Origin of the sequence: Pseudomonas sp. JUb52, assembly GCF_004341115.1 — a bacterium.
GTDB lineage: Bacteria > Pseudomonadota > Gammaproteobacteria > Pseudomonadales > Pseudomonadaceae > Chryseomonas > Chryseomonas oryzihabitans.
The window spans coordinates 223,881-317,781 of sequence record NZ_SLYS01000006.1; the positions used below are offsets into that span (position 1 = coordinate 223,881).

80 protein-coding genes, 1 tRNA gene and 1 pseudogene (1 of these 82 running past the window's edge) are annotated in these 93,901 nt (G+C 63.7%); 41 read left to right on the forward strand and 41 right to left on the reverse strand.

Going from position 1 to position 93,901, the window contains the following annotated elements; genetic code table 11:
* The 6 genes in view from EC839_RS12670 to EC839_RS12695 are tightly spaced (at most 14 nt apart) and all read left to right on the forward strand, a layout consistent with a single transcriptional unit that may run on beyond the window.
* Positions 1–2,046 carry the 3' portion of a monovalent cation/H+ antiporter subunit A gene (locus EC839_RS12670; RefSeq protein WP_132832583.1) on the forward strand. 762 nt of this gene lie to the left of the window's left edge, so only the last 2,046 of its 2,808 coding nucleotides appear in the window; its start codon lies off the left edge, out of view; its stop codon occupies positions 2,044–2,046.
* Position 2,047: 1 nt separating this feature from the next.
* Positions 2,048–2,377, forward strand: coding sequence for a Na+/H+ antiporter subunit C (locus EC839_RS12675; RefSeq protein ID WP_058791729.1), 330 nt, complete (start codon positions 2,048–2,050; stop codon positions 2,375–2,377).
* The gene (locus EC839_RS12680) at positions 2,374–3,873 is read left to right on the forward strand and encodes a monovalent cation/H+ antiporter subunit D (RefSeq protein WP_132832584.1); all 1,500 of its coding nucleotides are present in this window, start codon (positions 2,374–2,376) and stop codon (positions 3,871–3,873) included. The genes EC839_RS12675 and EC839_RS12680 overlap by 4 nt, the downstream gene beginning before the upstream one ends.
* Complete coding sequence (locus EC839_RS12685) at positions 3,870–4,373, forward strand: Na+/H+ antiporter subunit E (protein WP_132832585.1); 504 nt, start codon at positions 3,870–3,872, stop codon at positions 4,371–4,373. Before EC839_RS12680 ends, EC839_RS12685 begins: the two co-directional genes overlap by 4 nt.
* On the forward strand, positions 4,358–4,627 hold the full coding sequence (locus EC839_RS12690; protein WP_007159900.1) for a K+/H+ antiporter subunit F: 270 nt from the start codon (positions 4,358–4,360) through the stop codon (positions 4,625–4,627). The genes EC839_RS12685 and EC839_RS12690 overlap by 16 nt, the downstream gene beginning before the upstream one ends.
* A gap of 14 nt (positions 4,628–4,641) precedes the next feature.
* Positions 4,642–4,971 (forward strand): Na+/H+ antiporter subunit G, encoded by a 330-nt coding sequence (locus EC839_RS12695; protein ID WP_017642340.1) that lies wholly within the window; start codon positions 4,642–4,644, stop codon positions 4,969–4,971.
* A 23-nt stretch (positions 4,972–4,994) separates the two neighbouring features.
* Here EC839_RS12695 and EC839_RS12700 read toward each other — a convergent pair whose 3' ends face one another.
* Complete coding sequence (locus EC839_RS12700) at positions 4,995–6,572, reverse strand: ABC transporter substrate-binding protein (protein ID WP_132832586.1); 1,578 nt, start codon at positions 6,570–6,572, stop codon at positions 4,995–4,997.
* Between the two features lie 389 nt (positions 6,573–6,961).
* On the opposite strand from EC839_RS12700, the gene rpmB reads away from it, so the two are divergent.
* Together rpmB and rpmG are read left to right on the forward strand one after the other, a co-directional pair.
* On the forward strand, positions 6,962–7,198 hold the full coding sequence (gene rpmB, locus EC839_RS12705; protein WP_007159903.1) for a 50S ribosomal protein L28: 237 nt from the start codon (positions 6,962–6,964) through the stop codon (positions 7,196–7,198).
* An 11-nt stretch (positions 7,199–7,209) separates the two neighbouring features.
* Positions 7,210–7,365: a 50S ribosomal protein L33 gene (gene rpmG / locus EC839_RS12710; protein WP_007159904.1), complete on the forward strand. Its 156-nt coding sequence runs from the start codon at positions 7,210–7,212 to the stop codon at positions 7,363–7,365.
* A 104-nt stretch (positions 7,366–7,469) separates the two neighbouring features.
* Here rpmG and EC839_RS12715 read toward each other — a convergent pair whose 3' ends face one another.
* The 3 genes from EC839_RS12715 to EC839_RS12725 all read right to left on the reverse strand — a co-directional run bounded on the left by EC839_RS12715 (position 7,470) and on the right by EC839_RS12725 (position 11,944).
* Positions 7,470–8,864 (reverse strand): aminoacyl-tRNA deacylase and HDOD domain-containing protein, encoded by a 1,395-nt coding sequence (locus EC839_RS12715; RefSeq protein WP_132832587.1) that lies wholly within the window; start codon positions 8,862–8,864, stop codon positions 7,470–7,472.
* 75 nt (positions 8,865–8,939) lie between these two features.
* Entirely contained in the window at positions 8,940–11,015 is a 2,076-nt protein-coding gene (recG, locus tag EC839_RS12720) for an ATP-dependent DNA helicase RecG (RefSeq protein ID WP_132832588.1), read from the reverse strand.
* Complete coding sequence (locus EC839_RS12725; RefSeq protein ID WP_007159908.1) at positions 11,012–11,944, reverse strand: hydrogen peroxide-inducible genes activator; 933 nt, start codon at positions 11,942–11,944, stop codon at positions 11,012–11,014. The genes recG and EC839_RS12725 overlap by 4 nt, the downstream gene beginning before the upstream one ends.
* A gap of 151 nt (positions 11,945–12,095) precedes the next feature.
* Here EC839_RS12725 and EC839_RS12730 point away from each other — a divergent pair, with 151 nt between their 5' ends.
* A complete protein-coding gene (locus EC839_RS12730; RefSeq protein WP_132832589.1) occupies positions 12,096–12,941 on the forward strand; it encodes an NAD-dependent epimerase/dehydratase family protein in 846 nt (281 codons plus the stop codon).
* Between the two features lie 51 nt (positions 12,942–12,992).
* Here the strand turns inward: EC839_RS12730 and gltP are convergent, their stop codons facing one another.
* The 5 genes from gltP to EC839_RS12755 all read right to left on the reverse strand — a co-directional run bounded on the left by gltP (position 12,993) and on the right by EC839_RS12755 (position 18,730).
* Positions 12,993–14,342 carry a glutamate/aspartate:proton symporter GltP gene (gene gltP / locus EC839_RS12735; protein ID WP_007159910.1) on the reverse strand — a complete coding sequence of 450 codons (1,350 nt, stop codon included), beginning with the start codon at positions 14,340–14,342 and terminating at the stop codon, positions 12,993–12,995.
* A gap of 310 nt (positions 14,343–14,652) precedes the next feature.
* A complete protein-coding gene (locus EC839_RS12740; RefSeq protein ID WP_007159911.1) occupies positions 14,653–15,483 on the reverse strand; it encodes an aldo/keto reductase in 831 nt (276 codons plus the stop codon).
* A gap of 66 nt (positions 15,484–15,549) precedes the next feature.
* Positions 15,550–15,912, reverse strand: coding sequence for a hypothetical protein (locus EC839_RS12745; RefSeq protein ID WP_132832590.1), 363 nt, complete (start codon positions 15,910–15,912; stop codon positions 15,550–15,552).
* Positions 15,913–16,055: 143 nt separating this feature from the next.
* A complete protein-coding gene (fdhA, locus tag EC839_RS12750; RefSeq protein ID WP_027597391.1) occupies positions 16,056–17,255 on the reverse strand; it encodes a formaldehyde dehydrogenase, glutathione-independent in 1,200 nt (399 codons plus the stop codon).
* 167 nt (positions 17,256–17,422) lie between these two features.
* Positions 17,423–18,730 carry an MFS transporter gene (locus tag EC839_RS12755; protein ID WP_367401665.1) on the reverse strand — a complete coding sequence of 436 codons (1,308 nt, stop codon included), beginning with the start codon at positions 18,728–18,730 and terminating at the stop codon, positions 17,423–17,425.
* Positions 18,731–19,217: 487 nt separating this feature from the next.
* Between EC839_RS12755 and EC839_RS12760 the strand changes: the two genes are divergently transcribed.
* Positions 19,218–19,619, forward strand: coding sequence for an acyl-CoA thioesterase (locus tag EC839_RS12760; protein WP_026083995.1), 402 nt, complete (start codon positions 19,218–19,220; stop codon positions 19,617–19,619).
* A gap of 18 nt (positions 19,620–19,637) precedes the next feature.
* Here EC839_RS12760 and EC839_RS12765 read toward each other — a convergent pair whose 3' ends face one another.
* Positions 19,638–20,846, reverse strand: coding sequence for an aldose 1-epimerase family protein (locus EC839_RS12765; protein WP_218568245.1), 1,209 nt, complete (start codon positions 20,844–20,846; stop codon positions 19,638–19,640).
* 231 nt (positions 20,847–21,077) lie between these two features.
* Here EC839_RS12765 and EC839_RS12770 point away from each other — a divergent pair, with 231 nt between their 5' ends.
* Positions 21,078–21,479 (forward strand): hypothetical protein, encoded by a 402-nt coding sequence (locus tag EC839_RS12770; RefSeq protein ID WP_132832591.1) that lies wholly within the window; start codon positions 21,078–21,080, stop codon positions 21,477–21,479.
* A gap of 84 nt (positions 21,480–21,563) precedes the next feature.
* Here the strand turns inward: EC839_RS12770 and EC839_RS12775 are convergent, their stop codons facing one another.
* The 7 genes from EC839_RS12775 to EC839_RS12805 all read right to left on the reverse strand — a co-directional run bounded on the left by EC839_RS12775 (position 21,564) and on the right by EC839_RS12805 (position 29,416).
* Positions 21,564–22,964, reverse strand: coding sequence for a sugar porter family MFS transporter (locus EC839_RS12775; RefSeq protein WP_058791744.1), 1,401 nt, complete (start codon positions 22,962–22,964; stop codon positions 21,564–21,566).
* 110 nt (positions 22,965–23,074) lie between these two features.
* Positions 23,075–24,127: an SMP-30/gluconolactonase/LRE family protein gene (locus EC839_RS12780; protein ID WP_132832592.1), complete on the reverse strand. Its 1,053-nt coding sequence runs from the start codon at positions 24,125–24,127 to the stop codon at positions 23,075–23,077.
* A gap of 80 nt (positions 24,128–24,207) precedes the next feature.
* On the reverse strand, positions 24,208–25,533 hold the full coding sequence (locus EC839_RS12785) for an MFS transporter (RefSeq protein WP_132832593.1): 1,326 nt from the start codon (positions 25,531–25,533) through the stop codon (positions 24,208–24,210).
* 331 nt (positions 25,534–25,864) lie between these two features.
* Complete coding sequence (gene dgoD / locus EC839_RS12790; RefSeq protein ID WP_007159921.1) at positions 25,865–27,013, reverse strand: galactonate dehydratase; 1,149 nt, start codon at positions 27,011–27,013, stop codon at positions 25,865–25,867.
* A 39-nt stretch (positions 27,014–27,052) separates the two neighbouring features.
* Positions 27,053–27,679, reverse strand: coding sequence for a 2-dehydro-3-deoxy-6-phosphogalactonate aldolase (locus tag EC839_RS12795; protein ID WP_132832594.1), 627 nt, complete (start codon positions 27,677–27,679; stop codon positions 27,053–27,055).
* Positions 27,672–28,625 (reverse strand): 2-dehydro-3-deoxygalactonokinase, encoded by a 954-nt coding sequence (locus tag EC839_RS12800; protein ID WP_132832595.1) that lies wholly within the window; start codon positions 28,623–28,625, stop codon positions 27,672–27,674. Before EC839_RS12800 ends, EC839_RS12795 begins: the two co-directional genes overlap by 8 nt.
* Positions 28,622–29,416 carry an IclR family transcriptional regulator gene (locus tag EC839_RS12805; RefSeq protein ID WP_132832596.1) on the reverse strand — a complete coding sequence of 265 codons (795 nt, stop codon included), beginning with the start codon at positions 29,414–29,416 and terminating at the stop codon, positions 28,622–28,624. The genes EC839_RS12800 and EC839_RS12805 overlap by 4 nt, the downstream gene beginning before the upstream one ends.
* A gap of 159 nt (positions 29,417–29,575) precedes the next feature.
* Here EC839_RS12805 and phoB point away from each other — a divergent pair, with 159 nt between their 5' ends.
* From phoB to EC839_RS12820, 3 genes are read left to right on the forward strand one after another with little or no spacing between them, the layout of a single operon-like run.
* On the forward strand, positions 29,576–30,265 hold the full coding sequence (phoB, locus tag EC839_RS12810; RefSeq protein WP_007159925.1) for a phosphate regulon transcriptional regulator PhoB: 690 nt from the start codon (positions 29,576–29,578) through the stop codon (positions 30,263–30,265).
* A gap of 18 nt (positions 30,266–30,283) precedes the next feature.
* Positions 30,284–31,597, forward strand: a complete 1,314-nt coding sequence (phoR, locus tag EC839_RS12815; protein WP_132832597.1) for a phosphate regulon sensor histidine kinase PhoR — start codon at positions 30,284–30,286, stop codon at positions 31,595–31,597.
* Between the two features lie 55 nt (positions 31,598–31,652).
* A complete protein-coding gene (locus EC839_RS12820) occupies positions 31,653–33,404 on the forward strand; it encodes an ATP-binding protein (protein WP_132832598.1) in 1,752 nt (583 codons plus the stop codon).
* Here the strand turns inward: EC839_RS12820 and EC839_RS12825 are convergent.
* Positions 33,401–33,622, reverse strand: coding sequence for a hypothetical protein (locus EC839_RS12825; RefSeq protein ID WP_132832599.1), 222 nt, complete (start codon positions 33,620–33,622; stop codon positions 33,401–33,403). The two genes, EC839_RS12820 and EC839_RS12825, sit on opposite strands and share 4 nt — an antisense overlap.
* Positions 33,623–33,754: 132 nt before the next feature.
* Between EC839_RS12825 and EC839_RS12830 the strand changes: the two genes are divergently transcribed.
* From EC839_RS12830 to EC839_RS12870, 9 genes are all read left to right on the forward strand, one after another.
* The gene (locus tag EC839_RS12830; protein WP_132832600.1) at positions 33,755–35,896 is read left to right on the forward strand and encodes a thermostable hemolysin; all 2,142 of its coding nucleotides are present in this window, start codon (positions 33,755–33,757) and stop codon (positions 35,894–35,896) included.
* Positions 35,893–36,576 carry a TenA family transcriptional regulator gene (locus EC839_RS12835; protein WP_132832601.1) on the forward strand — a complete coding sequence of 228 codons (684 nt, stop codon included), beginning with the start codon at positions 35,893–35,895 and terminating at the stop codon, positions 36,574–36,576. The genes EC839_RS12830 and EC839_RS12835 overlap by 4 nt, the downstream gene beginning before the upstream one ends.
* On the forward strand, positions 36,563–37,372 hold the full coding sequence (locus tag EC839_RS12840; RefSeq protein ID WP_132832602.1) for an SDR family oxidoreductase: 810 nt from the start codon (positions 36,563–36,565) through the stop codon (positions 37,370–37,372). Before EC839_RS12835 ends, EC839_RS12840 begins: the two co-directional genes overlap by 14 nt.
* A complete protein-coding gene (locus EC839_RS12845) occupies positions 37,369–38,016 on the forward strand; it encodes a hypothetical protein (RefSeq protein ID WP_132832603.1) in 648 nt (215 codons plus the stop codon). The genes EC839_RS12840 and EC839_RS12845 overlap by 4 nt, the downstream gene beginning before the upstream one ends.
* 10 nt (positions 38,017–38,026) lie before the next feature.
* Positions 38,027–38,686, forward strand: a complete 660-nt coding sequence (locus EC839_RS12850; protein ID WP_132832604.1) for a response regulator transcription factor — start codon at positions 38,027–38,029, stop codon at positions 38,684–38,686.
* A complete protein-coding gene (locus EC839_RS12855) occupies positions 38,683–40,056 on the forward strand; it encodes a HAMP domain-containing sensor histidine kinase (RefSeq protein WP_132832605.1) in 1,374 nt (457 codons plus the stop codon). The genes EC839_RS12850 and EC839_RS12855 overlap by 4 nt, the downstream gene beginning before the upstream one ends.
* 65 nt (positions 40,057–40,121) lie before the next feature.
* Positions 40,122–41,447 (forward strand): sigma-54 dependent transcriptional regulator, encoded by a 1,326-nt coding sequence (locus EC839_RS12860; protein ID WP_132832606.1) that lies wholly within the window; start codon positions 40,122–40,124, stop codon positions 41,445–41,447.
* A 170-nt stretch (positions 41,448–41,617) separates the two neighbouring features.
* Positions 41,618–42,925: an MFS transporter gene (locus tag EC839_RS12865; RefSeq protein ID WP_007159929.1), complete on the forward strand. Its 1,308-nt coding sequence runs from the start codon at positions 41,618–41,620 to the stop codon at positions 42,923–42,925.
* 175 nt (positions 42,926–43,100) lie between these two features.
* A complete protein-coding gene (locus EC839_RS12870) occupies positions 43,101–43,409 on the forward strand; it encodes a hypothetical protein (protein WP_132832607.1) in 309 nt (102 codons plus the stop codon).
* 188 nt (positions 43,410–43,597) lie between these two features.
* Here the strand turns inward: EC839_RS12870 and EC839_RS12875 are convergent, their stop codons facing one another.
* Complete coding sequence (locus EC839_RS12875; RefSeq protein WP_132832608.1) at positions 43,598–45,556, reverse strand: DNA topoisomerase III; 1,959 nt, start codon at positions 45,554–45,556, stop codon at positions 43,598–43,600.
* Positions 45,557–45,798: 242 nt separating this feature from the next.
* Between EC839_RS12875 and EC839_RS12880 the strand changes: the two genes are divergently transcribed.
* Positions 45,799–45,990 (forward strand): hypothetical protein, encoded by a 192-nt coding sequence (locus EC839_RS12880; RefSeq protein WP_132832609.1) that lies wholly within the window; start codon positions 45,799–45,801, stop codon positions 45,988–45,990.
* A gap of 18 nt (positions 45,991–46,008) precedes the next feature.
* Here the strand turns inward: EC839_RS12880 and EC839_RS12885 are convergent, their stop codons facing one another.
* On the reverse strand, positions 46,009–46,914 hold the full coding sequence (locus EC839_RS12885) for a LysR substrate-binding domain-containing protein (RefSeq protein WP_132832610.1): 906 nt from the start codon (positions 46,912–46,914) through the stop codon (positions 46,009–46,011).
* Positions 46,915–47,070: 156 nt separating this feature from the next.
* Between EC839_RS12885 and EC839_RS12890 the strand changes: the two genes are divergently transcribed.
* Positions 47,071–47,685: a glutathione S-transferase gene (locus EC839_RS12890; protein WP_132832611.1), complete on the forward strand. Its 615-nt coding sequence runs from the start codon at positions 47,071–47,073 to the stop codon at positions 47,683–47,685.
* 88 nt (positions 47,686–47,773) lie between these two features.
* On the opposite strand, the gene gcvT is transcribed toward EC839_RS12890, so the two are convergent.
* The 5 genes from gcvT to vapB all read right to left on the reverse strand — a co-directional run bounded on the left by gcvT (position 47,774) and on the right by vapB (position 53,197).
* Positions 47,774–48,883, reverse strand: a complete 1,110-nt coding sequence (gene gcvT / locus EC839_RS12895; RefSeq protein ID WP_007159935.1) for a glycine cleavage system aminomethyltransferase GcvT — start codon at positions 48,881–48,883, stop codon at positions 47,774–47,776.
* A 142-nt stretch (positions 48,884–49,025) separates the two neighbouring features.
* The gene (gene gcvP, locus EC839_RS12900) at positions 49,026–51,881 is read right to left on the reverse strand and encodes an aminomethyl-transferring glycine dehydrogenase (protein ID WP_132832612.1); all 2,856 of its coding nucleotides are present in this window, start codon (positions 51,879–51,881) and stop codon (positions 49,026–49,028) included.
* A gap of 7 nt (positions 51,882–51,888) precedes the next feature.
* Positions 51,889–52,257, reverse strand: coding sequence for a glycine cleavage system protein GcvH (gcvH, locus tag EC839_RS12905; RefSeq protein WP_007159937.1), 369 nt, complete (start codon positions 52,255–52,257; stop codon positions 51,889–51,891).
* A 296-nt stretch (positions 52,258–52,553) separates the two neighbouring features.
* Positions 52,554–52,967, reverse strand: a complete 414-nt coding sequence (gene vapC, locus EC839_RS12910; protein ID WP_132832613.1) for a tRNA(fMet)-specific endonuclease VapC — start codon at positions 52,965–52,967, stop codon at positions 52,554–52,556.
* The gene (gene vapB, locus EC839_RS12915) at positions 52,967–53,197 is read right to left on the reverse strand and encodes a type II toxin-antitoxin system VapB family antitoxin (RefSeq protein WP_007159939.1); all 231 of its coding nucleotides are present in this window, start codon (positions 53,195–53,197) and stop codon (positions 52,967–52,969) included. Before vapB ends, vapC begins: the two co-directional genes overlap by 1 nt.
* A gap of 295 nt (positions 53,198–53,492) precedes the next feature.
* Here vapB and poxB point away from each other — a divergent pair, with 295 nt between their 5' ends.
* Positions 53,493–55,217, forward strand: coding sequence for a ubiquinone-dependent pyruvate dehydrogenase (gene poxB, locus EC839_RS12920; protein WP_132832614.1), 1,725 nt, complete (start codon positions 53,493–53,495; stop codon positions 55,215–55,217).
* An 18-nt stretch (positions 55,218–55,235) separates the two neighbouring features.
* Here poxB and EC839_RS12925 read toward each other — a convergent pair whose 3' ends face one another.
* Entirely contained in the window at positions 55,236–56,753 is a 1,518-nt protein-coding gene (locus tag EC839_RS12925; RefSeq protein ID WP_132832615.1) for a sigma-54-dependent transcriptional regulator, read from the reverse strand.
* Positions 56,754–56,841: 88 nt separating this feature from the next.
* Between EC839_RS12925 and EC839_RS12930 the strand changes: the two genes are divergently transcribed.
* From EC839_RS12930 to EC839_RS12940, 3 genes are all read left to right on the forward strand, one after another.
* The gene (locus EC839_RS12930) at positions 56,842–57,276 is read left to right on the forward strand and encodes a MarR family winged helix-turn-helix transcriptional regulator (protein ID WP_132832616.1); all 435 of its coding nucleotides are present in this window, start codon (positions 56,842–56,844) and stop codon (positions 57,274–57,276) included.
* A gap of 145 nt (positions 57,277–57,421) precedes the next feature.
* Positions 57,422–57,838, forward strand: a complete 417-nt coding sequence (locus tag EC839_RS12935) for an organic hydroperoxide resistance protein (protein ID WP_132832617.1) — start codon at positions 57,422–57,424, stop codon at positions 57,836–57,838.
* 68 nt (positions 57,839–57,906) lie between these two features.
* The gene (locus EC839_RS12940) at positions 57,907–58,929 is read left to right on the forward strand and encodes an alpha/beta hydrolase (protein ID WP_132832618.1); all 1,023 of its coding nucleotides are present in this window, start codon (positions 57,907–57,909) and stop codon (positions 58,927–58,929) included.
* A 57-nt stretch (positions 58,930–58,986) separates the two neighbouring features.
* On the opposite strand, the gene EC839_RS12945 is transcribed toward EC839_RS12940, so the two are convergent.
* The gene (locus tag EC839_RS12945) at positions 58,987–59,895 is read right to left on the reverse strand and encodes a LysR family transcriptional regulator (RefSeq protein WP_132832619.1); all 909 of its coding nucleotides are present in this window, start codon (positions 59,893–59,895) and stop codon (positions 58,987–58,989) included.
* A gap of 105 nt (positions 59,896–60,000) precedes the next feature.
* Here EC839_RS12945 and EC839_RS12950 point away from each other — a divergent pair, with 105 nt between their 5' ends.
* From EC839_RS12950 to nfsB, 3 genes are read left to right on the forward strand one after another with little or no spacing between them, the layout of a single operon-like run.
* Positions 60,001–61,008 carry a zinc-binding alcohol dehydrogenase family protein gene (locus tag EC839_RS12950; RefSeq protein ID WP_132832620.1) on the forward strand — a complete coding sequence of 336 codons (1,008 nt, stop codon included), beginning with the start codon at positions 60,001–60,003 and terminating at the stop codon, positions 61,006–61,008.
* Positions 61,008–62,156, forward strand: coding sequence for an L-dopachrome tautomerase-related protein (locus EC839_RS12955; protein WP_132832621.1), 1,149 nt, complete (start codon positions 61,008–61,010; stop codon positions 62,154–62,156). Before EC839_RS12950 ends, EC839_RS12955 begins: the two co-directional genes overlap by 1 nt.
* 18 nt (positions 62,157–62,174) lie before the next feature.
* Complete coding sequence (gene nfsB, locus EC839_RS12960; protein WP_132832622.1) at positions 62,175–62,825, forward strand: oxygen-insensitive NAD(P)H nitroreductase; 651 nt, start codon at positions 62,175–62,177, stop codon at positions 62,823–62,825.
* Positions 62,826–62,901: 76 nt separating this feature from the next.
* On the opposite strand, the gene EC839_RS12965 is transcribed toward nfsB, so the two are convergent.
* The 3 genes from EC839_RS12965 to EC839_RS12975 form a co-directional block, all read right to left on the reverse strand.
* Positions 62,902–65,073, reverse strand: a complete 2,172-nt coding sequence (locus EC839_RS12965) for an ATP-binding protein (protein ID WP_132832623.1) — start codon at positions 65,071–65,073, stop codon at positions 62,902–62,904.
* A gap of 257 nt (positions 65,074–65,330) precedes the next feature.
* Complete coding sequence (locus EC839_RS12970; protein WP_132832624.1) at positions 65,331–66,329, reverse strand: LLM class flavin-dependent oxidoreductase; 999 nt, start codon at positions 66,327–66,329, stop codon at positions 65,331–65,333.
* Positions 66,313–66,723, reverse strand: a complete 411-nt coding sequence (locus EC839_RS12975) for a helix-turn-helix domain-containing protein (RefSeq protein ID WP_077171144.1) — start codon at positions 66,721–66,723, stop codon at positions 66,313–66,315. Before EC839_RS12975 ends, EC839_RS12970 begins: the two co-directional genes overlap by 17 nt.
* A gap of 195 nt (positions 66,724–66,918) precedes the next feature.
* Here EC839_RS12975 and betI point away from each other — a divergent pair, with 195 nt between their 5' ends.
* The 3 genes from betI (at position 66,919) to betA (ending at position 71,073) form a co-directional block, all read left to right on the forward strand.
* Positions 66,919–67,506 carry a transcriptional regulator BetI gene (gene betI / locus EC839_RS12980; RefSeq protein WP_132832625.1) on the forward strand — a complete coding sequence of 196 codons (588 nt, stop codon included), beginning with the start codon at positions 66,919–66,921 and terminating at the stop codon, positions 67,504–67,506.
* A gap of 262 nt (positions 67,507–67,768) precedes the next feature.
* Complete coding sequence (gene betB, locus EC839_RS12985) at positions 67,769–69,241, forward strand: betaine-aldehyde dehydrogenase (protein ID WP_132832626.1); 1,473 nt, start codon at positions 67,769–67,771, stop codon at positions 69,239–69,241.
* Between the two features lie 89 nt (positions 69,242–69,330).
* Entirely contained in the window at positions 69,331–71,073 is a 1,743-nt protein-coding gene (gene betA / locus EC839_RS12990) for a choline dehydrogenase (RefSeq protein WP_027597346.1), read from the forward strand.
* A 152-nt stretch (positions 71,074–71,225) separates the two neighbouring features.
* On the opposite strand, the gene EC839_RS12995 is transcribed toward betA, so the two are convergent.
* Positions 71,226–71,573, reverse strand: coding sequence for a hypothetical protein (locus EC839_RS12995; RefSeq protein ID WP_027597345.1), 348 nt, complete (start codon positions 71,571–71,573; stop codon positions 71,226–71,228).
* 117 nt (positions 71,574–71,690) lie between these two features.
* Here EC839_RS12995 and EC839_RS13000 point away from each other — a divergent pair.
* The 3 genes from EC839_RS13000 (at position 71,691) to EC839_RS13010 (ending at position 73,885) form a co-directional block, all read left to right on the forward strand.
* A tRNA-Thr gene (locus EC839_RS13000) sits at positions 71,691–71,766 on the forward strand.
* 124 nt (positions 71,767–71,890) lie between these two features.
* Entirely contained in the window at positions 71,891–72,310 is a 420-nt protein-coding gene (locus EC839_RS13005) for a serine protease (protein WP_132832627.1), read from the forward strand.
* Positions 72,311–72,331: 21 nt separating this feature from the next.
* Positions 72,332–73,885 carry a DUF4214 domain-containing protein gene (locus EC839_RS13010; protein WP_132832628.1) on the forward strand — a complete coding sequence of 518 codons (1,554 nt, stop codon included), beginning with the start codon at positions 72,332–72,334 and terminating at the stop codon, positions 73,883–73,885.
* Positions 73,886–73,928: 43 nt separating this feature from the next.
* On the opposite strand, the gene EC839_RS13015 is transcribed toward EC839_RS13010, so the two are convergent.
* From EC839_RS13015 to EC839_RS13025, 3 genes are read right to left on the reverse strand one after another with little or no spacing between them, the layout of a single operon-like run.
* A complete protein-coding gene (locus EC839_RS13015; RefSeq protein ID WP_132832629.1) occupies positions 73,929–76,076 on the reverse strand; it encodes a DUF6311 domain-containing protein in 2,148 nt (715 codons plus the stop codon).
* Between the two features lie 27 nt (positions 76,077–76,103).
* Positions 76,104–76,517 (reverse strand): GtrA family protein, encoded by a 414-nt coding sequence (locus EC839_RS13020; RefSeq protein WP_132832630.1) that lies wholly within the window; start codon positions 76,515–76,517, stop codon positions 76,104–76,106.
* A complete protein-coding gene (locus EC839_RS13025) occupies positions 76,514–77,470 on the reverse strand; it encodes a glycosyltransferase family 2 protein (protein ID WP_132832642.1) in 957 nt (318 codons plus the stop codon). Before EC839_RS13025 ends, EC839_RS13020 begins: the two co-directional genes overlap by 4 nt.
* Before the next feature lie 1,716 nt (positions 77,471–79,186).
* Here EC839_RS13025 and EC839_RS13030 point away from each other — a divergent pair.
* Complete coding sequence (locus EC839_RS13030; protein ID WP_132832631.1) at positions 79,187–80,575, forward strand: hypothetical protein; 1,389 nt, start codon at positions 79,187–79,189, stop codon at positions 80,573–80,575.
* Between the two features lie 652 nt (positions 80,576–81,227).
* A complete protein-coding gene (locus tag EC839_RS13035) occupies positions 81,228–82,334 on the forward strand; it encodes a glycosyltransferase (protein ID WP_132832632.1) in 1,107 nt (368 codons plus the stop codon).
* 8 nt (positions 82,335–82,342) lie between these two features.
* Here the strand turns inward: EC839_RS13035 and EC839_RS13040 are convergent, their stop codons facing one another.
* Genes EC839_RS13040 through EC839_RS13070 form a run of 7 tightly spaced genes read right to left on the reverse strand, consistent with a single transcriptional unit; the run spans position 82,343 to position 92,573 of the window.
* The gene (locus EC839_RS13040) at positions 82,343–83,479 is read right to left on the reverse strand and encodes a glycosyltransferase family 1 protein (RefSeq protein ID WP_165904670.1); all 1,137 of its coding nucleotides are present in this window, start codon (positions 83,477–83,479) and stop codon (positions 82,343–82,345) included.
* 5 nt (positions 83,480–83,484) lie between these two features.
* Complete coding sequence (locus EC839_RS13045) at positions 83,485–84,381, reverse strand: NAD-dependent epimerase/dehydratase family protein (protein WP_132832634.1); 897 nt, start codon at positions 84,379–84,381, stop codon at positions 83,485–83,487.
* 14 nt (positions 84,382–84,395) lie between these two features.
* The gene (gene gmd, locus EC839_RS13050; RefSeq protein WP_132832635.1) at positions 84,396–85,427 is read right to left on the reverse strand and encodes a GDP-mannose 4,6-dehydratase; all 1,032 of its coding nucleotides are present in this window, start codon (positions 85,425–85,427) and stop codon (positions 84,396–84,398) included.
* Between the two features lie 57 nt (positions 85,428–85,484).
* Entirely contained in the window at positions 85,485–89,201 is a 3,717-nt protein-coding gene (locus tag EC839_RS13055) for a glycosyltransferase (protein WP_132832636.1), read from the reverse strand.
* Positions 89,201–90,568 carry a bifunctional 2-polyprenyl-6-hydroxyphenol methylase/3-demethylubiquinol 3-O-methyltransferase UbiG gene (locus tag EC839_RS13060; protein WP_132832637.1) on the reverse strand — a complete coding sequence of 456 codons (1,368 nt, stop codon included), beginning with the start codon at positions 90,566–90,568 and terminating at the stop codon, positions 89,201–89,203. The genes EC839_RS13055 and EC839_RS13060 overlap by 1 nt, the downstream gene beginning before the upstream one ends.
* Complete coding sequence (locus EC839_RS13065) at positions 90,565–91,782, reverse strand: ABC transporter ATP-binding protein (protein ID WP_132832638.1); 1,218 nt, start codon at positions 91,780–91,782, stop codon at positions 90,565–90,567. Before EC839_RS13065 ends, EC839_RS13060 begins: the two co-directional genes overlap by 4 nt.
* Entirely contained in the window at positions 91,779–92,573 is a 795-nt protein-coding gene (locus EC839_RS13070) for an ABC transporter permease (RefSeq protein ID WP_132832639.1), read from the reverse strand. The genes EC839_RS13065 and EC839_RS13070 overlap by 4 nt, the downstream gene beginning before the upstream one ends.
* Before the next feature lie 617 nt (positions 92,574–93,190).
* Here EC839_RS13070 and EC839_RS13075 point away from each other — a divergent pair.
* A pseudogene (locus EC839_RS13075) lies at positions 93,191–93,805 on the forward strand (glycoside hydrolase family 5 protein); the annotation flags it as partial.
* Between the last annotated feature and the right edge of the window lie 96 nt (positions 93,806–93,901).

The following is a 93,901-nucleotide window of genomic DNA, read 5'->3' on the forward strand; positions in this document are numbered from 1 at the left end:
TTCCTGCTGGCGCGACTCTATCCGGCACTGGCCGATTCCGAATGGTGGTTCTACATCGTCACCCTCACCGGCCTCACCACCCTGGTGGTGGGCGCAATTCTGGCGCTGTTCCAGCATGACCTCAAAGGCCTACTGGCCTATTCCACCATCAGTCACCTGGGGCTGATCACCCTGCTGTTCGGCCTCGACACCCAGCTGTCCACCGTAGCGGCGGTGTTCCACATCCTCAACCACGCCACCTTCAAGGCCTCTCTGTTCATGGCCGCCGGCATCATCGACCACGAGACCGGCAGCCGCGACATGCGCCGCCTGGCCGGACTCTGGCGCTACATGCCGCATACCGCGGTGCTGGCCATGGTGGCCGCCGCGGCCATGGGCGGGGTGCCGCTGCTCAACGGCTTCCTGAGCAAGGAGATGTTCTTCAACGAGACGCTCAACCACGGCCTGTTCGGCAGTTTCAGCTGGATAGTGCCGGCGCTGGCGGTGCTCTACGGGGTCTTCTCGGTGGCCTATTCGCTGCGCTTCATCCATGACGTCTTCTTCAACGGCGAGCCGCGCGACCTGCCCCACTATCCGCCCCATGAGCCGCCGCGCTACATGAAGATCCCGGTGGAGATTCTGGTGCTGCTCTGCCTGCTGGTGGGCATCCTGCCCGGCTACACCGTGGCGCCGCTGCTGGCGGTCGGCGCCAGCGCCGCCCTCGGTGGCAGCCTGCCCGACTACAGCCTGGCCATCTGGCACGGCTTCAACACCGCCCTGATGATGAGCATTCTGGCGATGGTCGGCGGGGTGCTGGTCTATGCCTTCCGCCAACCGCTGTTCCGCTGGCAGCAGGGCCTGCCCGACATCGATGCCCTCCAGGTCTTCGAGAAAGGCATGAACCGGCTGGTCGGCTTCGCCCAGCGCCTGACCCTCGGCCTGGAAAGCGGCTCGCTGCAGCGCTACATCACCCTGATGCTGCTCGCCACGGCGATCCTGCTGGTGGCGGCGCTATCGGGTCTCGATACCCTGACCGGCCCGGTCGCCCTGTCGCCCTTCGACCCGCTCACCGCCCTGGGCCTGGGCATCCTGATGCTGACCGCGGTGCTGACCGTCTATTTCCACCGCAACCGCCTCAAGGCACTGATGGCCCTGAGCACCGTAGGCCTGATCGTGGCGCTGCTGTTCGCCCGCTACTCGGCGCCAGACCTGGCGCTGACCCAGCTGTCGGTAGAGGTGGTAACGGTCATCCTGCTGGTACTGGCGCTGTTCTTCATGCCCGATCGCACGCCCATCGAATCCAGCAGCCTGCGCGCCCTGCGCGACGTCCTGCTGGCCGGCGGACTGGGACTGCTGGTGGCGCTGCTGGCCTATGCCGTGCTGACCCGTCCCTATGCGAACATCGGTGACTTCTTCCTGGCCAACTCGGTGTCCGGTGGCGGTGGCTACAACGTGGTCAACGTCATCCTGGTGGACTTCCGCGGCTTCGATACCCTAGGCGAGGTGACGGTGCTGGCCATCGCCGCGGCCGGCATCTATGGCCTGCTCAAGCACTTGCACCTGCCGCATCCGCTGGTCGACCCCAAGGGCACGCCCTGGTCCCGCGACAGCCATCCGATGATCCTCGACAACGTGGCCCGGCTGCTGCTGCCTCTGGCGCTGCTGGTATCGGCCTTTATCTTCATCCGCGGACACAACCTGCCGGGAGGCGGCTTCATCGCCGGCCTGGTCACCGCCATCGCCCTGATCCTGCAGTATGTGGCCCATGGCGTGGCATGGACGCAGCGCCGTCTGCCGATCAGCTACCACGCCATCTGCGGCGCGGGGGTACTGATCGCCGCCCTGACCGGACTGGGTTCGCTGGCCTTTGGCCGGCCCTTCCTGACCACCGCTTTCGATTACTTCGCCATCCCCCTGATCGGCAAGACCGAGCTGGCCACCGCCCTGATCTTCGATCTTGGCGTCTACCTCGCCGTCGTCGGCGCTACCCTCCTGATCCTCTCCAACCTGGGCCATGTCAGCCGGGACGAGAAGGACACCGACGGCTCCAGCCAGGAGGTACTCTAGCATGGAAATCCTGTTCTGCACGACTCTCGGGGTCCTGGTCGCCACCGGCGTCTACCTGCTGCTAAGGGCGCGTCTCTATCCGGTGGTGCTTGGCCTCACCCTGCTGTCCTATGCGGTCAATCTGTTCCTGTTCGCCATGGGCCGCCTGCGTACTGGCGTACCGGCGGTCATCGGCAAGGCCGCCGAACATGCCGATCCGGTGCCCCAGGCGCTGGTACTCACCGCCATCGTCATCGGCTTCGCCATGACCGCCTTCGTGGTGGCCCTGTCCCTGCGTGCCCTGGGCGAATTGCGCACTGATCATGTGGATGGCGAGGAGCCGCGCCGATGAACCATCTGATCATCCTGCCCATCCTCATCCCGCTGTTCACCGGTGGCTTCCTGCTCATGCGGCCGCGGCTCTCCGTGACCGCCTCGCGCTGGGTGTCGCTGTTGGCCACCTGGAGCCTCCTGCCGCTGGCGCTGCTGCTCCTGCAGCGAGCCAACGGTGGTCAGTTGGAGGTCTATGCCTTGGGCGACTGGCCGGCACCCTTCGGCATCGTCCTGCTGCTGGACCGCCTGGCCGCGCTGATGCTGGTCACCGTGGCCGTGCTGGCCGCTGGCGCGGCGCTCTATGCCTGCCGCGGCGACGACGAGCGCGGTCCGGATTTCCATGCGCTGTTCCAATTTCAGCTGCTGGGCATCAATGGCGCCTTTCTCACCGGCGATCTGTTCAACCTCTTCGTCTTCTTCGAGATCCTGCTGATCGCCTCCTATGCCCTGCTGGTGCACGGCGCCAGCCCGGCCCGGGTGCGCGCCGGCCTGCACTATGTGGTGCTCAACCTGGTGGGCTCGGCGCTGTTCCTGATCGGCATCGGCGTGCTCTATGGCCTGCTCGGCACTCTGAACCTGGCTGACCTGGGGCTGAGGGTCGCCAACGCCGATCCCGAGCAGGCGCCGCTGCTGGCAGCGGCGGGCTTCCTGCTACTGGTGGTGTTTGGCCTCAAGGGCGCCATCCTGCCGCTGTACTTCTGGCTGCCCAAGGCCTATTCCGCCGCCAGTGCGCCGATCGCTGCCCTGTTCGCCATCATGACCAAGGTCGGGCTCTACGCCATCGTCCGCGTCTTCCTGCTGGTGTTCGGTGCCGCCGCCGGTCCTCTCGCCCACTACGTGCTGCCCTGGCTATGGCCGTTGGCGGCCGTCACCCTGGCCGCCGGCGTGTTCGGCGCCCTGGCCGCGCATCATCTCAAGGCCCTGCTCGGTTACCTGGTGGTCATCTCGGTGGGCATGCTGCTGACCGGCGTCGCCCTGGGCAGCGTCGCGGGGCTGGCCGCCGCGCTGTTCTATCTGGTGCACAGTACCTGGATCGCCGGCGCCCTGTTTCTCTTGGCCGACCTCATCGCCCAGCAGCGCGGTGACCAAGGCGACTTGCTCAAGAGCGGTCCGCAACTGCGTCATCCACGGCTGCTCGGCGGCCTGTTCTTCCTCGGGGCGATTTCCGTTGCCGGCCTGCCACCCTTCCCAGGCTTCCTCGGCAAGGTGATGCTCCTGCAGGCCACTGGCACCGCCTGGCCGGCGCTTGTCATCTGGCCAGTGGTGTTGCTGGGTGGGCTGGGCATGATCATCGCCCTGTCCCGTGCCGGGACCACGCTGTTCTGGCGCGGCCAGGGCGCCGCCCTGGACGGGCGTCTTGATCGCGTCCAGCTCGTCGCCACCCTGGGCATGCTGCTGGGCAGCCCGCTACTGATGGCGCTGGCGGCTCCGCTGCACGGCTACGCGCTGGAGACTGCGCGGCAACTGCTGGATGTTTCCGCCTACTTCGACATCGTCCGGGGGGTCGGCCCATGAAGCCCTGGCGTCTGCTACCGCATCCGCTGCTCACCGTGCTCCTGACCATCGCATGGCTGCTGCTCAACAACACTCTGAGTCTGGGCCAGTTGCTCCTTGGGCTGCTGCTGGGCTGGGGCATTCCGCTGCTGTGCCAGGACTTCCTGCTGCGGACGCCGCGGCTGCGGCGGCCCGGGCTGCTGCTGCGCTTCATGCTGGTGGTGCTGTACGACATCGTCGTCGCCAACCTCCACGTCGCCCGCCTAGTGCTGGGCCGTCCAGAGGCGCTCAGGCCAGCCTTCATCGAGGTGCCCATCGACATCGAGGACGAATTCCTGCTCACCCTACTGGCCTGCGTGGTGTCCCTTACCCCTGGCACCGTATCTTCCGGCCTCAGCGGCGACCGCAAGACCCTGCTGCTGCACGGTCTCGATGTCGCGGACAAGGACGAGGTGATCCGCCAGGTCAAGACGCGCTATGAAGCCCCGCTCAAGGAGATCTTCGAATGCTCACCTACGTGACCCTGCTGTGCATGGGGATGATGGGCGTGGCCGCCGTGCTCAACGTCTATCGCCTGGTGAAGGGACCGGATATCCCGGATCGGGTGTTGGCCCTGGATACGCTCTATATCAACGTCTTGGCGATCATCATTCTGTTCGGTATCTGGCTGGCCACTGACGTCTTCTTCGAGGCCTCGCTGCTTATCGCCGTGACCGGCTTCGTCGGCACCGTGGCGCTGGGCAAACACATGCTGCACGGCGAAATCATCGATTAACGGAGCGCTATCCCATGCCCTTCTGGCTCGAACTCCTGATCTGCGCCCTGCTGCTCATCGGCAGCAGCTTCGCCCTCATCGGCGCCATCGGCCTGTACCGGCTACCGGACTTCTTCATGCGCCTGCACGGGCCGACCAAGGCCACCACCCTGGGCGTGGGCAGCACGATCATCGCCTCGATGCTGTTCTTCAGCGTTCAGGGCGAGGGCCTCAGCCTGCACGAATTGCTGATCGCCCTGTTCATCTTCATCACCGCGCCGGTCAGCGCCCATATGCTGGCGCGCGCCGCGATCCAGCAGAAGGTCAAGCAGGTAGAGCGCACCGACGGCCAACCCTGGCGCTAGGGCTGGCCGCGCCGCACGCGCTGCTAGCGACCGCCGCTGACCTTGCTGAAGTCCTGGCGGCCAAAGGGATTGGGCTGATAGCCCTCCACGCCATTCTTGGCCAGCACCGTCACCGTCGGGTGCGCCAGCGGCAGCCACAACGCCTGGTCGTGGATGATGCGCTGCGCCTGGTGATACACCGTGGCCCGCGCCATCTGATCGGACAGCGTCTTGCCCTTGCTGATGGCGCCATCCAGGGTCTTGTCGCAATAGCGCGCGAAATTGAGACCCGACTGCACCGAAGCACAGGAGAATTGCGGCGTCAGGTAGTTGTCCGGATCGCCGTTGTCGCCCGCCCAGCCCATGAACAGCAGATCGTGCTCGCCGGTCTTGGCGCGGCGGATCAGTTCGCCCCATTCGATCACCTGGATCTGGGCATCGACGCCGATCTTCTTCAGATCGGCCTGCAGCATCTGCGCACCCAGTTGCGGATTCGGATTGAGCAGGCTGCCGCTGGGGCGCGTCCAGATGGTGGTCTTGAAGCCGTCCTTGAGGCCTGCCTGGGCCAGCAGCGTCCTGGCCTTGGCCGGGTCATAAGGATAGGCCGGCACGTCCTTGGCATAGCCCCAGGTGGTGGGCGGATAGATGTTGTCGGCGGCCACCGCGGTGTCCTGGAACACCGCCTTGAGATAGCTCTGCTTGTCGAACGCCAGGTTGATGGCCTGGCGCACCTTGATGTTGTCCAGCGGCGGATGGCTGGTATTGATGCCGACGAAGGCGGTCATGAAGGCCGGCGTCTGCAACACCCGCAGGCTCTTGTCCTCTTGGGCGCTCTGTAGATCCTGCGGCTTGGGCGACAGGGCGACCTGGCACTCGCCGCGCTTGAGTCGCTGCAGGCGGACCGCCGAATCCGGGGTGATGGCATAGATCAGCCCGTCCAGCTTGGGCTTGCCGCCGAAGTAGTCCGGGTTGGCGGCGTAACGCACCACGGCGTCCTTCTGGTAGCGCTTGAAGACGAAGGGACCGGTGCCTATGGGCTCGTCGTTGAGCTGGGCGGTCTTGCCGGCCTTGAGCAGCTGCTTGGCGTACTCGGCGGAATAGATGGAGGCGAAGCCCATGCTCAGGGTCGGCAGGAAGGTGGCGTCCGGGTTGTTGAGCACGATGCGCACGCCGAGGTCGCTGGTCTTTTCCACGCTCTTGATCAGCTTGGGCCACTGCATCGACTGGGCATGGGGATAGCCGCTCTTGGCCACCGCGTGCCAGGGGTGGTCCTTGTCCAGCATGCGCTGGAAGCTGAACACCACGTCGTCCGCCGTCAGGGTGCGGCTGGGGGTGAAGTAGTCGGTGTGGTGGAACTTCACGTCCGGACGCAGGGCGAAGTCGTAGGTCAGGCCATCGTTGGAAATCGTCCAGCTCTGCGCCAGGCTCGGCACCAGCTTGGCTTCGCTGGCATCGTATTCCACCAGGCGATTCATCAGCACATCGGCCGAGGCATTGGTGGTGGTCAGGGAGTTGTACTGCACCACGTCGAATCCATCCGGACTGGCTTCGGTACAGACGCTGAGCGTGGCGGCCTGAGCCAGCAGGGGCGCGAAGAGCAGAGGCAAGGCGGCGAAACGCATGGACAATTCCTTGTAGATCCGAGGTGAGCAGACGAAAGCCAGTGCTGGCAGCGGCTGACAGGGCGCTGCAGGCGGCCGTCTGACGGACGTGGATTGAGTGTGGCAGTCGCTCTAAACTAGACCACCCGTCCGTCCGTCACAATGCTTCCGACCGACGAACGGTTGGCATTCCGGCCAGGCCCGCACAGCGCCCGGTCCGCGGGCATTTCATCCGTCGCCCTACCTTGTTATCACGGAGCGCTTCTGGTATAAAACAGCGCTCTTTTTTCGGGGTATGGCCGCTTCAGGTCCCCGGCGTTTGCCGGCTCTCCCCGTCAAAACAGGAATCAATACAGTTACAAGCGGCCAACCCATGCCGGGTTTGGCATGAGGTTTATGAGGGCTGAGCCATGTCGAGAGTTTGCCAAGTAACCGGTAAGGGTCCGATTACTGGGAACAACGTTTCCCACGCTAACAACAAAACCCGTCGTCGTTTCCTGCCGAATCTGCAGCACCACCGTTTCTGGGTAGAATCCGAGAAGCGCTTCGTGCGTCTGCGCGTTTCTGCCAAGGGCATGCGTATCATCGACAAGCGCGGTATCGAAACCGTACTGTCCGAGCTGCGTAGCCGCGGCGAAAAATTCTAAGGGGATTCGTCATGCGTGAATTGATCCGTTTGATTTCCAGTGCCGGCACCGGTCACTTCTACACCACTGACAAGAACAAGCGCACCAAGCCCGAAAAGATCGAAATCAAGAAATTCGATCCGGTCGTGCGCAAGCATGTCATGTACAAGGAAGGCAAGATCAAGTAATTGATCGCCCCCTTGAACAAGAAACCCGCCTCGGCGGGTTTTTTGTTGTCTGGCGTCTGGCCCGGCAGCTCCGGCGCCCAGGGCGCCGGAAACCGGTCAGCCCACTACTTGAACTGACCGGTCAGCTCGCGTAGGGCGGCTTCGGCGCCGAGGATCTTCTGCATGCACTCCCGGGCCTTGGCCGGATCGATGCTCAGCCGCGCATAGAGCTCGTCGGGAATCGGCTGGACCGGGCCGTTGCCGATGCCCTCGCTGCGCAGCAACTGCACGGCAAGAAAGATCAGGTTGGGATAGACCGCCTGCTCGCCCTGGTAGCCCGGGTCGCCCTGGAAGCGCAGCGCCGTCACCACCTCTTCGGGCATCTCCCAGCAGCGCATCAGGGCCGCGCCGATCTGCTCGCGGGTGATGCCCAGCAGGTGGTGCTCGATGACCTGGTGATCCAGCTGGCGGTTGGCCTCCAGATGGCGGCAGATCAGCGTGAAGTGCGGCGGAAAGACGTGGGCCAACACCAGATAGCCGAAGTTGTGCAGCAGGCCGCCTAGATAGGCCAGCCCCATCTCCGGTCGCTCCGCACGCGGCATGGAGCGCGCCAGGCCCTCAATCAGGGCGGCGGTGTAGATGGCCTGCTTCCAGTAGGGGGTTTCCTGCTGGGCCTGGTCGCTGGGCAGGCTCAGGGTCTTGCCCAGGGCCAGGCCGAGGGCCAGGTTGATCACCAGATCGAAGCCCAGCACCCGCACGATGGCGTCTTCCACCGAGCGGATCTTGCCGGGCGCGGCATAGTAGGGCGAGGCGGCCCAGCTGATCACCTGGGCCGCCAGGGCCGGATCGGTCTCCACTACATTGGCCAGATCGTCCACCGTGGCCTCGGGATCGACCCGCAGCTTGATGACCTTTTCCGCCGTCTTGGACAGCGGCGGGATCTCCAGCGTCTCCTCCAGGCGCTGGCGGATGCGCCGCGCGGTAAAGGCGGTGGCGGCATGCAGGATTTCCGCCTCGTCGCGCTCCGGCTGCCGCAGATTCGGCTGGATACCGGCTGCCGGAATCCCGAAGCTGCCCGCGGTGGCCTGATTCAACAATCGGCGATAGTCAGACGTTTCCACTTCCAACAGCAGCGAGCGCTCACCGGACTCCAGCAGCAGGCGCGGCGCCTCCAGCAGTCGCTCGTCATACAGGCAGGGGGAATTGGTCAGCGACGGCAGCCCCGGCAGGACATCCAGTTCGTAGCGTTCCAGGGTGCGCATCAGCCGCTCTGGCGCCACCACCGTCAGCTGCCGCCCGGTGAATTCCACCAGCCGGCGCAGATCCAGCAGTTGATCCTCGGGCAAGAGCACCAGCAGCATGCCGACGCTGTCGCTCAGGAGCACCGTGTGTACCCGATTCGCCTGCGGCAGGCGCGTCGTCGCCGGCACTGGCCGATAGGCTAGATTCAACTGGGCGAGCAACTGCTGGATCGAAGGGGGGACTTCTGGAAGGGGCGAAGCGAGCGCTACATCGGTCATGGCATTTTCTTCCTCACGTACGCCCTGGAGTATAACCATTCAGCTCTGTAGGTAGCGGCGTCTGTATAAGCTTTGTCAAACTTGGCCGTATTGCTGGCCATGACGCAACCAGCGCTCCAGCAGCGGACCGGCATGACTGGGCCAGCGAGCGAGCAATTCCTGGGCGGCATCGCGCACCGCCGGCAGCCAGTGGGCGTCGCGCATCAGGTCGGCCACCTTGAACTGCAGCAGGCCGGTCTGGCGGGTGCCGAGCATCTCGCCCGGGCCACGCAGTTCCAGGTCCTTCTCGGCGATGATGAAGCCGTCGTTGGTCTCGCGCATGATGGCCAGGCGCTCGCGGCCGATCTGCGACAGTGGCGGATGGAACAGCAACACGCAATGGCTGACCGCACTGCCCCGCCCAACCCGGCCACGCAACTGGTGCAACTGGGCCAGCCCCAGGCGCTCGGGATTCTCGATGATCATCAGACTGGCGTTGGGCACGTCCACCCCCACCTCGATCACCGTGGTGGCCACCAGCAGCTGCAGGTTGCCGGCCTTGAACTCAGCCATCACCGCAGCCTTTTCCGCCGGCTTCATGCGCCCGTGGATGAGCCCGACGTGCAATTCGGCCAGGGCCAGCTGCAATTCCTCGTAGGTGGTCTCGGCCGCCTGACAGGTGAGTTCCTCGGATTCCTCGATCAGGGTGCAGACCCAGTAGGCCTGGCGCCCTTCATGGCAAGCAGCGCGCACCCGCTCCACGACTTCCTCGCGACGGCTGTCGGTGACGCTCACGGTATTGACCGGCGTCCGTCCCGGCGGCAGCTCGTCGAGCACCGAGGTGTCCAGATCGGCATAGGCGCTCATGGCCAAGGTGCGCGGGATGGGGGTGGCGGTCATGATCAGCTGGTGCGGCGCCAGGCGGCCGTCGACGCCCTTCTGGCGCAGCGCCAGGCGCTGCTGCACGCCGAAGCGGTGCTGTTCGTCGATCACCACCAGCGCCAGGCGGGCGAAACGCACCTCGTCCTGGAACAGCGCGTGGGTGCCCACCACCATGGGCGCCCCGGCGGCAATGCGCTCCAGGGAGCTGGCGCGGGCCTTGCCCTTGAGCTTGCCGGCCAACCAGGCCACCTCGATGTCCAGGGCGGCGAACCAGCGCTGGAAGTTGAGGAAGTGCTGCTCGGCGAGGATCTCGGTGGGCGCCATCAGCGCCACCTGGTAGCCGGCCTCGATGGCCTGCAGGGCGGCCAGGGCGGCGACCACCGTCTTGCCGGCGCCCACGTCACCCTGCACCAGCCGCAGCATGGGCTCGGGCTGGGCCAGGTCATGGGCGATCTCGCGCCCGACGCGCTGCTGGGCGCCGGTGGGAGTGAAGCCGAGGTTGTCCAGGTACAGCTGCGGCAGCCGCCGGGCGGCCGGCAAGGGCACCGCACTCTGGGCGCGCAGGGTCTCGCGCAGCCGCTGCAGGGACAGCTGGTGGGTCAGTAATTCTTCGAAGACCAGCCGCTCCTGGGCCCAGTGACGGCCCTCGGCCAGCTCTTCCAGATCCGCGTCCGGCGGCGGTCGGTGCAGATAGCGCAGGGCATCGGCCAGGGGACCCAGGCGATAGTGCTCGGCCATCTCCGGCGGCAGCCAGTCGGGCAGGGATTCGGGCCCGAGCCGCTCCAGCGTCTGGGCGCTGAGCTGGCGCAGGCGCAGCTGGGTGAGGCCTTCGGTGGTCGGGTAGATGGGCGTCAGCGTCTGCTCAACCGGCGCCGGGGCGTTCTCGTCCTGGGCGCGGTATTCGGGGTGGTAGATCTCCAGGCCCGAGGCGCCGGGGCGCACCTCGCCATAGCAGCGCAGCAGGGTGCCGCGCTTGAGCCCGTCCTTCTGCGCCTGGCTGAAGTGGAAGAATCTCAGCGACAGGGTGCCACTGCCGTCCTGCAAGCGCACCAGCAGGCTGCGCCGGCGCCCCATGAGCACCTCAGCGGAGGCGACCATGCCCTCCACCACGGCATCCTGACCGGGTCGTAGGGCACCGATGGGCACGATGCGGGTGCGGTCCTGGTAGCGCAGCGGCAGGTGAAAGAGCACGTCCTGCAGGGTTTCCAGGCCGACGCGCGCGAGCTTCTCCTGCAGGGCGGCGCCGACCCCCTTGAGGGCGGTGACCGGCGTCGCGGCCAGTTCACTCATGCCGGCTGCACGACGCCCTTGGCTTCAGGCCGCGCCACCGAGCACAGGCGGACCGAATCGGCCAGCACCTCGATGGCCTTGGGCCGCGGAAAGCTGGCGCGCCAGGCGATGGCCACGGTGCGATAGGGCACCGGCCGCTCGAAGGGGCGCACCTCGATGATCCCCGGCGCATAGTGGTGACTTTCCACTGCCGAGAACGGCAGCACCGAGACGCCCAGGCCGGAGGCCACCATGTGGCGAATGGTTTCCAGCGAAGAGGACTCCACCGTGGAATTCTTGTTTTCCTCGTGCTTGCGCACGGTCGGACAGGCTTCGAGGACCTGGTCGCGGAAGCAGTGGCCTTCGCCCAGCAGCAGCAGGCTCTTGTCGCTGAGCTGGTTCTGCGGGATGGCCTTGAGCTTGGTCCAGGGGTGCCGCGCCGGCATCATCACGTAGAAGGGCTCATCGTACAGCGGCAGGGTCAGGACGTCCGGCTCGTTGAACGGCAGGGCGAGGATTACGGCATCCAGCTCACCGGTGCGCAGCTTGTCGCGCAGCAGGTGGGTGAAGTTTTCCTCGATGTACAGCGGCATCTCCGGCGCCACCCGGTTGAGCTGCGGGATGAGATGCGGAAAGAGATAGGGCCCGATGGTATAGATGGCGCCGATCTTCAGCGGCGCGGTGAGCTGGTTCTTGCCGGCCTGAGCCAGCTCGCGGATGCCCTGGGCCTGCTCCAGCACCTTTTGCGCCTGGGCGACGATGCCCTCGCCGGTGGGGGTCAGACGCACGGCACTCTTGCTGCGCTCGAAGATCAGAATGCCCAGCTCGTCCTCAAGCTTCTTGACGCCGACCGACAGCGTCGGCTGGCTGACGTGGCAACGCTCGGCAGCTCGGCCAAAGTGCTGTTCCTGGGCGAGCGTGACGATATAGCGCAGTTCAGTCAGGGTCATAGTCAAATTCCATGGGGTGCCGGCCAATCTTAGCGGCTGTCTCTATCAACGGCCAAGCGCGACGGGCAGCTGTCTGCGCTCTTGGGTTGGACCACGGCCAGGCGCAGGCTACCCTGGCCGTCTGTCCAGGCCTTTGCAGAAGGAAACACCGATGAGCACCATCCTGATCGCTGGTTGCGGCGATGTCGGCAGCCGTCTCGGCCTGCAACTGGTCGCCCAGGGCCACCGCGTCTTCGGCCTCAGGCGCAACGTCGCCGCCCTCCCCGCCGAACTGCTGCCGGTCGCGGGCGATCTCGCCGAGGCCACGCCGCCGGCCGCCTGGCCGCGAGAGCCCATCGACCAGGTGGTCTATGCCACCGCCGCGACCCATCATGACGAAGCCGGCTATCGCGCCGCCTATGTCGATGGCCTGCGCCACCTGCTGGGCTGGCTGGCGGCCTGCGACCAGCGTCCGCAGCGCCTGCTGTTCGTCTCCAGCAGCGGCGTCTATGCCCAGGGCGACGGCGCCTGGGTCGACGAGACCGCCCCTGCCGAGCCCGAACGCTTTTCCGGACGCATCCTGCGCGAGGCGGAAGACCTGGCGCTGGGCAGCGGCCTGCCCGCGAGCGTCGTCCGCCTGACCGGTATCTATGGGCCGGGGCGCGAGGCGCTGCTGCGCCAGGTGCGCGAGGGCTCCCGGGTGACCCGCGAGCCACCGCTGTATGGCAATCGCATCCATGTCGAGGACGCCGCCGGCCTGCTGGCGCTGCTGCTGCAGCGGGATCGCGAAGGGGTCGCCCTGGAAGATCTCTACCTGGGCGTGGACGACGATCCGGCGCCGCTGGACGAGGTGGTCGACTGGCTGCGTGCCCGCCTGGGCATCACCTTCTGGTCCGACGAGGCCCAGTTGCGTCGCGCCGGCAGCAAGAGATGCAGCAACGCCCGCGCTCGGGCGCTGGGCTGGACGCCCCGCTACCCCAGCTATCGCGAAGGCTACGCGGCCATTCTCGCGGGCTGAAACGACAGAGCCCGGCACAGGGCCGGGCTCTGGATTCGACTCGCCAGCTACTTAGTCACGCAGGGCTTCACCGCGGGTGGCCTGAGGACGCTCCTCGACCTTGGCGGTGCTCTTCAGGTGCGGCAGGGCAGCCCAGTAGGCGGCGCCCTTCTCGGCGTCATAGAGACCTTCCCACTTGGCGATGACCAGGGCGGCCAGGGCGTTGCCGATCACGTTCAGGGCGGTGCGCGCCATGTCCATGATGCGATCCACACCGGCGATGAAGGCCAGGCCTTCCAGCGGAATGCCGACGCTGCCCAGGGTGGCTAAGAGCACCACGAAGGAGACGCCCGGTACGCCGGCGATGCCCTTGGAGGTGACCATCAGGGTCAGCACCAGCAGCAGCTGCTGGCTCAGCGACAGGTCGATGCCATAGAGCTGGGCGATGAACAGCGCCGCAATGCTCTGGTAGAGGGTGGAGCCGTCCAGGTTGAAGGAATAGCCGGTGGGCACCACGAAGCTGGTGATGGACTTGGGCGCGCCATAGGCCTCCATCTTCTCGATGATGCGCGGCAGCACGGTTTCCGAACTGGCGGTGGAATAGGCCAGGATCAGCTCGTCCTTGAGGATGCGGATGATGCGGAAGATCGAGAAGCCGAACAGCTTGGCCACCAGGCCCAGCACGCCGAGGGCGAAGAAGCCGATGGCGACGTAAACCAGCACCACCAGCTTGGCCAGCGGCAGCAGGGAGGCGAAGCCGAAGTTGGCCACGGTCACCGCGATCAGCGCAAAGACGCCGATGGGGGCGTAGTTCATGATCATGTGGGTGACCTTGAACATGGCCTCGGAAATGCCCTGGAACACCCGCACCACCGGCTCGCGGGTGGCTTCCGGCAGTGCCCCCAGGCCCAGGCCGAACATCACCGCGAAGAAGATGATCGGCAGCATCTCGCCACGGGCGACGGCGGCGAAGACGTTGGACGGGATCAGGTTGAGGATGGTCGCGATGAAGGCGTGGTCATGCTGCACTTCTGCGGTGGTCTTCTGGTACTGGGAGATGTCGGTGGTACCCAGGGTGCTCATGTCGATGCCGGCACCGGGCTGCACGCTGTCGGCGAAGAACAGGCCGACGACGATGGCCAGGGTGGTGACGATCTCGAAGTAGAGGATGGTCTTGAGACCGATGCGACCGAGCTTTTTGGAATCGCCGACGCCGGCGATGCCGACCACCAGGGTGGCGATGACGATGGGCACCACGATCATCTTGATCAGCCGGATGAAGATGTCGCCGGCCGGCTTGAGAACGTTCGAGATCCACCAGGCCTTCTCGGCGCTGAAGTGGTTGAGCAGTGCGCCGACGGCGATCCCCAGCACGAGGCCGATAAGGATCTGCCACGCGAGGCTGAGCTTGGGCTTGGTCATGTACCGACACCTTTGTTCTATTTGGATGGAGTTCGGGACGAACGTCACCATGCCGGGTCGTGATGCGCAAAGCGCATGCAACACCAACGAGAGGGTGCGTTCAGGCTGCGGAAACGGTGCTCGAAAAGGACGAGGAGCACCAAGGCGTCACACTTTTGCCAGAGGGTAACGGGGTATGTCTAATGCCGCTGTCGCCTGCCCTATGCCGATCAGGCATGAGGTGTCCCGAAAGGGCCGCGCAGCATACAGGCACTGGCGCCTTGCGCGCCAGGCATACAGAGGCGCCGCTCATCGCGGCGCCCCGTGAACGTCAGCCGTTGAAAGTGGAGGGATCGGGGCCGAGGCGCTTGTCCTGATTCAGCCCGGCGATCTGCCGCATGTCCTCGTCGTCTAGGGCAAAGTCGAAGATCTGCATGTTCTCTTCGATGCGTTTGGGCGTCTTGGATTTGGGGAAGATGATGTTGCCGAGTTGGATGTGCCAGCGCAGCACCACCTGGGCCGGCGTCTTGCCGTGCTTGGCCGCCAGTTGCTGCAGCACCGGGCTGCCCAGCAACTCGCCGCCCTGGGCCAGCGGACTCCAGGCTTCGGTGGCGATGCCCTTGTAGGTGTTGAAGTCGCGCAGCTCCTGCTGCTGCAGCAGCGGATGGCACTCGATCTGGTTGACCACCGGCACCACCCCGGTCTCGGTCAGCAGGGTCTCGATGTCGGCCTGACGGAAGTTGGACACGCCGATAGACTTCACCCGCCCCTGGTTGCGCAATTCGATCAGCGCCTTCCAGCTGTCGAGAAACAGGCCCTTTTCCGGCAGCGGCCAGTGGATCAGGTAGAGGTCGACATGCTCCAGGCCCAGCTTGGCCAGGCTGGTGTCGAAGGCGCGCAGGGCGCTGTCGTAGCCCTGGTCGGCATTCCACAGCTTGGTGGTGACGAACAGCTCGTCACGCGGCAGACCGGCCTGGGCGATGGCCTGGCCGACGCCCTCTTCGTTGCCGTAGATGGCGGCAGTGTCGATGTGTCTGTAGCCGAGGTCCAGGGCGGTCTTGACCACCTGGGCGGTCTCTTCGGCCGGGGTCTGCCAGACGCCCAGGCCGAATTGCGGAATGTGGTGACCGTCGTTGAGCTGAAGACGGGTGATCGCGGACATGCGTCGCTCCTCTGAAAGTGATGACTGTCAGAGGTGTGACTGACGGCAGTGGCCTTTTGCTCCCGATCAGTCGAGCCGCATGGCTTCGGGAACGCTGTAGCTTTCGACCCAGCCCAGCAGGGTACGACCGTCCTGCTGCACCTCGATGCGCTTCCAGCGCTGGAAGGAACGGGTCTCGATCACCCGCACCTGGGTGTCGCCGTCCAGCCGCGTCAGGGTGTTGCGCGCGCGTTCACGGCTGCGGTCATAGACGAAGGGCCACTTGAGCACATCGACCGGACCGCGCAGCATCCAGCCCTGCCCTTCTTCGGCGAAGCGAAAGGACACGCCACCTTCGGCGCGAGCCGGGTTGCTGCCCAGTAGCAGCACGGAGGCCATGAGCAGGAAGGGAAGGATACGGCCAAGGGTGGAACGGACATTCGGGGTCATGCTGGCCTCGTCTGTGGCACCAAAAAAGCAGCGCCCGAAGTGGACGCTGCGGGATAGACCCCCTGGTGCGCCAAACGACTGCACGGCTTGCCCGAGAAATGCCAAATGGCCAGCAGTCTCGGGCAAAATCCTTAGTGCAATAGCTAGGCCGCGCTGAACAGCTTGTGCGGGTCGATGACGAATTTCTTCGGGACGCCCGAATCGAATTCGCTGTAGCCGCGGGGGGCTTCGTCCAGGGTGATCACCTGTACGCCGACGATGTCGGCGATCTTGATGCGATCCCACATGATCGCCTGCATCAGCTGGCGGTTGTACTTCATCACCGGGGTCTGACCGGTGTGGAAGCTGTGGGACTTGGCCCAGCCCAGACCGAAGCGGATGCTCAGGGCGCCCTGCTTGGCGGCGGCGTCCACGGCGCCAGGATCGTCGGTGACGTAGAGACCGGGAATGCCGATCTTGCCGGCCACCCGCACGATGCCCATCAGCGAGTTCAGCACGGTGGCCGGGGCCTCGCTCTTGGCGCCTTCGTGACCATGGCCACGGGCTTCGAAGCCGACGGCGTCGACCGCGCAATCGACTTCCGGCGTGCCCAGCAGCGCGGCGATCTGCTCGTGCAGCGGGGTGTCCTGGGACAGGTCGGCGATCTCGAAGCCCTGGGCCTTGGCGTGGGCCAGGCGTACCGGATTGACGTCGCCGACGATGACCACGGCGGCGCCCAGCAGGCGGGCCGAGGCGGCCGCGGCCAGACCGACCGGGCCGGCGCCGGCGACATAGACGCTGGTGCCCGGACCGACGCCGGCGGTGACGGCGCCGTGGTAGCCGGTGGGCAGGATGTCGGACAGGCAGGTCAGGTCACGGATCTTTTCCATGGCCGCGTCGCGATTCGGCAGCTTGAGCAGGTTGAAGTCGGCATAGGGGACCAGCACGTATTCGGCCTGGCCACCGACCCAGCCGCCCATGTCGACATAGCCGTAGGCACCGCCGGCGCGGGAGGGATTGACGGTCAGGCAGACGCCGGTGTCCTGCTCCTTGCAGGTGCGGCAGCGACCGCAGGCGACGTTGAACGGCACCGAGACCAGATCGCCGACCTTGAGGGTCTCGACGTCACGGCCCGCTTCGATGACCTCACCGGTGATCTCGTGGCCGAGCACCAGGCCTTCGGGGGCAGTGGTCCGGCCGCGCACCATGTGCTGGTCGGAACCACAGATGTTGGTGGAGACCACGCGCAGGATGACGCCGTGGTCGATACGCTTGCCCTGCGGGGTTTCCATCTTCGGGTAGGGGATGGTCTGCACCTCGACCTTGCCCGCGCCCAGATAGACGACGCCACGATTACCGGACATGTTGCACCTCGCTGTTATTGTTGGACTGGCTCTAGCGGTTCGAGCCTAGTCCTCGCGAAGCGCGGCGTCTGTGGGGATGGCGTTTTTGGCGATGCCGAGGTCGCCCTTGTGGGTCGGCCTCGCGAACCCGGTCACGCCGCCGCTGCGGGCGGCGCGACCGGCCGGGATCAGGCGGGTGCCAGGGCGGCGGCGCGGCGCTCGCGGCTGAGCAGGTAGCAGCCGATGCCCACGCCCAGCAGCGCCAGGCCCATGACGTACCAGGCCGGGCCCAGCGGATGCTGCTTGAGCATCAGGGTAACGACCATGGGGGTCAGGCCGCCGAAGATGGCGTAGGCGATGTTGTAGGAGAAGGACAGCCCCGAGAAGCGCACCTTGGGCGGGAAGGCCAGCACCATCACCCGCGGCACGCCGCCGATGACGCCGACCGCCGCGCCGGCCAGGGCATAGAGCGGGAACAGCCATTCCGGATGGATCTTGAGACCGGCATAGAGCGCCCAGCTGGCCACTGCCAAGATCAGACCACCAACGATGAACACCGGGCCACTGCCGAAGCGATCGGACAGGGCGCCGGAAACGATGCAGCCCAGGGTCAGGAAGACGATGGCCAGGCTGTTGGCCTTGAGCGCCAGGGCGGCGGAGAAGCCGTACTGGGTCTGCAGCAGGGTCGGGGTCATGAGAATGACCACCACGATGCCGGCGGTGAGCATCCAGGTCAGCAGCATGGACAGGATCACGCTGCTGCGATGGTCACGCAGCACCGCCTTGAGCGGCACTTCCTCGGCCAGCGACTTGTGAATCGCCAGTTCGGCGAACACCGGCGTCTCGTGCAGCCAGCGGCGCAGGTAGACCGAGAACAGCCCGAAGACGCCGCCGATCAGGAAGGGAAAGCGCCAGGCGTAATCGGCCACTTCCACCGGGGTGAAGACGGTGTTGATCAGGGTCGCCATCAGCGAGCCGAGCAGGATGCCGAAGGTGAGGCCGGCGGTCAGGGTGCCGCAGGCATAGCCGACGTGCTTGCCGGGAACGTGCTCGGAGACGAACACCCAGGCCCCGGGCACCTCGCCGCCGATGGCCGCGCCCTGGATGATGCGCAGCACCAGCAGCAGGATGGGGGCGGCCACGCCGATCTGGGCGTAGGTGGGCATCAGGCCCATGCCCAGGGTCGGCAGGGCCATCATGAAGATGCTCAGGGTGAACATCTTCTTGCGCCCGAGCAGGTCGCCGAAGTGAGCCATGATGATGCCGCCCAGCGGACGCGCCAGGTAGCCCGCGGCGAAGATGCCGAAGGTCTGCATCTGCCGCAGCCAGTCGGGCATGTCGGCGGGAAAGAACAGCTTCCCCACCACCGCGGCGAAGAAGACGAAGATGACGAAGTCGTAGAACTCCAGCGCGCCACCCAGGGCGGACAGCGAGAGGGTCTTGTAGTCGTTGCGGCCCAGAGGGCGCGACGTGAGCGGCGCGGAGGCGGATTGCAGTTTCATCGAGGATCCCGGACAAGAGAGGAGCGCAAAGGAAATTCGGCCTCTGGCATCCCTCCGGGTGTAGCGGACAAGACGCGGCCCCGAGTGACCGTCCGCCTGAAGCGGCTGGCAGGGATCGGGCGGGTCGCCGGATGGGCGCCGGACCTGCACCGCGCCGCCCGCGCTCTTGTGGAGCACGGCAGCAGCAGGTCTACCGATCATTACCTGATCATCGGACGTGCAGGGCCCTCTGGATTGCCTGGCCGTGCACGGTCTCCACGATAGCAAATCTGCAAGGAATTTCCGCTATTCATTCAGTGCCCATTCAGGGCTCATCTGCCGAGCTATGGCTGGTCCATCCTGGTGCAAAAGCGGTCGAGCCGCCCTGCCCCAGGCGTTATACTGTAGCCCCCTAACGATCTCCCCAGAGAGATTGGCAGCATTCTTGCGTACAGATGCTGAACGTTACCTACCTATCCGGGCTCCCGAGGGCCCTGTCATGATCGAAGAGCTCGAACAAGAAGATCCCATCCCCCAGGGCGACCTGGCCATGCAGATCACCGCGCTGCCCCGCGAGACCAATGGCTTCGGCGATATCTACGGCGGCTGGCTGGTGGCCCAGATGGACCTGGCCGGCAGTGCCATGGCCAGCCGCCTGGCCGCCGGTCGCGTGGCCACCGTGGCCATCGACCGCATGGCCTTCATGACGCCGGTGCCCGTGGGCGCCCAGCTCTCCTTCTATACCAACACCCTGGAGGTGGGCCGCAGCTCCATCCAGATCCTCATCGAGGTCTGGAGCGATGATCCGCTGTCCAGCGAGTGGAGCAAGGTGACCGAGGCGGTGTTCGTCTTCGTTGCCATCGATGGCAGCGGCCGCACCCGCCCCCTGCCCGCGCGGCGCTAGCACCCTCCGGCCTTGCCGCTAGGGCTCCTGGGCCAGCGGCGCCTCCCGCACCTGGATCGGCCGTCCGTGGCGGATGGCTTCGACCTGCTCCAGCGCCTGCCGGACCTCGGCGGCGGTGGCCAGCAGCCGATAGTCGAGGGTGAAGTCGCGCGTGCCGCCGGGTTCGATGCGTGGCACCAGCCCCAGAGCCCGCTGCTGGCTGCGGTTGTAGGAAAAGCTGGTGCCCGGCTCCAGGCCGGTGACATAGCCTTGGGCCTTGGCATCGGTGTTCTTCCACAGGGTGAAGACCGGCAATTCCCGCACGTTGAAGGCCAGCGCCACGCCCTGGTGGGCACTGCAATCGTGCAGTACAGCGAGGCTATGCCCCTGATCGTCGCCCCAGGGATAGAGGTTGTAGACCGTCTCGCCATAGCCCGGCGTGGGCGCACGATAGGTCTGCCACTCTCCCAGCTCCTGGCGCGCCCGCGCATCGAAGGGTGACACCTCCCGCACCGGCGCGGCGAAACGGGCGCCTTCATCGAGCAGCGGCGGACCGAAATTGCTGTGATAGAGCACCTGGTATTCGGCGGTGTGCGCCCCCTGGTTGGTCAGGCGGTCGTGCAGGGTGAAGCTGGTGGCGCCGGCATGGGTGACCAGTTCGGTGTCGATGCGAAAGTTGGCCTGCTTGAAGGCCTCTTCGTGCAGCACACCCTTGAGGCTGATGCGGTGCGGCGGCTGTTCGTCGATGGTCAGCACCACCTGGCTGGCCGGCAGGTAGCTGGCCCGTCCGTGCAGGGTCAGCAGTTGCCCCCTGTCCATTCCGGGGTGGCCGACCCACTCGAAGCCGGCGCGCGCCACCAGTTCGTTGAAACCTTCCAGCCAGCCTAGGCCATTGCGGCTCTCCAGGTTGACGAAAGCCGGATTGACCACCTCGCGCACCGGGGAATCCCAGCCCAGTCGCAGAGTGCCGGCCTGGGCGCGCAGTACATTCATGCCACGGGTCGCCACCACGGTGAGCTGCATAGCGCCAGTGTCGATCTCGATCAGCACCGAGCCTTCCTGGCGCCCTCCGCTCAGGCGGTGCACCCCGACGGCAAAGGCCAGGCCATCGCGCAGGCCCAGGCGATCGCTGCTAATGCTCCAGTTCTGCACCGGCTTGTCGGGGGCGATGAGGGTGTATTCCCAGGCCGAGGCGCTGGCACTGACAAGTAACAGGAGACAGCCGGACAGCAGACGAGCATGGATCATGGAGTCCCCTTGGCGGCGCGATCGCCTTGAGTCTAGACCAGCCTTCGCCCGGCTGCAGGCCTCGTTCCAGACCCGGAAAACGGCCGAGACCGGCGATTCCCGTATAGGTTTGTTCAAGGAAAACAAAGGAATGGGTAAAGACAACCTTTACCATTCAAACGACCGTTCGGTACTTGCCAGGGCAGCGATTTTTGCCGAGGATCGGCTCGTCTCTACCACGGAGTGGACTCCATGAAACCTTCAGCCCTGTTCTTGTTGCTTGCCCTGGCGGGCGTTGCCCCGGCTTATGCGGGCAATACCGAAGCCGGACTCGGCGGCGCCGTGGGCGGCGTACTCGGTACCCTGGTCGGCCAGCAGGTCGGCGGCAGCACCGGTGCGGCCATCGGTGCCGGCGTGGGTGGTGCAGCGGGTGGTGTACTGGGCGCTGACCGTCGCAATCGTACCGAGGCCGCCATCGGCGGTGGCCTGGGCGCGGCGGGCGGCAACGTGATCGGCAATAGAATCGGCGGCAGCACGGGCGGCCTGGTGGGTGCAGCCCTTGGTGGTGGTGCCGGCGGCGCCCTGGGCAACAACCTGGGCGACGACGGCCGCGACGACCGTCGCTACCGCGACCACCATCCCGGCAAGGGCTAGAAGCACGCCAAGCACAGACACAAGCATTGGCACCGTTAATGAAAACGCCCGGCATCGCCGGGCGTTTTTCTTTCCTTCTGACGTTTACTGACCGAGATCGCGCAAGCGCTTGCCCTGCATTAGGTTGCGCTCGATGCGCTCCAGGGTGACGCCCTTGGTTTCCGGCACCAGCAGGAACACCAGGAAGATAAACACCACGTTCAGCCCGGCATAGATCCAGAAGGTGGTGCCCTGCCCCAAGGTGCCCAGCATGGTCAGGAAGGTGGCACCGACGATCATGTTGGCGATCCAGTTGGTGAAGGTGGAGCAGCCAATGCCGAAGTCACGACCTTTGAGCGGCTGGACTTCCGAGCACAGGGTCCAGATCAGCGGACCGGCCGACATGGCGAAGCCGACGATGAAGATCAGCAGCATGACCACGGTAAAGGTCTGCTGGCCGTGGCTCAGGTTGCCCATGCCAAGCATGGTACCGACCACGCCCAGGCCCACGGCCATGACCACGAAGCCGGTATAGAGGATGGGTTTGCGGCCCCACTTGTCGACCAGGAAAATGGCGATGAAGGTGGCCAGCACGTTGGTCAGACCGACCGCGGCGGTAAACCACATCTGGGCGGCGGTATCGTAGCCCATGCCTTCGAAGATGCGCGGCGCGTAGTACATCACCACGTTCATGCCGGTGAATTGCTGCACCACCTGCAGCAGCACGCCCAGGCCCACCGAGCGGCGGAAGTTGGCGTTCTCCTTGAACAGCGACCAGCCCTTCTGCGGCACCTTGAGCTGCTCTTCGATCTCGGCGACTTCCTGCTGGATGACCTTTTCGTCACCGCGCAGTTTGTGCAGGACCTTGATGGCCTCCTGCTTGCGCCCGGCCATGATCAGCCAGCGCGGGCTGTCCGGCAGGGCGAAGACGCCGATCAGGAACAGCACCCCGGGGATGGCGATGATGCCCAGCATCCAGCGCCAGGCCTCGTAGTAGCTGAAGGCGGTATTAGAGAGGAAAGCCAGCAGGATACCGGCGGTGATCATCAGCTGGTACAGGGAGATCATCGAGCCACGTATGTTTTCCGGCGCGACCTCGGCCAGGTACAGCGGCGCGGTGAAGGAGGCGATGCCGATGGCCAGACCCAGCAGGAAGCGGGCGAAGATCAGCATGGTCGGCGAGGTGGCCAGACCGCACAGCACCGAGCCGACCACGAACAGGATGGCACCCAGCATCAGCGACTTCTTGCGCCCCAGCTTGGCCGACAGCGAGCCCGCGCCCAGGGCACCCAGGGCAGCGCCGGCCATCATGCTGGAAACGATCCATTCGATCACCTGATCGGAGATCTGGAATTCCTGCTGGATGAATTTGGTGGCGCCGGAAATGACGCCGATGTCGAGGCCGAACATCAGACCGGCCAGGGCGGCCATCAGGCAGGCGAAGATCGCCTTCGGCTGGGCCTTTTCGGTGACATGACCGTCGGCGTTGGTAGTGGTATTGCTCATGGCAGAGGCTCCTCGCTCGCCTTGTGGGCGATCTTGTTGTCGCGGGTCGTTCCGTATCCGATTGTTACAGACCCGGTGAACGACCCTTTCGTTCGGCTGACGGAATATCCCTACCAGAGCCGCGCTGGCTGGGCGTTCACATAGGTGGCATAGAGCGACCCGCCGCCGGTGATGAACAGGCGATTGCGCTTGAGTCCGCCGAATTCGACATTGGATACGGTTTCCGGCAGATGCAGAGTGGCCAGCGGCTGGCCGCTCGGATTGAAGACCCGCACGCTGTTCTGCTCGGCGGAACCGGCCCAGCTGCACCAGAGGTTACCGTCGCTGTCGACGCGGAAGCCGTCGATCACGCCCTGGTCCTTGGCGTCGATCAGCACCTCGCCACCGCCCAGGGTACCGTCGTCCTTCACCGTGAACGCCCTGACGTGATTGGGCTTACCAGGATTGCCGCCGCCGGCGGTGTCGCTGATGTAGAGCCGCTTGCCGTCGGGCGCGAAGGCCAGGCCGTTGGGTCGGCCGAAGTCGCCCACCGCCACCGTGGCCTTGCCCTGGGGATCGATGCGATAGACGTTGGTGGGCAGCTCAAATTCGGCCTTGTGGCCCTCGTAGGCACCGAGGATGCCGTAGCCCGGATCGGTGAACCAGATGGCGCCATCGGCCCCAACCACCACGTCGTTGGGGGCGTTCAGCGGCTTACCGTCGAAGCGGTCGAGCAGCACCGTGACGCTGCCATTCAACTCGCGGCGGGTGACGCGGCGGCTGTCGTGCTCGCAACTGATCAGCCGACCCTCGCGATCACGGGTGTGGCCGTTGGCGTTGTGGGACTGGTTGTCATAGACGCTGACGTGGCCGTCGTCGGCGCTCCAGCGCATCACCCGGGCATTGGGGATGTCACTGAACAGCAAGCAGCGCCAGTCGGCCATCCACACCGGGCCTTCAGTCCAGAGACCGCCGGACCAGAGGCGCTCGACGAAGGCATTACCCAGGCGTCCCTTGAAGGCTTGGTCGTGGATCTCCCAGGCCGGATCGGGCATGACGATGGGCGGCTTGCCCTCCCAGTTGCGGGTGAGACCGAACTTGTCGTCGGCCAGGGCGCGGCTGGCGACCAGACCGGCCGAGGCGGCCAGGGACACGCCAAGAAAAGTACGGCGGGCGAGTGGCATGAGGAGACTCCTTTGTTGTCGTTATGGGTCCGGCAAGGCCGGTGGCAGAGCGCCGCAGACGGGCGCTCCTTTAGTCGCCCTTATTCGGGCAGACGTTCCACCTTGCCCACCACCAGGCCGTAGCAGAGGGCGCCGACAAGCGCGGTCACGCCGATGAAGGCGATGGCCGGAGCGAAGCTGCCGTCCTTGACCAGGAAGCCGATGACGATGGGCACGCAGATGGCGGAGAGGTTGCCGATGAAGTTGAACATCCCGCCGGTGAGGCCGATCAGCCGCTCCGGCGCCATGGCCGAGACCATCGACCAGGTGATGGAGGCCAGGCCGTTGCCAAAGAAGGCCAGTGCCAGGCAGGCGATGATCAGCGCGGGCGAGTCGACGAAGTTGGCGCCGACGATACTGGTGGAGATCAGGAGGCCGCCGATGATCGGCAGCTTGCGTGCCAGGCCCACGGAGGCACCGCGACGGATTAGCCAGTCCGACAGCAGGCCCGAGCAGATCACGCCTAGAAAGGCGGCGAGGAACGGCAGCGAGGCGAGGAAACCGGCCTTGATGAAGTCCATGCCACGGTATTTCACCAGGTAGGTGGGGAACCAGGTCAGGAAGAACCAGAGGGTGGAATTGAGGCAGAACTGGCCGATGTAAATGCCCCAGAGCTTGCGCTTGTTGAGCACGCTCCAGAGATCACGCCACTGGAAGGCGGCGCGACTGCGGTTCTTCTGTTCCAGGTCGACCAGACCACCGCCCTCCTGGATCAGCGCGACCTCGGCGGCATTGGCACCGCGGAAGTCCTTGGGTTCGCGATAGACTAGGTACCAGATGGCCGCCCAGAGGATGCCGACGCCACCGGTGACGACAAAGACCATGTGCCAGCCAAAGGTCTGCTGCAGGTAGATCAGCACCGGGGTGAGAAAGGCCAGGCCGACGAACTGGCCGGAGGTGTAGAAGCCGATGGCGGTGGCCCGCTCGCGCTCGGGAAACCAGGTGGTGACCACCCGGTTGTTGATCGGATAGGCCGGCGCCTCCAGGGCACCCACGGCGAGGCGCAGGATGATCAGACCGATGAAGCTGCCGACGAAGCCCAGGCCGATGGTGGCCAGCGACCAGAGCGCGATGGCCACCGGATAGAGGATGCGCGGGGCCACCTTGTCCACCAGCCAGCCACCGGGGATCTGCATGGCGGCGTAGGTCCAGCCGAAGGCGGAGAGGATCAGCCCCATGTGCACCGGCTCGATGCCCAGGTCCTGGGCCAGGTGGGGCGCGGCGATGGAGAGGTTGCTGCGGTCGAGGTAGTTGATCACTACGGTGACGAACAGCAGCATCATGATGAAGAAGCGGGCCCGACTGGGCTTGGCCAGGGTCGGCGCGGCCGTGGCCGCCGCCGGGGAGGCGTGGGTGGGAGTGGGCATGGCTCGGGTCCTGTAATTGACGTTGTGGCGAGCGTTGTCGATGTCTGAGGGTCAGGGCGCCGCGGCGGCCCTCACCCTAACCCTCTCCCAAAGGGAGAGGGGATGGTCGGTGCGGAGGTCGAGATCGGCGCTCCTGTTCTTGCCCCCTCTCCCCCTCGGGAGAGGGTTGGGGTGTGGGGTCAGCAGTGTGCCTGTCCAGTAACGGTGCTCCTGCTTTCCCTCACCCTGGCCCTCTCCTAGAGGGAGAGGGGATGGTCAGTGCGGTAGTCGAGCCCCGCGCTCTGCTCTTGCCCCCTCTCCCCTCGGGAGAGGGTTGGGGTGAGGGCGTCTCTCACCACTCGGCGAAACTGCCGTCCTTGTGCCGCCACACCGGGTTGCGCCAGCGGTGGCCGATGGCGGCGCGTTCCTTGACGAATTCCTCGTTGACCTCGACGCCCAGCCCCGGTCCCTGGGGGATCTTCACGTGGCCGTCGCCGTAGTCGAACACCTCGGGATTCTTGATGTAGTCGAGCAGGTCGTTGCCCTGGTTGTAGTGGATGCCCAGGCTCTGCTCCTGGATGAAGGCGTTGTAGCAGTTGGCGTCCAGCTGCAGATTGACCGCCAGGGCGATGGGGCCGAGCGGGCAATGCAGGGCGATGGCGACGTCGTAGGCCTCGGCCATGTTGGCGATCTTGCGCGTCTCGGTGATGCCGCCGGCATGGGACGGATCGGGCTGCAGGATGTCGACGTAGCCTTCCTGGAGGATGCGCTTGAAATCCCAGCGCGAGTACAGCCGCTCGCCCAGGGCGATGGGCGTGTTGCTCATCAGGGCGATCTCCTTGAGCGCCTCGTGGTGCTCGCTGAGCACCGGCTCCTCGATGAACATCAGGCGGAACTGCTCCAGCTCCTTGACCAGCACCTTGGCCATGGGCTTGTGCACCCGGCCATGGAAGTCCACGCCGATGCCGAAGTGCGGACCGCAGGCGTCGCGGATGGCGGCGACGTTGGCGATCACCTGGTCGACCTTGTCGTAGGTGTCGACGAACTGCATCTCTTCGCTGGCGTTCATCTTGATCGCGGTGAAGCCCTTGGCCTGGCGCTCCAGGGCCTGGGCCGCGGTCTCCGCCGGGCGATCGCCGCCAATCCAGGAATAGACGCGGATGCTGTCGCGCACCTGGCCGCCGAGCAGTTCGTGGACCGGCACGCCCAGGGCCTTGCCCTTGATATCCCACAGCGCCTGGTCGATGCCGGCCAGGGCGCTCATGTGAATGCCGCCGCCACGATAGAAGCCGCCGCGGTAGAGCACCGTCCAGTGGTCTTCGATGTTGCGCGGGTCCTTGCCGATCAGGTAGTCGGCCAGTTCCTCGACCGCCGCCGCCACGCTGTGGGCGCGGCCTTCCAGCACGGGTTCGCCCCAACCGTGGATGCCCTCGTCGGTCTCAATCTTGAGAAAGCACCAGCGCGGCGGGACAACATAGGTGGTGAGTTTGGTGATCTTCATGGTGTGGGAATCTCGACGGTAATTATTGGAATCGAGGGATCAGGCGCCCTTGGTAGCCTGCCATCCGGCCGCGAAGGCCTGGGCGTTGGCACTCACCTGGGCGGCGTTCAGGCCCGGCTTGTACAACGCCGAGCCGAGGCCGAAGCCGTTGGCACCGGCGGCCACGTAGGGGCCCATGTTGTCCGGGGTTATGCCGCCCACCGGCAGCAGCGCCAGCTCCTTGGGAAAGACCGCGCGCCAGGCCTTGACCACAGCCGGGCCAAGTTGCTCGGCGGGAAACAGCTTGAGGCTGTCGGCACCGGCGTCGAGGGCGGCAAAGCCCTCCGAGGGAGTGGCCACGCCCGGGGCGCTGACCAGGCCGGCGGCCTTGCTGGCGCGGATCACCGCCAGGTTGGCGTTGGGCGAGACGATCAGTCGGCCACCGGCGGCGTCCACCTCGGCTACCTGGGCTTCGGTAAGCACGGTGCCGGCGCCGATCAGGCAGCTATCATCCAGCTCGGCGGTCAGCCGGCGGATGCTCTCGAAGGGCTGCGGCGAATTGAGCGGGATCTCGATGACACGAAAGCCAGCGTCATACAGGGCGCGCCCGACCGCGACGATCTCGTCCGGGGTAACGCCGCGCAGGATGGCGATCAGCGGCAGGTCCTTGAGGTAGGTATCAAGCATGGGAGCCTCCAGAGGTGGGGAGCAGGCCAGCGGCCTGGGCCAGGCGCCAGAGCCCGGCCCGGGTGGCCTGCTCCAGTAGGCGGACCTGGTGGATGTCGAACAGCGCCAGGGCGTCGCGATAGCGCTGGCAGAGCGCCGCGTCGCCGATCAGCACCAGGGGTGGGCAGGGGGCGCCCTTGAGGGCGGCGACCTGGCTGCGCAGCTCTTCGCCGATCAGCAGGCCGGAGAGATAGTCGAGGCTGTGCGCCGCGCCCAGCTCGCCGGCCAGTACCCGGCTGCGGGCGGTGAAGAGGCGGCCGAAGAGGCCCTCGGCGCCGGCGTCGCGGGCGGTGGTGAGACCCAGGCGGAAGGCCTCGGCGCTGGCTGCGGGACCGGCCTCGCTGGCCGGACGACCCAGGATGGAATGCTCGCGCAAGACGGCGAACAACTCGCCAGTCATGTAGGTGGCGAAGTCTGTGAGACGACCGTCGCGTACCCGGACCCACTTGCTGTGGGTACCGGGCAGCACCAGCAGGGCCTCCGCGGCCAGGTCCGGCTCCAGTTCGAGGGCGCCGAACACCTGGGTTTCCTCGCCACGCAGGACGTTTGGCAAGTCGCCGCGCTGCATCACTCCGGGCACCAGATGGAGATCGCCGCAGCCCGTATCCAGGCGCAGCAGGCCGGCGGCCAGGCTGTGGACGTCGGCCGGACAATCGGCATAGGGCACCTCGCGCCAGCCACCGCGGCTGCCAACCATGCCGCAGGCGATGGCGGGCAGATCCGGCTGGGCCTCGCGCCAGTCGCCGACCAGGGTGCGATAGGCCGCGGCGAAATCGCCGTCGGGCACATGCATGATGCCCCAGGGCCGGCTGCGGGTTTCCAGTACGGCGCCCTGGGCGTCGAACAGCTGGGCCCGCAGGGACGAGGTGCCCCAGTCGAGGCCGATGAGGTGCGGGGTGGCGGTCATGCAGGGCTCCAGCCGAGTTCGCGGGAAATGGCCCGGGCGCAGGCAGTGACCTCGGGCTGCAACTCGTGCAGCCGCGCCTCGGGCATGTAGGGAATGGCACTGGCCACGCTGAGGGCCGCGACGATGGTGCCGTCGGCGCCGCGGATGGGCGCGGCCACGCAGCGGATGCCCAGTTCGTTCTCTTCCAGATCCAGGGCATAGCCGTCGGCGGCGTGGCGACGCAGCCGCGCACGGTAGTCCGCCCAGGGCAGGAAATCCTCGCGCAGCCCGGGCTGGCCGGTACGCCGCGCCACGCCTTCGCCATAGAGGGCTTCCCACTCGCTCTCGGCGAGATCCAGCATCAGCGCCTTGCCGACCCCGGTTAGCGCCAGCGGCATGCGCAGCCCGACTCGGGATCTCATCTCCAGGCCACGGCTGCCCGGCAGCTTGTCGAGATAGAGGACATCGCCGCCCTCGCGCACGCCGAGGTGGACGGTGTCGCCACAGTGCTGGGCCAGGTGTTGCAGATGGGGCCGGGCCACACCGGTCAGCGGCAGCTGCTCGCGGGCCTGATAGCCAAGGGCAATGAGATGGCTGCCGAGGATCAGCCGCCCGCCATCGCTGCGCAGGTAACCCGCCTGGGTCAGGGCAGCGACCAGGCGATGGGTGGTACTGCGGGTGCAGCCGATGGCGGCGCCCACCTGGGCCAGGCTGTCTGCCCCGGCGGAAACGGCTTCGAGCACGGCCAGACCGCGAAACAGTGCCTGGGCCCCGCTGGGCGCTTCGCCCTTATTGGAATTGTTGTCGTTCATGGCCTTCACTCTAGAAGCCTCCTTGGCAAATCTCAATATGTGATACGTCATCCCATATATTGGGATATAAGTTAGATATGACAGCCTTGTCACATAGCTGCAATATTGGCGCTATCTAATGCACGGCACATTGCAAGGACTCGAGAGGCAGAGCGCTCCATGACGGGTAAATCCATCCTGATCGTCGACGATGAGGCCCCCATTCGCGAGATGATCGCCGTGGCCCTGGAAATGGCGGGCTATGAATGCCTGGAGGCGGACAACAGCAAGGACGCCCATGCCCTGATCGTCGATCGCAAGCCCGACCTCATCCTGCTCGACTGGATGCTGCCCGGCACCTCCGGCCTGGAACTGGCTCGCCGACTCAAGCGCGACGAGCTGACCGACGCCATTCCCATCATCATGCTCACGGCCAAGGGCGACGAGGACAACAAGGTCCAGGGCCTGGAAACCGGCGCCGACGACTACATCACCAAGCCCTTCTCGCCCCGCGAGCTGGTGGCGCGCCTGAAAGCCGTGCTGCGCCGCACCGGGCACCTAGAGAACGACGGTCCGCTGGAGGTCAACGGCCTGATCCTGGATCCGATCAGCCACCGGGTGACCATCGACGGCGCTCCCGCTGAGATGGGCCCCACCGAATACCGCCTGCTGCAGTTCTTCATGACCCACCAGGAGCGGGCCTATACCCGCGGCCAGTTGCTGGATCAGGTCTGGGGCGGCAACGTCTATGTCGAGGAGCGCACCGTGGACGTGCACATCCGCCGCCTGCGCAAGGCCCTCGGCGAGACCTACGAGAACCTGGTACAGACGGTGCGCGGCACCGGGTATCGCTTTTCCACCAAACTCTGACGCGGGATCACCGCCGCCGTGAACATCAACTGGCGCTCCCGTCTGACCACTCAGCTGTCGACCGTGGTCGCCGGCTGCGCCCTGGCCGGTTGGCCCTTTGGCCATGTCGGTCTGGCGGTGGCCCTGGGGCTGGCGGTCTATCTGGCGGTCACCCTCAGGCACCTGCTGCGCCTGCATGCCTGGCTGTTGAGCGAGGCACCGGGCGCGCCGCCGGAAGCCGAGGGCCTATGGGGTGATGTGCTGGACCGGCTCTACCGCCGCCAGCGCCACGAACAGCGCCAGCGCGAGGAATTACTCGCCGTCATCGGCCGTGCCCAGGCCTCTACCGAGGCCTTGCGCGATGCCATCATCCTGGTGGATCGCTATGGCAATCTGGAATGGTGGAACCGCGCCGCGGAGACCTTGCTGGGCCTGCGACAGCCCCAAGATCTCGGCCAACCCATCACCAACCTGGTGCGTCATCCGCGCTTTTCCGACTATTTTCTTGGCGGCGACTACGGCGAGCCGCTGGAACTGGCCTCGCCGCTGAACGACGACCAGTACCTGCACATTCTGGTCACCCGCTTCGGCGAGGGCGATCGCCTGCTGCTGGTGCGCGACGTGACCCGCATCCACCAGCTGGAACAGATGCGCAAGGATTTCGTCGCCAACGTCTCCCACGAATTGCGCACCCCGCTAACGGTGATCGCCGGCTACCTGGAGACCCTGTTGGACAATGCCGATCACGCCACCCCGCGCTGGCGGCGGGCACTGGGGCAGATGCAGCAGCAGGCCGGACGGATGCAGCACACCATCGACGACCTCCTGTTGCTGGCCCGCCTGGAAGCTACCGACTATCCCGCCGACAATCGTCCGGTGGGCCTGGAGCCGTTGCTCGCCTCCATCTTGCAGGACGGTCGCGCCCTGTCCGGCGCCGTCGGCCATCGCCTGAGTCTGGAATGCGAACCGGGGCTGGCGCTGCTGGGCAGCGAGACGGAGTTGCGCAGCTGCTTTTCCAATCTGGTGTTCAACGCGGTCAAGTACAGCCCCGAGGGCGGCGAGGTGCGGGTGCGCGCCTGGCAGGACGCCGAAGGCGCCCATGTCGCGGTGCAGGACAATGGTCCCGGCATCGACGCCCGCCACTTGCCGCGCCTGACCGAACGCTTCTATCGCATCGATGCCAGCCGCGCCTCCAGCACCGGCGGCACCGGCCTGGGCCTGGCCATCGTCAAGCACGTGTTGATCCGTCATCGCGGCGGCTTGGACATCCACAGCGTGCCCGGCGAGGGCAGCTGCTTCACCTGCCATTTCCAGCCCGAACAGATCGCCCAGCGCGCCGCCGCCTCGGCCTAAGCCGCCGCCCCTACGCCGTGCTATCGTCCGGCGATTCCTGCCACGGTCCCCTGTCATGCCCCATGCCCTGCGCCTGCTGCCGGTTCTGCTGCTCGCCCTGCTCGGCGGCGTGCTGCTCAGCAGCATGGCCTGGCACCGCGCCGAACAGGCGACCCTGGCCGAGGCCAGCCTGCTCGGCCAGGAGCAGCTGCGTCTGCATGCCAGCGGCCTGCAGACCCTGATCGACCGCTTTCGCGCCCTGCCGGCGGTGCTGGCCCAGGACCCCGAACTGATCGCTGCCCTCACCACGCCGCCTGATGCCGCGGCCACCGAGCGACTCAATCTCAAGCTGGAACGCCTCAATGCTGCGGCCCAGTCCTCGACCCTGGAGGTGCTGGATCGTACGGGACTGGCCATCGGCGCCAGCAACTGGCGGCTGCCTACCAGCTATGTGGGTCACAACTATGGCTTTCGTCCCTATTTCCGCGAGACCCTCGCCGGTGGCAGCGGCCGCTTTTATGCTGTGGGCGTTACCACCGGCATTCCCGGCTATTTCCTCTCCCACGCCGTGCTGGACGCCCAGGGGCGCTTTCTCGGCGCGGTGGTGGTCAAGCTGGAATTCCCCGCCATAGAAGCGCGCTGGGGCGAGCATCCCGAGGTCCTGCTGGTAAGCGATGCCCGTGGCGTGGTCTTTGCCGCCAATCGCCCGGCCTGGCGCTATCGCCTGCTGCGCGAGCTGACCCCGGCCGATCGCGCTGAACTGGCCACCACCCGCCAGTACGACAGGCGCACCCTGCAACCCCTGCCCTATCGCCAGCAGCGGGTGCTCGGCGAGCAGCGCCAGGTGGCCCACATCCAGGCCCCCGAAGGCAGCGCCGACTACCTCTGGGACAGCCTGCCGCTGCCCAGCGAAGGCTGGACCCTGCACCTGCTCAGACCGACCCGCGACCTGCAAGGCGGTGGCCTGGGCGCGGCCCTGGCCGCCGGGTGCGCCTGGCTGCTCTTGGTCTGCGCCAGCTTGCTGCTAGTCCAGCGGCGCCGGCTACAGCGTTTGCGCCAGCGCAGTCGCCTGGAGCTGGAGCAATTGGTGGAAGCCCGCACCGCCGAGTTGCGCACCGCCCAGGATGGCCTGGTGCAGGCTGCCAAGCTGGCCGCCCTAGGGCAGATGTCGGCGGCCTTGGTGCACGAACTCAACCAGCCGCTCACTGCCCAGCGCATGCATCTAGCGAGTCTGCGCCTGCTGCTGGATCACGGCCGGCTGGACGAGGCCCGCGCCGCCTTGGAGCGCCTTGATGGCCTGCTGACCCGCATGAGCGGCCTCACCGCTCACCTCAAGACCTATGCGCGCAAGACCCCCGCCGGCCTGCGCGAGCGGGTCGATCTGGCTCGGGTGGTGGATCAGGCGCTGGAGTTGCTGGAGGCCCGCCGCGCCGAGCTGACCGTCGAGCTACTTTTGGAGCTGACGCGACCGGCCTGGTTGCTGGGCGATCCTATCCGCTTGGAGCAGGTACTGGTCAATCTGTTGCGCAACGCCCTAGACGCTGTGGCGGAGCGTTCTCGGCCGCAGGTCCGGGTCAGCCTCAAGCAGGAGGGAGATAGCTGGTTGCTGCAGGTGGCTGACAACGGCGGGGGCATCGCCGCCGAGCATCTGGACCAGGTGTTCGATCCCTTCTTCACCACCAAGCCGGTCGGCGAAGGCTTGGGACTGGGCCTGGCGGTGTCCACGGCCATCGTCCAGGCCCAGGGCGGCAGCCTGGCCGCCCGCAACGGCGCCGAGGGCGCGGTCTTTGCCCTGCGGCTGCCGGCTGCGCCGGAGTCAGCCGGCTAGCGCACGCAGAGCGTCACCAGCAGGGCAAAGCCCCAGCCGAGCACCCCGGTCACCAGCAGGGTCGCCGCATCCCAGGGGCCGCGAGTGGCATCCAGGAGGGGCAGGCCGACGCCGCCGATCAGGGTGCTGGCGAGGATGCCTGCCAGGATCCGGACCAGCGGCCAGTGACTATCGGCGGGTTCCTCAGGGGTGGCAGCGAGGCGTTCTCTTTCGGACATGGCAGGGCTCCACCAGGGGATATGGAGGGCGACCCTAGCCCGGCAACCTGAAGCTGCGATGAAGCGGCGCTTCAGATTGCCTTCAGCTTGACCGTCAAGACTGCGCCTCGTATTCCCCCCGGAGAGGTCGCGATGCCCGACGTGACTTGGCAGTTCCCGCACAGCTTTACCCTGGCGGATCGCAGCGGTTCGCTGCTGGCCCGCCTGGAGCCGCACGAGGCGCCCGGCCGGCAGGCGACCGAAGCCTTCATCGGCGCGCGTTTCGCCCTGGAGCATGGTGCCCGCATCAGCCACTTCCTGCCGCTACTGCTCGCCCTGCGCGATGCCGAGGGCGTGCTGCAGGCGGCGGTGGGTATCCGTCCCGCGCTGGATCAGCCGCTGTTTCTCGAACGCTATCTTCCCCAGCCGGTGGAAACCCAGGTGGCGGCGGCGCTCGGCCGGCCGATCGATCGCGCGGAGGTGGTGGAGGTTGGCAATCTGGCGGCTCTGGGTCCTGGCCAGGCGCGCCTGCTGATCGTCGTCACCACCTGGCTGCTGGCCCGCAGCGGCCGCCGCTGGGTGACCTTTACCGGCGCCACCCGCCTGATCAACAGCTTTCATCGCCTCGGCTTGGCGCCCCAGGTGCTGGGCGCGGCCGATCCGGCCTGTCTGGGCGCCGAGCGCGAGAGCTGGGGCTCCTACTACGCCAACGCTCCCCAGGTCTGCGCCGGTGACATCCAACAGGGCTATCAGCAGCTGCTGCAGGCCGGCATCTTCGCCCGCCTGGGCCTCACCCCCTTGGCGAGGAAAACTGCCATGTCGCGTGAAGCCTGTCCTGTCGTCGATTTCTTCACCACCCTGGAGCGCCACGCCTGGCACGCGGACCGGCCGGCGCTGACTGGCAGTCACGAAACCTGGAGCTATGCCCGACTGCTGCAGGAGGTCACGGCCCGCGCCGCCTGGCTGCGCGAGCACGAGATCCGGCGGCTGGCGTTGGACCTGCCCAACGGCCCCGAACTGCTTGCCTGGGACCTGGCCGCCCTGCGTGCCGGGCTGCCCTGCGTGACCCTGCCGGACTTCTTCAGCCCTGCGCAGCGCGCCCACGTCTTGCGCGACTGTGGCGCCGATCTTCTTCTGGGACGCCCGGAGCGCACCCAGGAATGGGCCGCGGCAGGCTTTACCGCGGGCGAGAGCGGCTGGCAGCGGCCGGCCTCGGCCCGGGCCCCGCTGCCGGCAGACACCGCCAAGCTCACCTATACCTCCGGCACCACCGGCACGCCCAAGGGCGTCTGCCTCAAGGCCGGGCAGCTGCTGCGGGTGTCCGCCAGCCTGGAGGGCGCCAGCCGGCCAGTGGCGCCCCAGCGCCATCAGGTGCTCCTGTCGCTGGGCATCCTGCTGGAAAATCTCGGCGTCTATGCCGCGCTGCTGGCCGGTGCCGAGGTGGTGGTGCTCAAGGGCACGGATCAGGGTGTCAGCGGCTCCGCCGGCATTGACTGGCTCCGTCTGGCCGCCTGCCTGCACGGGCGCCAGCCGCACAGTTTGATCCTCATGCCCCAGCTGTTGCAGGGACTCGTGGAACTGGGCGAACGCGGGCTGCTGCGCCTTGACCCGCTGCGCTTCGCTGCTGTGGGTGGGGCACCGCTGAGCGAGGCGCTGCTGACCCGCGCCAGCGCCCTGGGCCTGCCGGTGTTCCAAGGCTACGGTTTGTCGGAGTGTGCCTCGGTGGTGGCCCTCAACCAGCCCGACGCCAACCGCCCGGGCAGCGTCGGCCAGCCCCTGCCCCACGTGCGCCTGCGCCTGGCCGCCGACGGCGAGATCCTGGTTGGCGGCGTCGATTTCGCCGGTTATCTGGGCGAATCCGCGAGCGCCACCGACGAGGTGGCCACCGGTGATCTCGGCGAGTTCGACGCCGACGGCTATCTCTATCTGCGCGGCCGCAAGAAACACCAGTTCAGCCTGGCCTCGGGGCGCAACGTCGACCCGGGCTGGATCGAGGCCGAACTCACCCAGCGCGGCCCCATCGCCCAGGCTTACGTCCAGGGTGAGGGCGCTGCCCATCTGGTGGCCTTGCTCTGGCCGCGCCAGCCGGACCTGCCCGACAGCGTGCTCGCCGACCAGGTCGCCCGCCTCAACCAGCGCCTGCCCGACTATGCCCGCATCGGCGCCTGGCGCCGTCTCGCCGAACCCTTCACCCCCGCCAACGGCCTGCTCACCGCGACCGGACGCCTTCGCCGCGACGTCATCCAGGCGCATCACGCGGCCCTGCTCGCCGACCTTCTGGAGATACCAGCATGAGCTTCTTCGCCACCCTGCAAACCGAAACCGCCACGGAACGCCAGATGCTGTTCGAGGTGCCCATCATCCGCGCCGCCCTGAGCGGCAACGTCGCCCTGGAGAGCTACCTCGCCTTTCTCGGCCAGGCCTATCACCACGTCCGCCACACCGCACCGCTGATGATGGCCTGCGGCGCCCGCCTGCCGGCGCGCCTGGAATGGCTGCGCGGCGCCGTCTGCGAATACATCGAGGAGGAATACGGCCACGACCAGTGGATCCTCAATGACATCGCCGCCTGCGGAGGCACTGCCGAGACGGTGCGCGCCAGCCGCCCTGAACTGCCCATCGAGCTGATGGTGGCCTATCTCTACGACTTCATCGCCCGCGACAATCCGGTCGGCCTGTTCGGCATGGTCAATGTGCTCGAAGGCACCAGCATCGCCCTGGCCACCCAGGCCGCTGACGCCATCCGCGGCCAGCTGGGCCTGCCGGCTAGCGCCTTCAGCTACCTGGACTCCCACGGCAGCCTCGATCAGGAACACATGGCGACCTATCGCCAGCTGATGGATCGCCTGGACGATCCGGTCGACCAGGCCGCGGTGATCCGGGTGTCCAAGGTGGTCTATCGCCTCTATGCCGACATGTTCCGCGCCCTGCCCGGAGCCGGCCAGCAACCGGAGCAGCGCCATGCAGCTGCCTGACTGCCGCATCCTGCTGACCGGAGCCAGCGGCGGCATCGGCCTGCCGCTGGTGGAGCAACTCTGCGCCGGCGGCGCCCAGGTGCTGGCGGTCGCCCGTAACACCCGCGCCCTGCAGCCTCTGGCCGAGCGCCTGGGTGGCCGGCTGCGGTTGCTCGATGCCGATCTCACCCGCCGGGCCGATCGCCAGGCGGTGCTGGCCGAAGCCAGTCGCGGCCAGGGCGTCAACGTGCTGCTCAACGCGGCCGGCAGCAACAGCTTCGCCCTGCTCGAAGCCCTCGACGACGACGCCATCGACAACCTGCTGGCGATCAATATCCGCGCTGCCATCCAGCTGACCCGCCTGCTGCTGCCGCTGCTGCGCCGCCAGCCGCGGGCGGTGATCGCCCACGTCGGCTCCACCCTAGGCTCCATCGGCTATCCCGGCTATGCGCCCTATTGCGCCAGCAAGTTCGCCCTGCGCGGCTTCACCCAGGCCCTGCGCCGGGAACTGGCCGATACCCGCATCCGCGTGCTCTATGTGGCCCCCCGCGCCACCCGCACGACAATGAACAGCCCGGCGGCCATGGCCGTGAACCAGGCGCTCAAGAGCCAGGTGGACGAACCCGCCATGGTCGCCGGCGCGGTGATCCGTGCCCTGGTCGAGGATCGTCAGGAGCTCTATCTCGGCTGGCCGGAAAAGCTCTTCGTCCGTCTCAACGGCCTGCTGCCCGGCCTGGTGGATCGCGCCCTGCGCCGCCAGCTGCCGGTGATCCGCCGCTTCATCGACCCTGCCTTCGCCCCGGAGAAACACCCATGACGTCCCCACGCAAGGCCCTCGTCCTGTTGCTCGCCGCGCTGCTCGCCAGCCCCTTCGCCCTGGCCGACGATGGCCTACGCCTGGCCCAGATCCAGCAGCGCTGGGCCGAGATCCAGTACCGCCTGCCCAGCGCCGAAAAGCCCGCCGCCTTCGAACAGCTGGCCGGCGAGGCCCGCGCCTTCACCCAGGCCGCGCCCCAGTCGGCCCCGGCGCTGATCTGGCAGGGCATCGTGCTCAGCAGCTGGGCCGGCGCCCAGGGCGGACTCGGCGCCCTGGGCAAGGTCAAGGAAGCCCGCAGCGACCTGGAGCAGGCGCTCAAGCTCGATCCCGCGGCGCTGCAGGGGAGCGCCTACACCAGTCTCGCCGCTCTCTACGACCGCGTCCCCGGCTGGCCAGTCGCCTTTGGGGACGCCAGCGAAGCCGATCGTCTGCTGCAGCAGGCCCTCGCCCTCAACCCCAGCGGTATCGATACCCTATACTTCTGGGGAGACCACCTGTATCGCCAGAAGCGCTACGCCGAGGCCCGCGCCGCCCTGCTCAAGGCGCAGCACGCCGCACCGCGGCCCGGACGCGAACTGGCCGACCAGGGACGGCGGGGCGAGATCGCCGCGTTGCTCAAGGACGTCGACCAGAAGCTGAAGTGACGAGGCCTCCATGCGCGTGCTGCTGATCGAAGACGATCCCGACCTCGGCGAAGGCATCCGCACCAGTCTGCGGGAAGAGGGCTATACCCTGGACTGGCTCAAGGACGGCGAAAACGCCGTCCACGCCCTGCGCGAAGAGGGCTTCGACCTGGTGGTGCTGGATCTTGGTCTGCCGCGCCTGGACGGCATCCAGGTGCTACGCCAGAGCCGCGCCAACGGCCTGACTACCCCGGTGCTGATCCTCACCGCCCGCGACGACACCGAGGACCGGGTCGCCGGCCTCGACGCCGGCGCCGACGACTACCTGGTCAAGCCCTTCGACATCAAGGAACTCAAGGCCCGCCTGCGCGCCCTCCTGCGCCGGCGCAACGGCCCCTCGCAGATCCAGCTCGAAGGTGGCGGCATCGCCCTCGATCCGGGCACCCGCCGGGTCACCTTCGACGGCCAGCCGGTCAACCTCACCCCGCGCGAATACCAGCTGCTGCACGAACTGCTGGCCAATCCGGGCAAGATCTTCAGCCGCGATCGCCTCATGGGGCTGCTCTACGGCTGGGACGAGGGGGTGGAAAGCAACACCCTGGAAGTCCACATCTACAACCTGCGCAAGAAGCTGCGCGCCGACCTGATCCGCACGGTCAGGGGCATCGGTTACCGCCTCGAATGTCCATGACCTCCATCCGCCGCCGTACCGTCGGCCTGGTGCTCTCGCTGTTGCTGATCGGCACCCTGCTGATCGCCCTGACCAACGTCCACGACAGCCAGCGCGAGATCGGCGAGATCTACGATGCCCAGCTGGCGCAGAGCGCGCGCATCCTGCAGGGCATGCTGCGTGCCGCCTCCCGCGGCGAAGGCCGCCTGGCGCTGCACGCCAGTGTCACCCAGGCCCTGGCCGAGGCCAACGACAGCCCTTATGGCCACCGCTACGAGGCCAAGATGGCCTTCCAGGCCTGGAACGCCCGCGGCGAACCCCTGATGCGTTCGCCCAGCGCGCCCATCTTCAGCATGCCGACGACCCCGGGTTTCACCGAGCAGACCCTTGAGGGCGAGGCCTGGTATGGCTTCCTGCTGCCCGATCCCGAGCACGACTTGATGCTCTGGGTCGGCGAGCGCGAAGAGGTCCGCGCCGATCTGGTCCGCCGCATCCTGCGCCATACGCTCACGCCTCATCTGATCGGTCTGGTGCTGCTGTCACTGCTGGCCTGGCTGGCCATCGGCTGGGGCCTCAAACCGCTGCGGCGCATGGCCGGGCTGATCCGCCACCGTGACCCGGAATCCCTGCAACCCTTGCAGCTCGACCCCTTGCCGCGCGAACTGGAACCCATGCAGGCCGCGCTCAATCGTCTGCTCCTGCAGATCGAGCAACTGCTGCAGCGCGAACGCCGCTTCATCGCAGACGCCGCCCACGAGTTGCGCACCCCCCTGGCGGTGCTGCGCCTGCACGCGCAGAACGCCCTGTCGGCGCAGACGGCGGCGGCCCGCGACGAGGCGCTGAAATTCGTCGTCAGCGGCACCGATCGCCTGACCCGGGTGGTCAACCAGCTGCTGATCCTGGCGCGCCTGGAACCCCGGCCGAGCTGGAGCGCCGAGCAGCGCTTCGACCTGCGAACCGCCCTCAGCGCCACCCTGGAAGAGCTGGGCCCCTGGATTCTCGACAGGGGCCTGGACCTCAGCCTCGACGCCAAAGCCAGCCAGGTGCAGGTTCATGGCGACAGCGCCATGCTGGGCATCGCCCTGCAGAATCTGCTGACCAATGCGGTCAACGTCTCGCCTCCCGGCGGCGAGATCCGCGTCCGCCTGGAGGTCACCGCCGACTGGGCGGAGATCCAGATCCTCGATCAGGGCCCCGGCATCGCGGAGGAGATCCAGCCGCGGCTGTTCGAGCGCTTCTACAGCAGCGGCGCGGCCAATGGCGCCGGCCTGGGACTATCCATCGTCCAGACCGTCGCCCAGCACCTGGGCGGACGCATCGAGCTGGACAACCGCCCCGAGGGCGGCGCCTGCGCCCGTCTCGGCCTGCCGGTGCTGCCGGGACCCGCCTAGGGACTCGACCCGTTGCCGGCCTTCGGGCAAGGTAGCGACGCACCGGCCGCGAGAGGACGCTCCCCATGCAAGCCCAGGTCTATCTGGTCGACGACGAAGCCAGCATCCGCGAAGCGGTGCGCCAGTGGCTGGAGCTGTCGGGGCATCAGGTGCGGCTGTTTGCCCGCGCCGAAGACTGCCTGGCGGCAGTGACCCCCGATTTCGCCGGGGTGGTGGTTAGCGACGTGCGCATGCCCGGCATGGACGGCCTGGCCTTGCTGGAACGGCTGCAGGTGCTGGACGCTGACCTGCCGGTGATCCTGCTCACCGCCCACGGCGATGTCACCCTGGCGGTCAGCGCCATGCGCCAGGGCGCCTATGACTTCCTGGAAAAGCCCTTCAGCCCCGAGGCCTTGCTCGGCGATCTCGGCCGCGCCCTGGAAAAGCGCCGGTTGGTGCTGGAGAACCGCCAGTTGCATCGCCGGGTCGACGACCAGAGCGCCCTCGCCCGCCGGTTGCTCGGCGTCTCACCCGGCATCGTGCGCCTGCGCCAGCAGATCCTCGACCTGGCGCCGACGCCAGTCAACGTCCTCCTGCGCGGCGAGACCGGCAGCGGCAAGGAACTGGTCGCCCGCTGCCTCCACGACTTTGGTCCCCGCGCCAGCAAGGCCTTCGTCGCACTCAACTGTGCGGCCATCCCCGAGCAGTTGTTCGAGAGCGAATTGTTCGGTCACGAGAGCGGCGCCTTCACCGGCGCCCAGGGCAAGCGCATCGGCAAGCTGGAATACGCCAACGGCGGCACCCTGTTTCTCGACGAGATCGAGAGCATGCCCCTGGCGCAGCAGGTAAAGCTCTTGCGGGTACTGCAGGAGCAGCGTCTAGAGCGCCTGGGCTCCAACCAGAGCATCGCCCTGGACCTGCGCATCGTCGCCGCCACCAAGCCGGACCTGCTGGAGGAAGCCCGTGCCGGACGCTTTCGCGAAGACCTGGCCTATCGCCTCAATGTCGCCGAACTGCACCTGCCGCCGCTACGCGCCCGCCGTGAAGACATCCCGCTGCTGTTCGATCACTTCCTCGCCGAGGCCGGCGCCCGCCTGGGCCGCTCGGTCACCCCGCCCGGCGCGGCGCGGCTGGCCCAGCTGCTGGGTCACGGCTGGCCGGGCAATGTCCGCGAACTGGCCAATGCTGCCGAACGCGAGGTCTTGGGCCTGGGCGCGCCCCCCGCAGCCCAAGGCAATTCCCTGGCCGATCAGCTGGAAGCCTTCGAGGCCCAGTGCCTGCGCGCCGCTCTGGCCCGCCACGGCGGCGAGATCAAGGCGGTGATGGACGAGTTGCAGCTGCCGCGGCGTACCCTCAACGAGAAAATGCAGCGGCACGGCCTGGTACGCGCCGACTTCCGCGACGACGACTGAGCGGCCATAGGCGGAAATCCGCTCATTGCCAGCCGGCTTTCGGCGATCTTTCGCCGATCCCTCTCTGTAAAACCCAGTCAGGACGCGGCTTCGCGACCTGGCACGCCCCCTGCTATAGCCCTTGTCGACGCCCCGAGCGCCCTAATAACAACGACAAGAGGAACATCCCTGTGGATAGCACCGCTACCCTCGCGGCCGGCCAGACCGCGCCCAAGACCACCTCGCAGCGCATCAAGTCCATCTTCAGCGGTTCCGTCGGCAACCTGGTCGAATGGTACGACTGGTACGTCTACGCCGCCTTCTCGCTGTATTTCGCCAAGGCCTTCTTTCCCAAGGGCGACCAGACCGCCCAGCTGCTCAACGTCGCCGCCATCTTTGCCGTGGGCTTTCTCATGCGTCCCATCGGCGGCTGGCTGATGGGCCTCTATGCCGACAAGGCCGGCCGCAAGTCCGCGCTGATGGTCTCGGTGATCATGATGTGCGCCGGCTCGCTGATCATCGCCCTCACCCCCAGCTACACCACCATCGGCGTCGCCGCCCCCATCATGCTGGTGCTGGCGCGGCTGCTGCAGGGCCTCTCAGTGGGCGGTGAATACGGCACCTCCGCCACCTACCTGAGCGAGATGGCGACCAAGGAAAGCCGCGGCTTCTACTCCAGCTTCCAGTACGTCACCCTGATCTCCGGCCAGTTGCTGGCGCTGGCTACCCTGATCGTGCTGCAGCAGACCCTGACCGTCGAACAGCTGGAAAGCTGGGGCTGGCGCATTCCCTTCCTGATCGGCGCCGCCTGCGCCGTGACCGCGCTCTACCTGCGTCGCGGCATGGAAGAGACCAGCTCCTTCAAGAAGGCCGAAAAGCCCAAGGAATCCCTGATGCGCACGCTGGCGCGCCATCCCAAGGAATTCTTGACCGTGGTCGGCCTGACCATGGGCGGCACCCTGGCCTTCTACACCTACACCACCTACATGCAGAAGTACCTAGTCAACTCGGTGGGCATGAGCAAGACCGACGCCACCTCCATCTCGGCGGCGACCCTGTTCCTGTTCATGCTGCTGCAGCCCGTGGTCGGCGCTCTCTCCGACCGCGTAGGCCGGCGCCCGGTACTGATCGCCTTCGGCGTGCTCGGCACCCTGTTCACCTACCCGATTCTCACTGCCCTGGGTAGCGTCACCAGCTGGTGGGGCGCCTTCGGCCTGATCATGGTGGCGCTGGTGATCGTCAGCTTCTACACCTCGATCAACGCCGTGGTGAAGGCCGAGCTGTTCCCCACCGAGATCCGCGCCTTGGGCGTCGGCCTGCCCTATGCCCTGACCGTGTCCATCTTCGGCGGCACCGCCGAATACCTGGCCCTGTGGTTCAAGAGCATCGGCATGGAGAGCGGCTACTACTGGTACGTGACCGGCTGCATCGCCTGCTCGCTGCTGGTCTACGTCTTCATGAAGGACACTCGCGATCACTCGCGCATCGTGCACGAATAACCGCTCGTCCCTGGGTGCGGGCCTCTCGGTCATTAGATTTGGCCGTCCGGCCCGCCCCCCTTTGCCTGGGCTTTGTGGCACGCCATCGTAGTGCCACCGGCAGCGTTCACAACGGTCATTTCGCTGACCGCTGTGGCGAGTTCGCCCCCTCCTCCCAAGCCCCGGTTACACACTCATGGAAATCGACTACGGTCCCAGCTACGCCAAACTGGGTCTCCAGTTTCAATACCAGTGGAGCACCCTGCTGCGCGATGCCCTGAAGAAGCACGGCATCACCGACGCCCAGGCCAAGGCCATCTGCGGCGACTTCGCCTTCGATCTCTCCAAGCTCATCGACGAAGCCGAAATCAAGGCCGACGGCCTCTCCTATCGCCCGGTGATCGCCTTCACTGAGGACGAGGAAACCCTGCTGGTGCAGTCCGCCGAATTCGACTATCACGAAGCGGCCTACGCCACTGCCGCAGCGGCGTTCGAGAAGAAGTAAGGCTTGCGGGGGCCTTGCGCCCTCACCCTAACCCTTTCCCCCAGGGAGAGGGGGCGGTCTGGAGCGGTAGCGGGCTTCTTCTCCAGACATCGGCCTCGATATTGTTTCAGTGTTGCTGCGATAGCGATTCGCGCCGCCCGGGCTAAGGCCAGCTCCAGCAGCTACACCTCCTGATCTCCACGCCGTCGTCAGCCAGGCTTGACCTTGGGCTTGCGGGTGCGCGTCGGTGCGCCACCCGGCTTGGCTTTGGCCTTGGTCCCGCCTGTACGCCGCTTCTTCTTCCAGGGCGCGCCGCTGCCCGCTGGCGGCGGTCCGCTGATGCTCAGGGTCAGGCCGAGACAGCGCTCCACCTGCTTGCCCATCCAGGCCGATTGCTTGGTAACGAATTCGGCCAGGCTCAGTTCGCCTTCCTGCACCCGATCCAACGCCTGCTCCCAGAGCGCCGTGGTGCCCGGATCGGCGATGGCCCGGGGCACGGCGTCGATCAGGCCGAAGGCCGCGGGCGTGGCCGCCAGGGCCTTGCCCTGCTTGACCAGGTAGCCGCGGTCCAGCAGGCCTTGGATGATGCTGGCGCGGGTCGCCTCGGTACCGATGCCGGTGGTGTCCTTGAGCTTCTGCTTGAGGGCCGGATCCTCCACCAGCTTGGCGACATTCTTCATCGCCTTGATCAGATCGCCCTCGGTGAAGGGCTTGGGCGGCTGGGTCAACTGATCCTTGCAGCGCACCTCGACCACTGGATAGGACTCACCCTCGCGCAGCTCGGGCAGCGCCTGGGGCGGCGGTGCCTCGCGGCCCTTTGGCGGCGTGAGCGACTCGGGCAAGGCGCGACGCCAGCCCGGTTCCACCAGCCGCTTTCCGGTGGCCCGCAGACGTTCGCCGCCCGCCTCGAAATCGGCCTGGGTGCGATCGAATTCGTGCGGCGGCAGGAACTGCGCCAGGTAGCGCGCGCGGATCAGGCCATAGACATTGCGCTCCTGGGGACTCAGGCGGCCCAAGTCGCGGGTCACCAGGGTCGGGATGATGCCGTGGTGGGCGCTGACCTTGGCGTCGTTCCAGGCCCGGGAGCGGCGACTGGCGTCCAGGTGGTCGCGCAGGGGGGCGAGACTGCTATCGGCGCCCAGCAAGGCGGCCAGCAGCGCCGGCGCCTCGGCGTGCTGGGACAGCGGCAGGTAGCCGCAATCACTGCGCGGATAGGTGATCAGCTTGTACTTCTCGTAGAGCGCCTGGGCGACGTCAAGGGTCTGCTGGGCGCCCAGGTTGAGGCGCTTGGAGCAGACCTCCTGCAGGGTGCCCAGATCGAAGGGTAAGGGTGCCGCCTCGCGGATACGCTCGGTCTTGAGCTTGACCAGTCGCGCCTGCCCGGCCGCCTCGATAACCTTCGCCGCCGCCTGGGCCACCTCGGGCTTGAGACAGCGGCCCTGGTCGTCACAGACGTCCTCTGGGGGCTGCCATTGGGCCTGGAAGCGGCTACCCGAGGCGTCCAGGGTCGCCTCCACGGTCCAGAAGGGCACCGGCACGAAGGCGGCGATGGCGCGATCGCGGTCCACCACCAGGCGCAGAGTCGGCGTCTGTACCCGCCCAACCGAGAGCACGCCCTGATAACCGGAGCGACGCCCCAGCAGGGTGAACAGCCGGCTCATGTTCATGCCGATCAGCCAGTCGGCGCGCGAGCGTCCCAGAGCGGACTGATAGAGTCCATAGGTCTCGGCACCGGGCTTGAGCGCCGCCAGGGCGCGGCGGATGGAGACGTCATCCAGCGCCGACAGCCACAACCGGCGGATCGGCCCGCGATAGCGGCAATGTTCCACCAGCTCGCGGGCGATCATCTCGCCCTCCCGGTCGGCGTCGGTGGCGATCACCAGTTCGCTGGTCTCGCCCAGCAGGCGCTTGACCGCCTTGAACTGGCTGCCGGTGGTCTTCTTGACCTGCAGCTTCCACTGCTCGGGGACAATAGGTAGGTCGTCCAACGACCAGCGCTTGTAGCGGGCGTCATAGGCGTCGGGGGGCGCCGTTTCCAGCAGATGGCCGATGCACCAGGTCACGGTCACGCCCTGCCCTTGCAGGCAGCCCTCGCCGCGCCGGGTGGCGCCGAGGATGCGGGCGATGTCCTTGGCCTGGGAGGGTTTTTCGCAGAGATACAGCTGCATGGTGGGCGTCGCACTGGAGGAATCGCCACAGGATGCAAAGCGCCATCGGCCAGCGCAAGGACTAATCTGTATATCCGTACAGAAAGCCGCGTTTGCGCAAATTCGCCCAATGGGCCACAACGTCCACACGACGTGGATCACAGCTTGAACGGCTGCTGGCAAAGATGCGGAATCTTGCCGGGGCTGGGCAGTCCTTGGCTACGGCACTTTCGCCGTCTTTAGCCGAGCTCTGGGAGGCGTCAATGAACACTGTTGCTATGGATCGCGCCACCGCCGAGAGCACCGGCGCCGGAAATCTCGTCGACACCGCCAGCGGCCAGGCCCTGCGGGCCAGCATTTCGGCCATGCGCCGGACCACTAGCCAGGTGCAGCGCATCAACGATCAACTCTGGGAAGTCTGGCCGGACGGCCGTCGCAAGCTGCTGCTGCGCTAAGACCTCCCGCCCGACGCCCTAGGCGGGCGTCGGCGCCTCCAGCGCTGCCAGATAGGTCGCGACCTCGGCCTGGATCCAGGCGCTGAAGCGCTCCTGCTTTTCCGCCGATTCGGCACGTTCCGGCCAGACCAGCCAGTAGGCATAGGGATAGGGCGCCGTCACCGGACTGAGCTGGACCAGACGCCCCTCGTTCAGCGCGGCCTGCACCAGGCTGCGCCGCTCCAGCGCCAGCGCCTGACCAAGGCGTAGCGCCTCCAGTACCACGTTGGAATCGTTCACGCTGATGCCGCGATTGGGCGCTGCTTCGCCTAGACCGGCCGTTTCGCCCCAGTGCAGCCAGGTTTCCTCCGTGTGCAATAGCGGCTGCGCGAGGGCCTCCTCCAGGCTGCGCGGCAGTTGCCCACCGTTGTAACCAGGCGCCGCCACCAGCAGCACATCGTCCTGAAACAACCGTAGCGCCGTCAGGCCATCCCACTGCCCCTCGCCCATGCGCACTCCAATATCCACCATGCCCTGGCGCAGATCCTGGAAATCCAGGCTGGTCTGGATACGGATGCGGTACTCCGGGTGCAGGGCGCGAAAACGCGGCAGCCGGGGCAACAGCCAGTGGGTGGCGAAGGAGGGAAAGGTGGCGAACACCAGTTCGTTGCGTCGCGGGCGCGCCTGCAGGCGCCGGGTCGCCTCGCCCAGATCGTCGAGCAACTGGCGGACCTGCTCGGCATAGACGCGACCGTCGCCGGTGACCTCGATCCCGCGCCCCTGGCGCTCGAACAGCACCATGCCCAGCTGATGCTCTAGGCCCTTCACCTGCTGACTGACCGCGGCATGGGTGAGGTGCAATTCATTGGCGGCGCGAGTCACGCTGCCCAGGCGGGCAACCGCTTCGAAGCAGCGCAGAGCATTCAACGGCGGCACGCGCGACATGTAAGCTTTCCTTAACGATCCGGTCAGAATTTCTCGCTGGAAGCAGCTTCACCGAATCCTTAGTGTCTTGTCCAGAGCAGCGCCTGGTGTGAAACACGCGGCCAGGATGACGTTCCACGTGAAACAGGATTCACTCTTTCTGACAGGACGCCCCCCATGCAACTCATTGGCATGCTCGACTCCCCCTATGTGCGGCGGGTCGCGATCTCCCTTCGCCTGCTGGTTCTGCCCTTCGAGCTGCGCCAGATCTCGCTGTTTCGTGAGGTCGAGCGCTTTCGCAGCTTCAATCCGGTGCTCAAGGCGCCCACTCTGATCTGCCTGGACGGCCAGCGGTTGATGGATTCGTCGCTGATTCTGAACTATGCCCAGCATCTCGCCTGCGGCAGTCGGCAATTGCTGCCAAGCGGCCACGCGGCTCGGGCGACCGCTCTCAGTCGCAGCGGCCTGGCGCTGGCCCTGTCAGAGAAGGCGGTGCAGCTGGTGTACGAGCGTGACCTGCGACCGGAAGAGAAACGTCATGCACCCTGGCAGCAGCGCGTGGAGGGGCAGTTGCGCGCGGCCTGTGGCGCCCTGGACAAGGCCTGGCTGGGCCCGCGTCCGCCGCTGGGTGAAGACAGTATCGGCCAGGACGCCATCGACACAGCGGTGGCCTGGACCTTCCTGCACTTCGCCCTGCCCGGGCTGATCGAACGGCGTAACTACCCGACGCTGGAGGCCCTGACCGCCGAGGCGGAGGCCCTGTCGGTGTTTCGCGATTATCCGCTGACGTGAGGAGTTGCTGGGCTTCGCTGGCGCTCAACCCAACCTACGAGAGCATGGCCGTAGATTGGGTTGAGCAACGCGAAGCCCAACACTCAGATCAGCCGCGGTAATACCGCTGCGGTACGAAGGGGGTCTTGGCGACCTTGACCGGCACCTGCTTGCCGCGCACCACGGCGAACAACTGGGTATCCAGGGCGGCGAAGTTGCTGTCGACATACCCCATGGCCACCGGCGCCCCCAGGGTCGGGCCGAAGCCGCCACTGGTGACACGACCGATGCTGGCGCCGTTGGCATCCACCAGCTCCGCACCCTCGCGCACCGGCACCCGCTCCTGCACCAGCAGGCCGACGCGCTTGCGGCTCACGCCGTCGCGCTGTTCGGCGAAGATGCGCTCGGCACCGGGGAAACCGCCGGCGCGACCATTGCCTTCACGACGCACCTTGGAGAGCGCCCACCCCAGGTTGGCCATCACCGGCGTGGTGCCGGCGTCCATGTCATGGCCATAGAGGCACAGACCGGCTTCCAGGCGCAGGGAGTCACGGGCGCCCAGGCCGATGGCCTCGACTTCCGGCTCGGCCAGCAGGCGGCGGGCCAGGGCCTCGGCCGCGGCGCTGGGCACCGAGATCTCGTAGCCGTCTTCGCCGGTATACCCGCTGCGACTGACGATGCAGGGCTGGTCCAGCAGCTTGACACGGCGGACCTGCATGAAGGTCATCTCGGCCACCTCCGGCGCCAGGCGCGCCAGCACCGCGGCAGCGGCGGGTCCTTGCAGGGCCAACAGGGCGCGATCGAACTGCGGCAGCACCTGGCAGCGATCGCCCAGGTGCTTTTCCAGGTGGGCGAGGTCGGCTTCCTTGCAGGCGGCGTTGACCACCAGGTAGAGGCAGTCGCCCAGGTTGGCGACCATGAGGTCGTCGAGGATGCCGCCGTTGTCGTCGGTCAGCAGGGCATAGCGCTGCATGCCGCTGGGGAGGTCGATGATGTCGACCGGTACCAAGGTCTCCAGCGCCTCGGCGGCCTCTTCGCCTTCGAGCATGACCTGGCCCATGTGGGACACATCGAACAACCCGGCCTGGGCGCGGGTGTGCTGGTGCTCCTTGAGCACGCCGAGCGGGTATTGCACCGGCATCTCATAGCCGGCGAAGGGCACCATGCGGGCGCCGAGTTCCAGGTGCAGGGCGTGCAGCGAAGTCTTGAGCAGGGACATGGTGGGGCTCCGTGTCGGGTGGCGGCTGTCGCGCTCCAGGCAAAGGGAACGGGACAGCGCTGGGCTATGGGGTCGCGACGTGGGTGATCGGGTCATCCCTCCCCCCAGCCCCTCCCTGAGGGAGAAGGGCCGGGGGTGAGGGTCAGGCCTCGCCGTAGGCCTCGATCGGCGGGCAGGAGCAGACCAGGTTGCGATCGCCGTAGACGTTGTCGATGCGCGCCACCGGCGGCCAGTACTTGCCGTCCACCAGGCTCGGCAGCGGGAAGACCGCCTGCTCGCGGCTGTAGGGGTGAGTCCACTCGCCCGCCAGTTCACGCGCGGTATGGGGCGCGTTCTTCAGCGGGTTGTCCTGGGGATCCAGGGTGCCGGCTTCCAGGGCGCGGATCTCTTCGCGGATGGCGATCATGGCGTCGCAGAAGCGATCCAGTTCCTGCTTGGACTCGCTCTCGGTGGGCTCGATCATCAGGGTGCCGGCCACCGGGAAGGACATGGTCGGCGCATGGAAGCCGAAGTCGATCAGGCGCTTGGCCACGTCGTCCACGGTCACGCCGCTGCTGTCCTTGAGCGGACGCAGGTCGAGGATGCACTCGTGGGCCACCAGGCCACCGGTGCCGCTGTAGAGCACCGGGTAGTGCTCTTCCAGCCGGCGAGCAATGTAGTTGGCGCTGAGGATGGCCACCTGGGAGGCGCGAGTCAGACCGGCGCTGCCCATCATCTTCAGGTACATCCAGGAGATCGGCAGGATGCTGGCGCTGCCATAGGGCGCTGCGCAGACCGCGCCTTCCTTGCGTTCCAGCCGGGCATGGCCGGGCAGGAAGGGCGCCAGGTGCGCCTTGACGCCGATGGGGCCGACGCCCGGACCGCCGCCGCCATGGGGGATGCAGAAGGTCTTGTGCAGGTTGAGATGGGAGACGTCGCCGCCGAACTGCCCTGGGGCGCAGAGACCGACCATGGCGTTCATGTTGGCACCGTCGATATAGACCTGGCCGCCGTGGTCATGGACCACCTGGCAGATCTCGCGGATGGCCTCTTCGAACACCCCGTGGGTAGACGGATAGGTGATCATCAGCGCGGCCAGGCGCTCGCTGTGCTGCTCGGCCTTGGCACGCAGGTCGTCGAGATCGACGTTGCCGCGCTTGTCACAGGCCACCACCACCACGCGCATGTCGACCATGCTGGCGGTGGCCGGATTGGTGCCGTGGGCCGAGGCCGGGATCAGGCAGACGTCACGCTCGCCCTGACCGCGGCTCGCGTGATAGGCGCGGATGGCCAGGAGGCCGGCGTACTCGCCCTGGGAGCCGGCATTGGGCTGCAGGGAGACGGCATCGTAGCCGGTAGCGGCGCAGAGCATGGCTTCCAGTTCGGTAGTGAGCTGGGCATAGCCCTCGGCCTGATCGGCCGGCGCGAAGGGGTGGATACCACCGAATTCGGCCCAGGTGACCGGGATCATCTCGCTGGCGGCGTTGAGCTTCATGGTGCAGGAACCCAGCGGAATCATGGTGCGATCCAGGGCCAGGTCCTTGTCGGCGAGCTTGCGCAGGTAGCGCATCAGCTCGGTCTCGGAACGATGGCTGGCGAACACCGGATGAGTCAGGAAGGTCGATTGACGCTGCAGCGCCGCGGGCACTTCCACACCCTGGGCATCGCCTAGCTCGGCGACCTGAGGGGCGGGCTTGCCGTCCGCCAGGATCTCCAGCAGCGCCTGGACGTCGGCCAGGGTGCTGGTCTCGTCCAGGGACACGCCCAGGGCCTCGGCACTGACTTCGCGCAGGTTGTAGCCACGGGCACGAGCGGCCTCGTGCAGGGCGGCGGTGCGCGCACCGAACACTAGGGTCAGGGTGTCGAAGGCGGTGTGCTGGGTCTCGTGGCCCAGGCGCTGCAGGCCGGCGGCCAGGAGGCTGGTCAGGCGCTGCACCCGGGTGGCGATGCGGGTCAGGCCCTCGGGACCGTGGTAGACCGCGTACATGCTGGCGATGTTGGCCAGCAGGACCTGGGCGGTGCAGATGTTACTGGTGGCCTTCTCGCGGCGGATGTGCTGCTCGCGGGTCTGCAGCGCCAGGCGATAGGCCGGGTTGCCGTGGCGGTCGATGGAGACGCCGACGACGCGCCCGGGCATGTCGCGCTTGTACTTGTCTTGCGTGGCGAAGTACGCCGCGTGGGGACCGCCGAAACCGAGCGGTACGCCAAAGCGCTGGGCGGTGCCGATGGCCACGTCCGCGCCCAGTTCGCCGGGCGGGGTGAGCAGGGTCAGGGCCAGCAGGTCGGCGGCCATGGCCACCAGAGCACCGGCGGCCTGGAAGGCCTGGATGCTCTCACGGTAGTCACGGATCTCGCCGGTGGTCATGGGGTACTGGAACAGGGCGCCAAAGAATCGGCCGTGGTCCTCGATCTCGGTTTCAACGCCCACCACCACCTCGATGCCCAGGGGCTCGGCACGGGTGCGCAGGACGTCCAGGGTCTGCGGATGGCAGTGCACGGAGGCGAAGAAGGCAGTGGCCTTGTTTTTCGCCAGACGTTTGCAGAACGTCATGGCCTCGGCGGCAGCGGTGCCCTCGTCCAGCAGCGAGGCGTTGGCCACCGGCATGCCGGTGAGGTCGCCGATCAGCGTCTGGAAGTTGAGCAGGGCTTCCAGGCGACCCTGGGAGATCTCCGGCTGGTAGGGGGTGTAGGCGGTGTACCAGGCCGGATTTTCCAGCAGGTTGCGCAGGATCGGCGCCGGGGTGTGGGTGTTGTAGTAGCCCTGGCCGATCAGGCTCTTGAGCAGGCGATTCTTGCCGGCGATGGTGCGCAGCTCGGCCAGGGCGTCGGCTTCGGACAGCCCGGCGGGCAGATCCAGCACGCTGGTGCCCTTGATGCTCTCGGGGATCACCTGAGCGGTCATGGCATCCAGAGATTCGTAGCCGAGCAGATTCAGCATGGCGATCTCGTCGAGCTCGCGCGGACCGATGTGGCGCGGAACGAATTCGTCGGCGGTGCTGAGGGTGTCGTGCAGCGACATGGCGGTCTTACCCCTTGATCAGTTGCTGATAGGCGGCTTCGTCGAGCAGCGCGGCGAAGGCTTCGGCATTGGCGGGCTGGAAGCGGAAGAACCAGCCGGCGTTCAGCGGATCGCTGTTGATGGTCTCGGGCGCATCGTTGAGCGCCTCGTTGACGGCCAGCACCTCGCCGTCCAGCGGCATGGTGATGTTGCTGGCGGCCTTGACCGACTCCAGCACCGCGACCTCATCACCCTGGGCGTAGCTGCGCAGCTCCGGCAGTTGCACGAAGACCAGGTCGCCCAGGGAGTCCTGAGCATAGTCGGTGATGCCGACGGTGATGCTGCCATCGGCTTCCTGACGCAGCCATTCGTGTTCTTCGGTATAGCGCAGACCCATTGCCAGACTCCTGCGGACCTTTGTCCTGATGGATAGATGGGTCTGTTATTGCAAGGGCGATGCCAGGAGTAAAGGCCAGTGTTTTCAAGGGTTTAGCTAAAGAACCCGCATTGCGCTGTAGCGTAATCGTTACAACTGACCCGCTACCCCGCTACAGCCGTATCGATTAACAAACGTCGTATCGAAATCGTTACGAAATTAGCCAGGCTCCTGGGTCCTACAGCTGGGCTGTACGTTATGGAGCAGGCTGCTGCTTATTCATGATGCAGACAAAGGCGGATCAAGCGTCTTGCTCGCTAATTCCCTGCAGCGGTAACCCAGTCTTCAACGCGCAAGCCTGGCACCCGGTCAAACTCGCGGCGGTTGTTGGTGACCACGATCAGGCCCAGGGAGCGCGCATGTCCCGCGATCATCTGATCGTAGGGACCGATTGGCTGACCTAGTCTGGCCAATTCGGCACGCAACTGCCCGGTGTGCGCCGCGGCTTCGTGTCCGTACTTCAACACCTCTAGACGCGCGGCGAAGCCTTCGATCACCGCCAGGTTACGCTCCGGGCTGGAGGACTTTTCCGCACCATAGATCAGCTCCATCAGGGTGATCGTACTGATGCACAACTGTCCCTGGTGCCGAGTGAAGGCCTCGCGAACCGACACCGGTCGGTTCTTGATGGCGAAGATGCAGGTATTGGTGTCGAGCATGAACTTGAGCATCAGAAGCCTTCGCGCTCCTGCTCGGCGGGCTGGTCCCGTTCCGCCATGAAATCCGCCGTGACACCCTCTCCCTCGAACCAGGAATCCCAGGATTCCCCAGCCGGGGTAATGATCCTCGTGCGGCCGACAGCAACCACATCGACGCGCTTCACATCTTCGGGCAGGGCAACCGCCTTTGGCAGTCTCACCGCCTGACTGCGATTGCTTTGAAATACGGCACCTTGATCCACGATCGGTCTCCTGGGATATATCAGCTGTATATCCCATATTAAGGACAAGGCTGGATCTGTCAATCGGCACGCTCTCGGCGTCGGGCGACACGGCTGGCAAAGCGCTCTCCGCGTAGATGGCACCTGGCGAAGCCTGAGCAAGAACGCTGGAGGCAGGAACGTCACCGGAGCCTGAGGCCAGATTCGGACAAGAGCACCCGACGCGAACTTCCGCCCCGCTTCGTCGGACCAAGAAGGCACAACAAGACCTCTGCCAAGCGGCTCTGCCCCCCCACCCTTGCCTGGAGTCTTTGTCATGGCTGTGAAAACCGTTGCCGATCTGCTCGTTGCCACCCTCGAAGCCGCCGGTGTGGACACCATCTGGGGCCTGCCGGGCGATTCGCTCAACGGCCTCACCGAAAGCCTGCGCAAGCGTGATCGCATCCGCTGGCGCGGCGTGCGGCATGAAGAAGCCGCGGCCTTCGCTGCCAGTGCCGCGGCCGATACCAGCGGACGCCTGGCGGTCTGCGCCGGCTCCTGCGGTCCGGGCAACCTGCACCTGATCAACGGCCTGTTCGACGCCCAGCGCAGCGGCGCGCCGGTGCTGGCCATTGCCGCCCAGATTCCTTCCAGCGAGATCGGCCTGGGCTATTTCCAGGAGACCCATCCGGAGCGGCTGTTCCGCGACTGCAGCGACTTCTGCGAGGTGGTCTCCCATCCCGAGCAGCTGCCGCGCATCCTCGAGACCGCCATGCGCTCGGCCATCCTCAATCGTTCGGTGTCGGTGGTGGTGATTCCCGGCGACGTGGCCCTGGCCGAGGCGCCGATCAAGGAGGCCCAGTGGAGCGAGCCGGTGCGTCCGGTGGTGGTGCCGCCGGACGCCGAGCTGGACGCCCTGGCCGAATTGCTGGCCGGGGAAAAGCGCATCACCCTGCTCTGCGGCGCCGGTTGCGCCGGTGCCCATGCCCAGGTGGTGGCCCTGGCCGAGCGCCTGCAGGCCCCAGTGGTCCATGCGCTGCGCGGCAAGGCCCATATCGAGTATTCCAATCCCTATGGCGTGGGCATGACCGGACTGATCGGCTTTTCGTCCGGCTATCACGCGCTCAAGGAATGCGACCTGCTGCTGATGCTGGGCAGCAACTTCCCCTATCGCAACTTCTTCCCGGATCACGGCCGGGTGGTGCAGATCGACGTGCGCGGAGCTCACCTGGGCGTGCGCACCCCGCTGCTCAAGGGCTTGGTGGGCGATGTTCGCGCCACCCTCGACGCCCTGCTGCCGCGACTCCGGCCCAACAGCCACAGCCGCTTCCTGGAAAAGGCCCAGCAGCACTACCGCAAGACCCGCGCCGAGCTGGACGAACTGGCCACCGCCACCGCCGATGGCGAGCCGCTGCATCCGCAGTACCTCACCACCCGCGTCAGCGAACTGGCCGCAGCGGATGCCCTCTTCACCTGCGACGTCGGCACTCCCACGGTGTGGGCGGCGCGCTACCTGGCGATGAATTTCGAGCGCAAGCTGGCCGGCTCCTTTACCCATGGCTCCATGGCCAATGCCCTGCCCCAGGCCATGGGTCTGCAGGCGGCCTATCCCGACCGCCAGGTGGTGGCGCTGGCCGGCGACGGCGGACTGTCCATGCTGCTCGGCGAACTGGCGACCCTGGCCAGCGAGAAGCTGCCGGTCAAGGTCATCGTCTACGACAACGCCACCCTGGGCTTCGTCGCCATGGAGATGAAGGCCGCTGGCATGATCGACGACACCACGGATCTCGCCGCCGTCGACTTCGCCCAGGTGGCCGAGGCCTGCGGCGTGCGCGGCTGGAAGGTGGAATCGGCCAGTCTGCTCGACGCCACTCTGGAAGAGGCTTTCGCCCATCCCGGCCCGGCGCTGGTGGATGTGCGCATCGCTAAGCAGGAGCTGTCGCTGCCGCCAAAGATCGAGGCCGCCCAGGCCAAGGGCTTCAGCCTCTACATGCTGCGCGCGGTGATGAGTGGTCGCGGCAGCGAGGTGGTGGATCTGGCCAAGACCAACGTCCTGCGCTGATCTAAACGCCCGCGGACTTCAGCGCCGCGGGATGCCGTAACGCCGCAGGCGCATGGCGATGGCCGAGTGAGAGGTCTGCAGGCGCGCGGCCAACTGGCGACTGGACGGATACTGCGGATAGAGCCGCTCCAGCAGCGCCGCCTCGTAACCCTGGACGGCGGCCTCCAGGGTGCTGACCTCGGTCTCGACCTGCCCCGATACCGCAGTGCCGGCCAGGTCGAGGTCATCGACATCGATCTGGCCACTCTCGCTGATGGCGGCGGCGCGAAAGAGGATGTTCTGCAACTGCCGTACGTTACCCGGCCAGGCGTTGCCCAGCAGCACGCCATAGGTAGCCGGCGCCAGGCGACACGGCGGTCGGCCGATCTGGGCACAGGCCTGCTGCAGGAAGTGCCTTGCCAGCAGCAGGATGTCCTGGCCCCGCTCGCGCAGTGCCGGCACCTGCAGGCTGAGCACATTGAGGCGATAGAAGAGGTCTTCGCGAAAGGTGCCGGCGGCGACCATGGCCTGCAGGTCGCGATGGGTGGCGGCGAGGATGCGCACGTTGACCTGGGTTTCCTGGGCCCCGCCAACGCGGCGGAAGGTGCCATCGGAGAGAAATCTCAGCAGCTTGGCCTGCAGATAGGGCGACATCTCGCCGACTTCGTCGAGAAACACCGTGCCCTGGTCGGCCAGTTCCAGCAGGCCCGGCTTGCCGCCGCGCTGGGCGCCGGTAAAGGCGCCCGGGGCATAGCCGAACAATTCGCTCTCGGCGAGGCTTTCCGGCAGGGCCGCGCAGTTCAGCGCCAGAAAGGGCGCCTCGCGCCGCGCACTGGCCGCATGGCAGGCGCGTGCCACCAGTTCCTTGCCGGTGCCGGTCTCGCCGAGGATCAGCAGCGGCGCCTCCAGGGCGGCCAGGCGCTGGGCGCGGGCCTTGAGGGTGCGGATGGCGGCGCAGTCGCCGAGCAGCGAATCGAAGCCCTCGGGGGTGTCGTGGCGCAGTGCCGAGAGGCGGCCGCCGATGCGGCTGGGGGCATAGAGGGTCAGCAGGCCACCGGCCAGGCCGCCCACGGGTTCGCCGATGGGGGTGGCGTCCAGCAGCAGCGCCTGGCCGCGCAGCACCACCTCACGCAGGGGCAGGCGAAAGCCCTGGTCCAGCAGCTCGGTGGACAATTCGCTGTCATTGAAGAGTTCGGCCAGGGTGTTGCCGGCGCCCTCCCCGGCCAGGGCGGCAAAGGCTGGATTGGCCAGCAGGATGCGGCCCTCGCCGTCCACCGCCAGCACCGGATCGGCCATGGCGGCGAGCAGCGCGTCGAGCTGCAGGGAGCGGCGCTGGCCGGGCAGGATGTCCACCACCCGCACCGCCTCCACCCCCACCACGGTCAGCAGGGCGGCGCGTAATTCTTCCAGCACCGTCGCGCTCAGGGTTGGCGCATCGATGTAGACGTTGGGCGGCACCATCTCCACGGCGTCCAGGTTGAGATTGCGGGCACCGAGCAGCGCCAGGACTTCCTGGGTGATGCCGACACGATCGATGAACGACACATGGATACGCATGGAAACCCTGGGGTCTGAGAGCGAAAGGACTAATGCTACCCAAATGCTCGGGGTAGAATCACTTCTCATTTACCTAGGCGGGACCGCGATGAACAATAAAGACCCCCTTCTTCTCGATCAGCAGCTGTGCTTCGCGCTGTACTCCACCTCACTGGCCATGACCAAGGTGTACAAGCCGCTGCTCGAAGAGGTGGGCCTGACCTATCCGCAGTACCTGATGATGCTGGTGCTGTGGGAAAACGATCGGCTGCCGCTCAAGGAGTTGGCGCGTCGGCTGCACCAGGACTCCGGGGCCCTGACCCCGGTGCTCAAGCGCCTGGAAGCCGAGGGCTACGTGACCCGGCAGCGCAATGCCGAGGACGAGCGCAACCTGTCCATCGAACTCACCGAGCCTGGTCGCGCCCTGCGTGAGCGGGCCCGGGAGATCAACGGCACCATCAGCAGCTATTGCGCGCTGGGCGATGCCCAGATGAATGCGCTGCGCGAAAATCTGATGACCCTGAGAGCGAAGCTGGAGCGTTAGCCCCCTTCGCCGCCGCTGGTCGGCTGCTCCTGAAAATGTATTTGCGCGATAATAAATATCGCGATAACTTAAATCCGTCCCCGGGCGATTCCTTCGGGCAACGTCCGAGCAAACAGTTATCGCGATACCTAAAAAGGAGCACGCCATGAACATCCTCTATACCGCTTCCGCAACCAGCACCGGTGGCCGTGACGGCCGCTCCAGCAGCAGCGACAAGGCCCTGGACGTGCAGCTGTCCACGCCCAAGGCGCTGGGCGGCGCCGGGGGTGCCGGCACCAATCCCGAGCAACTCTTCGCCGCCGGCTACTCGGCCTGCTTCATCGGCGCGCTCAAGTTTGTCGGCGCCAAGGAAAAGATCGCCATGCCGGCTGACGTCAGTGTCACCGCCAAGGTCGGCATCGGCCCGATCCCCACCGGCTTCGCCCTGGACGTCGAGCTGGTCATCAGCCTGCCGGGCCTGGAGCGCGCCGTGGCCGAAGACCTGATCGAGAAGGCCCACCAGGTCTGCCCCTACTCCAACGCCACCCGCGGCAACGTCGACGTACACCTGACCCTGGCCTAAGGGTCGCGGTATTACCCAGGCGCTTCAGCCGAGGCGCCCGGTCCTTTCCGTTCGAGGAGTCATCTGTCATGCGTACCGTCTCTCGCCTGCTTGGTCTTTCCGCGCTCACCCTGGCCCTGGGCGCCTTCGCCGCGCCCCAGCCCGATCCCGCCTTGGAACGCACCACCCAGGGCTTCGTCGACGCTCTGAACGGCAGCGGTGGCAAACCGCTGGAAACCTTGAGCACCAAGGACGCCCGCGCGGTGCTGGCCGGCGCCCAGTCCGGCGTCAAGGTCGATCTCGCGGGGGTCAAGACCCGTGAAAAGACCATCCAGGTCGACGGCAAGCCGCTGCAGCTGACCATCGTCCGCCCGGCGAACGCCAAGGGGCAGACACCGGCCTTCATGTTCTTCCACGGCGGCGGCTGGGTGCTGGGCGACTTCCCCACCCACCAGCGCCTGGTGCGTGACCTGGTGGTGGCCTCCGGCGCCACGGCGGTGTTCGTCAACTACACCCCGAGTCCGGAAGCCCACTTCCCGGTAGCCATCAACCAGGCCTATGCCGCGACCCAGTGGGTGGCCGAGCACGGCAAGGACATCGATGTCGACGGTAGTCGCCTGGCGGTGGCCGGCAACAGCGTCGGCGGCAACATGGCCGCGGTGGTCAGCCTGATGGCCAAGGACAAGGGCACGCCCAAGCTGCGTTACCAGGTGCTGTTCTGGCCGGTGACCGATGCGAGCTTCGACAACGGCTCCTACCAGACCTATGCCGAGGGCCGCTTCCTGACCCGCAACATGATGAAGTGGTTCTGGGACAACTACACCACCAGTGAGACCGAGCGCGCCAACATCTACGCCTCGCCGTTGCGGGCCAGCGAGGCCCAGCTCAAGGGTCTGCCGCCGGCGCTGGTGCAGACCGCCGAGAACGACGTGCTGCGAGACGAGGGCGAGGCCTATGCCCGCAAGCTCAACGCCGCCGGCGTCGATGTCGTCCAGGTGCGCTACAACGGCATGATCCACGACTATGGCCTGCTCAACGCCCTGGCCAAGGTACCCGAGGTCCAGGCTGCGCTGACCCAGGCCGGCCAGTTGCTCAAGCAGCACCTGCAGTAAGGCAGGCGCGGTACCCAAGGGGGTGGTTCCGTTCGCGGCGCCACCCCCTTTTTCGTTTCAGGGCTGCTCGCCCAAGGCCGCGAAGCGTCCCGCCAGCCAGCCGTGCAGCTGCCGCACCGCCGGCGAGAATTGCCGCCGGTGCGGGCAGAACAGCTGCAGCGGCAACGGCTCGCCGGGCTGCTCGGGCAGCAGCCGCACCAGCCGACCACTCTGCAGATCGTCGCGCATGTCCAGCCAGGACTTGTAGACGATGCCCTCCCCGGCGACGGCCCAGCGCCGCACCACCTCGGCATCGTCGCTTTGCAGGGGGCCGCTGACGGCCACCTGGCGCAGGCCGCCGTCGGCCTGTGGAAAGCTCCATTTGTCATAGGTACGGCCATGTAGCTGATAGAGCAGGCAGGCGTGCCCGGCCAGCTCGTCCAGGCTGCGCGGCGCACCCTGGCGGGCCAGATAGGCTGGCGCCGCCGCCAGCAGGCGGCGATTGTCCGGGGCCAGCGGCAGCGCCACCAGACTATCGTCCTGGCTGCGCCCGTAGCGGATGGCGATGTCCACCGGATCGCGATAGACGTCGGCCTGCTGGTCCGAGACGTAGAGCCTGAGGGTCAGGCCGGGATGGCGCTGACGAAACTCGGCCAGCCAAGGCAGCAAGAGATTGCGCCCCAGATCCGAAGGCGCCGCCACCTGCAGCACTCCGCGCAACTCGGGACTCTCGCCCTGCAGCCGCTCGCGCCCCTCGCGCAAGGTCTCCAGCACGTCCCGGGCATAGGGCAGATAGGCCTCGCCCTCGGCGGTCAGTCGCAGGCTGCGGGTCGAGCGGGCGAACAGGCGGATGCCCAGTTCGCGCTCCAGCCGGCCAATGGCGGCGCTTACCTGGCCCGGCAAGAGGTCTGCCTCGCGGGCTGTGCGGGAAAAGCTGCCGAGGGCGGCGGAGCGCACGAAGAGGCCGAGGTCGTCGAAGCGGATCATTTTCACTCCTGTAGTGAAGGTGCTATCCGATTCTGCCGCTTTTTCCGGTCGAGCATGAAGACGACCATGGGCCTACGTCTTCTTATCGTACAAAGGAACCCGCCCATGAAAGCCATCGTCCACGGTGACACCACCCTGCCTGCCAGCGATCCCCGTGCCCTGCAGGACGCGGTGCTGCCCGACCCTACGCCCGAGGCCCATGATCTCCTAGTGGAAGTCCGCGCCGTGTCGGTCAATCCAGTCGACACCAAGGTGCGCCAGGGCCTGGTGCAGCGCGAGTCCAAGGTACTGGGCTGGGACGTCTCTGGCGTGGTCCGCGCCGTGGGCAGCGCCGTCAGCCGCTTCGCCGTGGGTGACGAGGTCTACTACGCCGGCGAGCTGTTCCGCCCCGGCTGCAACAGCGAGCTGCACCTGGTCGACGAACACCTGGTCGGTCACAAGCCCAAGCGCCTGGATCACGCCCAAGCCGCGGCCCTGCCGCTGACCGCCATCACCGCCTGGGAACTGCTGTTCGACCGTCTGGGCGCAACCGAAGGCGGCGGCGCTGGCCAACAGCTGCTGGTGATGGGCGCGGCGGGCGGCGTTGGCTCCGTGCTGGTGCAGCTGGCCCGCCAGCTCACCGAGCTGACGGTGATAGGTACCGCCTCGCGCCAGGAAACCCAGGACTGGGTGCGCACCCTCGGCGCCCACCACGTCATCGACCACCACCAGCCGCTGCGTCCCCAGCTCGAAGCCCTGGGTTTGGACGGCGTGACCCTGGTGGCCAGCCTCACCCATACCGATGTGCATTTCACCCAGCTGGTGGATGTCCTGCGGCCCCAGGGTCGCCTGGGTGTGATCGACGATCCTGCGCAGCTCGACGTGGTGCCGATGAAGGCCAAGTCGCTGTCGCTGCACTGGGAATTGATGTTTACCCGCTCGCTGTTTCAGACCCCGGACAAGGTACGCCAGCACGAGATCCTCGAACGCGTCGCCGGCCTGATCGACCAGGGCACCCTCAAGACCACCCTGGGCGAACACCTGGGCCGGATCGATGCCGCCAACCTGCGCCGCGCCCATGCCCAGCTGGAAAGCCATCAGGCGCGCGGCAAGCTCGTGCTGGAGGGGTTCTGATGCCCCGCCTCAGTGCCCTGACGCTCGCCGTCACCCTGGCCGCGGGTAGCCTGACCGCCCAGGCGGCGCCGCTGCCTCAGGAGCACACCCTCGGCCACCTGGAGCAGGTCTTCGCCTTCCAGGACGCCATGCCCACCGGGGTCACCGTCAGCGAGACCGGGCGGATCTTCGTCAACTATCCCCGCTGGGGCGACGCGGTGCCCTTCACGGTGGCTGAGCTCAAGGACGGCAAGGCGGTGCCCTACCCGGACGCCGCACTCAATGTCGAGACCCCGGGCGAGCCGGGCAAGGGCTTCATCAGCGTGCAGAGCGTGGTGGCCGATGGTCGCGGACACCTCTGGGTGCTGGACACCGCCGCACCGGGCTTTGCCGCGCCCAAGGCTGGCGGCGCCAAGCTGGTGGCCATCGACCTCAAGACCAACAAGGTCGCCAGGACCCTGGTCTTCCCGGCCTCAGTGCTCGAACCCAACAGCTACGTCAACGACGTGCGCTTCGACTTTCGCGTCGGTCGCGCCGGGGTGGCCTATGTCACCGACTCGGCGCCTCCCGGCGGCCTGATCATCCTCGACCTCGCCACCGGCCAGGCCCAGCGTCGCCTGACCGGCGCGCCCCAGGCCAACGTCGACCCCAGCTTCGTCCCGGTGGTGGAAGGCGAGCCGCTGCTGATGCAGCGCCCCGATGGCAGCAAGGTCCGACCGGCCATCGCCAGCGACGGCATCGCCCTGTCGCCGGACGGCGGCACGCTCTACTTCAGCCCGCTGTCCAGCCGCCACCTCTATGCCGTGCCCACCGCCCTGCTGCGTGATCCCAAGGCGAGCGAGGCCCAGGTGCGCGCCGGGGTGCAGGATCTCGGCGAAAAGGGTGCGTCCGACGGCCTCGAAGCCGATGCCCAGGGTCGCGTCTATGCCGGCGACTACGAGCACAACGCCGTGCGCCAGCGCCAGGCCGACGGCAGCTGGAAGGCCCTGGTCCATGATCCCCGCGTGCTCTGGCCCGACACCTTCAGCATCGGCCCAGACGGCTACCTCTATTTCACCGCCAACCAGCTTCACCGCCAGGCCCAGTTCCACGGTGGCCAGGACCTGCGCCAGAAGCCCTACAGCCTGTTCCGCGTCAAGATCGACGCCCAGCCAGCCCCTACCCACTGATCCGATCAGGAGTTATCCATGCAGCTGTCCCAGATCGCCCGTACCCGCTACACCACCAAGGCCTTCGATGGCTCCCGCAGCATCCCGGCCGAACAGGTCGAGGAATTGCTGGAGCTGCTGCGCCAGGCGCCCTCCTCGGTCAACTCTCAGCCGTGGCACTTCGTGGTCGCTGCCAGCGCCGAGGCCAAGGCCCGCATCGCCCGTGGCATGCAGAGCCCCTACAACGAGCCCAAGGTGCTGCCGGCCTCCCACGTCATCGTGCTCTGCACCCGCCTGGAAATGACCGAAGGCCATCTGGCCCAGGTACTGGAGCAGGAAGCTCAGGACGGCCGCTTCGCCAAGCCCGAGGCGCGCGCCACCCAGGACGGTACCCGCCGTCACTTCGTCGATCTGCATCGCTATGAGCGCAAGGACGTGCAGCACTGGATGGAGAAGCAGACCTATCTGGCGCTGGGCACCCTGCTGCTGGGCGCCGCCGCCCTGGGCATCGATGCCACACCCATGGAAGGCTTCGACGCCAACAGCCTGGACCAGGAACTGGGCCTGCGCGAACAGGGCTATACCGCCCTGGTGGTGGTCGGCCTGGGCTATCGCGGCGAAAGCGACTTCAACGCCGCCCTGCCCAAGTCCCGCCTGACCCGCGAGCAGGTCTTCACCTTCCTCGATTGAGGCTGCACGTGGCTGACTGAGCCAGCCTGAAGAGGACGCCTCCACGAGGTGTCCTCGCTCATGTGCTGTCCTGAGGCTATCGCGGGTTGTACATTGAGCGCACCAATTGGCTTACGCACTGGCTGAACTCAGTCATTGTGAAAGGCTTGGCCAGCTGGAACGCCTGGCCCGGCAGACCCTCTTCAAACAGCGGACCGGCAAAACCACTGACGAACAGCACTCTGAGTTCGGGACGCAAAGCCACCAGTTGGCTGTACAGAGCTTTGCCCGACATTCCTCCGGCCAGTCCGATGTCGGTCACCAAGACCTGAATATCGGGCGCCTGCTTGAACTTCGCGAGCGCAGAGGCGCCATCGGCTGCTTCAGTTACCTGATAACCGAATTCTCTCAACGCGGCGGCCATGGTCTTGCGTACCACCGGCTCGTCATCGACCACCAGAATCCGCTCACCATCACCGGTTGGGCAGGCATCAGGATCAGCCTTAGCTGACGTATCAAACCGTTCAGTGCCATTGCGACCGCGGGGGAAAAACAGGCTAACAGATGTGCCTTCGCCCATCTGACTGTGCACTCGGATCTGACCGCCGGACTGCTCCATGAAGCCAAAGACCATGGACAACCCAAGTCCGGTGCCTTCCCCCAACGGCTTGGTCGTAAAGAACGGTTCGAATACCCGAGCGAGGGTCTCAGGCGACATACCAGCTCCGGTATCCGTCAGACTGATCTTGAGATAGTCGCCTATCGGCAAATCCCTCGATTCCCCATAGTGAGGTTCGATTGAAACCCGCTTCGTTTCGAGAGTCAGTACCCCGCCGTTCGGCATCGCATCGCGTGCATTGATGGCAAGATTCAACAGAGCATTTTCGAGCTGATTGGGATCACAATGAATGAACCCTGTGTCCCCGATCAGGATTTCAAAACGGATTCCAGGCCCGACGGTACGCCGGATCAGATCTTCCAGTTCGCTAACCAAGAGACTGGCCTGCAGATCTTTTGGCTCCAGGCGCTGCTGCCGGGAAAAGGCCAGGAGGCGCTGCGTAAGACCCGCGGCCCGGTTAGCAGAGGTCAGGGCTAGGATGATGTAGCGATCCAGATCACCCAGACGGCCTCTGGCGATTCGCAACTGGAGTAATTCCAGGCTGGAAATCACACCGGCCAACATATTGTTGAAGTCATGCGCAATACCGCCGGTGAGTTGGCCGACGGCTTCCATCTTCTGGCTCTGGCGTAGCTTTTCCTCGGTCACGGCCCGCTCTGCTTGCTCCTGCTCCAAAGCAGACGTGCGGTCGCGCACCCGTTCTTCCAGCGTCTCGTTCCAGTGGACCAAGGCCGATTCGAGGTCCATTCGCTCCTGAATATCCTCAACCGTGCCGTACCACCGCTGGCGCTGACCGTGCTCGTCAGTTTGAGCAAATGCCCTGACGCGATACCAGCCGTAATCGCCGCTGGCCGTCTGAAGACGGGCACGCGTATCGTAGGCGGCGCCGGATGCTAGGGAGTGTTGCCAGGCCTGCTGCATACGCTCCCGATGATCAGGATGAGGCACCTGAACCCAACCTTCGCCTAGTAATGCTTCTCGCGAGCGGCCAGTGAGCGCCAACCAGCGATCGTCGAAAGAATCGACAAGCCCCTGTGCATCAGCGGTCCAGGGTATCTGCGGATTGAGTACGGTCGCGGCGCGATACTGTGCCTCACGCTCGCGCAGCTCGGCCTCGGAGCGCTCGAGTGTCTGAACCTTGCTAAGGCGATCGACGGTCGCTCCCAGCAGGTTGGCGTAGGTCCGTAAAAAGTCGATATCGTCTGGCGAAAACTCACGCTTGACGGTGCTATCGACCTCCAGCAAGCCAAAGGGCGGCTGGCCGTCTGGCCCAAGGATGATGACATTCACCAACGCCCGGACGCCATGTTCCTTCAGGAACTGCGGGTAATCGAAACGATCCTCGGTGTTGATGTCTTTCGAAATGATCGGCTCACCCGTTTGTAGCGCAAAGCCTTCGGAAGAATGCTTTTTAGCGGGCACAAGCTCGTGTCCAACTACACCCGGTTTCCAACCGACGCCGCTGCGGACCAGGAGGTTTTTGCCATCGGGCTGAAGCTCCATGACCTTCGCCAGTGGTGTATCCAGCGCCTCGCTGACGAGGCAACATGCCTGGTGAAGGATTTCATCCAGATCGTTTCCCTTAAGTGCCAGCTCCCCAAACTTGGCCAGTGCCGTCCGTTGACGAAGAAGTATCTGCACAGAAGACATCAATAACCGTTCCCTTGCCTGGCGGGGTTACCGATCGAATAACGGCGTACCAACCACCAGGCGCTATGTATAAAACTACAGGCACGGTTTCTTGAGACGGGTTCCTGCACGGTCAGGCTTTTTCGCTCAGTCGCCCGCTATGTGCGGAAAAGTCGCGGACAAAAAATCGAGCACCCCTTGTTGAGCTGCAGCGGTGACGGCGGTGCGGGGCGCCAACCCCGCTGTACCAACCGCTACGCTATACACCCGCGAAAACCCTAGCCTTTCAGATCCGCCAGTATCGAGAAGGCGCGCAACCGGTCCGCCTGCTCGTAGACATCGCAGGTAAAGATCAGCTCATCGGCGTCGGTCTTCTCCAGCAACAGCTCCAGACGCTCACGGACCTTGTCCGGACCGCCGATCACTGCCATGCCGAGGAAACTCGACACCGATTCCTTCTCATGGGGCAACCAGACTCCTTCCATGCTGCGCACAGGCGGCTGCAGGCGCAGGCTGTCGCCGCGGAACAGGGCGAGGATGCGCTGGTAGACGGTGGTGGCCAGGTAGTTGGCCTCATCGTCGCTATCGGCGGCCACCAGGGGCACCCCGAGCATCACATAGGGGCGATCGAGCACCTTGGACGGCTTGAAGTTCTCGCGATAGAGACGGATCGCCTCGTGCACGTAGCGCGGCGCGAAGTGCGAGGCGAAGGCATAGGGCAGGCCCTTGGCCGCCGCCAGCTGGGCGCTGAACAGGCTCGAGCCCAGGAGCCAGATCGGCACCTCGGTGCCCGCACCCGGCATGGCGATCACGCCCTGCCCCGGCTGCTGCGGCCCGAAGTAGTGCTGCAGCTCTTCCACGTCCCGCGGGAAGTCGTCGGAGCTGCCCAGGCGATCGCGGCGCAGGGCATAGGCGGTGCGCTGATCCGAGCCCGGCGCGCGACCCAGGCCAAGTTCAATGCGGCCCGGATACAGTGAGGCCAGGGTGCCAAACTGCTCGGCCACCACCAGCGGCGCATGGTTGGGCAGCATGATGCCGCCCGAGCCCAGTCGCAGGGTGCTGGTGCCAGCGGCCAGATAGCCCAGCAGCACGGCGGTCGCGGAGCTGGCGATACCGTCCATGTTGTGGTGCTCGGCGACCCAGTAGCGGGAAAAGCCGAGTTGCTCCACGTGGCGCGCCAGGTCCAGGGCGTTGTGCAGCGCCTGGGCGGCATCGCCATCGTCACGGATGGGAGCGAGGTCAAGGACCGACAGGGCGGTCTTAGCGAGACGGGTCATCAGGGTTCTCCTCGGCGACCTGATCGTAGGCCGCCCTGTGGCGCTGAATGAGAGGCTGCTTCGCGGAGGCCCAGGCGGCCAGGGCGCCCACCGGCACCATCAGGCTCTGGCCCAGTTCGGTGAGGGCGTATTCCACCTGGGGCGGCTTGGTCGGCGTCACCGTGCGGGACACCAGGCCGTCACGCTCCAGCTGACGCAGGGTCACGCTGAGCATGCGCTGGGAAATGCCGTCGACCCGCCGGCGCAATTCGTTGAAGCGCAGCGGGCCGGGTTCCAGGGTAAAGAGCGTGAGCAAGGACCAGGCATCGCCGATCCGATCCAGCACGTCCCTGATGGGACAGGCGTGGGCATGCAGGCGGCGACGACTGGAGATACGACTGACCACGGCGTCCATGGCGATCCTCGAAGCAGAACTGGCTCCCAGCCTACGCCTTTCGGGCGGTTATTAAAAGTAACCACCCGTCAGGACTGGTATAGCCGAGCAAGCCAGGGCACAATCCAGATGGTCGTGACCGTTTTTATTGATTGAACGTTCAATAAAAAATAGTTACCCTCCGAGGTTCCTTCCGCTCTGTTCAGGAGATGCCTCGTGCCCAAGGTCGGGATGCAGCCCATCCGCCGTTCGCAGCTCATTGCCGCGACCCTCGAAGCCGTCGACGAAGTCGGCATGGGCGACGCCAGTATCGCCTTCATCGCCCGCAAGGCCGGGGTCTCCAACGGCATCATCAGCCACTACTTCCAGGACAAGAACGGCCTGCTCGAAGCTACCATGCGGCATCTGATGAATGCCCTGCGCCAGGCCGTGCGCGACCGCCGCGCCGCCCTGCCGGGTGATGATCCCGCCGCCAACCTGCGCGCCATCATCCAGGGCAACTTCGACGACACCCAGGTCAGCGGCCCGGCCATGAAGACCTGGCTGGCCTTCTGGGCCACCAGCATGCACCAGCCCAATCTGCGGCGGCTGCAACGCATCAACGACCTGCGCCTCTACTCCAACCTCTGCTGGCAATTCCGGCGCCTCCTGCCCCATGAGCAGGCCCGCGCCTCGGCCAAGGGGCTGGCCGCCATCATTGATGGTCTTTGGCTGCGCGGCGCCCTTTCCGGCGACACCTTCAACACCCAGCAGGCCCTGCAGATCGCCTACGACTACCTGGACCTGCAACTGGCCAAGGCCTGACCCTTCCCTGACTGTTCCCGCCCCGACCCGGCTCGCTCCGGCCGGGGTTTCCTCCCGCCTTTCCTGCCCCCTCCCCGCCTCGACAGAACCGCTCTGGGCCGCACATCGCCCCGTTTCGGCATACCTGTGAATTTTTCATTGATTGAACGTTCAATAAAAATTAAGTAGACTGGATTCATCGCTGGCGCAGAGAGACCTTTCTTTCGCGCCCCCTGTGTTCCTTGCGGGTGCCACGGCGCCCGCCCAGATTGGGAGAACGTCCATGGCCCGTTTCGCCGAACAGCAGCTGTACATCGGTGGCCGTTATGTCGCCGCCACCGGTGGTGCCACCTTCGAAACCCTAAATCCCGCCACCGGCGAGGTGCTCGCCACGGTGCAGAGCGCCAGCCGTGCCGATGTGGACAAGGCAGTGGCCGCTGCTGCTGCTGGCCAGAAGGTCTGGGCCGCGATGACCGCCATGCAGCGCTCGCGCATCCTGCGCAAGGCCGTGGACATCCTGCGCGAGCGCAACGACGAGCTGGCGCTGCTGGAAACCCTCGACACCGGCAAGGCCCTGTCCGAGACCCAGGCCGTGGACATCGTGACCGGCGCCGACGTGCTCGAGTACTACGCGGGCCTCGTGCCGGCCCTGGAAGGCGAGCAGATCCCGCTGCGCGAGACCTCCTTCGTCTATACCCGCCGCGAACCGCTGGGCGTGGTCGCCGGCATCGGCGCCTGGAACTACCCAATCCAGATCGCCCTATGGAAGTCCGCCCCGGCCCTGGCCGCTGGCAACGCCATGATCTTCAAGCCCAGCGAAGTCACCCCGCTGACCGCGCTGAAGCTGGCCGAGATCTACACCGAGGCCGGTCTGCCCGATGGCGTCTTCAACGTGGTCAATGGCGTCGGCCCGGAGGTCGGCGTGGCCCTGACCGAGCATCCCGGCATCGAGAAGATCTCCTTTACCGGCGGTGTCGCTACCGGCAAGAAGGTCATGGCCAGCGCCGCCGGCTCGACCCTCAAGGAAGTCACCATGGAACTGGGCGGCAAGTCGCCGCTGATCGTCTGCGATGACGCCGACCTGGATCGCGCCGCCGACATCGCCGTCATGGCCAACTTCTTCAGCTCCGGCCAGGTCTGCACCAACGGCACCCGCGTCTTCGTGCCCCAGGCGCTCAAGGCCGACTTCGAGGCCAAGGTGGTGGAGCGGGTCAAGCGCATCAAGCTGGGCGATCCGCTGGTCGCCGAAACCAACTTCGGGCCGCTGGTCAGCACCCCGCACATGGAAAAGGTGCTGGGCTACATCGCCCAGGGCCAGGCCGAAGGCGCCCGCCTGCTCACCGGTGGCGAGCGCGTCACCCAGGGCGAACTGGCCAAGGGCAACTTCGTCGCCCCCACCGTCTTCACCGATTGCCGTGACGACATGACCATCGCCCGCGAAGAGATCTTCGGCCCGGTCATGAGCATCCTGGCCTATGCCGACGAGGACGAGGTGGTGCGCCGCGCCAACGACACCGAGTACGGCCTGGCGGCCGGCGTGGTCACCCGTGACCTGGCCCGCGCCCACCGCATGATCCACCGCCTGGAAGCCGGTATCTGCTGGATCAACACCTGGGGTGAATCGCCCGCCGAGATGCCGGTGGGTGGATACAAGCACTCCGGCGTTGGTCGCGAGAACGGCCTCACCACCCTCGGCCACTACACCCGCATCAAGTCGGTGCAGGTCGAGATGGGCGATTACGCCTCGATCTTCTAAGCCGCTTTAGCAGCGCTTTTCTCCCCTCTCCACAGGAGAGGGCCCGGGGATGGGGCCGGACCCCGCCCGCCGTCAGGAGGAGAATCTTCATGGCACACGAATTCGATTACATCGTCATAGGCGCCGGTTCGGCCGGCAACGTCCTGGCCACCCGGCTGACCGAAGACAAGGACGTCACCGTCCTGCTGCTGGAAGCCGGCGGCCCCGACTACCGCCTGGACTTCCGCACCCAGATGCCGGCCGCCCTCGCCTATCCGCTGCAGGGCAAGCAGTACAACTGGGCCTACCAGACCGAGCCCGAGCCGCACATGGACAACCGCCGGATGGAATGCGGTCGCGGCAAGGGCTTGGGCGGCTCCTCGCTGATCAACGGCATGTGCTACATCCGCGGCAACGCCCTGGACTATGACAACTGGGCGCAACTCGACGGTCTGGACGACTGGACCTATCTCGACTGCCTGCCCTACTTCCGCAAGGCCGAGAAGCGTGACGCCGGTGCCAACGACTGGCACGGCGGCGACGGCCCGGTCTCGGTGACCACCGCCAAGCCGAACACCAACCCCCTGTTCGAAGCCATGGTCGAAGCCGGTGTCCAGGCGGGCTATCCGCGCACCGAAGACCTCAACGGCTACCAGCAGGAAGGCTTCGGCCCGATGGACCGCTTCGTTACCCCGAATGGCCGTCGCTCCAGCACCGCACGCGGCTATCTGGATCAGGCCAAGGGCCGACCGAACCTGACCATCGTCACCCACGCCACCACCGATCGCATCCTCTTCGAGGGCAAGCGCGCCAATGGCGTCGCCTACATGAAGGGCGATTCGCTGGAAGCCATCACCGTGCGCGCCCGCCGTGAAGTCCTGCTCTGCGCTGGCGCCATCGCCTCGCCGCAGATCCTGCAGCGCTCCGGCGTCGGCCCCGCACCGCTGCTGCGGCGCTTCGACATCCCGCTGGTCCACGACCTGCCCGGCGTCGGCCAGAATCTGCAGGACCACCTGGAGATGTACCTGCAGTACGAGTGCAAGCAGCCGGTCTCGCTGTACCCGGCGCTGAAGTGGTACAACCAGCCGCAGATCGGTCTGGAATGGATGCTCAAGGGCACCGGCCTGGGCGCCAGCAATCACTTCGAGGCGGGCGGCTTCATCCGCTCCAGCGAAGAATTCGACTGGCCCAACATCCAGTACCACTTCCTGCCAATCGCCATCAATTACAACGGCACCAACGCCATCGAGGCCCATGGCTTCCAGGCCCACGTCGGCTCCATGCGCTCGCCCAGCCGTGGCCGCATCGAACTGACCTCGCGCGATCCGCGCCAGCACCCGAGCATCCTGTTCAACTACATGAGCACCGAGCAGGACTGGCGGGAATTCCGCGATGGCATCCGCCTGACCCGCGAGATCATGCAGCAGCCGGCGCTGGATCCCTATCGTGGCGAAGAGATCAACCCAGGCCGTGACTGCGTGACCGACGCCCAGCTGGACGCCTTCGTGCGCTCCCACGCCGAGACCGCCTATCACCCGTCCTGCTCCAACAAGATGGGTACCGACGACATGGCGGTGGTCGACGGCGCCGGCCGGGTGCACGGCCTGGAAGGCCTGCGCGTGGTGGACGCCTCCATCATGCCGATCATCGCGACGGGCAACCTCAACGCCCCGACCATCATGATCGCCGAGAAGATCGCCGACAAAATCCGCGGTCGCGCCCCGCTGCCGCGCAGCAATGCCGCCTACTACGTCGCCAACGGCGCCCCGGTACGGGGTACCCCGCTGCGTGACGTCAACGGCCAGCGCGCCGCCGAGCCGGTCCCGCAGCGCCGCAACCAGCCGGCCGCCTGATCCCAGGCAGTCGAACGCAAGAAGGGCGCCCTCGGGCGCCCTTCTTGTATCTGGCTCTTCGAATCGCCCGCAAGGGGCTCAGCAAGACAGCCCGCTCTTCCCCCTCTCCCTCAGGGAAAGGGCCGGAGTGAGGGCCGCCTTCCCCCCTCACTTCACAGACAATCCTTCACCGCCGTCAGAATGGTCCGCGGGCGCAATGGATTGTTGGCCATCTGCTCGCGCAACTGGATGCGAGTACCGCGCGACGCCGACCCGATGTCGATGATGGCCGCCGTGGCGCCCGGCACCTTGCTGTCCACCAGTACGCGCTGCCCACTGCTGCCCTGCGGCTGGACCAGCACATGTCGCCCATCCTTCTCCAGACCGGTCACCAGGCAGGTGCGATAGTCCTCGGCACTCTTGCCGGTGCGCAGCTCCATGGGCGGATTGCGTTCAAGATTCGCCTGGCTGGTGCAACCGGCCAGGGCAGCGGCCAGGAAGGCCAGGGTTTTGGTTCTCATCAGCGGCTCCTCGCAAGCTCTTTGCGTCATTTTAGCCGCAGCTGGCTTACGCGAGCCTTAACCGCCGCACATCCTTGGTTTACAAGGGCTTTCCCATGGCTATAATGGCGTCCCCTTGCCGGTATAGCTCAGCTGGTAGAGCAACTGACTTGTAATCAGTAGGTCCCGGGTTCGACTCCTGGTGCCGGCACCATCTTCTTTGTATCCCTGTATGCCAGACGGTTTTGTCTAGCGGATGGAACGCATGCCTGCAACATGTAGCGGCAAGACCTGGGTCTGTATGATGACCTGGAAATCACCTACCGCTGCGGCCCGCCATGTTCCTTGTCAAGGATCGCTCCACGTCTCCCTATCGTGAAATTGCGTTCATCCAAAGCATTTTTCCCGATGGCACTGTAACCAGGGGCTCAGGAACGGTCGTCGGCAATAACGACGTCCTCACAGCGCTCCATGTGATCTACGACGATCGATATGGTGGACAGGCGGTCAGTGTCACAGTCACGCCGGGCGCCTACATCAATTCCACTTCTTTTTCCGCGCCTCTAGGCACCTATGCGGCCCGCAGCTGGTCCGGCTATTCCAGCAACTGGGACAAGAATGGCGATCATGTTCCGAGTTATGAAGAGGTCAGGCACGATTTGGCGCTGATCAACCTCGACACTAACATCGGGGCGACTACCGGCATCCTGGGTATCTCGACTACCGGCTCGGATCTGACTGGCACAGTACTGGGGTAGCCCGTGCGCGGTACCGGGTTGATGCAAGACTCTGCAGCCGCCACCTATGTAGCCGACTATCCGCTTTATTTTGTGGATACGGGTCTGGGCGCAGGCGCTTCAGGGGCCCGCTGCTGGAGGGTTCTGGGGCAACAGCAAGCATTCGTGGCGTGCTATCTGCCGGAGACAATGCCAACACCCTCTCTCTATGCAGCTCTGACCGGTGTCGATGCGGCCTGGCTAGCCAAAGCGAGCAGTGCTAACGATGGCTTGCTGGATGCCAGTAGCGCCTATCGACTAAGCGGTCTTGGAGTCGCCAGTGGCAGTGATGCCGACGATATTCTTGTCCAAGCTCGGCTGTCGTACGACACAACAGGCACTGCTCAGGTGTACGGCTATCGAGGCGCAGATGCGCTCATTATGCGCGGCGCATCTTGGTCTTATCGGCTGACGTCGACTACCGATGACCCGAGTCTATTGCAGGTAAAGGACAGCGTAAGTGGGCAGAGGCTGAACCTACACGACGTCAACGCGCTCGATTTTTCTGACAAAACTGTTTTTGTCATGACGGAAGAGAAAGCTCAGCTAGCAAGGCTTTACACGTTATTTGATCGAGTGCCTGATCTTGCCGGGCTAGCTTATTGGACCGACTTGCAGGCCCACGGCATGAGCTTTACCGATATCAGTCGGAGCTTTGCCAATTCTGCTGAATTCATCGCTCACTATGGCGCCAGCACTAATAGCCAGTTTGCTTCCTTGCTATACGAGCGTGTGCCTGATCGTGCAGGTGATGGCGATGGACTGAATTACTGGACGACCTTGATGGATCAGGGCATGAATCGCTTGGACGTCATGACTCATTTCACTAACTCGCCTGAAAGTCAGCAGCTCACAGAAGGCTCGGCGGGCTACCTCAAGATCGTTGACCACGTCGCCTGGACGAACGCGGATGTGGTCATCCACAAAGGTGTCGCTTTCGGCAGCAGCTACGGAGACAGCCTCCTACAAAGCGAAATGGTTGCCGATTCTGGCCATACCATGCGGGTCTTTAGTGGCCAAGGAAAGGATATTCTGTCGCTGCAAGGTACCGTAGCGGACTTCGGGCGTACCGCTACCGCACCTAGTACTCTGGTGCTCACGGCTAACAGTGGCAACGTTGCGCTAAAAGTACACGATGTGAGTGTGCTGCGTTTCCAAGATAGGGATATCTTCGTACTGGATCAGCAAGAGGCACAGATCGCGCGCCTCTATACCGCCTTCGATCGGGTGCCGGATTATCAAGGAATCGAGTACTGGATGCACCAGCACGCTCTTGGTCGTAGCTTTGACGACATCGCCAGCAACTTCATTGCTTCGCCTGAATTTGCAGCCTGGTATGGCAGCCAAGACAATATTGGCTTCACCAACACCCTCTATCGCGCCGTTCTAGGCCGAGAAGGCGAAGCCAGCGGTCTGAGCTACTGGGCGACGCAACTAGAGCACGGCATGAGCCGCGCGAACGTGATGCTGCACTTCACCGAGTCCCCGGAAAACCAGCAGCTCACCGAAGGCGGCTCGGGCTTCATTCAGTTGGTGGGACAGACCGATTGGGCTTGAAGACCGGCGCTGCAGCTGAAAGGCCGGCCCATAGTTGAGATGTCTATTCTAAAGTTAGGCTTCGTAAGCCGAGGGCAAGCATACGATCCTCTCCACTGATACCGACTGCTTTAGGCACGATTGCGGTTTTATATTTAATGGTCAGCTTCATAATGTTATTTTCGGCAATAGCTCTTTGCGCCTGAGTCGGCACAGACACGGTTACCGTGTTATCTGAGCGATCTGCGACTTCAAAATCTCCGGCAGGATGACCGTTGACTTCGATACTGAAGCGCTGGACAGGGGTTATGGAGGATATAAAGGCATCGAGCTTCAAGATCAAGCGCGAGGGTTGGGTAGCAGTGGCCAGTTCAACCTCGGAAATCGGCCCATTTGACCAGACCCCCCAAGACTCCAATTCAGACCAGCCTTTCGCCAAGTAAGCTGAAAGTGGTACACCCTTTATAAATTTAATCGTTTGACCCAATTGGAGGCCGAAGTTTTTTTCTGACACTTCTACTACTTCTGGGTCATCCAGCCGGCACGTTTTACAACTCTTCCAGCCCGGGGCTATCACATAGAAGTTATTAACACGAGCGAGGAGGTCATCGCTACGAAGATTGCGCTTAGCGAAGTAGACTTGGCTGTCGTCCAAAATATACAGCGTATCGCCTAAATAGTTACCTAAAGCCAAACTATCAGCCGCTTGAGACTTGGCTCTTGCAAGCGCACTCTGGTCCATACGAGCCAAATAAACGATATCAGTAGCCAGATTATGGCGAATGGCATATTCAGCAAAGACGCTCCAAGAGTCGTGCTGATTCATTGGCGCTAGGCTTCTTATCTTTTTGTAGCGATCAGCGGCCTGATCCCAGAAGAGACTATTTAGAGGCGTTGACCAAACAGTTAGCGGCGCTTCCATCATCTTTCCATGCATACCTTTACGAAAGAGGTTCAAATCTGCCGCTTGAATAACTGCAACGCCAACTAATAATACTGCCGCAACTCGAGCAGTATGGCCTCTTACCAGCAGATAGAGCCCCATGACAATAATCATGTAGTATACAGGCCAGAAGATCCTTCCCGAAGCTCGAAAGACATTGGCTAGTCGTTCTAGGTGAGCGCCGATGGGAAACTGAAAGGAATAGGAGCCGATACCGACCTTGTTTGTAATGGCGAACAGCGTAAGTGCCAGCATGGCTAGGACCAGCAACGGATTGCGACGAACCACTGAAACCAGACCCACCTTGCCACTCACTAGGGTAGGTATACCTAGGATCAATAGCACGATGGTACCCAAGCCAAGGTAATTAAAGCCCTCATAGTTACCTGGAATTTCAGGAAGATCCTGCAATACGTAGGACCACCGCGACGTGGGACTGTGCGCCCAGGTGTCTGCAGAATTGAAGATTGAAAGCAGATTAAGGCCGAGCTGACCATAGCCAGTTGCGCTCAAGCCATTCTGTACAGCGAAATAGCCGGCCTGCCAACAGCAGAAAAGCACAGTCAGGGCTACGGCTATTGTCTCGACAATCGCAAGGCGAATTGTTTGAGTACGCTTCACTGTACGCCAGCCTAAGTCTGCCGCCCACAGCGCGCCAACCATGGGGAAGAAGTAGGCATGAACCAGACCGATGGTTCCAAACAGTAAGCACCAATAGAGAATACGGTGGCGTTGGTCGCGGCGAAGCACGAGATAGATGCCTGCCAAAACCAAAAAATGCCCGGTCAGACTTACGTGACATTGCAAGCGCCAGAGAAACGGCGGTGCAAAGAGAAATAACATTACGCCCGGAATTTGGATGGTTAGATTCCGTGAAAACAGACCGATGATCTTCCAAGCGAAAAACGCCTGCAATATGAAGCATAAGAGCCACCAGATTCCGGAGTACTGGAAAGTCTCGGGCAATAGGGGCGAAAGCAATTTGAAGAAAATCGCCAACAGTGGCGTAGAGTCGGTGTAGACGATAGAATTACCTAATTCGAGGCCAAAACCAGGATTTAGGCCAACTGGAAAGCTCCAAGGTGCCTGCTCAAAAAAACGCCAGCCCAAGTAGTACTGGGCAAAGTCGCCAGCCTGCAACCAGCCAATGTTTGCAGGGTTAAGTACGCGGGGACCGAGTATTGCCAGGAAGGCGAGCACCCCAAGCAAGGTCGCCCAAGCTAGATCCCTACCAACCGCGATTCCGCGCGTGCGCTTCAGATCTGACATCTTAATTTCCTAAAGAGAGAACCGCACTCACGCCTTAAATCCCCAGAGCCTGCTAGCGAAAAACGACAAGACAGGCACGATCAGGACGGCGATCAGCGCGCAGGTAGTATTTTCTAATGTGGTCCAGCGCAATAGCATCGCCAGCAGCGCACTGTTGATGAAAAAGCCACCCACCGCGATAAGGAAGAAACGAAGGACAGCACTGGCGATGCCGGCTGAACTGCGGAAAGTCCAAAAGTAATGTCCGCAGAAGGACACGCCGAAGGCACACAGGAAGGCCAGCAGATTGGCTAGCAACGGAGCTACGCCTGCTCGAATGAGCAAGGTGACAATGGCAAGGTGCACAGCGGTGGCCGCGAGCCCTACCAAACCAAAGCGGCTCGCTACCAATAGCTCACCAAAGGCGCGGCCTTCGCGTAGTGCCTTGAGCTTGGTGATCATGACTCGGCCCGATCGGTCACTGTGTAATTCTTGCGCACCACATAGACCGGACGGCGCTTGGCTTCGATATAGGTTCGCCCTAGATACTCGCCAAGAATGCCGATTCCCATGAGCTGCAGACCGCCCAAGAAGGTGACCGAGACGATGATGGAGGCATAACCGGGCACATCCACACCCTTGATCAACACTTTCAGGGCGATAGATATGGCGAAGAGGAAAGACACCAGGGAGACCGCTGATCCCAGATAGGTCCAGACCCTCAGGGGATCCGTGCTGAAGCTGGTGACGCCTTCCAAGGCGAAGTTCCACAGCCGCCAGCCATTGAATTTGGTCGAGCCGGCGACTCGCTCAGGGCGCGCATAGTCCACGTGGGCGGTGCGAAAGCCTACCCAGGCGAACAATCCCTTCATGAAGCGGCGCGACTCCGGCAGCTCCTTGAGCGCTTCCACCACGCAACGATCCATGAGGCGGAAATCGCCGACATTCTCCGGCAATTGGGGATCGGCGATCTTGTTATGCAGACGGTAGAACCAGTTGGCCGAGGCACGCTTGGCCCAAGAATCCGAGTCGCGATTGAGGCGCCGCCCCAGCACTACCTCATAGCCTTCAAGCCACTTGTCGATCATACTCAAGATAACCTCAGGTGGGTCTTGGAGGTCAACATCGATCGGGACTATCAATTGACCACGGGCTTCCTGCAAGCCTGCGGTAAGCGCCGCCTCTTTGCCGAAGTTACGACTCAAATCAAGCACTCGGATCCTCGGCTCATATTTCTGGCACGACAGCAAAGTCGCAAGGGTGGCATCAGTACTACCATCGTTTATAAACAGAAATTCCAGCTCCATGCCATCTTGCCTGGCAAAAACTGCGCTTACTCGCTCCAAAAAAAAGGGAATAGCTTCCGCCTCATTAAAAACCGGTATTACGAGGGTTAGTAGCAACGGCGTGTCCATGGCAAAATCGCGCGGAACGAGGCTATGACTGTTCAATTTATATCCTTTGGATTAGAATCTAGCACTAAGGGCACTGAACACCCGCCCAATCAAATACCGCAACATGGGAATCTGTCAGGCAGAAATCTTGCCACCCCTACCAGCGCAGAAAATTGGCGCGAGCCAAAAGCATGCAACCAATGTTATCTTAAACCTATATTTTGCGATCTCTATTTTCTCTTCTGAAATTTTACTCCCCCTTCCAAGAATTAACACATCCAACCAGCATTTACATTTTGACCATTATCAACCATTAAGAAACCGCTTATACGCAGTAATACTTCCGCCAGACGGTCGAGCGCAGCCATAGATAATAATTCAAAACTCGAGCCCGAAACAACACCCCAAAGTATACTGTATTTTACATGACGAAACCCTTTCCTTGCATTACCAGGACGGAAGCCCACGAAGCCAGGATGTCAGATAGTAGCCCCTGATAGTTTGGTGTATCAGGAAGAAGCTAGAGCGCTAGTCTGATTTTCTTGGCGATGGTGGTAATATGCCACTGAGTTGATGAGGTCGCTACTAAGCTTGGCGCTGCATTAGATTTATCCGAAAAGCCATGCTTGCTAGGCTGGCTTTGTGGTGGCAGCGGAGACAAGCATGACCCGGCGTTATGAGCTTTCGAATGGGCTTTGATCGAAGATATTACCTCTCCAGAGGATGGTGCGCCCATTCCGTGATGATCGGTAATGCTTAATGGCATCTTCTGGATTCTTTGCTTGGGCGCCAAGTGGCATGACTGACCTGATCGTTATGGACCTTAGAAGGTGGTCTAACAGCGCTTCCCGCAGCGGTGTGAGACGGCACCTTAGAGCGTAAGAGCGTATCCCGACGCATCTACATCTAAAGCTTCGCTAGGATGGCTATCTGGATCTGGACCTCCGGATGATCGATTCCACCACAATTCACGCCACACTCGCCGCCTCGGGAAGAGGAAAAAAGGGGCCTGGATAAGCTACTAGACCACGCCTTGCACCGAAGCTGCGTAGGGTTACGCACTAGACTCAATCTACTCTGTGATGCCTTAGGGTTTCCCACTTACCTTTACAGTATCGCCAGGGCAGCAGACCCACCCCAAGCACTCCCCCCTCTTCTCGAACACGTGCACCTGCCGGGCACCAAAGGTAGGCTACGCAAACGCTGCCACCGTATCGTGGCCGACAAAGGATACGAAAGCGAAGCGCTCCGGCGTCATTACGGTCGTATTGGTTTTAACCGGTCATTGCTCGACGCAAGATGCATTGCTTACCACCTCGTAATATGTCCTGAACGGCGCCTGGGCCCTACTAGCATATCAAGCCACAACTAGCATATCCTGCACGCCATTACTGCCTGTGGCTCACCATACCTAACGCGCATGCTGTAGAATACAGCATACTCGATGCCTAGCTCGAATACCGAGGTCGCTGCTTGTGCCGCCATATTGGCCGTTCCTTTCGACGATCGAAGCGGTGTCTATTTGAGGAGAAGGTTCATGAAAATTTTATTTTGACGCTCTGATCAGTCACAAAGGGATAATCCAGTCGCGTTATGCCGAGCATTCAACTCAATAGTACAATGCCGGCAAGATTTATCTAGCCGCCATTTGAGGATATTGCTTTGCTTCAAACATTAAAACGCCCCGTCATCCATTACTCATTATGCTTCATACTACTGACATTCTTGTATGCATGCTTGGCAACGCAAGTTCCGCTAAACTCTGATGCTGCAGCCACTTTACTGGAAGCGAAAGACATAGCATCTGGCAATATCACTCTGCAAGACTGGTATCTCTCCACGGTCTCTTTCTACTTTACCGAAACCTTACCTTACGCAATATTAATCAAATTGTTCGGCTGGCACCTTAGCTTTGCGTATTTAGTACCAGCAATAATGCTCAGCACCGTCGTGTTTTTAGCGGCACATCTAATTATTCGCCATAGCAGGCACTATCAACTTAGCAGGGTTTTCCCCCTGGTAGTCTTTGCTGCACCAGGATTTTTTGCTAGCCATATGATGCTCGTCCCCTGCATTCATATGGGAAGCTATGTTTTGACATTATCGTGCTGGTGGTTGGTAGAGACTTACGAAGAGCACAGAGGGGCCTGGCGTCTGGCACTACTGACTTTCTTCCTGACACTCACTCTATTCAGCGATGATATCGTGCGTTATGTTCTGCTGTTACCCTTGGTCCTCACCGCGCTCTTTAAAGTTCGACAGCACCCTCACCTAGGCTGGATTGTTCTTTGCAGTATTCTGTCATTAGCCTTGACCAAACTATTGGGATTTGGTCTAACCTTGGTTCCCAGTTTCGAAACACCCGGACTACCACCTCTAAATTTTACCAGCTATAACGCCATTAGTTATAATCTGGAGCTATTCCTAAAAGGTGTATTAGCGTTTTTTGGTGCTGAATTTTTCGGATACCCTATATTTTCTTGGCATGGTCTTTCTCGTCTGTTTCATGCAGGAATTGCCTTGGCGTTCTTTGGCATGCTCTACTGGATTGCACGATATCGCCACATCAGAGATACTCTGAGTATTGGTAGCCTGCTAGGGATTAGCATAATATTAGGCGCTTATCTGCTGAGTAACTTACCAATAGACCTGATGACGACACGATATTTGGTGCCGGTATTTATTCTCGGCGCTCTGGTGCTTGGCCGTCACTTCCCCCTTGCAGGCTGGGCGTATGGGCTGAGTGCATGCTTGGCATTGCTCTATGCGGCCACCAATATAGGCCTTCCAAAATGGGATTACACTACTACAAATCGGAACTTCCCTCTTGCCCAGGCGCTCAACCAGCATGGATTGAACAACGGCTACGCTACCTTTTGGAACGCTAACCTAAATGCGTTAGTTAGCAGAGCAGAAATCTCTCCGGTGATAATAGACTCCTCTGGCATCAGGTACTTCGACTGGCTCGCCAAATCGAACTGGAAGAAAAACGGCGGAAACTTCTTAATCTGCGATAGCGAAGAACAGGCTGGCCTAGCTATCTCTCATCTTGGAGAGCCTAATAAAAAATATGTAATAGATGGAAAAATCCTACTGATCTGGGAGGCCTCATTTAATCTAAACTAACCTTTAAAGGCAATAATCGCAAAATTCAAACCAGTCCAGCGTGACCGGTCAAATCTTAAAACGCATAGCTAAATTTTAAGATATTACCAGTCGAGCTGAATAATGAAAGAACGACTATAGTGCAGTAACATCACCTATGTTTGGTCGCGAGACCAATGGCATTACGTTGCTCTTGAACTTGACCTGCTTGCCCGTCGCGCAGTAGGTCTCGCGCTTTCAACAAAGCCGATAGTGATCTGCTCACTAGACCCAGGCTGGGCATACGAGCAACGCGCTTAGCCACGAGACGCACTCTTTCAGGTAGACAACATGATGCCGACGCTATCGCCATCAGCTCTGGCGCTTCAAGCATGGCACGAATCGACGAGGCAATTGCTTGAAAAACTCACCATGGAGCGCATGTTTCGTAGCCTCAAAATAAAATGGGATCATGACCGTGGGATACCTGAGCGCTTCGCGGGTACAGCCCCTTAAATCAGAAAATTCTTGACACATGCTATAATTGGCAGTAGCAGCCCGATGGTGGATTACCTTCATCTATTGTCCAGGAAAGACTTAAACGAGTGTTGCGATTTGTTGAGCACCACAAATTGGGAACTTATGCCCTGGGTAAGTCGTGTTAGGCTGCTTTTATTTTGGGTTTACATCGATCATGCGCATTTTGCATGTCTTTAAGACATACCTCCCCGACACCCATGGCGGGATCGAACATGTCATCCGCCAGATGTGTCTGGCAACCAAAGCCTTCGGTATCCATCACAGTATCCTTACGCTCAGCAAGCATCCCGTACCGGAACGCCTTGAGGTGGATGGTGTTTCCGTACGCCGGGTGAAACAGGATCTGGACCTGGCTTCGACAGGGATGGCCTTATCGGCTTTCAAAGCCTTTGCGGAAGAAGCGCGCGACGTTGATTTGGTGCACTTCCATTTTCCCTGGCCGTTCATGGATGTCTTGCAGATGCTGGTACGCCCGGGTAAGCCCTATGTGGTGAGCTACCACTCGGATATCGTCAAGCAACGCCATCTACTCAAGCTCTATGCGCCCTTGATGCAGCATTTCTTGGATAACGCCCGCTGCGTGATTGCCGCGACCGAACCCTATCGCCGGAGCAGTCCGACTCTGAGTCGTTTGGGCGCCAAGGTCCGAGTGATCCCCTACGGCCTGGATCCCGCCAGCTATCCAACCGCCGCCCCGCAACGAATCGCACAATGGCAACAACGTCTTGGGCAGCGATACCTACTTTTTGTTGGGGTACTGCGCTACTACAAGGGGCTGCATCTATTGCTCGAAGCGCTCGAAGGCCTCGACTATCCGCTGGCCGTCGTCGGCGCCGGACCCGAGAATGAGGCGCTCCGCGCGCAATGCGAGCGGGTCGGCCTCAGAAATTGCCATTTCCTGGGACGTCAGAGCGAAGAAAACCTAGCGGCGCTCTATGCGGGTTGCGAGAGCTTCGTTTTCCCTTCGCATCTGCGCTCCGAAGCCTTTGGCATGGCGCTGCTGGAAGCAGCCATGTACGGCAAACCCATGCTCAGTTGCGAGATCGGATCGGGCATGAGCGAGATCAACCTCAATGGGCAGACAGGGATCGGCGTGCCACCGGAGCCTGCGGCTTTGCGCAAGGGACTGATGACACTGTGGGAGGATGCCGAGCTACGGTCCCGGTACGGTCAAGCAGCCCGGGCACGCTTCGAGACGCATTTTCACAGCGAGATCATGGCCAGCAAGCTTATCGAGGTCTATCGCGAGGCCCTGCCCTGAGTGGCAGCCTAGCGCCCCTGCAGGGCGAGGCGATACACCTCTAGCGTCCGAGCAGCGCAGGCGTCCCAGGTGTAGTCGCGAGCGCGGCGCTCGCCTTCTTCTACTCGCTGGCTAACAGCCAGGGGATCGTCGAGGACTTCCAGCATGGCCTGGGTTATGGCCTTGGAGTCGCGTGGAGCGGCCTGCAAAGCCGCATCCCCGACCACTTCCGGCAGCGACGTCGTGTTGGAGCAGATCACGGGACACCGCGCGGCGAAGGCTTCGATGGCCGGCAGTCCGAAACCTTCGAACAACGACATGAACACCAGGGCCGCTGCGCTCTGCAGCAAAGCGATGACTTCATCCTGGGGCAGATACTCCAGCCATTTGCCTTCGCCTCTAGCTTCCAGAGCACGCAGTTCCTCGACCAGGGTCTCGGCGCGCCAGCCGTTACGACCGACCACGACCAGGGGATGCCGTTTGCGCAGCGCCTCGGGTAGCTGGGCATGAGCTGCAAGAACAGCCGCAAGATTCTTGCGCGGTTGCAGGGTGCCGACGAAGAGGAAAAAGCCAGGCGCCAGGCCATGCTTGCGTAGCACCTCATGGCGCGCGACGTCGGATTGCCTGCTGAAGTAGTGCCCGTCCACGCCGAGTGGCGTGACATGAACCCGCTCTTCCGCAATGCCCAGCAGTCTGACGATGTCTCTCTTGCTGTACTCCGAGATGGTGATGACCTGATCGGCCCAGCCCACGCTCTGGTTGAACAGCCAGTTCTTCAATCTGCGCAGCTTGAGCGTGACCCACTCGGGATGAATCTGCGGAATCAGGTCCATCACACTGGCCACCATCGCCACATTCTTGAGCCGAGGAATGTGATGATCAGGCGCGTGGAAGATATCGACTTCGTTCGCCAGGTGCTGGTCGATCTGGCGATCAGCACCCAGCAGCGCGTTCTTCAGGACGAACTTGGGGAAGTGCGGTGCCAGGCTGACAGGTACGCCGCAATCCAGAGGCGGGGTGTCTACGCCAAAGGTGTAGGGACGAATCCGGACGTCTGAGCGGCTTGTGAACGCTTGGGACAAGGACTGGGTATAGATGCCGATCCCATCGAGATGACCCTTGGCTACCCCAGAAGACCAGACCGTGCTGCCCAGTCCGACTTTCAATGCCGTCAAAGGACGCTCCTCAAAGACAGGTACAGATCTTCGAGCGTCCGCTCCAGCGAGATCAGCTCCCTGGCCCCCACGATCTTGCGCAGGTATGCGTCACTGCCACGGAGCGTCGGAATCTCGTTAGCCCGAACGAAAGCCGGATTGACCCGGACCTCTATCGAGTAACCGGCAATACGCACCATCATCTCGATGATGGTGCGTAGCGCCGTTGCCCTACCCGAGCACACATTGACGGGACTGGAGCGATGGTCGCTGTCGAGCAGCCTCAGGTAAGCCTGCGCAAGGTCACGAACATCGGAGAAGTCCCGGCTCACGTCCAGGTTGCCCAACTCGATCACGCGCTCTTCGCGGGCAAAATGGCCCACGATCTTGGGGATGAGAAAGCGCTCGTCCTGGCCTGGCCCGGTGTAGTTGAAGGGCCGAGTGACGACGATGGGCAGACGGGCGTACCAGGTAGCGACCATATGCTCCATGGCCAGCTTGCTGCAGGCGTAGTGATTGACCGGCGCCGGACAGACGGACTCGTCGATCACTTCGATGCCCGGAGTCCCATAGATGTTGGCGCTACTGGCAATCAGCACCCGCTGAGGTTGACGCGCGAGAGTGCCCAGCGCCTCGAGCAAATTCAGGGTGCCGAACAGGTTCACCCGGTAAAAGGCTTCCTGGTCGGCATGCCCGACAAAGGCCAGCGCCGCCAGATGGATGACCCAGTCCGGTTGCACCTGAGCTACGGCAGCGACGACCGCTGCCTTGTCGGTGAGATCGCATGCCAGGGTGACATCCGCATCGGTAGTACCACTACCGAATCCGACTACCTTGAATCCCCGCGCCTTGAGCGCCTGGATCAGATAGCGTCCCGTGAAGCCCGATGCGCCTGTAACCAGAGCGGTTGGCATGCCTATCCCCTTAGTTAGAACGAGAAGCCTTGTTCGTTGCGACGCAGGTCAGCCTCGACCATCATCTGGCAGAGCTGCTCCAGGGTGGTCTTGGGCTCCCAACCCAGCTCGCGCTTGGCCTTCTCGGGATCGCCGATCAGCAGATCCACTTCAGCGGGACGGTGGAATTTCGGATTCACGGCCACGACCTTCTTGCCGCTACGGGTGCAGTAGCCTTCTTCCTTGTCCGCTTCGCCCTTCCACTCCAGCTGGATATCCACGGCCTTGGCCGCCAGGCTGACGAAGTCACGCACGGTCTCGGTGCGGTTGGTGGCCAGTACATAGGTGTCCGGCTTGTCGGCCTGCAGCATGCGCCACATGCCCTCGACGTATTCCTTGGCGAAGCCCCAGTCGCGCTTGGCGTCGAGGTTGCCCAGCTCCAGCACGTCCAGCTTGCCCAGCTTGATCTTGGCGATGCTGTCGGTGATCTTGCGGGTCACGAACTCGCGGCCGCGCAGCGGGGATTCGTGGTTGAAGAGAATGCCGCTGGTGCCGAAGATGCCGTAGGACTCGCGGTAGTTGATGGTCATCCAGTGGGCATAGAGCTTGGCCACGCCGTAGGGGCTACGCGGATAGAAAGGCGTGCTCTCGATCTGCGGAATCGCCTGGACCTTACCGAACATCTCCGAAGTGGATGCCTGGTAGAAGCGGATCTTCGGATTGACGATGCGGATGGCTTCGAGCAGGTTCACCGGACCGACACCGGTGATTTCAGCGGTGGTTACCGGCTGGTCGAAGGAAACGCCCACGAAGCTCTGGGCAGCGAGGTTGTACACCTCGGTCGCCTCGGTGGTCTGCAGCAGACGGATGCTAGCGGACAGATCGGTCAGGTCGTACTCGACCAGGTGCAGATTGGGATGGCCGGCGACACCTACTTCTTCGATGCGCCAAAAGTTGACCGAGCTGGTACGGCGATAGGTACCGTAGACAGTATAGCCTTTCTCCAGCAGCAGTTGGGCCAGGTAGGCGCCGTCCTGACCCGTGATTCCGGTGATGATAGCTTTCATGAGGTTCTTCGTTCTCCGTTGGACCCTTGGGCTGCACTGCCAGCCGCCGGACCGTAATTATGTCGCACGGCTTTCCGTAGACATGTCGATGATGAGTTCTTGGGTAGTACGCGCGCTTTCAGCCCAGGTCAGCCAAGGCATGGTGCGGGAGTCCGGATGCGTGCCTGCACGATAAAGCGCAAGCCAAGCCTGAATGTCAGCAGCCAAACCGGGGCCATCTGCGACAGCAAAATAGTAGGCACTGTCCTTGGCGACCTCGCGAAAAATCGGGATATCGCGGGCAAGCACTGGCAGACCCTTCTGCGCGGCCTCAATCAGTGGCAGACCAAAGCCTTCCTCGTAAGAGGCGGCGATCAGACACACACTGACGCCATAGAGGCGCTCCAGGTACTCGTCGCTGATCCCTTGTAGCCAGAACAAACGCTGATTGGCTTGAGGATGGTCTGTCAGCCGTGCTACGACGTCTTCCACCAACCATCCCTGCTTGCCGACGATAACCAGGTTGACCTTCTCACCTTGCTGCCAGAGCTGCTCGAAGGCATCCAGTACGTGCCGGTGACCTTTACGCGGCTCAATGGTACCAACCATCAGGAAGCTGGGACTATCCGTCAGCCGGTTCAGCACAGCATTAGCCTCATCCGGTAGACCGATGGTGGGCAACGACGCCTCGATGTCGGCGCCGATATGCGATACCCGAAGCGCGAAGGCTGCGTTTGGACGACGCTGCTGTACGAGCATTCGAACTGCATCAGCCGTCGCCTGCGAAATACAGACAGCACCATCAGCCTGTATGACCGTCGAGAACCAGCGATCAAACAATGGCTGAGCGCCCTCCGGAAAGTACTGTGGATGTAGAACGGGAATGAGGTCGTAGATCAGGAAATAGGTCCTGACTCCCATCAACTTCATTTGTCTGAGCTGGTCGGCCTGTTCAGCCACCACAGCGGGCTGCAGATCCAATGCAAAGAAAATGTCACCCGCCCGGAAGGTGACGGGCTCGTCTTGCAGGACCGGTTGACAACCGAGGAATTCCAGCGCAAATCGCCGCGCATAGCGGTAGCCTGCGGTACCGGCGACCGCGTAAACGGGCTCGATGCGATAGCCTTCAACTGGCTTTTCCAACCATTCGCGGAGTACGCTGCGTACGACACGCTGGATACCGCTGCGGGCATCGCGCTGCACCAACTCTGAGACATCCACCAGGATCTGCCGCTGATGACAGGGCGGCGGCAGGGAAAGATCCAGTGCTCGGGCGAGCTGGCGATAGCTGGCGCCTTCTACCTGCTCAGCCCCAGCGGCCATGATGCGGCGAACCAACGCCGGCGCACCGATACTCGCCTTGTCGTAAAAGGCCTCGATTGCCTTGTGATACTGCTCAGCACATAGGCGCGGCGCATGCTGGGTAAGGATAGTAGAGCGAGCACGCTTACCGAGCTCATGCCGCAATCCGGCATCACGGTGCAGCTGCTCCAAGGCACGTACCAGGTCAACGTCGGCGAACTGATCGTCCAGCATCAGAACACTGCCCGCCGGTAAGTCCGCCATGCTGCCATTGGCATTCACAATGGTGGGCAAACCATACTTCATGCAGTCCAGCACCGCAGCTGACGTCTCGCCTCGTGACCGAGTGCGTAGCTGAACACCGACGTCGGCGATAGCTAGATAATCACCAAACGCCTCGGCGTCGGTCCAGCCTGTGATACGGATATGACGCTTGCGACCACTGGCAGCAATCTCACGCTGGATTTTTTCGCCATAGATGCCTTGGTCATTTTCACCCACAAAAATCAGAACGTTGTTGTCGTCTTGGGCAAGGGGCGATTGCAGCCAGGCGCTCAGCAGGCGGTCGTTCATCTTGCTGGGGCCAAGCAAACCAAAGCTGCAAACCACGAAGTCGCTGCTTTTAAGCCCTAGTTTCTTGCGGATCAGCGCCCGGTCCTGTTTCAGCTGCAGATCGGGCACACGTAGGAGTGGAATGCAGGCCCAGTCCTGCGCAACGGTACTGCCGTACCAGGCATCGGCCATTCGTTGCGAGCTCTGTGAATGGACGATCACGCCTTCGGCGTTGGCGATCACAGGATAGTTGCAGGGGTACTTCCAAACGATGTCAGCCGTATCTTCAGCCTGCAGACGCTCGATGACAGCGGCGTAGCCATGGCTTTCATAAAGCGCATTTACCCAGACGCCTTGCTGCAAGCCCTGGCACTCCAGGTGCGCAAGAATGCCGGAAAGAAAGAAGTCATGGAGCACCACTGTGCCCGGTATTTCTTCCAGCAGCGCAAACATGTGCTCATGAAATACAGAGTTGCCAAAATGATAGAGGACGCGATCGTAGCGGTCTGCATTGCATCTAAACCAGGAGACATCGCGCACGGCGCAATTACCGGCGATACAGGCTGACGTCACTTCATCCTGTGCGGCGATCACATCCACCTCATAGTAACGACACAGTTCGGGCAGCAGCTCGGCGCTATAGTCGCTGATACCGCTACGAAGCGGCGGCAAGGGTGAAACGTAGGCTAGTCGAGGGCGCGTCTTGGTCCGGCTGGGTTTGCCCTGCGCCACCAGTGCGTGTAAAGCAGTTAGCGTCTGTTCGGCACAATGCTGCCAGGAGAAGCGACGCGACTGCTGGCGAGCATGAGTTTGCAATTGCGCCCGAAATACCTCATCAGTCAGAACCTGGCCGAGCTTATCGGCGAGGGCTTCGTCGCTACGCGGATCGAACAAAGCGGCCTCGTTACCGATGACCTCTGGCAGGCTTGAACTGTTTGAAGCGATTACCGCCCGACCACAATTCATTGCCTCTAGGGCGGGCAGCCCAAAGCCTTCGTGCCAAGACGGAAAAACGAATACCTTGCAGCTGTTATAGAGCCGCAACAGGTCGTCTTCAGAAACGAAGCCGGTAAAGACGACCTCATGGGGCTTGAGTCCCTGGCTACGGACTAATGCCTCAAGGCGCTCACGCTCCGCGGGTTGAACAGAGCAGACAATCGCAAGCTGAAGGGACTGACGCAACTTCGGTGACAGCAGACTATAGCCACGGATCAGACCTTCGATGTTCTTGCGGTGATCAATGCCGCCGGTATAGAGCACGAAGTCACCGGTCAGCCCGATTCGAGCCTGCAACTCAGCGCGTTCCTGCTCGGGTATCACCCTCTCCTGAAAATGGCTATCGGCGGCCGTGGAGATCGTCACGATACGCTCGGCAGGCAGCCCCAAGTAAGTTTGGGCTTCGTTGCCAGAAGAGTGGGAAATGGCCAGCAGCAGGTCAGCCCGGCGCAGGTGTCCGAGCTTGTTCTCATACCACCTGTCCACCGCCCACTCTTTCAGGTAGAGATCGCGGTAGATGATCGGAATGAGATCGTAGAGGACCATCGCGGTGGGAACCCTTTGCGATAGTCGGCCGATGCTGGTTACCGCCTCGTCCACCAGACCTTCGAACAAGCTGCAGACCAAAACAACGCTGGGATTGAGATTGGCGATGAAAGCCTCTCGCAGCAGCTCGGCCGCTTCTCGATCCCAGGAATTCGCCGAACCGAGCTGACGCGTTTGAGGCGGACAGCTCCAGACCTTGATCTGCTCCGGTAGGAGCAGGCCAGCGAATTCGGCGCGCAGGGGTTCGATGGTGTCTGGAAAAGCGTCCGACAGGACGATAAGTACCTCGGCTTCTCCACGCTGGGCCACGATGGCCTTGGCCAGAGACAACGAGTAGCGACCTATTCCCCGTTTGCGATTTTCAGCCTGCGCACCCTGCAGATCAATAACGATGCGCATCAGGGACGATTCTCCATATCCTGTTTAACGAAAGCGGCGTAGAGCTTCTTCGAGCGCGCTGACAGTTCTGCGGCATCAATCGGCATGCTCTGATGCGGCGCGGTGGCGGTGCGTTCTACCACAACAGCCTGCCGATCCTCACGCATCCGCTTAGCGAGGCCTGGATAACGAGCAACAAGAATATTCAACCGCCGTACGCACCACGGATATTTGAGCAGCGGCCGGATACCGAGTTTGAGGACCCGTCGTGCCAGAGCTACTGGATTAGGCCGAACGCCTCGGCGCCCTTGCCCTACGCGCGACGCAACCGCTCGAAGAGGTGCGGTCAGTCGCCAGGACGTGCTGCTCAGCAAAGCGCTATTTTGCCCTCGCAGCGTATCGGCCTGAGTGTGCCAGTAGTGAGCACTTTGATGAGCAGCCTGTAGCTCGTGTCGTAGGGATTCCAGCTCGCGGTGCGCTTGCTGCCGGGCGCTTTGCACGGCCTCGAGCTCACGACTGAGCAAGGCCACCGGCTCAGCAAAGATGCTCGACCAACGACTGGCGTCATGCAACTGCTGACTAAGGGCGTGGATCTCGCTACGTACGGCCTGCAGCTCAGTTCGGCTTTCCCAAAAGCGATGTTGAAGTTGCTGCTCGTAGCGCTGTGCCAACGTCCCGAGGGAAACCCCAAAATCCTTATTGAAAGCCGACGTCAGGACCTCATAGCGGTTATTGTCAGCGTGCTTCTGCGCCACCACCGCATAGTCAGGGCTGGATCCACCCAGGACATCCAGCAACTGCAGTTGGTCCGTCTCTCTCACTTGAGGAGCTTCCTGCAAGCGCAGTATTTTCTGGCGAGCGAAGCCACTGTATTCGACAAGAAACTCGAGCAATTGATGAGGAAGCGGGCGCTCGTGGGTAGGGTCGAGATAGAAGCTGTTGGTCCCCACTACCAGATTTTCCGCATTCGGCGTCTCAAGAATCAGCAGCCCTCCAGGCTTGAGGACGCGCAGCGCTTCACTTACCAGCTCTTGAAGTACCGAGAAGGGTATGTGCTCGACAATGTGAAAACCAGAAATGAGGATCTGACTCTCCGCCGGCAGCGCTTGCAATGCACTCAGGGCATCGCCCTGAACCGCTGGAAGTCCTCTGTCGCGACAGGCCTGGAGCATACCGTCGTCGAGGTCGACCCCCTGGGCCTGGAAGCCCTGCTCGATCAGCAGTTCAAGCCACTCGCCACGACCACAGCCAATGTCGAGTGCCGGACTGGCTTCATCGGCTTCCTTGAGCGCCTGTAGAAAGGGTTCATAGACGCGAAGGCGTTGCTTGATCAGCGCACGAGAGCCGCGATGTCGATCTTCGAAAGCACGGTAAAAATTTCCGCTCATCGCACGAGCTCCACTTCAGGTGGCATCCAGGTCAGCCCGACGAATTCCTCGCGGTCCATATTGACGACGTTGAACACCGCAGCCAAATCGCGCCACTCGTAGTTTTGCGCCAGATGGGTATCGGCTGTATGTAGAGCAACGGCAATCGAATAGGAGCCAACCCCGAGATTCATTGCAAAGGTGAAGCGATACTCGATCTCGGTATCCGCTTCGAGCGCTTCGAGTTTGCAGCCCAGGTGATGGGTATTGGTGCCATAGACGGATTGCCCGAGACGATCCTTGATCATGTAGCCCACCACCAACTCGGGGAGAGCTACCGAGACCCCTACCTTGATGCGCAATGAAGCGATCTCGCCTACCCGGATGAATTCCGCCGGCTGCTCGGCGGAATTGAAGACATCGACTGCAAGGATGCTAGCCTCGCCACTGCCAGAGCGCGTCTGTACCCGGCCATTGTCGAGGTGTTGCACGGTGACGCTGGTATCTTCCTTTTCGGCAATCAGCGCGTTATAGAAATCCATTACTTCTTCAGGATTCCCATCCTTGATGATGGTCCCCTTGTCGAGCAAAACGGCACGGCTGCATAGAGCCTGAATCGCACTCCGATCGTGAGAGACAATCAGCAGTGTGGTGCCTTGTTGCTGAAATTCGCGGATGCGGTCGAAACTCTTGTGCTGGAAATAGCCGTCGCCGACTGACAAGGCCTCGTCGATGATGAGGATTTCCGGCCTAAAGGCAGTGGCCACGGCGAAGGCCACTCGCATCTGCATACCGCTCGAATAGGTACGGACGGGCTCATCGAAATAGGATCCAATTTCGGCAAAGTTATCAATCCAGTCGATAACTGAATCAATCTGCTCCTTGCTGAACCCCATTAGGCCGGCCGCATGGTAGGCGTTCTGCCGGCCAGTCAGCTCGGGGTTGAAGCCCATACCCAGTTCGAGAATGGCCGCAATTCGCCCACGACATGTCACCGTCCCCTCACTGGGTTGAAGCGTACCGGTGATCATCTTGAGCAGCGTGGACTTGCCGGCACCGTTCTGTCCGACGATTCCGATAGCCTCACCAGGCTCTATCGAGAAATTGATGTGCCGAATGATCCACTTCTCGGCACTTGGCTTGATCGGAAGGTAGAGCCAGCGCGCGAAGCGGAGCCACTCAGAGCGGTAGGAACGATAGGATTTTCCGAGGCCGGAAACATTGAGCAAGCTCATAGTACATCCGCCATTTCCGGCGCCGCGCGACGAAACATCAGTAGGCCAAGCAGGAGGAGGCCGCAAGCGATCAAGCAGGAGGGATAGATCTGCAGCAGATCGGGCGCGCGCGCGTAAACCAATACGTCATGATAACCCGTGATGATAGGAAACAAGGGATTGTTACCCATGAAGCCCTTGAGATACTCAGGAATGATGTTGGCGGGATAGACGATTGGGGTGAACCAGAACCACACCTGGAGCACGATGGGCACGACCTGGCCGACATCACGAACGAACACGTTGAGCACGCCAAGAATCAGACCGATTCCGACAGCAAGCGCCAAGATGGCAAGGGTCAGAGGTATGAGCCACAACATGAGCAGATCAGGAAATTTGCCGAAAAAGGCGAACACCACCAGCAACGCACCGAAGAGCAGTACGTAGTTGAGCAGGCTTGATCCCATCACGATCACAGGCAGGGTGATCCGAGGAAAACTCATCTTCTTCAACAGGTTGCCCTGATCGACAAACAGGGTCAGGCAGCGGTTGATGACTTCAGAGAAAAGACTCCAACCCAACATGCCGGCCATCAGGTAGAGCGCATAGGCGTAGCTGTTGTTGATCCCAGGCAGTTTGGTCGCCAAGACGTTGGAAAGGATCAGTGCATAGATGGCAACCTGAGCCAGCGGATTGATGATCATCCACAGCCCACCTAGGCGACTACGGGCGAAGCGTGTCGAGAACTCGTTGCGAATGGAGGAGAGAACGAATCCCCGGTATCTCCACAGGCTCAACAACATCGATAGCATGGTCTTTCCTTCGAATTACAGAGCGCAGCGCCGATCACACTACGGCATAACGTGTCGGCAGGACTCTCGTGAGCCGCTGCTCCCTACCTTCTCTGAGCCAGAGGTCTGCTGTGCTGGTCGCGGCAGCAGGTGTCCATTGGTACAGAGAATCCAACGCGGACCTACAAAAAGGTGGCGCAGTGCCATGAAACCGTCTGGCCCGGTAGGAGTTTTAGCGCGCCGTATGTTAACCCAGCGCTGGGGCCAAGGGGCCCAAACACCACGGTTTCAAAATCCAGCGACCTCTGACTATCGCGTTTTGCGAAGGGTTTCAGCTTAAGTAGCTTTTTTCTGCGTCGTCCCAGCCCAGCGTTTCCGACCTCCCGCCTCGCCCCCTCCTCGTGCCGGCAGTAACCGCTCATCGCCTCGGATTAAAGAAGTTCGATCTAACGTCAGATACGCCTAGGCTCCCCGGGGATGCCTGGTCACGCGGTACGGCTCCGCAGGGGAATGCTATCTCCACTGCCAACCGGCTCGGCAATCCGCGTACCGCCGAGACGATACCCGGGCGATCTCTCATGGCATCTTCTTTCTTCTGCTCGAACATCTTCCGGCTCAGGACAGCCCTGATCTTAGCCATGCTGTCAGCCTTCATGGCCGGCCCTGCACGGGCGGAGCGGGTCAGCCTGCTGGGACTGAACCTATCGGGAGCCGGGTTTGCCTCGCAGGTCCTGCCCGGAGTGAACGGCACGCATTACATTTTTCCTACAGAAAGCTATTTCAGTCAGTGGAGCGGCCGAGAGGTCAAGCTGATTCGCTTCCCCATTCTCTGGGAACGGCTACAACCCGTGCTAGGCGGCCCACTGGACCCTACCTATGCGGCTCTGATCGATCGCACCTTCAACTACGCGCAAAAGTACGACATCAAGATCATCCTGGACCTGCATAACTACATGCGCTATCGCGGTGTAGTGATAGGCACAGGCAACGTGTCCTATATGCACTACAAGGATGTGCTCGTTCGCGTCGCTCAACGCTGGAGCACCCAGTCGTCGCTGTACGCCTACGACATCATGAACGAGCCCCATGATGCGGTGGCTCAATGGGCCACTGCGGCGCAGTACGGTATCGACGGGGTTCGATCCATCGATTCGGTTCGCCCCATCATGATCGAGGGCAACGGCTGGGCCGAGGCCACTCGCTGGCCACAATGGAACGATACGTTGCTGGGGCTCAAAGACCCGGCAAACAACCGGGTTCTACCCCGTTAGCACGGACACTTTCGAGTAAGCTCATACCGAGCTGAAGGAGTGTTCATGAAGCGCAAGAAATACAGTCCTGAATTCAAG

Bases quoted from the DNA above. Each gene is read 5' to 3' on its own strand.
- EC839_RS12715 (WP_132832587.1), bottom strand. From the start codon at position 8,864: ATGACCGATGTAGCGCTCGCTTCGCCCCTTCCAGAAGTCCCCCCTTCG.
- phoB (WP_007159925.1), top strand. From the start codon at position 29,576: ATGACGGGTAAATCCATCCTGATCGTCGACGATGAGGCCCCCATTCGC.
- EC839_RS12930 (WP_132832616.1), top strand. From the start codon at position 56,842: ATGAACAATAAAGACCCCCTTCTTCTCGATCAGCAGCTGTGCTTCGCG.
- EC839_RS12880 (WP_132832609.1), top strand. From the start codon at position 45,799: ATGAACACTGTTGCTATGGATCGCGCCACCGCCGAGAGCACCGGCGCC.
- EC839_RS12965 (WP_132832623.1), bottom strand. From the start codon at position 65,073: ATGTCTTCTGTGCAGATACTTCTTCGTCAACGGACGGCACTGGCCAAG.
- EC839_RS12820 (WP_132832598.1), top strand. From the start codon at position 31,653: ATGCCCCATGCCCTGCGCCTGCTGCCGGTTCTGCTGCTCGCCCTGCTC.
- EC839_RS12835 (WP_132832601.1), top strand. From the start codon at position 35,893: ATGAGCTTCTTCGCCACCCTGCAAACCGAAACCGCCACGGAACGCCAG.
- EC839_RS12885 (WP_132832610.1), bottom strand. From the start codon at position 46,914: ATGTCGCGCGTGCCGCCGTTGAATGCTCTGCGCTGCTTCGAAGCGGTT.
- EC839_RS12775 (WP_058791744.1), bottom strand. From the start codon at position 22,964: ATGAGCAATACCACTACCAACGCCGACGGTCATGTCACCGAAAAGGCC.
- EC839_RS12830 (WP_132832600.1), top strand. From the start codon at position 33,755: ATGCCCGACGTGACTTGGCAGTTCCCGCACAGCTTTACCCTGGCGGAT.
- gltP (WP_007159910.1), bottom strand. From the start codon at position 14,342: ATGACCAAGCCCAAGCTCAGCCTCGCGTGGCAGATCCTTATCGGCCTC.
- vapC (WP_132832613.1), bottom strand. From the start codon at position 52,967: ATGCTCAAGTTCATGCTCGACACCAATACCTGCATCTTCGCCATCAAG.
- dgoD (WP_007159921.1), bottom strand. From the start codon at position 27,013: ATGAAGATCACCAAACTCACCACCTATGTTGTCCCGCCGCGCTGGTGC.
- EC839_RS12850 (WP_132832604.1), top strand. From the start codon at position 38,027: ATGCGCGTGCTGCTGATCGAAGACGATCCCGACCTCGGCGAAGGCATC.
- EC839_RS12925 (WP_132832615.1), bottom strand. From the start codon at position 56,753: ATGCGTATCCATGTGTCGTTCATCGATCGTGTCGGCATCACCCAGGAA.
- EC839_RS13025 (WP_132832642.1), bottom strand. From the start codon at position 77,470: ATGGACACGCCGTTGCTACTAACCCTCGTAATACCGGTTTTTAATGAG.
- EC839_RS13015 (WP_132832629.1), bottom strand. From the start codon at position 76,076: ATGTCAGATCTGAAGCGCACGCGCGGAATCGCGGTTGGTAGGGATCTA.
- EC839_RS12875 (WP_132832608.1), bottom strand. From the start codon at position 45,556: ATGCAGCTGTATCTCTGCGAAAAACCCTCCCAGGCCAAGGACATCGCC.
- EC839_RS12780 (WP_132832592.1), bottom strand. From the start codon at position 24,127: ATGCCACTCGCCCGCCGTACTTTTCTTGGCGTGTCCCTGGCCGCCTCG.
- poxB (WP_132832614.1), top strand. From the start codon at position 53,493: ATGGCTGTGAAAACCGTTGCCGATCTGCTCGTTGCCACCCTCGAAGCC.
- EC839_RS12855 (WP_132832605.1), top strand. From the start codon at position 38,683: ATGACCTCCATCCGCCGCCGTACCGTCGGCCTGGTGCTCTCGCTGTTG.
- gcvH (WP_007159937.1), bottom strand. From the start codon at position 52,257: ATGGGTCTGCGCTATACCGAAGAACACGAATGGCTGCGTCAGGAAGCC.
- EC839_RS12745 (WP_132832590.1), bottom strand. From the start codon at position 15,912: ATGACCCCGAATGTCCGTTCCACCCTTGGCCGTATCCTTCCCTTCCTG.
- EC839_RS13020 (WP_132832630.1), bottom strand. From the start codon at position 76,517: ATGATCACCAAGCTCAAGGCACTACGCGAAGGCCGCGCCTTTGGTGAG.
- EC839_RS12935 (WP_132832617.1), top strand. From the start codon at position 57,422: ATGAACATCCTCTATACCGCTTCCGCAACCAGCACCGGTGGCCGTGAC.
- nfsB (WP_132832622.1), top strand. From the start codon at position 62,175: ATGCAGCTGTCCCAGATCGCCCGTACCCGCTACACCACCAAGGCCTTC.
- EC839_RS13035 (WP_132832632.1), top strand. From the start codon at position 81,228: ATGCGCATTTTGCATGTCTTTAAGACATACCTCCCCGACACCCATGGC.
- EC839_RS12765 (WP_218568245.1), bottom strand. From the start codon at position 20,846: ATGATCCATGCTCGTCTGCTGTCCGGCTGTCTCCTGTTACTTGTCAGT.
- EC839_RS12945 (WP_132832619.1), bottom strand. From the start codon at position 59,895: ATGATCCGCTTCGACGACCTCGGCCTCTTCGTGCGCTCCGCCGCCCTC.
- EC839_RS12995 (WP_027597345.1), bottom strand. From the start codon at position 71,573: ATGAGAACCAAAACCCTGGCCTTCCTGGCCGCTGCCCTGGCCGGTTGC.
- betB (WP_132832626.1), top strand. From the start codon at position 67,769: ATGGCCCGTTTCGCCGAACAGCAGCTGTACATCGGTGGCCGTTATGTC.
- EC839_RS12970 (WP_132832624.1), bottom strand. From the start codon at position 66,329: ATGACCCGTCTCGCTAAGACCGCCCTGTCGGTCCTTGACCTCGCTCCC.
- EC839_RS12725 (WP_007159908.1), bottom strand. From the start codon at position 11,944: ATGACCCTGACTGAACTGCGCTATATCGTCACGCTCGCCCAGGAACAG.
- EC839_RS12950 (WP_132832620.1), top strand. From the start codon at position 60,001: ATGAAAGCCATCGTCCACGGTGACACCACCCTGCCTGCCAGCGATCCC.
- EC839_RS12940 (WP_132832618.1), top strand. From the start codon at position 57,907: ATGCGTACCGTCTCTCGCCTGCTTGGTCTTTCCGCGCTCACCCTGGCC.
- EC839_RS12825 (WP_132832599.1), bottom strand. From the start codon at position 33,622: ATGTCCGAAAGAGAACGCCTCGCTGCCACCCCTGAGGAACCCGCCGAT.
- recG (WP_132832588.1), bottom strand. From the start codon at position 11,015: ATGAGTGAACTGGCCGCGACGCCGGTCACCGCCCTCAAGGGGGTCGGC.
- EC839_RS12675 (WP_058791729.1), top strand. From the start codon at position 2,048: ATGGAAATCCTGTTCTGCACGACTCTCGGGGTCCTGGTCGCCACCGGC.
- EC839_RS13010 (WP_132832628.1), top strand. From the start codon at position 72,332: ATGCAAGACTCTGCAGCCGCCACCTATGTAGCCGACTATCCGCTTTAT.
- EC839_RS12890 (WP_132832611.1), top strand. From the start codon at position 47,071: ATGCAACTCATTGGCATGCTCGACTCCCCCTATGTGCGGCGGGTCGCG.
- rpmG (WP_007159904.1), top strand. From the start codon at position 7,210: ATGCGTGAATTGATCCGTTTGATTTCCAGTGCCGGCACCGGTCACTTC.
- EC839_RS12680 (WP_132832584.1), top strand. From the start codon at position 2,374: ATGAACCATCTGATCATCCTGCCCATCCTCATCCCGCTGTTCACCGGT.
- EC839_RS12795 (WP_132832594.1), bottom strand. From the start codon at position 27,679: ATGCTTGATACCTACCTCAAGGACCTGCCGCTGATCGCCATCCTGCGC.
- EC839_RS13060 (WP_132832637.1), bottom strand. From the start codon at position 90,568: ATGAGCGGAAATTTTTACCGTGCTTTCGAAGATCGACATCGCGGCTCT.
- EC839_RS12845 (WP_132832603.1), top strand. From the start codon at position 37,369: ATGACGTCCCCACGCAAGGCCCTCGTCCTGTTGCTCGCCGCGCTGCTC.
- EC839_RS13070 (WP_132832639.1), bottom strand. From the start codon at position 92,573: ATGCTATCGATGTTGTTGAGCCTGTGGAGATACCGGGGATTCGTTCTC.
- EC839_RS12800 (WP_132832595.1), bottom strand. From the start codon at position 28,625: ATGACCGCCACCCCGCACCTCATCGGCCTCGACTGGGGCACCTCGTCC.
- EC839_RS12700 (WP_132832586.1), bottom strand. From the start codon at position 6,572: ATGCGTTTCGCCGCCTTGCCTCTGCTCTTCGCGCCCCTGCTGGCTCAG.
- fdhA (WP_027597391.1), bottom strand. From the start codon at position 17,255: ATGTCCGGTAATCGTGGCGTCGTCTATCTGGGCGCGGGCAAGGTCGAG.
- EC839_RS12975 (WP_077171144.1), bottom strand. From the start codon at position 66,723: ATGGACGCCGTGGTCAGTCGTATCTCCAGTCGTCGCCGCCTGCATGCC.
- EC839_RS12695 (WP_017642340.1), top strand. From the start codon at position 4,642: ATGCCCTTCTGGCTCGAACTCCTGATCTGCGCCCTGCTGCTCATCGGC.
- EC839_RS12690 (WP_007159900.1), top strand. From the start codon at position 4,358: ATGCTCACCTACGTGACCCTGCTGTGCATGGGGATGATGGGCGTGGCC.
- gcvP (WP_132832612.1), bottom strand. From the start codon at position 51,881: ATGTCGCTGCACGACACCCTCAGCACCGCCGACGAATTCGTTCCGCGC.
- EC839_RS12770 (WP_132832591.1), top strand. From the start codon at position 21,078: ATGAAACCTTCAGCCCTGTTCTTGTTGCTTGCCCTGGCGGGCGTTGCC.
- EC839_RS12785 (WP_132832593.1), bottom strand. From the start codon at position 25,533: ATGCCCACTCCCACCCACGCCTCCCCGGCGGCGGCCACGGCCGCGCCG.
- EC839_RS12730 (WP_132832589.1), top strand. From the start codon at position 12,096: ATGAGCACCATCCTGATCGCTGGTTGCGGCGATGTCGGCAGCCGTCTC.
- EC839_RS13055 (WP_132832636.1), bottom strand. From the start codon at position 89,201: ATGCGCATCGTTATTGATCTGCAGGGTGCGCAGGCTGAAAATCGCAAA.
- EC839_RS12870 (WP_132832607.1), top strand. From the start codon at position 43,101: ATGGAAATCGACTACGGTCCCAGCTACGCCAAACTGGGTCTCCAGTTT.
- EC839_RS12860 (WP_132832606.1), top strand. From the start codon at position 40,122: ATGCAAGCCCAGGTCTATCTGGTCGACGACGAAGCCAGCATCCGCGAA.
- gcvT (WP_007159935.1), bottom strand. From the start codon at position 48,883: ATGTCCCTGCTCAAGACTTCGCTGCACGCCCTGCACCTGGAACTCGGC.
- EC839_RS12840 (WP_132832602.1), top strand. From the start codon at position 36,563: ATGCAGCTGCCTGACTGCCGCATCCTGCTGACCGGAGCCAGCGGCGGC.
- rpmB (WP_007159903.1), top strand. From the start codon at position 6,962: ATGTCGAGAGTTTGCCAAGTAACCGGTAAGGGTCCGATTACTGGGAAC.
- EC839_RS12955 (WP_132832621.1), top strand. From the start codon at position 61,008: ATGCCCCGCCTCAGTGCCCTGACGCTCGCCGTCACCCTGGCCGCGGGT.
- EC839_RS12685 (WP_132832585.1), top strand. From the start codon at position 3,870: ATGAAGCCCTGGCGTCTGCTACCGCATCCGCTGCTCACCGTGCTCCTG.
- EC839_RS13065 (WP_132832638.1), bottom strand. From the start codon at position 91,782: ATGAGCTTGCTCAATGTTTCCGGCCTCGGAAAATCCTATCGTTCCTAC.
- EC839_RS13005 (WP_132832627.1), top strand. From the start codon at position 71,891: ATGTTCCTTGTCAAGGATCGCTCCACGTCTCCCTATCGTGAAATTGCG.
- betA (WP_027597346.1), top strand. From the start codon at position 69,331: ATGGCACACGAATTCGATTACATCGTCATAGGCGCCGGTTCGGCCGGC.
- EC839_RS12805 (WP_132832596.1), bottom strand. From the start codon at position 29,416: ATGAACGACAACAATTCCAATAAGGGCGAAGCGCCCAGCGGGGCCCAG.
- EC839_RS12740 (WP_007159911.1), bottom strand. From the start codon at position 15,483: ATGTCCGCGATCACCCGTCTTCAGCTCAACGACGGTCACCACATTCCG.
- gmd (WP_132832635.1), bottom strand. From the start codon at position 85,427: ATGAAAGCTATCATCACCGGAATCACGGGTCAGGACGGCGCCTACCTG.
- EC839_RS13045 (WP_132832634.1), bottom strand. From the start codon at position 84,381: ATGCCAACCGCTCTGGTTACAGGCGCATCGGGCTTCACGGGACGCTAT.